The organism is Chrysiogenes arsenatis DSM 11915 (assembly GCF_000469585.1).
Classification (GTDB): domain Bacteria; phylum Chrysiogenota; class Chrysiogenetes; order Chrysiogenales; family Chrysiogenaceae; genus Chrysiogenes; species Chrysiogenes arsenatis.
In genome coordinates, this window is record NZ_KI273144.1 from 277437 (window position 1) to 390938 (window position 113502).

124 protein-coding genes, 1 tRNA gene and 1 pseudogene (2 of these 126 running past the window's edge) are annotated in these 113502 nt (G+C 53.2%); 47 read left to right on the forward strand and 79 right to left on the reverse strand.

Translation table 11 applies throughout. From position 1 onward, the window contains the following. From groL to dut, 5 genes are all read left to right on the forward strand, one after another. On the forward strand, nucleotides 1-319 hold the 3' portion of the coding sequence (groL, locus tag P304_RS0112460) for a chaperonin GroEL (RefSeq protein ID WP_027390807.1). Its footprint begins 1334 nt before the window's first position; the window shows 319 of its 1653 coding nt (coding positions 1335-1653); its start codon lies beyond the left edge, outside the window; the stop codon is at nucleotides 317-319. 186 nt (nucleotides 320-505) lie between these two features. Beyond that, nucleotides 506-715: a twin-arginine translocase TatA/TatE family subunit gene (locus P304_RS15570; protein WP_034765465.1), complete on the forward strand. Its 210-nt coding sequence runs from the start codon at nucleotides 506-508 to the stop codon at nucleotides 713-715. Continuing rightward, nucleotides 715-1041, forward strand: a complete 327-nt coding sequence (gene tatA / locus P304_RS15575) for a twin-arginine translocase TatA/TatE family subunit (RefSeq protein WP_051321672.1) — start codon at nucleotides 715-717, stop codon at nucleotides 1039-1041. Before P304_RS15570 ends, tatA begins: the two co-directional genes overlap by 1 nt. Further along, on the forward strand, nucleotides 1038-1835 hold the full coding sequence (gene tatC, locus P304_RS0112475) for a twin-arginine translocase subunit TatC (protein WP_236613357.1): 798 nt from the start codon (nucleotides 1038-1040) through the stop codon (nucleotides 1833-1835). Before tatA ends, tatC begins: the two co-directional genes overlap by 4 nt. Continuing rightward, the gene (gene dut, locus P304_RS0112480) at nucleotides 1828-2277 is read left to right on the forward strand and encodes a dUTP diphosphatase (RefSeq protein WP_027390809.1); all 450 of its coding nucleotides are present in this window, start codon (nucleotides 1828-1830) and stop codon (nucleotides 2275-2277) included. Before tatC ends, dut begins: the two co-directional genes overlap by 8 nt. Here dut and P304_RS0112485 read toward each other — a convergent pair. From P304_RS0112485 to rpmF, 13 genes are all read right to left on the reverse strand, one after another. Continuing rightward, nucleotides 2247-2999 carry a TlyA family RNA methyltransferase gene (locus tag P304_RS0112485; RefSeq protein ID WP_027390810.1) on the reverse strand — a complete coding sequence of 251 codons (753 nt, stop codon included), beginning with the start codon at nucleotides 2997-2999 and terminating at the stop codon, nucleotides 2247-2249. The genes dut and P304_RS0112485 overlap by 31 nt on opposite strands. After that, nucleotides 2996-3400: an ATP-binding protein gene (locus tag P304_RS0112490; protein WP_034765468.1), complete on the reverse strand. Its 405-nt coding sequence runs from the start codon at nucleotides 3398-3400 to the stop codon at nucleotides 2996-2998. The genes P304_RS0112485 and P304_RS0112490 overlap by 4 nt, the downstream gene beginning before the upstream one ends. 26 nt (nucleotides 3401-3426) lie before the next feature. Beyond that, nucleotides 3427-4743, reverse strand: a complete 1317-nt coding sequence (locus P304_RS0112495) for a phenylacetate--CoA ligase family protein (protein ID WP_084417715.1) — start codon at nucleotides 4741-4743, stop codon at nucleotides 3427-3429. Continuing rightward, the gene (locus tag P304_RS0112500) at nucleotides 4731-5468 is read right to left on the reverse strand and encodes an ABC transporter ATP-binding protein (RefSeq protein ID WP_027390813.1); all 738 of its coding nucleotides are present in this window, start codon (nucleotides 5466-5468) and stop codon (nucleotides 4731-4733) included. The genes P304_RS0112495 and P304_RS0112500 overlap by 13 nt, the downstream gene beginning before the upstream one ends. Before the next feature lie 5 nt (nucleotides 5469-5473). Then, nucleotides 5474-6232: an ABC transporter ATP-binding protein gene (locus P304_RS0112505; RefSeq protein WP_027390814.1), complete on the reverse strand. Its 759-nt coding sequence runs from the start codon at nucleotides 6230-6232 to the stop codon at nucleotides 5474-5476. Further along, on the reverse strand, nucleotides 6233-6940 hold the full coding sequence (rnc, locus tag P304_RS0112510; protein WP_027390815.1) for a ribonuclease III: 708 nt from the start codon (nucleotides 6938-6940) through the stop codon (nucleotides 6233-6235). Nucleotides 6941-6949: 9 nt separating this feature from the next. Beyond that, nucleotides 6950-8203 (reverse strand): beta-ketoacyl-ACP synthase II, encoded by a 1254-nt coding sequence (gene fabF / locus P304_RS0112515; protein ID WP_027390816.1) that lies wholly within the window; start codon nucleotides 8201-8203, stop codon nucleotides 6950-6952. Nucleotides 8204-8320: 117 nt separating this feature from the next. Next, on the reverse strand, nucleotides 8321-8551 hold the full coding sequence (gene acpP / locus P304_RS0112520) for an acyl carrier protein (protein ID WP_027390817.1): 231 nt from the start codon (nucleotides 8549-8551) through the stop codon (nucleotides 8321-8323). Nucleotides 8552-8638: 87 nt separating this feature from the next. After that, nucleotides 8639-9382 (reverse strand): 3-oxoacyl-[acyl-carrier-protein] reductase, encoded by a 744-nt coding sequence (gene fabG / locus P304_RS0112525; protein ID WP_027390818.1) that lies wholly within the window; start codon nucleotides 9380-9382, stop codon nucleotides 8639-8641. Next, nucleotides 9366-10313 carry an ACP S-malonyltransferase gene (fabD, locus tag P304_RS0112530; protein ID WP_027390819.1) on the reverse strand — a complete coding sequence of 316 codons (948 nt, stop codon included), beginning with the start codon at nucleotides 10311-10313 and terminating at the stop codon, nucleotides 9366-9368. Before fabD ends, fabG begins: the two co-directional genes overlap by 17 nt. 16 nt (nucleotides 10314-10329) lie before the next feature. Beyond that, the gene (locus P304_RS0112535) at nucleotides 10330-11310 is read right to left on the reverse strand and encodes a beta-ketoacyl-ACP synthase III (protein ID WP_027390820.1); all 981 of its coding nucleotides are present in this window, start codon (nucleotides 11308-11310) and stop codon (nucleotides 10330-10332) included. Further along, a complete protein-coding gene (gene plsX, locus P304_RS15580) occupies nucleotides 11307-12347 on the reverse strand; it encodes a phosphate acyltransferase PlsX (protein WP_051321673.1) in 1041 nt (346 codons plus the stop codon). The genes P304_RS0112535 and plsX overlap by 4 nt, the downstream gene beginning before the upstream one ends. 20 nt (nucleotides 12348-12367) lie before the next feature. After that, nucleotides 12368-12547 carry a 50S ribosomal protein L32 gene (gene rpmF / locus P304_RS0112545; RefSeq protein WP_027390821.1) on the reverse strand — a complete coding sequence of 60 codons (180 nt, stop codon included), beginning with the start codon at nucleotides 12545-12547 and terminating at the stop codon, nucleotides 12368-12370. Between the two features lie 266 nt (nucleotides 12548-12813). On the opposite strand from rpmF, the gene aroE reads away from it, so the two are divergent. From aroE to P304_RS0112575, 5 genes are all read left to right on the forward strand, one after another. Then, on the forward strand, nucleotides 12814-13707 hold the full coding sequence (gene aroE, locus P304_RS15585; protein ID WP_051321674.1) for a shikimate dehydrogenase: 894 nt from the start codon (nucleotides 12814-12816) through the stop codon (nucleotides 13705-13707). A 59-nt stretch (nucleotides 13708-13766) separates the two neighbouring features. After that, complete coding sequence (gene dprA, locus P304_RS15590; protein ID WP_425479998.1) at nucleotides 13767-14747, forward strand: DNA-processing protein DprA; 981 nt, start codon at nucleotides 13767-13769, stop codon at nucleotides 14745-14747. Further along, nucleotides 14744-15217 (forward strand): DUF494 family protein, encoded by a 474-nt coding sequence (locus P304_RS0112565; protein WP_027390822.1) that lies wholly within the window; start codon nucleotides 14744-14746, stop codon nucleotides 15215-15217. The genes dprA and P304_RS0112565 overlap by 4 nt, the downstream gene beginning before the upstream one ends. Nucleotides 15218-15319: 102 nt before the next feature. Beyond that, nucleotides 15320-17707 (forward strand): type I DNA topoisomerase, encoded by a 2388-nt coding sequence (topA, locus tag P304_RS0112570; protein WP_027390823.1) that lies wholly within the window; start codon nucleotides 15320-15322, stop codon nucleotides 17705-17707. Nucleotide 17708: 1 nt separating this feature from the next. Then, the gene (locus P304_RS0112575) at nucleotides 17709-18428 is read left to right on the forward strand and encodes a glutamine amidotransferase (RefSeq protein ID WP_027390824.1); all 720 of its coding nucleotides are present in this window, start codon (nucleotides 17709-17711) and stop codon (nucleotides 18426-18428) included. A gap of 23 nt (nucleotides 18429-18451) precedes the next feature. On the opposite strand, the gene dcm is transcribed toward P304_RS0112575, so the two are convergent. Next, entirely contained in the window at nucleotides 18452-19714 is a 1263-nt protein-coding gene (gene dcm / locus P304_RS15595; protein WP_034765470.1) for a DNA (cytosine-5-)-methyltransferase, read from the reverse strand. A gap of 78 nt (nucleotides 19715-19792) precedes the next feature. Here dcm and P304_RS0112585 point away from each other — a divergent pair, with 78 nt between their 5' ends. The 3 genes from P304_RS0112585 (at nucleotide 19793) to P304_RS15600 (ending at nucleotide 25120) form a co-directional block, all read left to right on the forward strand. Continuing rightward, the gene (locus P304_RS0112585; RefSeq protein ID WP_027390825.1) at nucleotides 19793-21112 is read left to right on the forward strand and encodes an MvaI/BcnI family restriction endonuclease; all 1320 of its coding nucleotides are present in this window, start codon (nucleotides 19793-19795) and stop codon (nucleotides 21110-21112) included. 11 nt (nucleotides 21113-21123) lie between these two features. Beyond that, a complete protein-coding gene (locus tag P304_RS0112590) occupies nucleotides 21124-22080 on the forward strand; it encodes a D-2-hydroxyacid dehydrogenase (RefSeq protein WP_027390826.1) in 957 nt (318 codons plus the stop codon). 118 nt (nucleotides 22081-22198) lie between these two features. Further along, a complete protein-coding gene (locus P304_RS15600; protein ID WP_034765473.1) occupies nucleotides 22199-25120 on the forward strand; it encodes an insulinase family protein in 2922 nt (973 codons plus the stop codon). 102 nt (nucleotides 25121-25222) lie between these two features. Here P304_RS15600 and P304_RS0112600 read toward each other — a convergent pair whose 3' ends face one another. The 5 genes from P304_RS0112600 to P304_RS16970 all read right to left on the reverse strand — a co-directional run bounded on the left by P304_RS0112600 (nucleotide 25223) and on the right by P304_RS16970 (nucleotide 29963). Then, nucleotides 25223-26068 (reverse strand): 4Fe-4S binding protein, encoded by an 846-nt coding sequence (locus P304_RS0112600; RefSeq protein ID WP_034765484.1) that lies wholly within the window; start codon nucleotides 26066-26068, stop codon nucleotides 25223-25225. Further along, the gene (locus P304_RS0112605; protein WP_027390828.1) at nucleotides 26058-26840 is read right to left on the reverse strand and encodes a 4Fe-4S dicluster domain-containing protein; all 783 of its coding nucleotides are present in this window, start codon (nucleotides 26838-26840) and stop codon (nucleotides 26058-26060) included. The genes P304_RS0112600 and P304_RS0112605 overlap by 11 nt, the downstream gene beginning before the upstream one ends. Before the next feature lie 2 nt (nucleotides 26841-26842). Further along, nucleotides 26843-27085, reverse strand: a complete 243-nt coding sequence (locus P304_RS0112610) for a chaperone NapD (RefSeq protein ID WP_027390829.1) — start codon at nucleotides 27083-27085, stop codon at nucleotides 26843-26845. Between the two features lie 103 nt (nucleotides 27086-27188). After that, nucleotides 27189-29567: a molybdopterin-dependent oxidoreductase gene (locus tag P304_RS0112615; protein ID WP_027390830.1), complete on the reverse strand. Its 2379-nt coding sequence runs from the start codon at nucleotides 29565-29567 to the stop codon at nucleotides 27189-27191. 15 nt (nucleotides 29568-29582) lie between these two features. Beyond that, nucleotides 29583-29963 carry a cytochrome c3 family protein gene (locus P304_RS16970; protein ID WP_027390831.1) on the reverse strand — a complete coding sequence of 127 codons (381 nt, stop codon included), beginning with the start codon at nucleotides 29961-29963 and terminating at the stop codon, nucleotides 29583-29585. A gap of 300 nt (nucleotides 29964-30263) precedes the next feature. Here P304_RS16970 and P304_RS17545 point away from each other — a divergent pair, with 300 nt between their 5' ends. The 3 genes from P304_RS17545 to P304_RS0112635 all read left to right on the forward strand — a co-directional run bounded on the left by P304_RS17545 (nucleotide 30264) and on the right by P304_RS0112635 (nucleotide 35474). Next, on the forward strand, nucleotides 30264-32621 hold the full coding sequence (locus P304_RS17545) for a methyl-accepting chemotaxis protein (protein ID WP_027390832.1): 2358 nt from the start codon (nucleotides 30264-30266) through the stop codon (nucleotides 32619-32621). Nucleotides 32622-32855: 234 nt separating this feature from the next. After that, nucleotides 32856-34424, forward strand: coding sequence for a citramalate synthase (gene cimA / locus P304_RS0112630; RefSeq protein ID WP_027390833.1), 1569 nt, complete (start codon nucleotides 32856-32858; stop codon nucleotides 34422-34424). A 6-nt stretch (nucleotides 34425-34430) separates the two neighbouring features. Then, nucleotides 34431-35474: an AI-2E family transporter gene (locus tag P304_RS0112635; protein ID WP_027390834.1), complete on the forward strand. Its 1044-nt coding sequence runs from the start codon at nucleotides 34431-34433 to the stop codon at nucleotides 35472-35474. Nucleotides 35475-35478: 4 nt separating this feature from the next. Here P304_RS0112635 and gmk read toward each other — a convergent pair whose 3' ends face one another. The 5 genes from gmk to P304_RS0112660 are packed head-to-tail and all read right to left on the reverse strand — an operon-like array spanning nucleotide 35479 to nucleotide 39431. Then, a complete protein-coding gene (gene gmk, locus P304_RS0112640) occupies nucleotides 35479-36102 on the reverse strand; it encodes a guanylate kinase (protein WP_034765487.1) in 624 nt (207 codons plus the stop codon). Continuing rightward, entirely contained in the window at nucleotides 36095-36385 is a 291-nt protein-coding gene (locus tag P304_RS0112645; RefSeq protein ID WP_027390836.1) for a DUF370 domain-containing protein, read from the reverse strand. The genes gmk and P304_RS0112645 overlap by 8 nt, the downstream gene beginning before the upstream one ends. An 11-nt stretch (nucleotides 36386-36396) precedes the next feature. Next, complete coding sequence (locus tag P304_RS0112650) at nucleotides 36397-37287, reverse strand: YicC/YloC family endoribonuclease (RefSeq protein WP_027390837.1); 891 nt, start codon at nucleotides 37285-37287, stop codon at nucleotides 36397-36399. Beyond that, nucleotides 37284-38228 (reverse strand): biotin synthase BioB, encoded by a 945-nt coding sequence (gene bioB, locus P304_RS15605; RefSeq protein WP_051321676.1) that lies wholly within the window; start codon nucleotides 38226-38228, stop codon nucleotides 37284-37286. The genes P304_RS0112650 and bioB overlap by 4 nt, the downstream gene beginning before the upstream one ends. Continuing rightward, nucleotides 38229-39431: an enoyl ACP reductase FabMG family protein gene (locus P304_RS0112660; RefSeq protein ID WP_027390838.1), complete on the reverse strand. Its 1203-nt coding sequence runs from the start codon at nucleotides 39429-39431 to the stop codon at nucleotides 38229-38231. Between the two features lie 261 nt (nucleotides 39432-39692). Between P304_RS0112660 and P304_RS0112665 the strand changes: the two genes are divergently transcribed. Next, nucleotides 39693-41873 carry a RelA/SpoT family protein gene (locus tag P304_RS0112665; protein WP_027390839.1) on the forward strand — a complete coding sequence of 727 codons (2181 nt, stop codon included), beginning with the start codon at nucleotides 39693-39695 and terminating at the stop codon, nucleotides 41871-41873. A gap of 230 nt (nucleotides 41874-42103) precedes the next feature. On the opposite strand, the gene P304_RS0112670 is transcribed toward P304_RS0112665, so the two are convergent. The 5 genes from P304_RS0112670 to P304_RS15610 all read right to left on the reverse strand — a co-directional run bounded on the left by P304_RS0112670 (nucleotide 42104) and on the right by P304_RS15610 (nucleotide 46568). Continuing rightward, nucleotides 42104-42439, reverse strand: coding sequence for a cupin domain-containing protein (locus tag P304_RS0112670; protein WP_027390840.1), 336 nt, complete (start codon nucleotides 42437-42439; stop codon nucleotides 42104-42106). Nucleotides 42440-42504: 65 nt separating this feature from the next. Continuing rightward, complete coding sequence (locus P304_RS0112675; RefSeq protein ID WP_027390841.1) at nucleotides 42505-42699, reverse strand: ferredoxin; 195 nt, start codon at nucleotides 42697-42699, stop codon at nucleotides 42505-42507. Between the two features lie 187 nt (nucleotides 42700-42886). Then, nucleotides 42887-43603 carry a Ni/Fe-hydrogenase, b-type cytochrome subunit gene (gene cybH, locus P304_RS0112680; protein WP_027390842.1) on the reverse strand — a complete coding sequence of 239 codons (717 nt, stop codon included), beginning with the start codon at nucleotides 43601-43603 and terminating at the stop codon, nucleotides 42887-42889. A 10-nt stretch (nucleotides 43604-43613) separates the two neighbouring features. Beyond that, nucleotides 43614-45320 (reverse strand): nickel-dependent hydrogenase large subunit, encoded by a 1707-nt coding sequence (locus P304_RS0112685; RefSeq protein ID WP_027390843.1) that lies wholly within the window; start codon nucleotides 45318-45320, stop codon nucleotides 43614-43616. A 24-nt stretch (nucleotides 45321-45344) separates the two neighbouring features. After that, entirely contained in the window at nucleotides 45345-46568 is a 1224-nt protein-coding gene (locus P304_RS15610; RefSeq protein WP_201766975.1) for a hydrogenase small subunit, read from the reverse strand. 499 nt (nucleotides 46569-47067) lie between these two features. Between P304_RS15610 and P304_RS0112695 the strand changes: the two genes are divergently transcribed. Genes P304_RS0112695 through tsaD form a run of 3 tightly spaced genes read left to right on the forward strand, consistent with a single transcriptional unit; the run spans nucleotide 47068 to nucleotide 50322 of the window. After that, a complete protein-coding gene (locus P304_RS0112695; protein ID WP_236613359.1) occupies nucleotides 47068-48297 on the forward strand; it encodes a TraB/GumN family protein in 1230 nt (409 codons plus the stop codon). 28 nt (nucleotides 48298-48325) lie between these two features. Further along, nucleotides 48326-49333: a class 1 fructose-bisphosphatase gene (fbp, locus tag P304_RS0112700; RefSeq protein ID WP_027390845.1), complete on the forward strand. Its 1008-nt coding sequence runs from the start codon at nucleotides 48326-48328 to the stop codon at nucleotides 49331-49333. After that, entirely contained in the window at nucleotides 49330-50322 is a 993-nt protein-coding gene (gene tsaD, locus P304_RS0112705) for a tRNA (adenosine(37)-N6)-threonylcarbamoyltransferase complex transferase subunit TsaD (RefSeq protein ID WP_027390846.1), read from the forward strand. Before fbp ends, tsaD begins: the two co-directional genes overlap by 4 nt. Nucleotides 50323-50608: 286 nt before the next feature. Here tsaD and P304_RS0112710 read toward each other — a convergent pair whose 3' ends face one another. Next, nucleotides 50609-51445, reverse strand: a complete 837-nt coding sequence (locus tag P304_RS0112710; protein WP_027390847.1) for a KilA-N domain-containing protein — start codon at nucleotides 51443-51445, stop codon at nucleotides 50609-50611. A 215-nt stretch (nucleotides 51446-51660) separates the two neighbouring features. On the opposite strand from P304_RS0112710, the gene phnD reads away from it, so the two are divergent. Genes phnD through P304_RS0112725 form a run of 3 tightly spaced genes read left to right on the forward strand, consistent with a single transcriptional unit; the run spans nucleotide 51661 to nucleotide 53727 of the window. Further along, on the forward strand, nucleotides 51661-52653 hold the full coding sequence (phnD, locus tag P304_RS0112715) for a phosphate/phosphite/phosphonate ABC transporter substrate-binding protein (RefSeq protein ID WP_084417719.1): 993 nt from the start codon (nucleotides 51661-51663) through the stop codon (nucleotides 52651-52653). A gap of 10 nt (nucleotides 52654-52663) precedes the next feature. Next, nucleotides 52664-53515: a phosphonate ABC transporter ATP-binding protein gene (gene phnC / locus P304_RS15615; RefSeq protein WP_084417734.1), complete on the forward strand. Its 852-nt coding sequence runs from the start codon at nucleotides 52664-52666 to the stop codon at nucleotides 53513-53515. Then, nucleotides 53515-53727 (forward strand): hypothetical protein, encoded by a 213-nt coding sequence (locus P304_RS0112725; RefSeq protein ID WP_027390849.1) that lies wholly within the window; start codon nucleotides 53515-53517, stop codon nucleotides 53725-53727. The genes phnC and P304_RS0112725 overlap by 1 nt, the downstream gene beginning before the upstream one ends. 40 nt (nucleotides 53728-53767) lie before the next feature. On the opposite strand, the gene P304_RS0112730 is transcribed toward P304_RS0112725, so the two are convergent. The 15 genes from P304_RS0112730 to P304_RS16415 form a co-directional block, all read right to left on the reverse strand. Beyond that, complete coding sequence (locus P304_RS0112730) at nucleotides 53768-54529, reverse strand: DNA adenine methylase (RefSeq protein WP_027390850.1); 762 nt, start codon at nucleotides 54527-54529, stop codon at nucleotides 53768-53770. Between the two features lie 17 nt (nucleotides 54530-54546). Then, complete coding sequence (locus P304_RS15620; protein ID WP_201766976.1) at nucleotides 54547-55596, reverse strand: reverse transcriptase/maturase family protein; 1050 nt, start codon at nucleotides 55594-55596, stop codon at nucleotides 54547-54549. Between the two features lie 47 nt (nucleotides 55597-55643). After that, the gene (locus P304_RS0112740) at nucleotides 55644-55886 is read right to left on the reverse strand and encodes a hypothetical protein (protein WP_152514552.1); all 243 of its coding nucleotides are present in this window, start codon (nucleotides 55884-55886) and stop codon (nucleotides 55644-55646) included. Nucleotides 55887-55901: 15 nt separating this feature from the next. After that, nucleotides 55902-56282, reverse strand: coding sequence for a diversity-generating retroelement protein Avd (gene avd, locus P304_RS0112745; RefSeq protein ID WP_084417721.1), 381 nt, complete (start codon nucleotides 56280-56282; stop codon nucleotides 55902-55904). Between the two features lie 63 nt (nucleotides 56283-56345). Beyond that, entirely contained in the window at nucleotides 56346-57401 is a 1056-nt protein-coding gene (locus tag P304_RS0112750; RefSeq protein ID WP_027390853.1) for a formylglycine-generating enzyme family protein, read from the reverse strand. A 15-nt stretch (nucleotides 57402-57416) separates the two neighbouring features. Continuing rightward, complete coding sequence (locus P304_RS0112755; RefSeq protein WP_027390854.1) at nucleotides 57417-57767, reverse strand: hypothetical protein; 351 nt, start codon at nucleotides 57765-57767, stop codon at nucleotides 57417-57419. A 1-nt stretch (nucleotide 57768) separates the two neighbouring features. Then, on the reverse strand, nucleotides 57769-58686 hold the full coding sequence (locus tag P304_RS0112760; protein ID WP_027390855.1) for a hypothetical protein: 918 nt from the start codon (nucleotides 58684-58686) through the stop codon (nucleotides 57769-57771). 21 nt (nucleotides 58687-58707) lie between these two features. Then, the gene (locus P304_RS16405; RefSeq protein WP_051321677.1) at nucleotides 58708-59085 is read right to left on the reverse strand and encodes a hypothetical protein; all 378 of its coding nucleotides are present in this window, start codon (nucleotides 59083-59085) and stop codon (nucleotides 58708-58710) included. Further along, entirely contained in the window at nucleotides 59078-60574 is a 1497-nt protein-coding gene (locus P304_RS16410) for a phage tail protein I (protein WP_051321678.1), read from the reverse strand. Before P304_RS16410 ends, P304_RS16405 begins: the two co-directional genes overlap by 8 nt. Continuing rightward, the gene (locus P304_RS0112775) at nucleotides 60564-61457 is read right to left on the reverse strand and encodes a baseplate J/gp47 family protein (RefSeq protein WP_051321679.1); all 894 of its coding nucleotides are present in this window, start codon (nucleotides 61455-61457) and stop codon (nucleotides 60564-60566) included. The genes P304_RS16410 and P304_RS0112775 overlap by 11 nt, the downstream gene beginning before the upstream one ends. Next, a complete protein-coding gene (locus P304_RS0112780) occupies nucleotides 61454-61789 on the reverse strand; it encodes a GPW/gp25 family protein (protein WP_027390857.1) in 336 nt (111 codons plus the stop codon). The genes P304_RS0112775 and P304_RS0112780 overlap by 4 nt, the downstream gene beginning before the upstream one ends. Beyond that, nucleotides 61786-62781, reverse strand: a complete 996-nt coding sequence (locus P304_RS15635; protein ID WP_084417723.1) for a contractile injection system protein, VgrG/Pvc8 family — start codon at nucleotides 62779-62781, stop codon at nucleotides 61786-61788. Before P304_RS15635 ends, P304_RS0112780 begins: the two co-directional genes overlap by 4 nt. After that, nucleotides 62772-62978 carry a tail protein X gene (locus P304_RS0112790; RefSeq protein ID WP_027390858.1) on the reverse strand — a complete coding sequence of 69 codons (207 nt, stop codon included), beginning with the start codon at nucleotides 62976-62978 and terminating at the stop codon, nucleotides 62772-62774. The genes P304_RS15635 and P304_RS0112790 overlap by 10 nt, the downstream gene beginning before the upstream one ends. Further along, a complete protein-coding gene (locus tag P304_RS0112795) occupies nucleotides 62975-63367 on the reverse strand; it encodes a phage tail protein (RefSeq protein WP_027390859.1) in 393 nt (130 codons plus the stop codon). The genes P304_RS0112790 and P304_RS0112795 overlap by 4 nt, the downstream gene beginning before the upstream one ends. Then, a complete protein-coding gene (locus tag P304_RS16415) occupies nucleotides 63360-66287 on the reverse strand; it encodes a phage tail tape measure protein (RefSeq protein ID WP_084417724.1) in 2928 nt (975 codons plus the stop codon). The genes P304_RS0112795 and P304_RS16415 overlap by 8 nt, the downstream gene beginning before the upstream one ends. On the opposite strand from P304_RS16415, the gene P304_RS0112805 reads away from it, so the two are divergent. Continuing rightward, on the forward strand, nucleotides 66245-66457 hold the full coding sequence (locus P304_RS0112805) for a hypothetical protein (RefSeq protein WP_027390860.1): 213 nt from the start codon (nucleotides 66245-66247) through the stop codon (nucleotides 66455-66457). The two genes, P304_RS16415 and P304_RS0112805, sit on opposite strands and share 43 nt — an antisense overlap. Here the strand turns inward: P304_RS0112805 and P304_RS17140 are convergent. The 26 genes from P304_RS17140 to P304_RS15680 all read right to left on the reverse strand — a co-directional run bounded on the left by P304_RS17140 (nucleotide 66454) and on the right by P304_RS15680 (nucleotide 82841). Further along, on the reverse strand, nucleotides 66454-66588 hold the full coding sequence (locus P304_RS17140; protein WP_160165073.1) for a GpE family phage tail protein: 135 nt from the start codon (nucleotides 66586-66588) through the stop codon (nucleotides 66454-66456). The two genes, P304_RS0112805 and P304_RS17140, sit on opposite strands and share 4 nt — an antisense overlap. Beyond that, complete coding sequence (locus P304_RS0112810; RefSeq protein ID WP_027390861.1) at nucleotides 66585-66821, reverse strand: phage tail assembly protein; 237 nt, start codon at nucleotides 66819-66821, stop codon at nucleotides 66585-66587. The genes P304_RS17140 and P304_RS0112810 overlap by 4 nt, the downstream gene beginning before the upstream one ends. Nucleotides 66822-66831: 10 nt before the next feature. After that, complete coding sequence (locus P304_RS0112815) at nucleotides 66832-67335, reverse strand: phage major tail tube protein (protein WP_027390862.1); 504 nt, start codon at nucleotides 67333-67335, stop codon at nucleotides 66832-66834. An 11-nt stretch (nucleotides 67336-67346) separates the two neighbouring features. Further along, entirely contained in the window at nucleotides 67347-68549 is a 1203-nt protein-coding gene (locus P304_RS0112820) for a phage tail sheath subtilisin-like domain-containing protein (RefSeq protein WP_027390863.1), read from the reverse strand. Nucleotides 68550-68552: 3 nt separating this feature from the next. Further along, nucleotides 68553-68753, reverse strand: coding sequence for a hypothetical protein (locus P304_RS0112825; RefSeq protein WP_027390864.1), 201 nt, complete (start codon nucleotides 68751-68753; stop codon nucleotides 68553-68555). A 10-nt stretch (nucleotides 68754-68763) separates the two neighbouring features. Beyond that, on the reverse strand, nucleotides 68764-68979 hold the full coding sequence (locus P304_RS0112830; RefSeq protein WP_027390865.1) for a hypothetical protein: 216 nt from the start codon (nucleotides 68977-68979) through the stop codon (nucleotides 68764-68766). Continuing rightward, on the reverse strand, nucleotides 68979-69539 hold the full coding sequence (locus P304_RS16420; protein WP_051321681.1) for a phage baseplate assembly protein V: 561 nt from the start codon (nucleotides 69537-69539) through the stop codon (nucleotides 68979-68981). Before P304_RS16420 ends, P304_RS0112830 begins: the two co-directional genes overlap by 1 nt. Nucleotides 69540-69550: 11 nt before the next feature. Beyond that, a complete protein-coding gene (locus P304_RS0112840) occupies nucleotides 69551-70108 on the reverse strand; it encodes a hypothetical protein (protein ID WP_034765491.1) in 558 nt (185 codons plus the stop codon). After that, entirely contained in the window at nucleotides 70105-70569 is a 465-nt protein-coding gene (locus P304_RS15650) for a phage virion morphogenesis protein (RefSeq protein WP_051321682.1), read from the reverse strand. The genes P304_RS0112840 and P304_RS15650 overlap by 4 nt, the downstream gene beginning before the upstream one ends. Beyond that, complete coding sequence (locus P304_RS0112850; protein ID WP_027390867.1) at nucleotides 70566-70943, reverse strand: hypothetical protein; 378 nt, start codon at nucleotides 70941-70943, stop codon at nucleotides 70566-70568. The genes P304_RS15650 and P304_RS0112850 overlap by 4 nt, the downstream gene beginning before the upstream one ends. After that, on the reverse strand, nucleotides 70943-71353 hold the full coding sequence (locus tag P304_RS15655) for a gp436 family protein (RefSeq protein ID WP_051321683.1): 411 nt from the start codon (nucleotides 71351-71353) through the stop codon (nucleotides 70943-70945). The genes P304_RS0112850 and P304_RS15655 overlap by 1 nt, the downstream gene beginning before the upstream one ends. A gap of 3 nt (nucleotides 71354-71356) precedes the next feature. Next, nucleotides 71357-72337: a major capsid protein gene (locus P304_RS0112860; RefSeq protein ID WP_027390868.1), complete on the reverse strand. Its 981-nt coding sequence runs from the start codon at nucleotides 72335-72337 to the stop codon at nucleotides 71357-71359. A 25-nt stretch (nucleotides 72338-72362) separates the two neighbouring features. Then, a complete protein-coding gene (locus P304_RS0112865) occupies nucleotides 72363-72983 on the reverse strand; it encodes a hypothetical protein (protein ID WP_160165074.1) in 621 nt (206 codons plus the stop codon). Nucleotides 72984-73002: 19 nt separating this feature from the next. Beyond that, complete coding sequence (locus tag P304_RS15660; protein ID WP_051321684.1) at nucleotides 73003-73857, reverse strand: hypothetical protein; 855 nt, start codon at nucleotides 73855-73857, stop codon at nucleotides 73003-73005. A gap of 212 nt (nucleotides 73858-74069) precedes the next feature. Next, the gene (locus tag P304_RS0112875; protein WP_084417726.1) at nucleotides 74070-75323 is read right to left on the reverse strand and encodes a phage minor head protein; all 1254 of its coding nucleotides are present in this window, start codon (nucleotides 75321-75323) and stop codon (nucleotides 74070-74072) included. Further along, on the reverse strand, nucleotides 75313-76860 hold the full coding sequence (locus P304_RS0112880; protein ID WP_034765493.1) for a DUF935 domain-containing protein: 1548 nt from the start codon (nucleotides 76858-76860) through the stop codon (nucleotides 75313-75315). The genes P304_RS0112875 and P304_RS0112880 overlap by 11 nt, the downstream gene beginning before the upstream one ends. Continuing rightward, complete coding sequence (locus P304_RS17145) at nucleotides 76853-78409, reverse strand: hypothetical protein (protein WP_027390872.1); 1557 nt, start codon at nucleotides 78407-78409, stop codon at nucleotides 76853-76855. The genes P304_RS0112880 and P304_RS17145 overlap by 8 nt, the downstream gene beginning before the upstream one ends. Further along, nucleotides 78390-78887, reverse strand: coding sequence for a DUF1804 family protein (locus P304_RS0112890; RefSeq protein ID WP_027390873.1), 498 nt, complete (start codon nucleotides 78885-78887; stop codon nucleotides 78390-78392). The genes P304_RS17145 and P304_RS0112890 overlap by 20 nt, the downstream gene beginning before the upstream one ends. Further along, a complete protein-coding gene (locus P304_RS0112895) occupies nucleotides 78887-79132 on the reverse strand; it encodes a hypothetical protein (RefSeq protein ID WP_027390874.1) in 246 nt (81 codons plus the stop codon). The genes P304_RS0112890 and P304_RS0112895 overlap by 1 nt, the downstream gene beginning before the upstream one ends. Next, on the reverse strand, nucleotides 79129-79473 hold the full coding sequence (locus tag P304_RS15665; RefSeq protein ID WP_051321685.1) for a hypothetical protein: 345 nt from the start codon (nucleotides 79471-79473) through the stop codon (nucleotides 79129-79131). The genes P304_RS0112895 and P304_RS15665 overlap by 4 nt, the downstream gene beginning before the upstream one ends. 2 nt (nucleotides 79474-79475) lie before the next feature. After that, nucleotides 79476-79709, reverse strand: a complete 234-nt coding sequence (locus P304_RS16980) for a hypothetical protein (protein ID WP_152514554.1) — start codon at nucleotides 79707-79709, stop codon at nucleotides 79476-79478. 93 nt (nucleotides 79710-79802) lie between these two features. Then, nucleotides 79803-80021, reverse strand: coding sequence for a hypothetical protein (locus tag P304_RS15670; RefSeq protein ID WP_051321686.1), 219 nt, complete (start codon nucleotides 80019-80021; stop codon nucleotides 79803-79805). 328 nt (nucleotides 80022-80349) lie between these two features. Then, the gene (locus P304_RS15675) at nucleotides 80350-80856 is read right to left on the reverse strand and encodes a hypothetical protein (RefSeq protein WP_051321687.1); all 507 of its coding nucleotides are present in this window, start codon (nucleotides 80854-80856) and stop codon (nucleotides 80350-80352) included. After that, a complete protein-coding gene (locus P304_RS0112920) occupies nucleotides 80853-81788 on the reverse strand; it encodes a hypothetical protein (RefSeq protein ID WP_027390876.1) in 936 nt (311 codons plus the stop codon). The genes P304_RS15675 and P304_RS0112920 overlap by 4 nt, the downstream gene beginning before the upstream one ends. Nucleotides 81789-81838: 50 nt before the next feature. Continuing rightward, on the reverse strand, nucleotides 81839-82297 hold the full coding sequence (locus P304_RS0112925) for a hypothetical protein (RefSeq protein ID WP_027390877.1): 459 nt from the start codon (nucleotides 82295-82297) through the stop codon (nucleotides 81839-81841). Between the two features lie 40 nt (nucleotides 82298-82337). Further along, nucleotides 82338-82841 (reverse strand): helix-turn-helix transcriptional regulator, encoded by a 504-nt coding sequence (locus P304_RS15680; protein WP_034765497.1) that lies wholly within the window; start codon nucleotides 82839-82841, stop codon nucleotides 82338-82340. 115 nt (nucleotides 82842-82956) lie between these two features. Between P304_RS15680 and P304_RS0112935 the strand changes: the two genes are divergently transcribed. From P304_RS0112935 to phnE (P304_RS0113015), 17 genes and pseudogenes are all read left to right on the forward strand, one after another. Next, nucleotides 82957-83181, forward strand: a complete 225-nt coding sequence (locus tag P304_RS0112935) for a hypothetical protein (RefSeq protein WP_027390878.1) — start codon at nucleotides 82957-82959, stop codon at nucleotides 83179-83181. Nucleotides 83182-83191: 10 nt separating this feature from the next. Next, nucleotides 83192-83833 (forward strand): BRO family protein, encoded by a 642-nt coding sequence (locus tag P304_RS16425; RefSeq protein WP_051321688.1) that lies wholly within the window; start codon nucleotides 83192-83194, stop codon nucleotides 83831-83833. Nucleotides 83834-83847: 14 nt separating this feature from the next. Beyond that, a complete protein-coding gene (locus P304_RS0112945) occupies nucleotides 83848-84144 on the forward strand; it encodes a helix-turn-helix domain-containing protein (RefSeq protein ID WP_027390879.1) in 297 nt (98 codons plus the stop codon). A gap of 1 nt (nucleotide 84145) precedes the next feature. Beyond that, entirely contained in the window at nucleotides 84146-84349 is a 204-nt protein-coding gene (locus P304_RS0112950) for a hypothetical protein (protein ID WP_027390880.1), read from the forward strand. Next, nucleotides 84349-85293, forward strand: coding sequence for a hypothetical protein (locus P304_RS16430; RefSeq protein WP_027390881.1), 945 nt, complete (start codon nucleotides 84349-84351; stop codon nucleotides 85291-85293). The genes P304_RS0112950 and P304_RS16430 overlap by 1 nt, the downstream gene beginning before the upstream one ends. Nucleotides 85294-85297: 4 nt before the next feature. Next, nucleotides 85298-86890 carry a DDE-type integrase/transposase/recombinase gene (locus tag P304_RS0112960; RefSeq protein ID WP_027390882.1) on the forward strand — a complete coding sequence of 531 codons (1593 nt, stop codon included), beginning with the start codon at nucleotides 85298-85300 and terminating at the stop codon, nucleotides 86888-86890. Nucleotides 86891-86971: 81 nt separating this feature from the next. Beyond that, nucleotides 86972-87889 (forward strand): ATP-binding protein, encoded by a 918-nt coding sequence (locus P304_RS0112965; protein WP_027390883.1) that lies wholly within the window; start codon nucleotides 86972-86974, stop codon nucleotides 87887-87889. A gap of 2 nt (nucleotides 87890-87891) precedes the next feature. Beyond that, entirely contained in the window at nucleotides 87892-88506 is a 615-nt protein-coding gene (locus P304_RS0112970; RefSeq protein WP_027390884.1) for a DUF3164 family protein, read from the forward strand. A 2-nt stretch (nucleotides 88507-88508) separates the two neighbouring features. Further along, a complete protein-coding gene (locus P304_RS16740) occupies nucleotides 88509-89189 on the forward strand; it encodes a gp16 family protein (RefSeq protein WP_084417728.1) in 681 nt (226 codons plus the stop codon). After that, nucleotides 89186-89554: a Mor transcription activator family protein gene (locus P304_RS15700; protein ID WP_034765500.1), complete on the forward strand. Its 369-nt coding sequence runs from the start codon at nucleotides 89186-89188 to the stop codon at nucleotides 89552-89554. The genes P304_RS16740 and P304_RS15700 overlap by 4 nt, the downstream gene beginning before the upstream one ends. Nucleotide 89555: 1 nt before the next feature. Next, nucleotides 89556-89861 (forward strand): hypothetical protein, encoded by a 306-nt coding sequence (locus tag P304_RS0112985; protein WP_027390885.1) that lies wholly within the window; start codon nucleotides 89556-89558, stop codon nucleotides 89859-89861. Next, entirely contained in the window at nucleotides 89858-90604 is a 747-nt protein-coding gene (locus tag P304_RS16435) for an ATP-binding protein (RefSeq protein WP_051321689.1), read from the forward strand. Before P304_RS0112985 ends, P304_RS16435 begins: the two co-directional genes overlap by 4 nt. After that, a complete protein-coding gene (locus tag P304_RS16440; RefSeq protein ID WP_051321690.1) occupies nucleotides 90604-91380 on the forward strand; it encodes a hypothetical protein in 777 nt (258 codons plus the stop codon). Before P304_RS16435 ends, P304_RS16440 begins: the two co-directional genes overlap by 1 nt. Before the next feature lie 13 nt (nucleotides 91381-91393). Further along, a complete protein-coding gene (locus P304_RS0113000) occupies nucleotides 91394-91870 on the forward strand; it encodes a TIGR02594 family protein (protein WP_027390886.1) in 477 nt (158 codons plus the stop codon). Further along, entirely contained in the window at nucleotides 91870-92055 is a 186-nt protein-coding gene (locus P304_RS0113005; protein WP_027390887.1) for a hypothetical protein, read from the forward strand. The genes P304_RS0113000 and P304_RS0113005 overlap by 1 nt, the downstream gene beginning before the upstream one ends. A 164-nt stretch (nucleotides 92056-92219) precedes the next feature. Then, nucleotides 92220-92846, forward strand: a pseudogene (phnE, locus tag P304_RS15715) (phosphonate ABC transporter, permease protein PhnE); the annotation flags it as partial. Beyond that, nucleotides 92843-93658 carry a phosphonate ABC transporter, permease protein PhnE gene (phnE, locus tag P304_RS0113015; protein ID WP_034765504.1) on the forward strand — a complete coding sequence of 272 codons (816 nt, stop codon included), beginning with the start codon at nucleotides 92843-92845 and terminating at the stop codon, nucleotides 93656-93658. The pseudogene phnE (P304_RS15715) and the gene phnE (P304_RS0113015), both read left to right, overlap by 4 nt. Nucleotides 93659-93687: 29 nt before the next feature. Here the strand turns inward: phnE (P304_RS0113015) and P304_RS0113020 are convergent, their stop codons facing one another. From P304_RS0113020 to P304_RS0113040, 5 genes are all read right to left on the reverse strand, one after another. Further along, nucleotides 93688-95976 (reverse strand): glycosyltransferase, encoded by a 2289-nt coding sequence (locus P304_RS0113020; protein WP_027390889.1) that lies wholly within the window; start codon nucleotides 95974-95976, stop codon nucleotides 93688-93690. A gap of 8 nt (nucleotides 95977-95984) precedes the next feature. Then, nucleotides 95985-96752, reverse strand: a complete 768-nt coding sequence (locus P304_RS16445) for a lysophospholipid acyltransferase family protein (protein WP_051321691.1) — start codon at nucleotides 96750-96752, stop codon at nucleotides 95985-95987. Then, nucleotides 96749-97621, reverse strand: a complete 873-nt coding sequence (locus P304_RS0113030) for a GNAT family N-acetyltransferase (RefSeq protein WP_027390890.1) — start codon at nucleotides 97619-97621, stop codon at nucleotides 96749-96751. Before P304_RS0113030 ends, P304_RS16445 begins: the two co-directional genes overlap by 4 nt. A 160-nt stretch (nucleotides 97622-97781) precedes the next feature. Beyond that, complete coding sequence (locus P304_RS0113035) at nucleotides 97782-99518, reverse strand: methyl-accepting chemotaxis protein (protein WP_027390891.1); 1737 nt, start codon at nucleotides 99516-99518, stop codon at nucleotides 97782-97784. Between the two features lie 170 nt (nucleotides 99519-99688). Continuing rightward, entirely contained in the window at nucleotides 99689-100054 is a 366-nt protein-coding gene (locus P304_RS0113040) for a DMT family protein (protein WP_027390892.1), read from the reverse strand. Nucleotides 100055-100217: 163 nt separating this feature from the next. On the opposite strand from P304_RS0113040, the gene P304_RS17550 reads away from it, so the two are divergent. From P304_RS17550 to P304_RS0113055, 3 genes are read left to right on the forward strand one after another with little or no spacing between them, the layout of a single operon-like run. Beyond that, the gene (locus tag P304_RS17550; protein ID WP_027390893.1) at nucleotides 100218-102551 is read left to right on the forward strand and encodes a methyl-accepting chemotaxis protein; all 2334 of its coding nucleotides are present in this window, start codon (nucleotides 100218-100220) and stop codon (nucleotides 102549-102551) included. Then, a complete protein-coding gene (locus tag P304_RS0113050) occupies nucleotides 102548-103174 on the forward strand; it encodes a hypothetical protein (protein WP_027390894.1) in 627 nt (208 codons plus the stop codon). Before P304_RS17550 ends, P304_RS0113050 begins: the two co-directional genes overlap by 4 nt. Nucleotides 103175-103209: 35 nt before the next feature. Beyond that, the gene (locus tag P304_RS0113055; protein ID WP_027390895.1) at nucleotides 103210-103728 is read left to right on the forward strand and encodes a nitroreductase family protein; all 519 of its coding nucleotides are present in this window, start codon (nucleotides 103210-103212) and stop codon (nucleotides 103726-103728) included. A 46-nt stretch (nucleotides 103729-103774) separates the two neighbouring features. Here P304_RS0113055 and recJ read toward each other — a convergent pair whose 3' ends face one another. Then, complete coding sequence (gene recJ, locus P304_RS15725; protein WP_051321692.1) at nucleotides 103775-105445, reverse strand: single-stranded-DNA-specific exonuclease RecJ; 1671 nt, start codon at nucleotides 105443-105445, stop codon at nucleotides 103775-103777. Nucleotides 105446-105457: 12 nt separating this feature from the next. Here recJ and P304_RS0113065 point away from each other — a divergent pair, with 12 nt between their 5' ends. After that, the gene (locus P304_RS0113065; RefSeq protein ID WP_027390896.1) at nucleotides 105458-109054 is read left to right on the forward strand and encodes a translocation/assembly module TamB domain-containing protein; all 3597 of its coding nucleotides are present in this window, start codon (nucleotides 105458-105460) and stop codon (nucleotides 109052-109054) included. Continuing rightward, nucleotides 109054-111651, forward strand: a complete 2598-nt coding sequence (locus P304_RS0113070) for a BamA/OMP85 family outer membrane protein (RefSeq protein WP_027390897.1) — start codon at nucleotides 109054-109056, stop codon at nucleotides 111649-111651. The genes P304_RS0113065 and P304_RS0113070 overlap by 1 nt, the downstream gene beginning before the upstream one ends. A gap of 25 nt (nucleotides 111652-111676) precedes the next feature. Here P304_RS0113070 and queF read toward each other — a convergent pair whose 3' ends face one another. Continuing rightward, complete coding sequence (queF, locus tag P304_RS0113075; protein WP_027390898.1) at nucleotides 111677-112066, reverse strand: preQ(1) synthase; 390 nt, start codon at nucleotides 112064-112066, stop codon at nucleotides 111677-111679. Nucleotides 112067-112194: 128 nt separating this feature from the next. On the opposite strand from queF, the gene P304_RS0113080 reads away from it, so the two are divergent. Further along, nucleotides 112195-112270 (forward strand) — tRNA-Ala (locus P304_RS0113080). Nucleotides 112271-112350: 80 nt separating this feature from the next. Here the strand turns inward: P304_RS0113080 and P304_RS16985 are convergent. Next, nucleotides 112351-113502: the end of an RCC1 domain-containing protein gene (locus P304_RS16985; protein WP_027390899.1), read on the reverse strand. The gene runs 17160 nt beyond the window's last position; 1152 of the gene's 18312 nt are visible here — the last part of the coding sequence; its start codon lies off the right edge, out of view — the gene reads right to left on this strand; its stop codon occupies nucleotides 112351-112353.

The following is a 113502-nucleotide window of genomic DNA, read 5'->3' on the forward strand; positions in this document are numbered from 1 at the left end:
AGCTATCGAAGAGCCAATCCGTCAAATCTGTGCTAACGCCGGACTTGAAGGCTCTATCATCATCAATAAAATCCAAGAAAACAGCAACATCAACTTCGGCTTTGATGCTCGCAAAGAGATCTTTGTTGACATGGTTGAAGCTGGTATCATTGATCCAACCAAAGTAACCCGCACCGCTATTCAAAATGCGGCTTCTATTGCAGCGATGATGCTGACCACCGAAGCCTGCATTGCCGACAAACCAGAGCCAAAGTCTGGCAGCGGCATGCCTGATATGGGCGGCATGGGTGGAATGGGTGGCATGGGCGGAATGATGTAATTTCGCTTCCCCGCAAGCACGTATTCGCATCTATCCTCAACACCCGTGGCTTCGCGTCACGGGTGTTTTTTATTTTCTCCGAGCAAACCCATTGCAAAAATAAGGGCGATACAGTAGAAATAACACGTTATTGTGTCGCATTCGCACGCGCCAGTAGCATGAGAAAACCGATTTTCTGGAGGCATCATGTTTGGTTTAGGTGTATGGGAACTGGCAATCATTTTGGTCATTGTACTGGTGATTTTTGGTGCAGGCAAACTTCCCCAAATTGGCGCAGGGCTCGGAAAAGGGATACGCAACTTTAAAGATTCCGTCAAGACAACCGAAGACGAAGCCAAAGGCAATATCGATCAATCTACTCCTACCAATAACAACAAAACTGACGAGAAGCCATAATGTTTAACATCGGCTTTCCGGAGTTAATGGTTATTATGGTCATCGCCCTTTTGGTGATTGGCCCGAAAAAGCTCCCTGACGTGGCGCGTAGCCTTGGCAAAGGATTTGGTGAGTTCAAAAAAGCGATGAGTGACTTGCGCGAAAGTGTTGATATGGGACCAACGCCAAAGTCGCCAACGACAACAACGGTAACCCCCTCAACACCAACTCCCGTTACTTCACAAACAACCACTGCGACAGCAGAAGTAGCTTCTGAATCGGCCGCCAACACAACGGCACCCGCAAGCACTACCGAAAGCGAGAAAAAGCCGGAGCAGACCACTTGAGCCAGCACGACGCCCCTGATGTTCGCACCTACGCCCACCACAATGACGAAGAGGCCATGCCGCTTACCGCTCACCTCGAAGAACTCCGCAAACGACTGCAACACAGTATTATTGCGATTTTGGTATTTTTCGTGCCGGTGTACTCGTTTAGCAAGCTGGTATTAGGGTTCTTGCAACGTCCCGTTCTCGACGCGTTCCCCCCAGGTGCGGTTCCTTTTGCCTTACTCCGCTTGCCGGAAGGGTTTTTCACCGAACTTAAAGCATCGTTTCTTGTGGCAATTTTACTGGCCAGCCCGTTTCTTTTGTTCCAGGTGTGGCGTTTTGTTGCCCCAGGGCTCTATCCGCAAGAAAAGCGCTTCGCCTTACCCATGATGGTCTGCTCAAGCCTGTTCTTTTTCACGGGGGCAGCCTTTGCTTATTACGTCGTCTTTCCCTTCGGCTTTGCCTTTTTCCTCAGCTATGCAGAAGGTGCCACCGCGGCCAGCCTCTCGCTCAGTTGGTATTTAACGTTTTGCGTACAACTCCTCATCGCCTTCGGCCTCGTCTTCCAACTGCCGATTGTTGTCCTTTTCCTCAGCCGCCTTGGGCTGGTGACAGCACAAAAGATGCGTTCCGTTCGCAAGATGGCGATTCTGGTGATCTTTGTCGTTTCCGCAATCCTTACACCGCCTGACGTTATCACCCAGCTGTTTATGGCTGGCCCCATGATTCTGCTCTACGAATTGAGTGTAATTATCGCCCAAATATTTGGCAAGAAACGGGTTGAAACAGAAGAAGAATCCTACGATGTCTGACGTTCCCACGCTGAAAGTTGCCATCACGCGATTAGCGCACTGCCCTGCACTGCCCGAGTATCAAAGTGATGGCGCCAGCGGAGTTGATCTCCGTACGGCAGCGTCGGTCACGATTGCTGCCGGTTCCGTAGCCTTGATTCCAACCGGCCTTGCCGTGGCCATCCCACCGGGCTATGAGGGGCAAGTGCGCATGCGTAGCGGGTTGGCTCTGCGCCATTCCCTTTTTCTGCCGAATAGTCCGGGAACCATCGACAGCGACTATCGCGGCGAAATTCAGGTGCTGATTGGCAATTGGGGCAAAGCCCCTTTTACGGTAGAAGCTGGCGAACGGATCGCGCAATTGGTGTTTGCACCCATCGTTCGCGCGCTATGGGTGGAAGTTGATCAGCTTGACGAAACCACACGTGGCTCTCATGGATTCGGTAGTACCGGACGGCAGTAAATAAGGTATTCCTGATTCCCATCCGTCCCCGTAATCGGCGACGGTGTGATCCCTACCAGAGCAAGGCAATGCTTTTCCAGCTCGTGACACACACGATCAATCGCTTCTTGGCGAAAAACCTCATCGCGTACAATGCCACCTTTGCCTATTTTTACCTTCTCCAATTCAAACTGCGGCTTAATCAGCCCAATAAAAGCAAACGCATCTGGAGTCCCAAGGCGGATCACTTCCGGAAGGATTTTTGTCAGGGAAATAAACGACACATCAGTCACGATCAACGCAAATGTCAATCCATTAGCAGGAACGTAGCGCCGAATATCGGTTTGCTCATGCACGACCACCTGCGGATGTTGCCGCAAACGCCAATCAAGCTGATTAGTGCCAACATCCACGGCATACACTTCGCGCGCCCCATTTTGCAGCAAACAGTCGGTAAAGCCCCCCGTCGACGAACCAATATCAAGACAACGCAGGCCATCAGGATTAACGGAAAAATACTGCAAAGCATGGGCGAGTTTCAAACCGCCACGGCTGACAAAAGGGATATCCGGAGTTTTCAAACGAACAACGGCGTCAAGCGGAACGTCCGTGCCAGGCTTATCGACACGGTGATCATTCACAATCACCTCGCCTGCCATAATAAGCGCTTTTGCCCGTTCGCGCGATTGAGCAAGATCTCTATCAACTAACAACTTATCTAAGCGAATCTTGGGAACTTTCATTGATCGTAGTGGAACCGGAGCATTAACTGATTACCGCGTTCATTATACGCAAATTCATCGGCAAAAGCCGTTACCAGAAAGACCCCTCGCCCACCAATATTTTCCAGATTTTCATCATCTGTTGGCTGTGGAACATTCTGGTAGTCAAACCCCTCACCCTCGTCAGAGACCTTCAGCGTCACGCCCGACTGTTCATCCACCGCTATAGCCACATCAACCTTTTTCGCAGGATTTTCCTGATTGCCATGCTTCACCGCATTCGTCATCGCCTCATCAAGTGAGAGACGAATATGATACAGCTTGCGCGACGAAAAGCGATGTTGCGGCACATGCACCAACACTTGTTGCACCATCTCTTGCATAGCATCAAAATTAGAAGGAAACGAAAAGTGTTCTTGCATATGCACCTCGGCACAACTTCGTGGAATTAACTGCGTAGCCGTCTATCAAGCACGCGACTACTTTTTCCTTCAAACCGTTCCAATGTTTTCTTTTCAACAATCTTTACATCAGGACTGATACCCGTCACATTACGAATTTCCGCCGCAATACGCTGAATCAGCGCGTTTTGCTTTTTCATTTCGTCAAAAAAGATTTGCTGATTCACTTCGACCAGCACTTCAAGCACGTCCAGCGAGCCCTTACGATCGACAATCAATTTATAGTGCGGCTCACACTGCTCAATTTTACACAAAACCTCTTCTATTTGCGATGGGAAAACATTTACACCACGAATAATGAGCATATCGTCCGAACGCCCCGTCGGCTTTTCCATCCGCACATGCGTACGACCGCACGGGCAGGGCTCGGCCAGCAGCCGCGTCATGTCGCGTGTACGGTAGCGAATGACCGGCAAAGCCTCTTTGGTAAGCGTCGTGATCACCAGTTCACCCAACTCGCCATACGGCAAGCGCTGCAGCGTGACAGGATCGATTATCTCGACCAAAAAGTGATCTTCGCTAAAATGCATCCCCTGTTTTTCCAGACATTCATAGGCCACACCCGGCCCCATAACTTCTGACAAACCATAGTTATCCGTCGCCTGAATATGCAGCCGCCGCTCGATTTGCTGGCGCATTTCATGCGTCCACGGTTCAGCACCAAATAGCCCTGTCTTCAAGTAGAGCTCTTCCGGCTTTATCCCCATGTGCTCCATCGCCTCCGCCAGGTACATAGCGTACGAAGGGGTGCAAATCAGTGCCGTTGAACGATAGTCGCGCATAATCATAATCTGCTTTTGGGTGTTTCCGCTCGACATCGGAATCACCGACGCGCCAACTTTTTCCGCACCATAGTGCAAGCCAAAACCACCGGTGAAAAGCCCATAGCCAAAGGCAATCTGAATCACATCATCCGCCGTCACACCACTTGCACTGAGCAAACGCGCGACTAATTCACTCCACGTATCAAGATCGTTACGCGTATATCCAACGACAGTTGGCTTTCCCGTTGTGCCACTTGAAGAGTGAATGCGGACGATATCGCGCATCGGAACCGCAAACATACCGTATGGATAATTATCGCGAAAATCATCTTTCGTCGTAAAGGGAAACTGCGCCAGATCGTCCAGCGAACGGATCATCGAAGGTTTCAAGCCATGCGCATCCAGCGATTCGCGGTAAAAGTCGACGTTACGATAGGCGTGATTCACCGTACTAATCAGCCGCTCAAGCTGGAGTTGATCAAGATCGCTGCGACCCATACATTCTTGTTCTTGATCGCGGAACATGACTATTTTTCCCATTTTTCTTTATAATCCTTTCCCAGATACGCTCGTTTAATTTCATTACTGTGAAGCAGCTTTTCTGACGCCCCTTCCATCACAAACTGGCCATTTTCGAGCACATAGCCACGATCACAGAGTTGCAGCGCTTTTTTTGCGTTCTGCTCAACCATCAATACGCTCAAACCATCTGCCCGGAGCGAAGCGATGTGGGCAAAAATTTCGTCGGTTATCAGGGGAGCGAGTCCCATGCTCGGCTCATCCATCAAAAGCAAGCGCGGCTTTCCCATCAGCGCCCGCCCAATAGCCAGCATCTGCTGCTCGCCGCCCGAAAGCGTGCCAGCATACTGTTTCCGCCTCTCGGCCAATCGCGGAAATTGCTGATACACCATCTCTGTCAAACGGGCCACTTCGCTTTTGCCAAACTTGCGGTGCGTCGTATATCCGCCCAGCAAGAGGTTATCGGCCACACTCAGCGGCGCAAACACGCGTCTACCTTCGGGAACATGACAGATACCAAGGTTGACAATTGACTCCGGTGTCATGCCGACCAACTGATGGCCTTCGTATTCGATAGTTCCCGAGCACTTCGCGATCAGTCCGGAAATCGTCGCCAGCAGCGTTGTCTTCCCAGCACCATTGGCACCAATAATGGTGACATACTCACCCGGTTTGATATGCAGCGCAATATTTTGCAACGCCTGAATCGAACCGTAAAATACGTCAAGGCTACGGATTTTTAACATTCGCCTCAACTCCCAAGATAGGCATCTATAACGGCCTGATTTTGCTGTATTTCACGAGGAGTCCCTTGCGCCAATAAGGCCCCTTGATTGAGCACGATCACATGGTCGCTCACGTTCATCACTAAATCCATTTCGTGCTCAACCAGCAAAATGGATATGCCACGTGCCGCAATTTGACGCAAGAGGTCGCCTAATGCGGCCGTTTCGGTCAACGTCAGCCCTGCTGCCGGTTCATCCATCAAAAGCAGCGCCGGCTCCAGCGTTAAGGCACGCGCAATTTCCACCCAACGTTGCGTGCCGAAACTCAGGGAATGCACTTCCGTATCCGCTAAGTGGGCAATGCCGCAAAATTCGAGCGCCGCTACCGCTCGCTGATGCGCATCGCGCTGCGCGCGAGCACTCCCGGAGCCGATCAAGCTTTTCCAGAACGAGGGGCGCAGCGAGCGCCAACATCCAAGCATAACATTCTGTACCACCGTAAGTTCGCGGAAAAGTTCAAGGTTCTGGAACGTGCGGCCAATGCCGCGCGCAGCAATAGCATGGGTGGGGAGGGTATGAATCGGTTCGCCGCAGAAAAAGACGGTTCCACTATCCAGCTGATAGTTCCCGGTCACAATATTGATGACCGATGTTTTCCCCGCGCCATTCGGGCCAATAAGTGCCGTGATCCCATGACTCTCTGTCAGCTCAAAAGAAACCGTATCAACAGCCAGAATACCGCCAAAACGCTTTACAATGGAATCGAGCGAAAGTAACGCCGCCATTTATTTCGCCAACCGTGCAAGCGCTTGCTTTGCTGCCAGCTGCTCTGCCGCTTTTTTTGACGTCCCTTCGCCACGGCCAAACTCTTCCTGTCCGATCATTAAACGGATGGCAAAGGTTTTTTCGTGATCGGGGCCGTGCTCCGACAACACATGATACGTTGGGATAACGCCGAGTTTCCCCTGCGTCACCTCTTGCAGTTCAGTTTTATAGTCACGCTGTTTTTTTTCAAAAACCACGCCATGAATTTCTGATTCGAGTAAGCCGATAATCACATCTCTAACTTTTTCCAATCCCCCATCAAGATACATAGCGGCGAAAGTCGCTTCCAAAGCATCCGCCAGCAAGCTCGCCTTTTCGCGACCTTGCGTATTCTCTTCCCCTTTGCCAATCAGGAGATAGGCTCCAAGGTTGAGTTTTTTGGATGCAATGCGACTCAGCGTTTTTTCGTTCACCACAAAGGAGCGCGTCTTACTCAACTTCCCTTCTGGCTCATGGGGAAATTGGCGCAACAAATATTCACTCACTACCATCCCTAAAACAGAATCGCCAAGAAACTCCAGACGCTCATTGTTCATGGCGACACTGCTGTGTTTTTCGTTCGCGAAGGAGCGATGCGTGAGGGCTCTTTTAAGAAGGGCAAGATCAGAAAAAGTATACCCTAGCGCCGCTTGAAGCGATGCTAGGGGTGCATGCGAATCATTCAACATTCTACTCCGTTAGCCGTGATACCGCCGGAAAATCAGGGTGGCGTTGGTTCCCCCGAAGCCGAAGGAATTGCTCATTGCATATTCAATATTCGCCTTCTGCGCTACGTGTGGAACATAATTCAAATCACACCCTTCACCTGGCTCATCACAGTTGATAGTCGGTGGAATTATCCCCGTCTCAAGCGCTTTACAGCAGACAACGGCTTCAAAGCCACCTGCCGCTCCAAGCATATGCCCAACCATCGATTTTGTCGAACTGACCAGCAGCGAATCAGCCGCTGCGCCAAACGCACTACGAATCGCTTTACTCTCGTTTAGGTCATTAAAGTGCGTACTGGTGCCGTGTGCATTCACATACGTTGGTGCAATGCCAGGGTCTTTAATTCCAGCATCCTGCAACGCCATCTTCATGCAACGCGCCGCCCCTTCACCATCTGGAGCTGGGCTGGTGATATGGAAAGCGTCGCCTGTCAGACCGTATCCGACCACTTCAGCATAGATTTTCGCGCCGCGCGCCTTGGCGTGTCCCAGCTCTTCGAGCACAACCACACCGGCACCTTCGGCCATAACAAAACCATCGCGATCTTTATCAAAAGGACGCGACGCTTTGGTCGGCTCATCATTACGGGTACTCAGCGCCGTCATCGCCGCAAAGCCACCAACCCCAAGACGGGTAATCGCCGCTTCGGTTCCGCCAGCAAAGGCCACATCGCAGGCACCACGTTCAATCAATTTGAACGCATCGCCAATCGAGTGCGTGCCCGTAGCACACGCGGTTACGGCGCACGAGTTCGGCCCTTTCGCATTGAGGTAAATAGAAACCTGGCCAGAAGCAAGGTTGATAATAACCATCGGGATAAAAAACGGGGTGAGCCGTTTAATCCCTTTCTCCATTACCGTCTTCTGCCAATCCTCAATGGCGGGAAGTCCCCCCATTCCAGAACCGATCATCACGCCAACGCGCGGTGCGAATTCATCGGAAAAAGGGATAGCAAAACCGGCATCTTTTGCCGCTTCGGCCGCGGCACTCATGGAAAACTCAATAAAGCGATCCATTTTTTTGCGATCTTTTTTGGGTACAACTTCAATCGGCAAGTCAAAATTTTTGACTTCGCCCGCTATTTTCGATGGGAGATCGTCAACTTCACACAAAGTCGTCGGGCCGATACCTGAACGCCCGGCAATCAGCGCTTCCCAACTCTCCGCGACACTATTGCCGACCGGGTTTACGGTTCCAAGTCCCGTGACAACAACTCTTCTCATGACACACCTTACCTGATTTTGGCTTTTTCTCAGGCGGTACGGAGCCTGAGTGCTCCACTTGCAGCACATAAAAAGAATGCCCACCTTGCGGTGAGCATCGTGATGCACAGTGGTTTATTACGAATGCTGCTCAATATAATTGATGGCATCTTCCACGGTGGCGATTTTTTCTGCATCGTCATCGGGAATTTCAACGCCGAATTCTTCCTCAAGACCCATCACGAGTTCAACGGTGTCAAGACTGTCAGCACCAAGGTCATCGATAAAGGAGCTTTTCAGGCTAACCTCTGCGATATCTACTCCAAGCTGCTCAGCAACAATTTCTTTAACTTTCTGCTCAATTGACATAAATGCTCCTTTTCGTATGAAAAATATCGTAAGTGCAAAATTACCGTTCAGCTTTAAGGAAATATGGGTCTCCCTGTCAAGGAGAAATTACATATACATTCCACCATTCACAGGTATTACGGCTCCGGTTATGTAGCGAGAAAGATCGCTGGCCAGAAAAACCACGGCTCCGGCAACATCTTCCGGTGTGCCAAAACCAGCGAGTGGGATCTGCCCCAGCATCGTCGCACGCACATCGTCGCTGAGTCCCGCCGTCATATCCGACTCAATAAACCCAGGTGCGACCGCATTCACCAGAACATTTTTTGAAGCAAGCTCGCGAGCCATTGATTTTGTCATCCCGATCAAGCCCGCCTTGGAGGCAACATAGTTAATCTGCCCAGCGTTACCCATCTGTCCGACCACGCTGCTGATATGGATAATGCGTCCCCATTTTTGCTTCATCATCCCACGACAAACAAGCTTGGACAGGAGAAAGGCGCTTTTAAGATTCGTATCAATAACCGCGCTAAAGTCTTCTTCTTTCATCCGCATTAACAAACCATCACGGGTGATTCCTGCATTGTTCACCAAAATATCAATACGACCCAGAAACTCGGTTGCCTCTTTGATAAGCGCCTCGCACGCCTCAGAAGCACCAACATCGCCCCGAATCGCTTTGGCCTTACGCCCCATCGCCACAATTTCGGCAACCACTGCTTCTGCCGCTTCCGCGCTGCTCGCATAGTTGATCACCACGTCGGCTCCCTGCGTTGCCAACTCCAGCGCAATCGCCCGACCAATACCGCGCGACCCACCAGTAACCAGTGCCGTTCTATTTGGTGTGAGCATGACAGAACTCCTCGATTTTTTTGAGATCTTCTGCTGTTTCAAGGCTGAGACACTGAACATTTTTGTCTATCTTGCGCATCATTCCGCTGAGAACCTTACCAGAACCAAGTTCAACAAAGGTATCGAAACCATCACCTACGAGTATTTGCATACTTTCGTACCAGCGCACTGTCGCCGTCACCTGGCGAATCAATGAATCGCGCAGATCGTCTGCGCTATAAATATACGCAGCATCGGCGTTGTTAATTATCGTATAATTCAGATCCATAAACTCAACGCTAGCAATGTTTTCCGCTAATCTATCCTGTGCAGGTTGCATGAGTGAACAATGGAAAGGCGCACTCACCGGAAGCATGACAGCCCGCTTTGCTCCCATTTCCTTGCAGTAGCCACACGCTACCTCGACCGCTTTTGCCGCTCCCGCAATCACGATTTGCGACGGAAGATTATAATTGGCGGGCATCACAACACCCTCCACCGACGCACGCTGGCACGCTTCGGCAATCGCATCGAATTCCAGATTCATGATGGCCGCCATTGCCCCACGACCAACCGGCACCGCATCCTGCATGTATTTCCCACGCAAATGTACCAGTTTAACGGCATCGGCAAACGCCAACCCTCCCGCGCACGTGATGGCTGAATATTCACCAAGAGAGTGCCCAGCCGCTGTTTTCGGCATCATTCCAACTTCACGCCGTAATACTTCATGCGCCATAACACTCGTAACGAGTAATGCCGGTTGCGTGTTATACGTAATCTTCAGCTCTTCTTCTGGCCCTTCAAAACAGAGTTGCTGCAAATTGAAACCCAGCGCATCGTTTGCCTGGTCAAAAAATGTCTGAGTGTACGGAAATTGATCGAGCAGGCTTTTGCCCATACCAACAACTTGAGACCCCTGTCCAGGGTAGAGAAACGCGATATTGCTCACGAAAGAGCCTCCTTTGCTATACCGTAATGAGAGCGCCGCCCCACGTCAAACCGCCACCAAAAGCGGTAAGTACGACTTTTTGGCCAGCGACCAATCGTCCGGTGTCAAATGCATGTTCAAGCGCGATTGGAATCGTCCCTGCCGAGTTGTTACCATATTTTTCAACCGTCACTGCAACCTTCTCAATCGGTAGTCCCAGTCGCTTTGCAACGGCATCAATAATGCGAATATTCGCTTGATGCGGTATGACAAGGTCGACCTGATCTGCCGAAGTCCCACTGAGTTCCAGCAGTTCAACCACGACATCGGCCATTGATTTTACCGCAAGCTTAAAGAGCTCATTCCCGCGCATCTGAATAAAGCCGATAGAACCGGCCTGCTCGCGGGCATGAAGTGGAGACTCAAAGCCATACCTCGGGGTCATCAGCATATCGGCGTACTGTCCATCCGCATGAATAATACATTTTTCGATACCAGGAGTTTCAGACGCTTCAATAATTGCGGCTCCTGCTCCATCACTGAAAAGAATACAGGTGCCGCGATCTGTCCAATCGGTGATGTAGGAAAGTGTTTCCGCCCCAACCAACAAAATGCGGCGATATGAACCAGAACGTATCATCGCATCCGCAATTTTCAGTCCATAAATAAAGCCTGAACATGCCGCAACGATATCAAAGGCAGGTATGCCATTCGCGCCAAGACGCTGCTGCAACTCGCAAGCTGTGCTGGGCATACAAAAATGGTCAGGACTGATGGTAGCCAGAATAATCAGATCTATATCTGTGGCCTTTAAGCCCGCCTTGGAAAGCACCTTTTGTGAAGCTTCGAAAGCAATATCCGAAGTTTTCACCCCTGGCGCCACAATCCTCCGTTCGCGAATTCCGGTGCGAGTACGGATCCACTCATCATTGGTGTCGACTAATTTTTCCAAGTCTACATTCGTAAGTACCGTCTCGGGAAGGGCAGAGGCAACAGCTATCAGTTTACTGTAGATCACTCGTTCACCTGTGGTATGTGCTGCTTGAGTTTGCTGAGTGTCTGAACAATATCATCAGAAATATGTTGGTTGACTTGTTTTTCTACATAAATCGACGCGGCACGAAACGCGTTTTTCATGGCATTCGGGTTGGAGTTCCCATGACAGATAAATACCGGCCCCGTTACGCCAAGTAACGGCGCTCCGCCGTACTCCGTATAATCGACCCGCTTTTTGAGATTTTTCAATCCGCCCATCGCAAGTAACGCTCCGAGGCGATTCAAAAACCCCCGACTCAGCTCTTCTTTGAGCATGGTAGATATCATTCCAGCAAGACTCTCGCTCACCTTGAGGGCGATATTACCAACAAAGCCATCACACACGATAACGTCACAGCCACCTTTGTAGACTTCTTTCCCTTCAACATTGCCGTAGAAGTTGATTAACGGACAATCACTCAGAAGGGTAAATGTCTGACGGGTGGAATCATTTCCTTTGCCATCTTCTTCGCCAATACTGAGGACACCAACTTTTGGTTCTGCAATACCAAGCACATACTTGGCATACGAATTCCCCATGAGGGCAAATTGCAAAATATGCTCCGGGCGACAATCAACATTGGCGCCGACATCAAGCATAATGCTGGTTCCAGCAATAGTAGGTAAAAAAGTGGCAATAGCCGCTTTCGCTACGCCCGGCATTGTTTTGAGATAGAGGAGCGAACCTCCCATAACCGCACCAGTATTACCGGCGCTAATGAACGCATCCGCCTGTTTGTTTTTCACAAGATCAAGACCGACACGAATACTGGACTGTTTTTTACGGCGCAACGCTACACCGGGAGCTTCTTCCATCCCGATTACTTCTTCGGCGTGAACAATTTCTATCCGCTCTTTCGGAGCGTTTGGAAACTTTGCCAACTCGCGATTTACGATCGTTTCCTGTCCGACAAATACCACGTGGAGTTTCGGGTATTCGTGGAGGGCAAGTACTGCCCCTTCAACAGGATAATGGGGGGCATAATCCCCCCCCATGACATCCAGTGCAATTTTCAACATCTGCTCCTTGTGGGAAGAAATCAGATATCGGTGGTGAGCACTTGGTGTTCACCATACGCGCCGCATGACAAGCAAACACGATGTGGAAGTTTCTGCTCCTGACACTTTGGGCAGGTCATTGTTTGTACCGGCTTGAGTGCATGGTGAGCACGTCTGCTCCGTTTTTTCGCATTACTCGTTTTTCTTTTGGGCACTGCCATGACACATTCTCCTTGAAATTATCATTAAAATTAAACGTATGAACGTTATTATTGAGCCAAGGGCAGGATGGTACACATCAGGACGCAAAAAAACAACGACAAAATCAAGCGTTTATCCCCGAACCTACGTAAGTAAAAAATTGCTACCCCGTATAATATTCGGTAAGATGCCTGAAAATGCAGCTGAAATCGCATCATCTTCCTGCGGAAAAAACCCACGGATAATACTGATGCCGAGAGAGGCTGTCAAGTACTGGAGTTTCTGGATGCAAAAATATCGTCACATGAACGCCACAGCACACCACCCTCTCGCCCCTATAACCGGCACCACCCAGCTCTTTGGAATTATCGGACGCGATGTTTCGTATTCACTGAGTCCAGCTATCCACAACGCACTCCTTGCCGACGCCAACATTGCTGGCGCGTATCTCCCTTTCCCAACTCCCGACATTACAGCACTGCAACACCTATTGCACTACGCCCGCCGCAGTGCCATCCGCGGGTTCAATGTCACCATCCCTTATAAAGAGGAAGTAATCCCACTCCTCCATGAACTCGACCCGCTGGCCCGCGCTGCCGGAGCCGTCAACACTATTGTCATACGCGACGAGCGACTCCACGGTTATAACACCGACGGCCTCGGCTTTCTACAAAGTCTCCTGAGCTCCAGTGGTGCCGATTCACTCCAAGGCGCCTCAGTAACGCTGCTTGGAGCAGGCGGCGCGGCGCGAGGCATTGCGCCAGCACTCATCCAACAAGGCGTTTCATCGCTCACCATCGTCAACCGGACACCCGCCCGTGCCGAAGCACTGGTCGAATCGCTCCGCGCCATTGCTCCCAACGCATGCACCATTCGCGTAACCACCGAGCTTGAACCATGCCACAACGAATGGGTCATTAACACCACCAGCGCAGGGATGAAGCAAGAGAGAACAGCTCTCTTTACAGAAAAACTGATCCGTGACGCACGCTACTTTGCCGATATTGTCTACACTCCGGCACACACCGTGAACATGGAGATAGCGCGACGCGCCGGAGTGCCGCACAGCAACGGCCTCGGCATGCTGGTATGGCAAGCTCTCGTCGCATTTGAACTTTTTACCGGCCACAAAGGCTCCCCAGAATGTGCCTTTCAGGCAGTACAAGAGTTTACACCATGAACCCGTTTTGGCACTATGCCCTCGCGCGCCATACCAGAGCCAATACCACCGCTCTCTCAATGGCACTTCTTTCTGGCCACTCTGCCGAACAACTGGCAACCACCACCATCGCTCGCGACACCTTACAAAAACTCGAACACGAGTTTGCCGCCCAACTTCCGTTACTCGAAACCTTAGACATCACCCTACTCTGCTTTGGCGAAGCAAACTATCCCGCATCGCTACGCAATGTCGATTCGCCACCGCTTATCCTCTACTTGCGCGGCACCCTGCCGGATGCACCGCGCCTTGCGATAGTCGGCTCGCGTGGCCCAACCGACTATGGCAAGCAAGTGACGGCACTCTTCGCCGCAGAACTGAGCCGCGCCGGCATGTGCATTGTCAGTGGCCTCGCACTCGGCATCGACGCCATCGCACACCAAAACGCCGTTGGAACGCGCGGCAATACTATCGCCGTCCTTGGCAGTGGAGTCGACCTCATCACGCCACACACCAACCGCCNCGGCGAAGCAATTCTCGCCCAAGGGGGAGCTCTACTCAGCGAATTCCCGCCCGGCACACCAGCACTCCCCGCCAATTTCCCCCGCCGCAACCGCATTATTAGCGGCTTATCGCTTGGCGTCGTACTTATTGAGGCCGCTATTCGCAGTGGCACCATGATAACGGCACGCCTCGCACTGGAGCAGGGCCGTGAAGTATTTGCCATTCCCGGCAATATCTTTTCCCCCAAGCAAGCTGGAAGTCATCGGATGATCCAAGATGGAGCGCGCCTCGTCACCTGCAGTGCAGATATTCTGGAAATTCTCGCACAGCCGGGGCTTTTTGCGGCAGACAGCACACCAATACCACCGGCGTTACCAACAGAACAGCAAACCCTCTTGCAAGCGCTCAAAAAAACAGATGTTGCTTCGATTGATGATTTACAGCATCTCTGCGAACAGGAAAGAACCCTTTTCATGGAATCGCTTGCGGAATTAGAACTCCTGGGGTATATAACCCTCGATTCAGGAAACGTCTCGCTAAACAGGAGTAAAGCATGAATGCAGAAATATCAAAATTACTGAAAGTTATTGCGAATTTTGTCATGCTTGAAGAAATTTCTATAGATCATACCGACGAAATTTTTGACGCTATGGAAATGCTTGGCTACGACGAAGACGACATCAATTCCGCACTCGTTTTAATGGATGCTATTCCGGTTCACTCGGTCGGCACCGTCTATGGCGGCGCTTCCGTCAGCCAATTTTCCTATACCATGCGCGTCGCAGGCATCTTGACGATGGAAGCCAGCAACATTCTGCTCATGATGGATCGTTTTGATATACTTGATTCCTACACGGTCGAAGAAATCATTGATCGCGCCGAAGTCTACTCAAACTCTAAAGGGGGACGGGTTGACCTTGAAGAGATGAAAGGGATCATCAATAACGTAATTCTCGAAAATGTAACCCACGGTGTTGATGATGTTATCCGCATCGCCAGCGAAGGGTGGGGAGCCGTCGACCATTGATACGACAGACAGTAAACCTAAATTAATGATTTACGCACACAGCGGGGGATGGTAACGTCCCCCGCGTTTTATTCATTTATATTTTACGATGGAAGAGATTACATGGCACAAAAAGCGCTCGTTATTGTCGAATCACCCGCAAAAGCAAAAACGATTAACAAGTATCTTGGTAAAGATTTCGTCGTCAAGGCCAGCGTCGGCCACGTCCGTGACCTGCCTAAATCTTCATTTGGCGTGGATCTTGAAAATGGATTTGAGCCCCGCTACGTCACCATGCGCGATAAGAAAAAAGTTATCGACGACCTCAAAAATGCCGCCTCCAAAGCCGATATCATCTACCTGGCATCGGATCCCGATAGAGAAGGGGAAGCGATATCGTGGCACGTCTATAAAATTCTGGAAAAAGAGTGTCGCGTCCCTTTCAAACGGGTTCTATTTAACGAAATCACCAAGAAGGCCGTTCAAGAGGCCATCGCTCAAAGCGGAGAAATAGACCAGCGCAAAGTCGATGCCCAACAAGCACGCCGCATTCTTGACCGCATCGTTGGCTATCAAATCAGCCCACTCCTTTGGGATAAAATATCGCGTAACCTTTCTGCCGGTCGCGTGCAAAGCGTTGCACTCCGCCTCGTCTGCGAACGCGAAGCGGAAATCAATGCCTTCGTGCAAGAAGAATACTGGAGTATTTTCGCTGATTTTACCAAAGAGAACACCCCGTTTCAGGCAAAACTCTCCAAAATCAACGGAAAAAAAGCCGAAATCACGAATGGCGAACAAGCGCAAACCATCGTAGACGCACTCAAAAGTGGCACGTTTCAGGTCAGCGAGCTTGAAACCAAACAGAAAAAGAAACGCCCACTTCCGCCCTTTACCACCAGCAAACTACAGCAGGATGCTTCGCGCAAACTCCGCTTTAGTGCCAAAAAAACCATGATGGTCGCCCAATCACTGTACGAAGGGGTTAACCTTGGGCCGCTCGGCTCCACCGGTTTGATTACCTATATGCGTACCGACTCGACACGGGTTTCTGACGACGCACTCCAGTGGGGGCGCGAATTCATCGCCACCACCTTCGGCTCAGAATATCTCCCAGAAAAACCCCGCGTTTTTGCCAGCAAAAAACAAACACAAGACGCTCACGAAGCCATTCGCCCCACCGCACCGCACCACCCTGACGCCATCCGCGAGTACCTCACGGGCGATCAGTACCGCATGTATAAAATTATCTTTGAAAAATTCATCGCCTCACAAATGGCCGATGCGCTCGTTGACTCAACCGTCGTCGATATTAAAAATGGTTCGCACACCCTGCGCGCCATTGGCAACGTCATCACCTTTGCCGGACATTTGGCACTGTATAACATTGTAGAAGAAGACGAACCCACAGCTGGCAAAGAAGAAGAAAGCGGTCGCCTGCCGCGCCTTGCCGTCGGTGAAGCGCTCAACGCCGATCAGATTGCCCCGCAGCAACACTTCACCCAACCAGCACCCCGTTACTCAGAAGCTACCCTTGTAAAAACCCTTGAAGAAAAAGGGATTGGCCGCCCAAGTACCTATGCTTCGATCCTATCAACCATCGAAGATCGCAAATATGTGGAAAAAGAAGATCGCAAGTTTACCCCGACCGAACTCGGTAAAGTGGTGAACGAACTGCTGGTGACCCACTTCCGCGAACTCTTCGATTATAACTTTACCGCGAACCTTGAAAGCGAGTTAGACTTAATCGAAGAAGGCAAAAAAGAATGGCGCCAAGCGCTCGGCACCTTCTACACGGGATTCAAAGAAGAATTCAGCAAAGCGCAGGAAGCCCTGAAAGGGGTTGAAAAAATCAACATCCGCGCCAATATTCCTTGCCCCAAGTGCACAGCCGAACTACTGATCAAAAATGGGAGGAACGGCGAATTCCTGGCGTGCTCCACCTATCCAGAATGCAGTTTTACGGCAAACTTTTCCAAGGATGAAGAAGGAAACCTCACCATCACACCACGCGCGACCGACGAGCCAACCAACATTGTCTGCGATAAATGCCAACGCAATATGGTGATTAAAATGTCACGGCGCGGCCCGTTTTTGGCGTGCAGCGGCTATCCCGAATGTAAAAACGCCAAAAGCTTTACCAAAGATGAAGAAGGCAATATCACCATCATCGTCAAAAAACCCGCTGAACAAACCACCATTGCCTGCGATAAATGCGGTGCGACGATGGTCGTCCGCAGCTCAAAACGTGGCGAATTTTTAGCCTGCTCCGCCTTCCCAAAATGCCGCAATGCCAAAAGCATGGAGCGCGATGAAGCCGGTCAAGCCGTTGTCGTCGAGAAAAAAGAAAAAGCCGCCGCGAAAAAAGAGGGGAAAGCTACCGTAGGCGCAAGCAAAGCAGCAGCAAAAACCCCCGCCAAACGCAAAACCGCTGCTGCCAAGAAAACTACTGACGAAAAAAAGGTTGCCGCCCCGAAAAAAACAACCAAAAAACCGGCAACCCCCAAAGAATAGTATGCGCGCGCTTTACCTCCTCAAAGTAGGCACCACCTTTGCGCCAACGCTGCAGCAGTTTGGCGACTTTGATCACTGGACATGTGAAGGCTTGCGCGTCAATGGAGTGCCTACCGTGGTGGTCGATGCCGAACACGGCGCCAACCTGCCCGCCCCCGAGCAGTGTGCTGGCGTAGTGATTACCGGTTCACACGCCATGGTGACCGATGCCCTACCGTGGAGCGAGGCCATCGCGCACTGGCTCCCATCGATCGTGCAGGCTCGCATACCTGTTCTGGGCATTTGCTACGGGCACCAACTCTTAGCTCATGCCATGGGTGGCATCGCCGGATACCACCCTGCTGGTCAGGAAATTGGCACCGTCGCCATTTCCCGCTTGCCGGCAGCCACCAGCGATCCACTCTTTTGCCACGCACCGCTCACCTTCCTTGGCCACACGACACACTCTCAAACTGTCCTAAAACTTCCAGCAAATGCCGTCGCCTTGGCCGCGAATGCCCACGATCCACACCATGCCTTTTGCCTTGGTGGAACCGCATGGGGGGTACAGTTCCACCCAGAATACAGTGCGGCTATCATGCGCTCATATATTGAGCAGCAAGAGCCAGCACTGCTGGCACGCGGCGTCAACGTGACACAACTCCTTGCTGAGGTGCGCGAAACACCGGAGGCTACCGATCTCCTGGCACGGTTCGGTGCGTTCGTTAGTGCTGGACAGTAAAGCGAGGAAAATTTTCTCACGACCTACATAACGAGTGAAGCGTATCCCAAGTCAACCTGCCCACCAAAAGAGTTTGATGAAAGTATGCGAGGAACCATAATCCGTGCAACTTCTTTGATGACTGGCACAACAACGCTGTTGCCGAACTGACGATACGCTTGCGTGTCGCTTACTGGGATAACAAAATCATCAGGAAAACCCATTAACCGTGCGCACTCTCGAGGGGTAAGTCTCCGTGGGACTTTCCCGTCACCTTGCGAGAGAAGAATTTCGGAACCATCTTTATAATAACGAGCTGATAACGTCCGAGCCGTATCATTCTCGTTAACAAGCCCAAAACCAAAGCCATTCCCTGCTTGGCGGTGTTTTTCTGCATAATTTTGCAGATATTCCCAGAGTTTACGTGTGAGCGTGTATTTTTGATTTACCGACGCATTTTTCCCTTCGGTGTATGGATCTTCCGCGATCTCTGTGCCATTTTGCGGATGTAAAATTGAGGCAAGCCGGGTCGCTCCTTTTAACGGAAGACGCAAATCTTCCCATGTGAAATCAACGTTACGGTCATACCCCACAATTAAAATCCGCTCCCGATGCTGGGGAACAAAATGCAGCGCATCAATCACCTTATAGTGAACGTGATATCCGAGTTCATTTTGCAGTGTATTTAAAATTACTTTAAATGTATTGCCTTTGTCGTGAGAGATGAGATTTTTTACATTTTCGAGCAAAAACGCTTTGGGTCGTTTTGCAGCAATTATTCTTGCAACATCAAAAAATAACGTCCCTTGAGTAGTGCACGAAAAGCCATGGGGTCTGCCGAGTGAATTTTTTTTCGAAACTCCTGCGATACTAAATGCCTGACACGGAAATCCAGCGAGCAAGATATCATGTGTCGGCACCTCTGCCTCGTCAACCTGTGTAATATCGCCAACAAGCTTGTGATCAAAGGTGTCGGAAAAGTTGGCGAGATAGGTCTTCTGAGCGTATTTATCCCATTCACTGGTAAATAAACATTGGCCGCCATGTGCCTCAAATCCCTTGCGAATCCCGCCTATGCCAGCAAATAAATCAACAAACGTGAAAGTGCTTTTTCTATTCGAAGTATACTCTGAAAATGGCAGAAGCCGTTGGCGGATAACATCAACCAAATAAGGTGGAGGCTCAGTTTCTCGCGACTCCCACCGTCGTATCGTCCGCTCATCTACCCTCAGGAAATCAGCAAGCTGTCGTTGGGTGTATATACAGCGGACGGCTTGAAGGAGTTCGTGGTACGTTGTATACTGCATACTTATTCTCCTAGGCTAATTTCCGGACAGTATGTCCGGTTTTTATCCCGTATGCAAGGACATTCAGAGAGGTAGCGCGTGGATGGATCTTCAGTAAACTTGTCGCAAATTGCCCTCTTGATGCAACGTCATGGCGCAAAAAAAGTGCTATTTAAACCTCTCGCAAATAACGACAACTCTAAGCAACAGATATATTTTGGCGGTGATTTCTGCGTTCTTCAATTCATTCCAACCGGAAAAATCTCCAGTGCTGGACTGAGCAGCAAAGGACCAATTTTCAAAGCACCTATCGATTTACACTGGATTACACCTGACGGCTTCACACAGCAGGCTCCACACGCCCAGTTGATTCTCTATCCAAAGTATCCCGAAGTAAGGCTATCGGGAATGCTGCGGGGATGCAGTATAGCGCCATCACATCTTCTGCAACCTCCAACGGATGAAGAACGAGCAAAGCGAAAAGATTCCCATCGCTACCTAATTCTTGGCATAAGAAACGACAGCATTTTGGCGTATGTAAGTGCTTGGGATGATACACTTTCACATGAGGCGTGGCACCTTATAGACTCTGGCAAAGTAATACCAGCACCTCCAGTATTCTTCGAGTACAGGTCAAAACCTACTGATAGTCGGGCAATGCTTCTACAAAAACTTCATGCTATCTACCAAAGGGGATTTATCCGCTCATGCCGACTTGACGGACAAGGAAATTTTATCGAGTACGCAGCCAAGAATGGTGCTGGCTATACACTGGAGGCTCAGTTTGGAATCACCCCGAACGGCACTCCCGACCCGGACTTTATGGACTGGGAATTAAAGACTCACTCTGGAGGAGCTGTAACGCTTATGACTCCTGAGCCAAACACGGGCACTTATCTTGAGTGCCTTGAATCTTTCCTAAAACACTACGGCACGAATCAACAACCACAGCGGATGGATTTTGCCAGTCGGCATACTATTTCCGAGCAAAATGCAAAATCGGGCTTAACGATTACACTGGAGGGGTATGATTCTCGCAAAAGACAGATTATTGACCCCAATGGCGGCTTGATGCTACGCGACCAAAACAAAAGCCTTGCCGCAGGATGGAGTTTCAGTAAACTTTTGGATCACTGGAAACGCAAACATGCGAATGCCTGTTTTGTTTCATACAAAGCTTCGCAGCGCGACGTTCCCTATTATCTCTATGGTCCAAGAATAACGCTGGCAACGGGGACAGATTTAGAGCGATTCCTTCATGCCATCTATTCCAGTACGATATACTATGATCCCGGTGTTAACATGAAGTGGGAAGGTAATGCTTGGCGAGCAAAAAAACGTAATCAGTTTCGTGTTGCATGGAAAAATATTCCTGAGCTTTACACAGAAGTTAAAACCATCACCCTCACAGAAATTTGAAAGGATACCTTATGAACATTGTCGTACTTGACGGCTACACCATGAACCCCGGCGATCTCGACTGGAGTCTGCTCGAGCGGCTTGGGAACTGCACGATTCATCACCGCACCGAAGCCGACAAGATAGTGGCACATGCCCAAGGTGCCGAAATCGTACTCACCAACAAAACGCCGCTCTCGGCACAAACAATCGCCGCATTGCCAAAATTGCAATACATCGGCGTGCTAGCGACGGGAGTAAATGTAGTTGATCTTGCCGCCGCACGTGAACGCGGCATTGTGGTGACAAATGCTCCCGGTTACAGCACCGCATCAGTCGTACAAATGATGTTTGCGCTGTTGCTTGAAATGACACAGCAGGTGGGGCACCATGCCGAGCGAGTGCGTAATGGCGCATGGTGCCAGTGCGCGGACTTCAGCTTTCATGAGCGCCCGTTGCTCGAGTTGGCAGGAAAAACCTTAGGCATTGTCGGATTCGGGCAGATCGGGCAACAAGTCGCGCGAGTAGCAACAGCGTTCGGCATGCGTGTGTTGGTCAGCACTGCCCATCCGGAAAAATATCAGGCAGAGAGTATATTTACGTTTACCAGCCTTGACGAAGTATTTGCCCACAGCGATGTTGTGAGCCTGAATTGCCCTTTAACCGAGCAAACAAATAATATGGTGAATGGCAAGCGGCTATTGACAATGAAGACTGGCGCGCTATTGGTCAACACTGGACGAGGGCAATTGATCGACGATGTGGCGGTTGCACAAGCCTTGCATGATGGCCATTTAGGCGGATATGCCAGTGATGTCATGTCGCAGGAGCCACCACGCGCAGAAAATCCACTCCTGAGTGCTCCACGCTGCTTTCTCACACCGCACATCGCTTGGGCAACCGCCGAAGCCCGCCAACGCTTACTCGTGATTGTAGTGGAAAATATTCAGGCATTTTTACAGGGAACTCCGTGCCATCGCGTAGCCTGAGAAGGGAGCAACCGCACCACAACACCACCAAAGTGCTTGGTATTCTCCCGCTTGCCCTTCTCATTTTTTCCATTTTCACGTATACCTACCGTCATCACTTTCCCCACAAAGGAGCCTCATGACTATCGCGCACGAATCATTCGAATGGATACGTTCTGAAACCATCGACTCACTCAAACTCACGGTTGTAGAATACCGTCACCGCGTTACCGGCGCGCAACACTTCCACTTTGACGCCCCGGAAAATCCCGAAAATGTTTTTTTGGTAGCCCTCCGCACCGTCCCCACCGACTCGACAGGTGTTGCCCATATTCTTGAACACACCGCCCTGTGCGGTTCCGAAAAATACCCCGTGCGCGACCCTTTTTTCATGATGATTCGCCGCTCGCTGAATACCTTTATGAATGCCTTTACCAGCAGCGATTGGACCGCCTACCCGTTTGCCAGTCAAAACCGCAAAGATTTTGCCAACTTGCTTGACGTCTACCTCGACGCCGTATTCTTTGCCAATCTTGACCCACTCGACTTTGCTCAGGAAGGGCATCGTTTAGAGTTTGCCGAACCGGGCAATCCCGACTCACCGCTCATGTTTAAAGGGGTTGTGTACAACGAAATGAAAGGGGCGATGAGCTCTCCTTCCAGCATCCTCTGGCAATCGCTTACCCGCTACCTATTCCCGACAACCACCTATCATCACAATAGCGGCGGCGATCCTGAATGTATCGTCGACCTGAGCTATACCGATTTGGTCGCGTTCTATCGTACCCACTACCACCCCACCAATGCCGTTTTTATGACGTATGGCAATATCCCTGCGTCAGAACACCAGCAGATCTTTCAGGAGCGCGTACTCCACCGCTTTGAAAAGCTTGACGAAATCATCACCGTTCCTGCCGAAAAGCGGTATCACGCGCCCGTGCGGGTCGAAGAAAGCTACCCGCTGAGTGACGATGCTATGGAAGGGAAAACACATATCGTCCTCGGATGGTTAATTGGTTCCGGCGTTGATCTGGAAACCTCGCTGCGCGCCGAACTGCTGGCAGATGTTTTGCTCGACAACAGTGGTTCGCCGCTGCTGCACGCACTGGAAACATCGGATCTTGGCAGCTCGCCATCGCCCCTCTGCGGTCTCGAAGATTCGCACCGCGAAATGGTATTTGCCTGCGGACTCGAAGGGAGCGACCCTGAACATGCCGCTGCCGTAGAACAACTGATCTACGACGTGCTACGCGATGTGGCCGAAAACGGCGTTGCGCCGGAACTGGTCGAAGCCGTGCTGCATCAAATCGAACTCGGTCAGCGCGAAATCAGTGGCGATAGCTACCCGTACGGCCTGCAACTCATCCTTGGCACGATGGGGCAAGCCGTGCATCGTGGCGATGTCGCCGGCGCGCTCAACATTGATCGCGTCCTGGTTAAACTGCGTCAAGAAGCGCAAAGTCCCGATTTTATCCCATCGCTCGTACGACAATTCCTGCTGGATAATCCCCACATGGTGCGCCTGACGCTCAAGCCCGACACAGGATTTGGCGAGCGGCGTGACGCCGCCGAAACCCACCGCCTTAATGCCATTAAAACGCAACTGACGGCAGAACAAAAAACGGAGCTTATTGAGCTTGCCGCGCAGTTAAGCGCCAGACAAGAGCGAAAACTTGACCCCGAAACACTCCCCAAAGTTGGGCTTGAAGACGTGCCCGCCACACTGCCTGTTTTTCATGGCGAAACACTTGCGGGAACCATCCCCGCCACACGCTATAGCGCCGGAACCAACGGCCTCGTGTATGCCCAGCTCATTGTCGATCTCCCGCAGCTTGACGACGAACTTCTCAACCTGCTCCCTTACTACTCCGTTTTACTCACCGAACTTGGCATCGGTGCGCGCGACTACCGCGAAGCCCAAGTCTGGCAATCGCGCGTGTGTGGCGGCATTCACGCCCATACCAACGTGCGCGGCGCTATCGATGACGTGCAGAGCATCAAAGGACACTTTATCATCGGCACCAAAGCCTTGGCGCGCAATTGCCAACCGATGACCGAACTGATGGTGGAAATGTTCCAACATGTCCGTTTTGATGAACTCGATCATATCCATGAAGTTATTTCGCAACTCAAAGCCAGCCAAATGCAAAGTGTGACGGGTAGCGGGCATACACTGGCTATGCTGGCAGCCAGCAGCGGCATGAGTCCCGTAGCGGCCTTGTCGCATCGCCTGCGCGGGCTGGCAGGCATTCGCCATACGAAAATCATTGAACAAAAACTGGAAAACAACGATGCGCTGGCCGCCTTTGCCGCTGGACTGGCGGAAATTCACCGCCGCATTCAAGCCGCGCCGCGTCAAATCCTTCTCATCGGCGAAGATGAAATACTCCAAAGTGCTACGCCGCAAGTCTGCTCGCTCTGGGAAAACAGCGGACTGCAACAGGCGCCATATCAACCATTTGCCTTGTCCGCCGTCAGACAAACCAGCCGTCAAGGGTGGCTGACAAACACGCAAGTCAATTTCTGTGCCAAAGCGTACCCGACCGTTCCGGTTGACCACCCCGATGCGCCGGTACTTTCCGTGCTGGGCGGGTTCCTGCGTAATGGATATTTGCACCGCGCCATCCGCGAACAGGGTGGAGCCTACGGCGGTGGCGCCAATCAAGATTCCGACGTTGCAGCCTTCCGCTTTTACTCGTATCGCGACCCACGAATGGAAGAAACGCTGGCCGACTTCGACCAATCGGTGCAGTGGTTACTCCAAGAGCAGCATGAATGGCGCCACGTCGAAGAAGCCATCCTCGGCGTGATCGGCAATATGGATAAACCCGGCTCGCCCGCTGGCGAAGCGAAAAAAGCCTTCCATAACCAACTGCTAGGCCGCACACCGGAACAGCGGCAACGCTACCGCGAACGGGTACTCAGCGTCACGCTTGACGATTTGCAACGTGTTGCCAGCACGTATCTTCAACCAGAAGCAGCCAGTATGGCGGTTGTTTCGCGCGTGGAAAATGGGGAGAAACTACGGAAGCTGGGATTGGAAACAACTACGCTCGTGTAAGAAAAGGAAGGGCAGACACGCAGGTCTGCCCCTACAGAGACCAACAAAAACCATTATCCGGTACTTTCGTAGGGGCGATCTCATGTGATCGCCCGTCGTCGTTTATTTTCCCGGCTCCGATCCAAATCCAAAACAGAGCGATTTCCCTCGTTGCGCTGCTGGGCAATGGTCAATGCAATCACCACAGTTATGGCACAGCGCATTGTTCCCTTCGGTGCGTGGGTCAAGTCCCATAGGGCACACTTTGGCGCATTGACCGCACTGCGAGCATTTTGCATCGTCAAGCGTGATGTGCATTCCACGTTCCGTTTTAAAAAATGACAGGCACGTTCCGGTCGGACAAAAGAGGCGGCACCAGAAGCGTGGCGCATAGAAGGCTTCAACCATCAGCAGGGTAAGAATAATGGCAATTTCAAATGTCAGCGTACCAAACTTGACCAACACCAATGCCTGCGACGAAATCAGACCCGGCGGCAGTATCAATGTCAGTAGCGGCACTCCGGCAATGCCGACGACCAGCAGTCCCGCGAGTAAAAATCCATAGCGGAATATGTTGGCACGCGAAGCCGATTGCAACCGAGCATTGGTCGGAACCGCACGTAAGCCGAGGCGTCGGCGCATTCCTGCGATGAGGTCAGAAAAAAGGTAATACGGGCAGAGCCAACTGCACCACACTCGCCCGAGTATGAGCATCAACAGAAGCGGTACCACCAGTGACGCCAACATCGCTGATGAAATAAGCGCCGACGTGAGCATCACCTGAAAAACGGCAACGGGATCGGCGACGGCAATATCGCCAACGTCAAGCGAGTAGAATGTCCCTTTGGCAAAGTAGATTTTATGCACGTTCATCCATGGGATCACAAAAATAGCGGCCAAGACACTGAATTGCACAAGGCGACGCCAGAAAACAATGGTAGTAAGGCGCGTACGTCGATTAGTCTTCATACGTCACCCCCCATCCTTCTACTTCGCCCGACCCTTTAAAGTTAAATTCAAAGGGGTTGTTGACCCCTTCGGGAGAAAGCTCACGTTTGCGCTCCATCAGCTCTTTGTGGCGATATATATCACTGTGTGGCGAAGTTTCAGATTTCTCGGCACTCATGCGGCGTGTGCGGAGGTGATGAATGCCACTGTGGTGCTCATCGACCATCCCTTCGGGGATAATAGTAATTGAGCGCGGTTCGGTTGGACATTTTTCAACACAGGCGCCACAACCAACACATTTTTCGGTGATGGTTGGCAGCAGGCCGCCTTTCAGTTCAATCGCGTGGTCGCGTAGTGGGCAAACATTAAAGCAGACGTTGCAGATTTTGGCGCTTCCGGTGCGGGAAACTCCCTGTAGCTCGTCGCGTTCGTAGAGGTAGTTCAGGCAACGTTCTTCGTCAATACGGGCAATGCCGATTCTGACAGCTTCCGGTTCCAGCACGGTAGGGTCAAGCGCTCCCGTCGGGCAGACTGGCGGACAGAGCATACACAGGTAACAGCCGCGTTCCTGAGCGTAAATGTACGGTGTACCAATTTGGAGCTTGTCGTACACTTTTGCGCGCTGAATTGATTCATATGGACACACTTCTATGCAACGCGCACAGCGAATGCACCGCTCCATAAATTGTGCTTCCGCTACCGCTCCCGGTGGGCGCATTTGATCCATCAATAGATGCGTCTTAAAGGGGTTTTCATTCAGAAGGGTGCGCACCCATTCCAGCAGCGCACTCATCCTTACAGCACTTCTTCTTCAAAATTGACGGCATGGTGGGCGATGTCGATCACACCAGAGATTTTCCGCAACGATTCATCCAGTGCTTCAACGTCTTTGAGTGATTCGCGCTCGATGCAAATGACAACTTGGCGTTGATCGTCGGAAACGGCATGGACTTCAACTCCGTCAAATGCGGCAAGTTCGTGCTGGGCGGTTTCATCAAAACTGTTTTCAAAAATTAAGATCGAAGTTGCGATAATCATAAAAACACCTTTCCAGGATAAAGAGCGCCCGCCCGGGTCTTACGAACCGTGGGCGGGCTGAAAAGCAGGTATAAAAAAGGAGGTATGGGGTAAACTGTTATAATTACATGCGGCTGTTTACGTCACTGATAACATACCCATCCGCCACGTCACGTGGGCCGCCCACACGAGCGATTTTTACGGCGGCAATTTTGTATTCCGGTTCCGCTGATCCGGGGTCAACCGCATCGTTGGTGACAAAATTACACATCCGCTCTTTGGCTTGATCGTGCATGTGGGTAAAGACAACGCCCGTCATAGTGCCATCGGTCAGACGTGCGGGAAGGATGATCTCGCCGCGACGGCTGGTGACTTTGACCATATCGCCATTGGCGATTTTGTATTGCTTGGCGTCTTCAGGGTTGATTTCCAGATAGTCGTTGGGGTGCGAACGGGCGATTTCTGGGATACGCATCGTCATGGTTCCGGTGTGCCACTGTTCTACAACGCGACCCGTAGTGAAGAAAAACGGATACTCGGCATCCGGCACTTCGGCGCCACCCTGATAAGGGCGAACGAAGATATTCGCTTTTCCTTCTTTTTTGGCATCGTCATAGAAGTAAATCGTAGCATCGGCAGGGACCGTTCCCGCTTTTTGCAGGCCCTCAAGGTGCGGATCCATCCCTTTGACGTAGCGCTTGTACGTGCCGGGGTGATCAGCAGTTGGCACTGGCCACTGGAAACCGTCTACACTTTCACGTAGGCGCTGGTAGCTGACGCCGCGCAGGGTGTGGCCGGTATCTTTGGTAATATCGGTGTAATCGTTCCACGCCATTTCGCCCGCTTTCATGGTGTCATCCATATTCCACGGGATGAGTTTTTCAAGTCCCATCCGTTTGGCAATCTGGGTGGCAATCCACAGGTCAGCTTTCGCTTCGCCTGGAGGGGTGACTGCTCTTTCCGTGTGCTGGCTCCGCCGCTCGGAACAACCATACACGCCACCTTTTTCATAAAGGAATGCTGCGGGTAAAATAACATCAGCGAACTGTGTGGTACGCGTCGGGAAGATATCCAGCACGACAAGGAAAGCGTCGTCCATCCCTTTGAGGTACTTATTGAGGTTCGGTAGGCTCTGCGCGGGGTTGGTTGTAGTGACCAGCATCGCTTTAATCGGCTTGGCCGCGTCATTTTCGCCACCAAGGCTATCGAACATTTTCATGGTATGGAAACCCGGCTTCGGATCAATCGTCCCCGGTTCGAGCTTCCACATTTTTTCCACGTGTGCACGCCACGCGTCGTTGGCGACTGGCTTCGTGCCAGGCAGTAAGTGCGACAGAGCTCCAGCTTCGCGCACGCCACCACAGGCATTCGGTTGTCCGGTAAGCGAGAAGGAATCCGCCCCCGGCTTGCCAATATTGCCAGTAATCAGGTGCAAGTTGTGAATCAGGTTGTTGGCAAACACACCACGAGTACGCTGGTTCAAGCCCATACACCACATCGACATAGAAGCACCACTGGTGGCAAACCATTCAGCCGCTTTACGGATGTTTTCTGCCGGGCAGCGGGTAACTTTTTCAGCCGCTTCCGGGGTAAACTGCTCCAAAAACTTCTTATAGTTTTCGAGCGTTACGGGCTCTTTGCCATCGGTAATGCGGGTATGACGCTCCATAAACCCATTATCTTGCCAGTTATTACGAAGAATTTCATAGGCCATGCTATGGAAAACCGCAAGGTCAGTTCCTGGATCAACGGGCAACCACAAATCAGCAATAGCCGAGGTAGAGGTTTTGCGTGGTTCACACACGATGATTTTGACTTCCGGATTATTGCGCTTGTGGCGCATAACACGACGGAAGAGCACCGGATGGCACTCGCTCATGTTGGAGCCCGTGAGGAAGATACACTTTGATTTTTCAATATCGGCATACGACCCCGCTGGCTCGTCGGCACCAAAGGTGGAAATATATCCACCAACCGCACTCGCCATGCAGAGGCGCGGGTTTCCTTCGACCATATTGCTGCGGAAACCACCCTTCCAGAGCTTATTAAAGGTGTAGGTTTCTTCAGTTGTGCACTGCCCTGAGCCATAGTAGGCCACAGAGTCTTTGCCAAATTTTTCGTGGAAATACTTGAACTTGTTCGCGACAAGATCCAGCGCTTCGTTCCACGACGCTTTCTTAAACTTTCCATCAGCCTGACGAATCAGCGGATGCGTCAAACGATCCGGATGGTACATAGACTTGTACGCGGCGAACCCTTTTACGCACAGAAAACCGAAATTGGTTTTGGCTTCCGGGTTCCCTTTAATCGTGACAAGCTTGCCATCTTTGACACCAACGTACACACCACAGCCGGTTCCACAGAAACGGCAAACACCTTTCACCCACTTATCAACACCGTCCTTGTTTGTGGCATTGGCCATGGCTGAAAACGACACTCCAGAAGCAGCTATGGCACTGGTGACCATAGAGGCTTTCAAAAAATTTCTCCGGTTCATTTGCATTACATCCTCCCTTAACTACTGGCGCAACGGTTTGCTGTGAACGCTAAAACGGTGAACTGGGTGACATGCCGTACAACTACGTCCTTCCGGTGTATGTTGCACTTCAGCCGCATGACAGCCGATACAAACCTGCTGTTGCGATGGTTTTGACTGGAAATTTTTCTCGTCACCGTGGCACACGCCACACTTGATTCCCGTCATAGCATGAGCGCTTTCCTGCCACTCAGCCGCTACTGTCGGAGAAACATTCACATGACACGCATAGCAATCCTGTTTCCCCATCGGAGTCACATGTTTCCGGCTACCTTCGGCAGAAACAGTTGTCACCATGCTCAATCCAATCAGCATCCAGACGCAGGCTCCAGCAAGGAGAGAGAGCCATAGAGTCTTTTTCAAGAGGCACCTCCAGAGAGTTTTTTTTCGTGATGAAATGCACATGCTATATGCGCTCATCACTCAATGCATTGTGAATATATGAGCAAGAATCATGCCACTCGAAGTGAACCGCTAGGCCGTAATAAAAAAGCTTTTTATTTAAAGAATTACAATGCAAATCAGAATTAAGCACGTTACTAAACAACAGATAATAAAACGACCAGCGGCAATTTAATAACCGTTGTTCACCCACAAGCGTTGTGTTACTTTTATGACACTTCGCACTGAGGGTGCGGAAATTCTTTTCATTAAGGGGTTCGCATGCGTTGGTTGTCCCGCCTGAGCATTAAAATCAAACTCGGCATAATCGTCCTGATTCCGCTCTGTGCACTGATTACCGTAAGCGGATTGTTAGTCCATAGCTCATGGAAACAAACCACTATGATCAATGACCTGCACGCGAAAGCAACCATTTCGGTATACATTGGTCGGTTTATCCATGAAATGCAACTGGAACGCGGTGTTAGCGCGGGATTTCTCTCCTCGCAAGGGAGTCAGTTTCGCAATGAAGTGAACCATGAACGGCAACAGACTGACCGCGCTCTGAGCGCGCTCCAATCGGCTTTAACACAAGAGCGCGATGCCGCTCTCAACGAAGCACTCACCCTTTTAGGGACGCTCACTGCCACCCGAAGCCGTATTGATGCCCTTTCTATCCCAACCACTGAAGCCATTTCCGCCTATTCGGCAATCATTCAAAAGTTCCTTGCTAGCGTTGCACGCATTACACACCAATCGGAAGACGGGCAAATCTCCCGCAACTTGATAGCTTACGCCAGTATCATGCAAGCAAAAGAAGCTATGGGCCAAGAAAGAGCCACACTGAACGGCGTTTTTGCGCGGAATGAATTTACTCCAGAGGCATATCAGCTCTTCATTTCACTTCTCGCACAGCAGCAAACCGCGCTGGATCTCTTTACTTCGCAAGCCAATCCTTCAACACTGAACCGTTTAGAAACTTTGCAAAACAGTTCAGAATTGCGCACCGTGCTCCAAATGCGCGAAACAGCCTTTGCCAAAGCAACAACAGGAAATTTTGGCATTCAGCCCCAGCAGTGGTTTCGTGCGAGTACCGCTTTTATCGACCAAATGAAAATCCTTGAAGACAGCGTAGCCAGCGAGCTCGAAGCGTTGCTCCAACAACAATTAACCAGCGCTGAAGCACAACTTACGCTCACACTGATACTTTCCATTGCCGCCGTCGTAATAGCGGCCGCACTCGCCTTAATTATCGCCGATGCCATTGGGCGCAGCATATCGCGCATTAACTCCCGCGCCCGCGAGTTTGCCTCTGGCAGTGGCGATCTGACGCAACGTCTTGATGACAGCGGCAGCGATGAGCTTGCCCGCCTCAGCGCGTCCTTCAACAGCTTCATCACGAATATTGATTGCAATATCGGTCAAACGATGAATCTGATCGCAAAAACATCCGGCGCAACCGCCGGAGTGCTGGAAGTGATGGGACGCGTGCGCTACACCAGTCTACGCAACCTCGATACCACCAACGAGCTATCGGCAGCGGCACACGAAATGAGCGCTACGATTAACGAAATTTCACGCAGCGTTACCACCTCCGCCGATTCAGCAGAGACCACGGTCAAATTGGCGCGTGAAGGCGCGACAAAGCTGGAAGCCAGCACGCGCAGTGCGATGCAGCTCCAACACGAAATCGAAACTCTCGCGGGGGAAATCAACGAACTACAAACCAGTGCGCGCAACATCGGCAGCGTCGTCACCGTTATCAACGACATTTCCGATCAAACCAATCTCTTGGCACTGAACGCTGCCATTGAAGCCGCCCGCGCTGGCGAAGCTGGTCGCGGTTTTGCCGTCGTTGCCGACGAAGTGCGCAAACTCGCCGAAAACACACAACAGTCTACGAAGCAGATCGAAAAATCAATTCAGACCATTCTCGAAGAAATTGAACGCGCCACAGTCAGTGCGCGTCAAGCCAGCGGCATGATTGCCGAGCAAGCCAAAACATCGCAGATCGCCCAAAGCAGTTTCCAAGAAATCATGGCCGCCATTGAGGAAATGGGCGAAATGATCCTGAGCATTAGCGCTGCTCTGGAAGAACAATCCGCTACAACCAATCAAGTAGCGGGCAACATCGAGCAGCTTGCCGGACGCTCAGAACGACTCAACGAACAGGTGCGCATCTTGGGCGACGACACCGACGTGTTTGTCGCTACCGTCGAAGAACTGCGCAATCTCTACCAACCATTCAATACAAACAACCGTGCGACACCCTTCATTATCGCCAAAGTGACGCACGTTTTGTTTCTGCATAAAGTGTTGGGCGCCGTGCTGAGCGAGCAGCGCAATCTGAGTTTACCCGATCACCAAAACTGCGCCTTCGGCAAATATTGTGCAACATCAGCAATGGATGCCTTCCGCAACGATCCGCTCTACCAGTCGCTCACCGAGCCGCACAAGCGAGTGCACGCCTTAGGTCGCGCTCTCGTCGAATCTATCGGTCACGCCGACGATAAAACGCTCGAAGAACGCCGCCTGCAGTTCCTAGAAGCAATCCATGCCTTCCTTACAATAGTCGATCAATTGATAGAGAAATATTCCACAATGAGTGCCTGTCAGAAGGGATTGGCAGTTATCAAGTAATGCTCGGTGACTAGCCACCAAAACTCTCGCATAGCACCGCACGACAGAGTCACAGCGCCTGCGGTTAAAATACAATTGAATGGTTCGGACACAAAAATCCTGACACACTGAGCCTGTCCGCAATAAGCACGTGCGAATCATGATCGCGCAAGAAAACCCTGTTATATTCCGATTGACCCTTACGGTCGGCCTGTGATAACTGTTTGCATTTCATAAACTCACGGAGGCAACCGAATGAGCGTAAAAATTTACGATACCACACTGCGCGATGGCACCCAATCGGAAGACATTTCCTTTACAGTTGAAGATAAAGTTCACGTCGCCCAGCTCCTTGATGATTTTGGTGTGCACTACATCGAAGGGGGGTGGCCTGGCTCTAACCCCAAGGATATCGACTTTTTCCGCGCTATTGCCCAGATTCCTCTGAAAAACGCCCGTATTTCGGCCTTTGGCTCAACGCGGCGCGCCAAACTGACGTGCGAGGAAGATCCAAACATTCAGGCTCTCCTGGACTCAAAAGCGCCGGTGGCCTGTATTTTCGGAAAAACTTGGGATTTTCACGTTACCGATGCGCTGCGCATTACGTTGGAGCAGAATCTTGAAATTATCGAAGATTCGCTAAGCTACCTCTGCCGCCACATGGAAGAGGTTTTCTATGATGCGGAACACTTTTTTGATGGCTATAAGGCAAATCCTGATTACGCGATCGAAACGCTCAAAGCAGCCGCACGCGGCGGCGCCCAACAGATTATTCTGTGCGACACCAACGGCGGATCGTTGCCGTGGGAAATCGGTCAAATCGTCGAAGCAGTTAAAAAACATATTTCCGTGCCGCTTGGCATCCACGCCCATAACGATGGCGAAATGGCGGTCGCAAATTCACTCATGGCGGTTCAGCACGGCATCACTCAGGTGCAGGGAACCATCAACGGCTTTGGCGAGCGGTGCGGCAATGCCAACCTCATCAGCATCATCCCCGGCCTGAAGCTCAAGATGGGGATTGACTGTGTCAGCGACGAAAGCCTGCGCAAGCTCACCCGCCTGAGCCGCTCTATCCGCGAACTAGCAAACCTTGGCGACTGGAAAAATCAGCCTTACACGGGCAAGAGCGCCTTTGCTCACAAAGGTGGCATCCACGTTTCGGCCATCCTGAAAGATCCCGATACCTACGAACACACCAAACCAGAAAATGTTGGCAACCGCCGCCGCGTGCTGGTAAGCGACCTCAGTGGCAAGTCGAATATTCAGTATAAAGTGGAAGAACTTGGGCTGGATATCGACATCAACGATCCAGCGCTGCAAGGGGTTGTTGACGAGATTAAAGAATTAGAAAATCAAGGATATGCCTACGAAGGGGCAGAAGCGAGCCTAGAACTGATCATCCAAAAGGCCAAAGGCAATCTGCCGAACTACTTCAAACTGCGCGGCTACCGCGTGATTGACGAACGGCGCGAGGGCGATGCTAACCCGATCAGCGAAGCGACAGTGCGGATCGAAGATCCTTCGGGAGCGATTCAGCACACAGCCGCGCTCGGCGAAGGGCCGGTTGACGCGCTTAACAACGCACTCAATAAAGCACTGGAGCGCTTTTATCCAATCCTCAAAGAAGTGCAATTGGTCGACTACAAGGTACGGATTTTGAATACAACGGTTGGCACGCGCGCCAAAACCCGTGTTATGATCGAATCAAGCGATGGAAAAGAGAACTGGTCGACGGTGGGCGTCCATCACGATATCATCCGCGCGTCATACTTGGCACTGGTCGACTCGGTCATTTATAAACTGTACAAAGAGAGAATCTAACGCACAATGGACACACTCATTACCCTACAACTCCGTCTGCGCCACATCATTATCGCACTCGGGGTTGTGGGGGTTTTCCTGCTGGCCTGGCAAGTGCAGGACATCCTGACCACGTTCGGCATCGCCTTTGTGATCGCCTACTTGTTAAATCCATTAGTAGACAAGCTGGAAAGGCGCGGTGCGGGGCGCACACTGGTTATTACCCTCTTGTTTTGCAGTGGATTTTTGATCAGTGGAGCTATTTTATACTGGCTCGTACCGATTCTGACCGCCGAAGCAGCTTCACTGGCGCGCAACCTGCCACGATACGCTGAAATTGCTTTCAACCTGCTGCAACACCATCTTACAACACTGGGAGTCGACCTTTCACTCGAAGACGTGCGCCGTATGGCCATCGAAAAAGCGGCATCGCTTTCCAGCTATAGCGCCACGTTCATTGGTTCCGTGGCCACATCGGTCGGAGCCATCGGCGTCTGGACGCTCAATCTGCTTTTAATTCCCATTCTGGTGTTCTATTTTCTGCGTGACTTCAACTCAATCATGGAAAAATCGCTCCGCTTCGTACAGAATAAATACCAGTGGGATGGCGGAAAATACTTTGAGTCGTTTAACACCATTCTGAGTCGTTACTTTCGCGGTCAAATTATTGTTTCGATGATTCTCATGGCGGCCTATTCCGTTGTCTTGCTGATTGTTGGAGTGAAACCAGCGTTCTTGTTGGGAATTATTGCCGGAGCACTGAGCGTGGTTCCCTATCTTGGCCTAGCCGTAGGATTAGGCGTTTCGCTGCTGCTCGCCTTTTTGCAGTTTGAGGGGTTGTTTCATCTCCTCGCGGTGCTGATTGGCTTTTCGGTGGTGCAAGTCATCGAAACGAATGTGATCACGCCACGTATTATTGGCGAATCGCTGGGATTACACCCCGCCATGGTAATCTTTGCCTTAATGGCTGGTGGCGCACTCATGGGCATTGGTGGGATGATTCTTGCGCTGCCCGTAGCAGCATTTTTGCGCGTATTATGGATGGAGTGGGCAAGCTCTGTGCCTGAATAGCATTTTAAATGTGCATCAACTCAGCAAGCGGCACTTTGACTTGCTCCTGAAGCTTACGCGCAATCAGAATGCTTTCGAGCTCGCGGTAGGCCACATCGAAATTTTCATTCACGATCACGTAGTCAAAGCGGTGATATTGCGCAATTTCTCCGAGTGCATTTTCCAAGCGAATTTTGATTGTATCTTCATCGTCTTTACCACGCTTCATAATCCGTTCCCGCAATTCTTTTATGCTGGGCGGAAGGATAAAGATCAAAATACTTTCAGGAAATTTCTCTTTAATCTGAAACGCGCCCTGACAGTCGATGTCGAGCAGAATGGTTTTCCCTTCCGCCACGGCTTCGCGCAGGTGACGCGCTGAAGTGCCATAGTAATTGCCGTGCACGGTTGCGTACTCAACAAACTCTCCCGCCTGCATCAAGTGGATAAACCGCTCAAGATCAACGAAAAAGTAGTCCTTCCCATTCACTTCACCAGGACGAGGCGGACGGGTGGTATGTGAGGTGCTAAAGTGCACGTGCGTTACACTGCGTTCCAATTTGCGTGCGAGGGTAGTTTTTCCAGCGCCACTCGGCGCAGAGAGGACGACGATCTGTCCAACTTCTTTTTTGATGGGCGTATTACTCATCGTCGTCAGCTCCTTCGTCCTGCAAAATGGGTTCGGGCGTAAATTCGCCCCGGTGGAAACGGTGCGCCAACGTTTCAGCCTGAATGGCACTCAAGAGAACGTGATCGGATGTCGTTGTAATAATTGACCGCGTTTTGCGCCCTTGCGTTGCGTCAATCAGCTTGCCTGCCTCACGCGCTTCATCCTTCAACCGTTTCATGGGAGCTGAGGATGGGGTAAGAATCGCAACAATTTTATCTTTCAGGACATAGTTTCCAAAACCAATACTGACCATTGAGCTCATAGCGGGGCACCTTATTCGATATTTTGGACTTGCTCTTTGATCTTCTCCAGTTCAGCTTTGACGTCCACTACCAAACGGCTGATGCGCCCATCGCTGGTTTTTGAAGCCATCGTGTTCACTTCGCGGTGCATCTCCTGCAGTAAAAACTCCAGCGCTCGCCCGACAGGTTCTTTGCGTGCGGTGGTGTCGCGGAATTGCCGCACGTGTGAACCAAAACGGATAACTTCTTCGGTAATATCCGCTTTATCCGCCAACAACGCCACTTCTTGCGCGATACGTTCCGGATCGACTTGCAATTCATCACTCAAACGACTTGCGAGTTTGGCAATCCGTTGCTGCAATTTTTCGTACAGCAGCAGAGGCACTTCCGCAGCGATTTTTTCTATTTCCAGTACCTTCATTTCGCACACATCAAGCCGCGCCAGAATGTCCGCCTCTAAACGCTCGCCTTCTTCCTGGCGCATGCGCAAGAGCTTCGTGACAGCGTTTTTCATGGCAAACTCAACCGCTTCCTGAAAGAGTTTTTGATTCGGCAGTGTTTCTTCGACATCAACCAACTTTCCGGTTTGCAAAAAGTGGTCGAGTGTCACCACCCGCTCAAGGTTGTAGCGGTCAACAATTTCGGTAAAAACTTTATAGTATTCATCGGCCAGCGGGCGATTGAGTTGCACAGCATGATCGGCAGCATCTAAAAAGTTAATGCGCAACGTAACGTCCACTTTGCCGCGCGCAATGTAGCGATTCAAGTAGTTTTTTATCATGACTTCGACTTCACCAAGCTGCGAGCGCGACCGGAGATTAAAGTCGAAATAGCGCGAATTTACGGCGCGGATTTCCATGGTCACATCAAGTGACTCGTTCGCACAGCTCCCACTTCCAAACCCTGTCATGCTGCGGATCATCGACAAACCTCCCCGTAGTGTACCGGGCGCAGGCCGGCTTTTTCTATCAAACGGAAATCGGCATCATGCGGACTCCCTTGTGTTGTCAACAACCCACCACTCATGATGGCATTGGCACCGTAGCGGAAAATATCCCCTTCACGCTCTCCAAGTACTTCTTTACGCCCACCACAAATGCGGATAACCGCTTGAGGGTTGAGAAAACGGAAAACCGCCACACAACGGAGCGCTCGTTCAGGATCCATCATAGCGCGATCACCCTGCGGCGTTCCGGCAATGGGAATCAGGAAGTTTAATGGGATTGATTCTACACCGAGTTCGGCCACTGTATTGGCCATGGAAATAACATCATCTGCGCTTTCGCCCATACCAAATATTCCGCCGACGCAGAGCTTCATACCGGCAGCACGTGCCCGTTTCAGGGTGGCCACCCGCTCATCCCAGGTATGCGATGCGCAGACATTCGGGTAGTGTTCACGCGATGTTTCCAGATTATGGTGATAGTATTCCACGCCCAAAGACACAAGTTTCCGCGCAGCATACTCATCAAGAAAACCAAGCGAGGCACACAACTGGCGACCATGTTCCTTGGCTTGGCGCGCGAACGCTTCGTGAAGCGTAAAATCGCTCCGCTCGTTTAAGCCGCGCCCTGAAGAGACCATGCTGAGGTTGCGAATGCCGTGTTCTTCGGTGATCTGCGCTTTTTTTTCGATGTCACTATCCGTCATGATCACGCTTTTCAGAGCACGCCCAGCCGAATAGTGACTGCTTTGCGCACAGAAGGTGCAATCTTCAGAGCAGGGCGCGGTTTTGATGCTCAGGATGGTGCAGAGTTGCACCTCATCGCCCCAAGCTGCCCGTGTAAGCGCTTCCGCTTGCGCGGTGAGTTCGTGGTGTTGGTCGAGTTCTTCAAGATAGCGACGCAGGCGAAGGGTATTCATCTACTGCTCCATCAACTGCTTCACATCGAGCAAGAGTGTACTTGATGTATTCTCGTCAAACTGATCCCAAAAATGCTCCGCCATCAGCGTTTTCACGAAACGGCTGATTTCATAGGCTACCAGTTTTTTGCGGTCGATATGGAAATCCTGAAATTGCTCTGAAACTTGCAACGTCACTTCGGCAGTGGCAAGCGAAGTCAACAGTGGGAACGAACCATCCTGAATCCCTTGGATAGCTGGCGCGTAGAGATACTGATCTGCATTCGCAACGACCTGCTCCATCGTAATTCCTGGCTTGAGCAAGGCTTCGCATTGCTGCTTCAGCGCAGAGATCTCATGCCCCGCCTGATCCATCTGACGAAATGAATTCACAACAAAATTTTCAATCCCTGCAAAGGCATTCGTAGAAGCCGTTTCCGCACCCATCAGATTCACGACAGTAGCCTTGTAGCTTTTGGCGCGATAACGATCGGCAATTTCCAGCAAATGCTTTTTGGCATATCCCACAAGATACCCCGGATATGACGCGAAAGAGTACTGATGGTTCGTGTCCATAATGTGTTCGCCATTGTAGCCAAGAGCGATAATATTACAACGCGGATTGGCTGCCAGAACAGCATTACCATGAGTAAATATGTGCTCATAGCTGGTGGCAGTGACCAGATTGATATTGCGCGCAACAATTTTTTGAAAAACATCCGATTCCACAAAGCGCTGCATCGGAATAAACTTCGCTGGATCGGCCGTGCCAAGCATCCCCTTGGTCAGCATCATCATCCCACGAGTACGAGGGATCCCGCCCGCCATAATGTGAATAATGCCATCAACTTTGCCTTTAGTTTTGATGCCAAGTTCGATAAATATTTTCCGCACTTCGTTAGCCGCAGCTTTTTCATTTTCGGCAAAAACCGTATCGATGAAATCATCGTCAACGGCATAGTGTAAAATATCTTCTGGTTTTTTGAGCGATTTAAACGCTTCTGGGTATTCATCATCTTTCAGACCATACCAAAGCGGTGTTTTTATAACGTGAATTTTTCTGAGCGCCAACTCTGCTTCGCGCTCTTCAGTAAGTTCTGGTGCCGCTAAACAGTATACAGTCGCCCCACGCCGTAGCAAATTGGCTGCAATATAATCAGCAAAACCGTCCTCACGAATTAACCCGAAGAAAAATATATTCTGGCCTCGAAGATTTCCCGCCATAGTGCATACCTCTAAATCACTGAAATTTTCGACGATTTGCGAACGAAATCACCGCGTACTGTTATACTTCTCGCAGTTTTAGCATACTTTTTCCCAAAACGGCAGGGGCTTCTTTTCTTATACGCAGAGATACCAAAAACCATCGCCCACCTGCAGTAGGGAGGAACCACTCGCAGTAATTGACCCTTGCACAATAAACATAAAAGGAGATAAAACACCACCGGATCACTGGTTGAGAAAGCGACAAGGAACGTACCATCTATGACCCTTTTTACTCGCAGCATCCGCATTAACGACGTCATTCGGGAGCTTCAAACACGGCATAAAAATGCCGATTTAACCCCCGTCCATAAAGCCTATATCTTCGCAGCCCAAGCGCACCGCGGCGTGGTACGCAAGTCTGGCGAGCCCTATATTAGCCATCCGCTTGCCGTAGCCTATACGCTGGCACAGATGAGCCTTGACCCATATACCGTCGCGGCAGGGCTATTACACGATACCGTAGAAGATACCGATCATACGACGGAGCAACTGCAAAAAGAATTCGGTTCCGACATTGCATTTTTGGTCGATGGCGTAACGAAAATTGAAACCGCCGTAGGCAAGAGTAACAAATCCGACCTCAAAGCCGAAACACTCCGCAAAATGCTGATTGCAATGGCGCGCGATATCCGCGTGTTACTCATCAAACTTGCCGACCGACTGCACAACATTCGCACCTTGGAGCACATGGCTCCGGAAAAACAACAACTGATTGCCGAAGAAACACTGGAAATTTACGCCCCACTCGCCCATCGACTCGGGATCAACTGGATCAAAACAGAACTCGAAGACTTTTCACTCCGTTACCTAGATCCCGAAGGGTACGCCACCATTGACGAAGCCGTATCGCTCGGCAATATCGATCGTCGTGACTACATCGAAACCCTCGTCAACACGATTCGGACGCACCTTGCCAGCGTTGGAATCGCCTGCACGGTCGATGGTCGCCCCAAGCACTACTACAGCATTTACAAAAAAATCAAAAAACAAGGCGTGGCACCGAAAGAGCTATTTGACCTGCTCGCGCTGCGCGTTATCACCAAAGATTCAACGCAGTGCTACATGGTACTCGGCGAAATTCACCGCCTCTGGAAAGCCGTACCCAATCGACTGAAAGATTACATTACCAACCCCAAATCGAACCTCTATCAATCGCTGCATACGACCGTCATTGGACCTGGCGGTCACAAAGTCGAATTCCAGATCCGTACCGAAGAAATGCACAAAATCTGCGAAGAAGGGATTGCGGCACACTGGGCGTACAAAGAAGGAGTAAGCGCGAACACCAACGATACGCAGAAATTCGGTTGGCTGAAAAGCTTGCTCGAAGGGGGGATGGAAGTTGAAGACTCAACTGAATTCCTCAATGCTCTGCGACGCGACCTCTACATCAAAGAAGTGTTTGTCTTTACCCCGCGCGGCGATACCATCGAGCTTCCCGAAGACGCCACCGTACTGGATTTCGCCTACAGCATTCACTCCGAAGTTGGCGATCACTGCAACGGAGGGCTTGTCAACGGCAAAATGGTGGGGATCAAGCAAAAGTTGAACAACGGCGATACCGTCGAAATCATCACCTCAGAAAAACAACACCCGCGCAAAGATTGGTTGAAAATCGTCCAAACCAACAAAGCTCGGCTGCGCATCAACGCCTACCTGAATAAAGTAGAGCGGGATCGCGCAATTGAAGTGGGTCACGATTTGCTCGATAAAGCCTTACGCACCATCAAGAAAAGCCTTGACCACCTCAGCGAGAAAGAAAAACGAGAACTGCTCGACCACGCCCGTCGCCCCAACATGGACGAACTGCTACGCGACGCAGGGCTGTATCGCATCGACATTCCCGCACTCCTGAATAAAACTTTTACCGATGCCGAAGAGCTTCGCAAGCAACAACTTGAGCACGACCGTCATAAAGACGAAGCCGTGGCCGAAGGGGCGCGTGAGCGTTCCCAACACAGCAGCTCAGGCATTATCGTGGAAGGGGTTTCTGATGTCCTTATCCGCATTGCGCAGTGCTGTCATCCCGTTCCCGGCGATGAAATCATTGGATTTGTCACACATGGACGCGGAATCAGCGTGCATCGCCAAGACTGTAAACATATCGAAGAATCATTCCCTGATCGACTGCTCCGCGCAGACTGGAGCCAACAAGCCTTTTCGAAAAGCTTTCAAAGCCGTCTCTCTGTACTCTGCCAAGATAAACCAGGCGTCCTCGCCAGCATCAGCAGTATTCTTGGTGACCACGAAGCCAATATCACGAATCTGCAAATGGTCAAGAAAGACCCAAAAACCGAGCAAGTCATTCTCGACTTTACCATTGAAATTAAATCCAAAGAACAATTGACAAAAATCCGCAGTCGCTTGCGCTCACTGGCATTTGTGATTGAGTTGCAGTAAAACCACCCCGCCCCTACGGGGCACCCCTCCAAAGGAGGGGAATTTGAGGCGAAAAAGAGAGATCCCTTTTGCACTCCCCTCCGACGCTAGGGCATTTCCCCGCATTCGCCTCTACTGGGAGGGAACTTCCCCTCCGACGTTGGAGGAACCTATCCACCATTCCCCTCCGACGGAGGGGTGGCAGGCAACGCCTGCCGGGGTGGTTCTTTGCTATCACAAAAACGCCTGCGCTATTTCACCACAACAAGCAGCATCTTAAACCGTTCAACAGCATTCAACGCATGAGGAATATTGGCTGGCATAACAACCGCTTCGCCGGTTTGCGCGATAACGACTTTATCGCCAATCGTAATTTCGGTCTTGCCATCCAGAATGTAGACAAACGCATCGCCAGGCGCAGAGTGGGCGCTGATATGCTCACCCTTGTCAAAGGCAAACAGCGTAAAATTGACCGCTGGCTGCTGAGCGAAGGTACGACTCACCACGCGACCTTCTTGATATTCGACAAGATCGGCGAGGTTAAGGTTTTCGCTAAACGGGATATTTTTAATAAAAGGCTGATTCATACGATACTCTCCAAAATTCTGTTCTTATTATTCTGCCGCAAAAAAGCGGCGTGTTTCAAAAAGTATTACGTTTCTTCCCAATAGATGCAGGAAACCGGGCAATCATCAATGGCACTCTGAATCGTTGCTTCATCCGCTCCATTAGGATCACTGACATACGCTTGCCCACCTTCGTCACTCGAAAAAACAGTTGGCACGCTGCCATAACACAGACCACAGGCAATACATTCTTCAGTGCGTAATGCGACTTTTTTTGACATGGTAGTTTTCCTCCCACGTGGTTCTTTGTTTTGATGCAAAGCGAAAACTCTTTCAACTATCCAAGGTATAGCGCGGGGAACTTATATCAACCTTGATTCGGGTCAATTTTTGAATTATTCAAAAAAAAGGGAAAAACGCATTCTGTGCGCTTTTCCCATGCTTAAGAATAAAAAATGGCGTGAAAAATTACTGCATCGTTTTTTTGTCGTCAACTTTCTTGAACACGTAGCCGTTAAAAATGGCATCAACTGATCCACTCGGATGACGGTTCGAATACCAAAAGACCATGTAGATGTGAATCGGGATGAATATCAAAATCCCCCACATTAGGAGATAGTGAATGTTACGCACACCGGCCAGTCCACCCATCCAGACGGTTAGAGGTGCCAGAAATTCACCGAGCAATCCCCCCAGCCCTTGTCCATACCCCGCCGAGTGCAGGATAAATCCGGTCAGGATTTCGCCAATTAGCATCAGCATCAACATGATATACGACACGTGCTGTAATGGGCCATAAATCCCTTCTTTGGCGATTGTTGAATCACTGAGCAGTGCGTAGTACTTCAGCTGTTGCCACCATGTTTTGGGCTTAAATGTGGTGTAAAACGATGTCCATTCAGCTCTGCGCGAACGCAGGTCGAAAAAGAACACATAAATCCGGAAAATCGTAATTCCCGCAAGGGCAAAGCCGCAGACGATGTGGACAAAGCGCCACATGGCGTATTGGAACTTCACGGGTTCAAGTACGGGTTCTGGCGTTAAGTAGGGGCGTGCCAGATAAAAGCCAGTCACGACCAGCGCGAGAATGGCGATGGCGCGAATCCAATGTGCCCAGCGCATTTCTGCCGAAAGGCGGTATTGCCGGACAAATTGTTCGGTGATCCAGTTTTGATTACGTTTCATGGGGCTCACCTCAGCAGCTTAGTGGGTCGACTTTGTACTCAGCGAGCGAATTCCCCTGCGTGTCAATCACGTGTACGGCACAGGCGAGGCACGGGTCGAACGAATGGATCGTCCGGACGATTTCCAGCGGCTGTGTTGGGTCGGCCATTTTGGTGCCGATCAGCGCCGCTTCGTATGGGCCATGTTGACCAGCGGCATCTTTCGGGCTGGCATTCCACGTGGTGGGAACGACACACTGGTAGTTTTCGATCACACCACCCTTGATGTTGACCCAATGGCTGAGCATCCCGCGTGGTACGTCGCCAATGTAGCGGCCACGGTAGGTTTTGTTTGTATCGATCACGTATGGAGCGCAGGTTTCCTGATCGACTTTCAGGTTTTCCACCAGCGACATCAGGGTGGTTTTGCCGTGGTCGGCAATCAGTTTAGTTTGCAGCATCCGCGCGGCGGTGCGGCCAAGAGTGCTGAAAAGTGCCGGAACGGGGACGCCGGTTTCGCCAAGAAAATCGTTAACGACCTTCTGCACGCGTTCATTGCCACTGGCATAGCTGACAAGGATCTGCGCCAATGGCCCGACTTCCATGGGTTTGCCATCGTAGCGTGGCGCTTTGACCCAGGTATATTTCCCTTTTTCGTCGATGATTTTGGCTTTGCCGTTGGCCGTGTCACCATCGCGATAGCCGGTAAAGTTCGGGCTGGTCTGCCCTTCGTACGGATGAAAGGGTTGATTGTCGCTGTACCACGCATGCGTTGCTTCTTCGGTAATCTTGGATTCGTTGATTTCGTGTACTTTTCCCAGATCGCCATCGAGAATAATGCCACTGTCAAAAAGGGTTTCGGAACGGTTGATCTGGAATTCTTTCGCCGCCATGAAGTTTTTCACCCCACAGCCGGCCAGTACGCTCCCTTCGCCGATAAAGGCTTCAGCCGCCATTTTGACGTCGGCGTAGTAGGCGCGGTTGATGAAGTCGGATACTTCTTCGAATTTCGTCAGGTATTCGCCCAGACGCGCTGGATTCTGCAAATCCATGATGCAGGTGACGCCGCCGACCGTCAGCGATTGCGGATGTGGCTGCTTGGCGCCAAAAAGTGCCAGCATTTGCGCGGCGTTGCGCTGTACTTCGAGCGCCTTGAGGTAGTGCGAGGCAACAATCAGGTTCTGCTCTGGGGTAAAGTGATACGTTTTATGTCCCCAATACGCGTTGGCGAATGGGCCAAGATGGCCTTTATCGACGAAGGTTTTTAGGCGGCGCTGTACGGCGGTCAGTTCGTCGGCACCCGTTGCAATTGGGAGATCGGCATAGCGGAAGGCCAGATCGGACGCTTTGCGCGGGTCGGCGGAAAGTGCCTGCGTAATGTCGCACCAGTCAAGGCCGTGCAGGTGGTAGAAATGCACGGGATGGTCGTGCATAAAGAGTGCTTGCGCCATCAGGGTGCGGGTGAGGGTGGCATTGTAGGGAATTTCGATTCCAAGTGCGTTTTCAACGGCTTCAATGCCGGCTTTGTAGTGCGAGTAGGTGCAAACACCGCAGATGCGCTGGGTCATAAACCCGGCATCGCGCGGATCGCGCCCTTTCAAAATCAGCTCGATACCGCGCCAGAGGGTACTGGTGGCAAAAGCGTCTTGAATAACATTATCCTGATCAACGATAACTTCGACACGCAAGTGGCCTTCAATGCGGGTTATCGGATCAACAACAACACGTTGTGTACTCATAGGTGTTCTCCTTTCGTCGTACCGTTACTTGTCGGACGGCGACGAGTTGTCTTGTTCGTCTTTGGGGTTGCGGAAACTTCCTTCAATGGTGGTGAGCACGGCGTGCGTGGCAATAGCGACACCGGTTACGCTCAGCAGGAAGATACCGACTTTATCTGCCGTGGCATCGGCTCCACTCCCAAACGGCGGGCCAAAAAGATTATCCGCACGCGGCTCTTCAAACGGTGCCATTACATCCCAAAAATCGGGCTCAGAGCAGCCAATGCAACCATGCCCTGCCTGAATCGGCCAACTGGTGTGCTGATTGAACTTTTCGCGCGAGCAGTTGTTGTAGGTGTACGGCCCTTTACAGCCGACTTTGTAGAGGCAGTACCCTTTTTTGGCACCATCGTCGCCGAAGCGTTCGACGAACTCGCCAGCATCAAAGCGGCCACGCCGTTCGCACAGGTCGTGGATGCGGAATTCATACGCCCATTTGGGACGGCCAAGGCGATCGACGGCCGGTAGCGTGCCGAACAACACATAGTGGAGTACGGTGCCGACAATGTTCTTTTCGCTTGGTGGACAACCGGGAACATTGATGACGGGCTTGTTGATAACTTTGGAAAGCGATTGGGCATTCGTCGGGTTTGGCTTGGCAGCTTGCACGCCGCCGAATGATGAACAACTGCCAATAGCAAAAATAGCGGCAGCTCCAGCAGCGGCTTTTTTCGTGATTGCTTCGCCAGTATGCGCTTGCGGGCCAATCGTCAGGTAAAAGGCGCTTTGGCCGGCGGGGATTCCACCTTCAACGAACAACACGTACTTGCCTTTGTAGGTTTCCATGGCGTGCTCAAGGTTGGCTTCGGCCTGCCACCCGGCGGCAGCCATCAGTGTTTCGTGGTACTCGAGCGAAATATAGTCAAACAACAGTGTGTCAATCGTCGGCGCATCGGTACGTAGCAGGCTTTCTGAACAACCGGTGCATTCTGCCATGTGCAACCAGATAACCGGAATACGGTCAAGTACTTGCGCCGCTTGCGCCACATACGGAGCAAAAATTGGGGGCAGCGACATGGCGGCCGTCATAGCGGTAGCCCACTTCATAAAATCACGACGTGTTAATCCACTGCGGCTCGCTTCATCAGCAATAACTTTGTCGCTCCGTGCAGGAGCTTGATCTTGCAGGCCTGCAAGACGACTTTCCACCCGACGTAGAAGCGCACTCATCGCGCCATCACGGGCTAACTCTTGACGACCAGATAACATATGAAACTCCTTTCGCTTGAGAAAACTTCAATGGTCACGTGCCAGCAGAGCGCTTCGTGTGGCGGGTGCTGCGCGCAACAGCGCGGAGAGAGAAAGTAATCGTTCGATATATAGAAAGGGAAATTCAGAAAAGCAAGCGCAGAGTTGCGAAAGAAATACACCGGAATATTTTTAAGGTCTTACCAATAGCATTACATGAGCATTTTTCACAATTGCACAGATGGTGTTCACCATGGCGCATTGAGAAAAAATCACTTGCAAAATAACGCGTTACACCATCGGTAATACCAGTAGCATTGCGGAATTTTGCCTACGCAAACAACCCTGAACTATTTAGGGAACATGCATGAACGGAATCCTACAGAACAATAAAGAAAATATGGTATCCTATTGAACGGCATAAAATAGCCGATGAAGCAAAAACCTGTTGGCATTGAATGCTGGTTGTTGAATAATGACCGCCATACATTTCAGGTTTTTTGCCAACCAAGGAGTTACCGTGTCGCCTGCTGCGAGTACAACTGCGCCTCTTACTGCTGATGAAGAGCAGCTTCTCGAAGAGTATCCTGATATCCGCTATATCCCGTGGAAGGGACGTAAGGTCTTTTTGATAGGCACTGCTCACGTGTCACAGCGGAGTGTTGACGTTGTTGAACACGCTATTACCACCCTAAAGCCGGATGTTGTGGCAGTCGAACTCTGTGCCGCGCGACACCGTTCACTCACGCAGGAACAACAATGGCAGGAAACTGATATTGTCAAAGTTATTCGCGAAAAGAAAAGCATGGTTTTACTGGCCAATCTACTGTTGGCTTCATTCCAAAAAAGACTCGGTGCCGGTTTGGGGGTTCGCCCCGGACAAGAAATGCTGGCCGCCGTGGAAGCCGCCGAAAAGAGTGGCGCGCGGATTGTACTGGCAGATCGCGAAATCCAGCTCACGCTGAAGCGGGCATGGTCGCAAGCCACCTTTTGGGATAAGTGTCGCTTGATTCCATCGCTACTCAGTGGATTATTTAGTCAGGAACAAATGAGCGAGGACGAATTAGAACGACTCCGCAATAAAGATATTCTCTCCGAAGTGATGGACGAATTTGCACGCCATTATCCACGGATTAAAGCGGCATTGATCGACGAACGGGATCAATACCTTGCAAAAAAAATTGATACTGGCGGCGGTGAAATTATAGTCGCGGTCGTGGGCGCAGGCCATTGCTCTGGTATGGAAAAACTTTTCTACAGTGGTGAGGTCGAGAGAGTTGATCTGCACACGTTGGAAAAACTCCCTCCCCCTTCACCCGTCGTGAAGATGGTTGCCTACGGCATCCCACTTTTTGTCATCTGCCTCATTGCCTACGGTTTTTTTTCGGCTTCGGCAGAAGTCAGTTTTGAAATGATTAAAATCTGGGTGTTGGCAAACGGTATCCTTGCTGCGCTGTTTACCGCACTCACCTTGGCGCATCCGCTCACAATCTTGACCGCTTTTTTTGCGGCACCCATTACCAGCTTAAACCCCATGATTGCCGCTGGTTGGGTAGCTGGACTTGTGGAAGCATGGGTGCGCAAACCAAAAGTTTCGGACTTCCTCAGCCTCTCCGACGACATTACCACCGTGCGTGGTTTTTGGCGCAACGACATTACGCGACTCCTGCTGGTCGTTGTTTTCGCCAATATCGGCAGCTCGCTGGGAACCTTTATCGGCATTCCCCTGATGGCACGCTTACTCGGATAATAAAACCTACTCTTTCGAAAGGAACATCATGGCAAAAATCAACCTTAGTCGCTTTAATTTTGAAATGCAGCGGAAGTTCCCAGATGCAACGGGCGATTTCTCGGAAATTATCAATCAAATTGCACTGGCAGCAAAAATTGTTTCGCAGGAAGTCAACCGCGCTGGTATCGCCGACATATTGGGCTATGCTGGCGACACGAACAGCTCAGGCGATTCGCAAAAAAAACTGGACGTTATTGCCAATGAAATATTTATTAACGCACTCGACCATATCGGTAAATTCTGCGTGATGGGATCCGAAGAAAATGACGAAATGGTGCTCCTTGGCCAAAAACACCCGAAAGGGCGCTACTCTATTTTGTTCGATCCGCTCGACGGCTCCAGCAACATCGAAGTCAACGTCAGCATCGGGACAATTTTTTCCGTCATGCGCCGCGTAACCCCGCTAGAACAGGGCGACGGAACGATCGATGATCTCCTGCAGTGTGGCCGCAAGCAAGTTGCCGCCGGTTACGTACTGTACGGATCAAGTACAATGCTTGTCTTTACCACCGGCCATGGCGTCAATATGTTCACCCTTGATCCGCAAATCGGTGAATTCATTTTAACCAACGAAAACGTCCAAATCCCAAACACCACCAAATACTACAGCATTAATGAAGGGAACGCACTGAACTGGAGCGAGCCTCTGCGGCGCTATGTTGACGGCCTGAAAACCAAAAACAACATCCACGGCAAAGTCCTTTCTGGGCGTTACATCGGCTCCATGGTAGCCGACGTCCACCGCACCCTCCACTACGGCGGCTTCTTTTCCTACCCGCAAGATTCCGTTAATACCGAAGGGAAACTGCGCCTTTTGTATGAAGCGAACCCCATGGCAATGGTGGTCGAACAAGCAGGTGGCCGCGCTATCTGGGGCGGCGGGGATATTCTCGATATTGTACCCAAAAGCTTGCATCAGCGTGTTCCAGTATTCCTTGGTGCCAAAAAAGATATCGACGCCATCGAAGCGCAGGTGTTCGGAGCAGGCGGTTGAGTTTACTTCTCGCCATTGAAACCTCGTGCGACGATACCTCCGTAGCGGTGGTCGATCAGAACTTCGTCGTGCGCAGCAACATTGTCCGCTCGCAAACGGCAACCCATACACTGTACGGAGGCGTGGTGCCGGAAATCGCCTCACGCCTCCATTTCGGCATAATCGACAGCGTCGTTGCCGAAGCGTTGGCTCAGGCAGACACAACGCTGGAGGCTGTCGGTGCCATTGCCGTCACGCAGCGCCCGGGACTGATCGGCAGCTTGCTGGTCGGCCTCAGCTTTGCCAAAGGGCTGGCATGGCGACAAGCCATTCCACTTATTCCAGTGCACCACATCGAAGGGCATATCTTTGCCCCGACCATCGAACACACTATTCCCTATCCCTTCCTCTGCGGCGTATTCAGTGGCGGACACAGCAACATTTACCGTGTTGATGATTTTGGTCACTATACCATTTTGGCGCGGACACTGGATGATGCCATGGGAGAAGCCTACGACAAAGTATCGAAAATGCTGGGACTTGGCTATCCTGGCGGCCCAATTATTGACCGCCTTGCACAACACGGCGAACCGCTGTTTCCCCTCCCACGCCCACGCATAAAAACCAGTCCGGGCGATTTCTCTTTCAGCGGCCTGAAAACCGCCGTCCTGAACACTATCCGCCAAAACCCCACCGCGCGGCACGAAGACATCGCCGCATCGTTTCAGGCAACCGCCGTCGGCATGGTCGTTGACCGCATCGTGGAGCTGTGCCGTGAGCAGCGCGTTCAGCACGTTGCGTTTTCTGGTGGTGTCAGTTGCAACTCACGCCTACGTCACGATGCTGCCGAAGCCTGCCGTGCTTGGGGCATCCAGTGCTATTTCCCCCGCCCCATCTACTGCACCGACAATGCCGCGATGATCGGCGTAGCTGGTATGCACCGCTGGCAACGCGGCGATGTCGCCCCCACGTTAGATTTGAACGCAATCGCCAGCGAAGCGTTGGGGTAAGAAACTCACACTTACGTGTGATAAGGAATCGTTACTCCAAAACTTTGCATTTCTTACACATCCGAATAACAAGTTCGCAACATGTCCAAGTTTACCCTTGAAGTGCTTTGAAATTTTTCACGGGGGTAAATTATGAATAAGCTTTTAGCCGCCTTGCTGTGTACAATAGCGACTATATCGGTAAGTACCGCCAATGTTATCAACGTTTACACGGCATTGGAGGATGACCAGTATCCCGTCTACTTAGAATCCTTCAAAAAACAGCATCCCACCATTCAAGTCAATATCATTCATCCAAAACATTCCCTTCCAACTGCTTCACCTTTTTGTCCGTAAGCAGAATTTGCATCTGGTGAATGGCGGTCTGATTCAGAACTTTCAGGCGCTCGGCCTGAGGGAGCCCCTGATGAATGAAGTAGGCGTTCAGTGTTTCAAGGTTAGCCAAGCAGACAAGCTGGGAAACATTGGCTTCATCGCGAATATTGCCTTTATGGTCTGGATTTTCGTCTCGCCACTGCTTTGCGGTTCTGCCGAATAAGGCCATGTTGAGCAGATCCGCTTCGCTGGCATAGACGAAATTGATCTGTTGAGGCGACAGCTCAGACGGGATCAGGTTTGCTCTGATAGCGTCGGTGTGGATGCGGTAATTGATTTTGGTCAGATTGCGGCGGATGTCCCAGCCGAGTTGCTGGAGTTCTTGCTCTTTGAGTCGCTGGAACTCCTTGATCAGGTAGAGTTTAAACTCGACGGATACCCAAGATGCAAACTCAAAAGCAATATCTTTGTGGGCATAGGTGCCTCCATAGCGCCCTGATTTGGAGACAATGCCAATGGCTCCGGTGAGGCTACTCCACTTCGTTGGTGTCATAACAAAGGCGTTGCTACCTGCCTCATTTTTAACCGCCTCGAATTCGACACGGTTAAAATATGGGTTGTTCAGTTGCTCCCATATTCCCAAAAACTCCACGGTAAAGCGGGTGCGTATCCAATTTTGGATAATAAATCGGGGATCGTCAGCGTTTCTATATTTGGCAATATCGGTCAGCGAGATATAATCATCCTGTTGTATTTGCCGAACTCGTACCGTCTCGGTAAGCACGGTGATTTCCTTACTCCTTGTCATTCTCCCCCCTTGCCTGCCATCAACATGCACGCTACCAGTAAAGATTTTGCCACTATAGTGAGTTAGATTGTTACTGAAAAGCAAAATCTCCTCTACCGCCGCAGGCGAAATAATGGCATAGGTTTTTTTACGAAAAACTTACGGCAACCTCATTATTCTCTGCAAGCACAAGACTTACACTTGCGCCGCTTCTATACTCTTTTGTGAGGTTCCTTATGCGCACGAATCGTTCAAAGCTCTTGTTCAACCATTTGCTCCTTGCGTTGCTTTTTCTCCTGACTTTTCTGATCAGTCAGAGCGCTCAGGCGCAATCCTGCCCGCGCGGTCAGCTCAGCGAGCGCTTCTGCGATCATGATGGCGATTTGGTAGCCGATGCTCCCACCGACCCCAAAGAGTGGGTTGATCCTGCGACGTTGATTTTTGCCTACACGCCAGTCGAAGATCCTTCGGTGTACGCCAAGGTGTGGGATGGCTTTATCAAACACATGGAAAAAGTGACCGGCAAAAAGGTGCAATTCTTTCCCGTACAGTCGAACGCGGCCCAGCTCGAAGCGATGCGCGCCGGTCGTCTGCACGTTGCAGGGTTCAATACGGGTTCTAACCCGATTGCCGTTAACTGCGTTGGTTTTGTCCCTTTCACCATTATGGCTTCCAAAGACGGCTCATTCGGCTACGAAATGGAAATCATCACCTATCCCGGTAGCGGTATCACTACACCAGCTGACCTGCGTGGCCGTACATTGGCGTTCACCTCGCCAACATCAAACTCTGGATTTAAAGCTCCATCAGCGCTGTTGGAAGCTGAATTTGGCATGAAAGCCGATGTGGACTTCAAAACGGCCTTTTCCGGCAAGCACGACAACTCGGTACTGGGAGTCGCCAACAAGGATTACGATGCCGCGGCGGTTGCGAACTCGGTTATGCAGCGGATGATTTCGCGCGATGTGGTGAAAGCTGAGCAAATCGTTTCTATTTACAAATCGCAAACTTTCCCGACCACTGGTTACGGTCATGTCTACAACCTCCATCCTGAGTTGGCCAAAAAAGTGAAAGAGGCTTTCTTCTCCTTCCCATGGGCGGGCTCTACGTTAGAAGCGGAATTTTCCAAGTCGGGCGAAGCGCAATTTATCCCCATAACTTACAAAGAGCACTGGGCGGTAGTACGCACGATCGACCAAGCGATGAAAACCAAGTATGAGTGCCAGTAACACGGACTGTCTGCTGCGCCTCACAGAGCTTACCAAACGCTATCCTACGGGTGATCGTGCCTTGCGCGGGGTGAGCCTTTCGCTCCCACGCGGCCAAGTGATGGCGCTGATTGGCCCATCGGGTGCGGGGAAAAGTACGCTGATCCGGTGCGTCAATCGTTTGGTTGAACCCACCGGCGGGCAGATTTTTCTGGGAGATACCGAGCTGACGCGCCTGAGCCTGTCGGCGCTCCGTCAGCAGCGCCGCCGCATGGGGATGATTTTTCAGGAATACGCGTTGGTGGAACGACTCAGTGTTATGGAAAACGTCTTGTCGGGACGGCTCGGCTATGTTGGATTCTGGCGCAGTTTTCTGCGCCGCTACCCGCAAAGCGATATCGATGCAGCCTTTCGTTTGCTGGAGCGGGTCGGTCTTGATCAATTCGCCAATAAGCGTGCCGATGCTCTTTCTGGTGGTCAGCGGCAGCGGGTCGGCATCGCGCGAGCACTGATTCAGGATCCCGACATTCTGCTGGTAGATGAACCGACCGCCAGCCTTGATCCAAAAACATCGCGCCAGATTATGCGCTTGATCTGCGAACTATGCGCCGAAAAAGGGTTAGCGGCGGTCATCAATATTCACGATGTGGCGCTGGCGCAAATGTTTGCAGCGCGCATTGTCGGGCTGCGTCAGGGGGAAATTGTCTTTGACGGCTTGCCAGAAGAGCTGACACCCGACGCGCTGACCCGCATTTACGGCGAAGAGGACTGGAGCGCCGCGGTAGCCACCAGTGACGATGACGACGAATGTTCCACCCCGCAGTCCAATTTTCGGTTTACCGGAACCATGCCGCGCTTTGCGATGCAAGGGGCAACGACCTGATGACAACGCTGCGCACCTGGAAAGCACCACCGCTCATCCCAAATCCGTGGCTCCGCTATGCGTTCTCTCTCGGCGTGGTCGCTTACCTCTGGCTGGCCACCGCCAGCATCGAAGTCAATTGGCTGCGCGTGTATGAAGGGCTTGATCGCGGCGCGGCGTTCCTCGCCTCAGAAGCCGCGCGCGAATTGGCGCCTGTAGAAATTGCGAAATAACCCCACAGGCGCTGTCTTGATAGCGTCAAAGCGAATTTGACTACCACGAATAAATCAACAACTCCCGACTCTCCTTCCTTCCCTCCTTGCTACCCCCTACCGTATATTTTATGCTCATCTCCTCGCATCGCATACCACTAAAAAGCTCACGAATATCCGGGTGGTCGTTAATCGATATTATCATCTTACCTGCAATCGCCTTGGCCATTGCCGCCATTTTTATATAATGCTCAAATCCAAACTCGCACTCATACCCTGCTGTGTGCCAATACGGCGGATCGCAGTAGAAAAAGGTGTGTGGACGATCATACTTCGCAATACACGCATCCCACGACAGATGCTCGACATATACACGCTGTAACCGCAGGTGCGCTGCCGACAAATCCTCCTCAATGCGCGTAAGATTTAACTTCGGCGGGGCAGTAGTTGCCGTGCCGAACGTGGAATTTAGCTTTCCACCAAAGCCAAGTTTTTGAAGATAAAAAAACCGCGCAGCCCGCTGAATATCAGTCAGCGTATGCACGGGAGTATCCTTGAGCCACTCAAACATCTCCCTGCTACACAAGGAAGTACGAAACTGGAAAGTAAACTCGTTTAAATGATGCCTAACAACCCGATATAAATTGACCAGGTCGCTGTTAATATCATTGATTACCTCAACAGCTGATGGTGGCTTTAAGAAGAAAATCGCTGCTCCGCCTGCAAATGGCTCCACATAACACTCATGCTCTGGAAAGTTCGGGATAATCTTTTTCGCTAATCTCTTCTTGCCGCCCATCCACGGAATAATCGGTCGAGTCATAGCACCACCCTCCTCAGCTATTTTAGTGAGTGAACAAAAGGAAACCTCTCCAGAATATACCTTTGAAGCCCGCGCGCATCTGCATGGCTGGAGTGTGCCAACCACGACTGCACCGACTGGCGCACTCGTTCAATGCAAACCTCGCCAGCCTCATACTGAATCTTGAGCTTGCGCAACGTCCGCTTAATACGAGCAATCGAATCGTTACGCAACCGACGATGCGTCGTAAAAATCTTATAGCCCAGAAAGTCAAGCGCCCGCCCACGATGGGCTCCAACCGGAAAAACCTGCGTTTTCGCATTCGTGCGCAAACGGAGCACATCCCACAAAAACCCCTCAATAACCCGGCGCAGCTCGTGTAAATGGCTCTTATCCCAATGGACAATACAAAAATCATCCATATAGCGGACATAATAGCGTTCGCGCAGCGTGTGCTTTACATATAAATCCAGCTCGTGCAGGTAAATATTCGCAAACAACTGGCTAGTGAGATTACCAATCGGAATACCGCACAGCACAACCACACCCTCTCCCTCTACCGGTGCATCAATAATCCCGTCGAGCAACTCCAGTGTCTTTTCGCAACTTACCCGCTTGCGCAGTAAACACTTCAAGACTCCATGATCCACCGACGGAAAATAGCGAGCAATGTCCGCCTTCAGCACATAGACCGCGCCATGGTTGCGCTGCACAATGCGCAAAAAACGCTGTGCCCTATCCGCTCCTCGATGCGTCCCTTTTTCCGGTCGACACGCATAGCTATCAAAAATAAACCGCCGCTGCCAAAACGGCTCAATCGCAGCCACCAGCGCGTGCTGCACCACACGATCACGGAACGGCAGAGCGCTTATCATGCGCTGTTTTGGCTCATAGACAATAAAATTACGGTATCTCCCCACACGATACATATCCCACATCAGCTCATTTTGTAGCGCAATTAAATTCCCCTCCAAATCGCGCTCAAATTCCATTACCTCACAACGATCTCGCTTCCCCCTGCGTGCCCGCAAATACGCACTATGTAGCGACTCAAAATCAACAATAGTAGTAAACAACGTACTCAACACAGTAACATCCCTCCTAAAAAAATAACGGCCTGAACCAGCCCAAAAAACTACGAACAGACCGCCATTACACTGTTTCGGCACTTGGCCGTGGATACAAGTCCTTTTGAGAGGCGCACGGTTGCCAGGCCATAAACACAGCCAGGCACTTCAGGCATATCCTCAGAAGCGGGACGGGAACCGATATTCGAGTTGACATTCGAACGAGCGTTGTTCACGTTCAGCGCAAACACACCAGCAAGCGCACCATTGTTCCAGTTGCCACCACGGATCGGCATCCGTAAATAACTCATACCCAAAAAAACACACTACCCCTGAACCGACCGCACCCAGCCGCCAATCATGCGACCAATCTCATCATTCATGCGCGACCACAATTCATAGCGGCGCATATCCAAGTAACCCAAACCGTGTGCTAACCGAACCCGCGAGCGCAACACTTCCAGCTCCACATCCAAATCCTGCAACGTGGTTTTCTTGTGATAGCGCTTATTGCACGTGACAATCAACCGCAACAATTGACAGAGCGACTCTCTAATTTCCGCACCCAGCACATGCCGCTCATATTTTGGAAACTGCCGCAAAAATCCATATGCCGCATATATCATTGCTTCGCACTTCTGGCGAATCATAAGCTCACTTGCCACGGGTGGCTCTGCTGGCAACTCCCTTTCACCTCGACGAGACATGCACCCTCCTTATTTTCGAGGGGTGGACTCTCGTCCACCCCAACAGATAACACGCACCAGAACTCAGATTACAAAAGCGGGACGGGAACCGATAGCCGAGTAGACATGCGACCGGGGAAAGTACACGTGAAGCGCAAACACGCCAGCAAGCGCACCATAGTACCAGGCGCCACCACGGATCGGCAACCGCTCACCCGTTGCATCGACCCAAAACCCATCACCACCCAGACCACTGCTGGCAATCGGGAATAATCCCAGGCGGCGCAACTGCTGCAAGGCAGCCTCGGCCACTGGTGTGGTGCCCGGATTCGTCATCCCCTCAAACGATTGCCCGCTGGTGCGCACTAGCGTGTAATTCGCCGTGCCTGACGTAGCGTACTTCACCGTATTGGCTGAACCCGGAGTCACAAACGCGCCCGTTGCCCCATTGATCGCGCGCCACGCGGCGGATCCAGCAGACACATCCGCACCCGAAGCGGCGGCATCATTATCCGGCAACACTTGAATTTCACCGTCCACAATCCGCATCCCTGTGCACCATTCCCAGACATTGCCACACAAATCCGCAATACCATACGGCGATCCATTATGCCGCCAACTTAGCGGCCCAGAACCCGTAAACGTTTTCCCGTCACCACTCGCCGTACCCGGCAGCGCGCGGTCGCCACGGCGGCCAACCTCGAACGGCGTGTCAGAACTCTGCCCCCAATTCGTATTTCCACGCGGCATTGTGCCGTTTTTCCAACACCACAGCGCCAGCGCCGAAAACTCAGCATTTGTCACCATATGCCAACCCGGGCCATTGTTTGCCGCTTGCGCGCGGTAATAGTCGAAATTCTGGCTCACCGTCGGAATCACCCCCGGCAGCGATAGAAAATTGCCGTCGCGCACCACCCCTGGGTATAGACCGAGGAATAACTCTGACTTTTCGACGCCATTCACAATAAACGCCGGACAGACACCCGTCCCTAAGGAGGGGTCGATATCTTCCATGCGGAACTTCGGCACCACCGCCATATAACTCGGATGCCCCGCAGCCGTGTATAATACCGTGATCGCACCACCCGACGCCGCTTCTACTTGAGCCCGTAAATCATCTTTTACAAAAATCGTTGGCATATCATCCCTCCAAAATTATTTCGGCCACAACGTGACCACAACCGTATCCACATCCAGTGGCAACGGCTCACGCACCACCGTGCCAGACCCCATCAGCTCACCATCGCCATCAGCGTCGCCTTCGCCAAACTCATCCATCGCCGCCTCTTCATGGTAACGACGCGGCGGAATCGCTACATTCACAGCAAACGCTCCCGGGCCATCGAGCATAAACCCACCAGTGGGCGATACGAACACATCCACCGTCACCGACTCATCACGCTGCAGCGCCGCCGCATCAATCGTCACCTCACCCACCGTTACCAGCGCACCCGCAACCATTACATCATGGTGCGGCCCATTTCCCATTAAACGCAACATCGCCATATTACACCTCCAAATTCATAACTGACCAACGCACCACCACATCATCAGCGTGCGACGCCAGAGTAAACCGAAACCCATTATTCGCCCGTGCATCCACCAGCACCGCGTCTGGCGAAATCACCCCACCAACAGCACTCACCACATCACAGCGCAGCACATACCCCGCATTTGGTAACGCCGCTCCCAGCGCTACCGTCACCTGTGGCGGATTCACTTGCACCTGCGGCCAATCGGCTTCCACCCGCCGCACATCCGTCAGCGTCACGCTAGCCAAATACTGATCATTCACCTCAGTACTCCCCGCCGGAACACTTAGACGGTAGAGCGCTACCCCATCATCAGGAGCCTCCTGCCCTAAGAGCGAACAGTGAAACGACACCGCATTGCCCGACAGCCGCACATACGCTACACACGTCATCGTCTGACCAGACGCATTCGCCTGCACGCTCGCCGCATTCTCCAGTGCATTCACACTGTACATCCGGCCATTCAAAAAGAACTGACCCGCCGCCAAATGCAGATTGCGCGTCGCCGTCACACTCTTTGAGACCGTCAAACCATAATTGACACCGCGATTGCGCAGCACCACTTCACCCTGCTGCTGCCGCATCCGGCGCGACTTCGCAATCTCCACATGTGCCAGTGCTACCAGTTCCATTTGATGGCGCACCTCAAAATGGAGCGCCTCTTGGTACTCCGGCTCACTCGTCCCTACACGACTATCAATGTCAGACAGCCTGGCATTCAAATTCGCAAACGGAGCCCGTGCCGCATTTAATTCACTCTCGCGTGCCACCAAGCGGCTATCGAGCGCATTAAAATTCTGATCAATCTCCACATAGCGCGTATTCCATAACGACGGCACCGCATCCGGCTCATCATTCGGAATCGGCGTGATCGGATACTTCGGTAACGCCATTACACACCTCCTATCAGTCGCTTAAAACCGCACAACAATACTGATCTCATAACGCTCATCCCCTTCTTTCACCTTTGGTGCAAAAAACTTCAGCCCCACCACATTCCCCTGCGCATCCAGCAGCGCCGCCTCGGAAATACGCACGCCAATCAGCTCCGCCTTTTCTACGACCCCCTTTCCTTCCACCTCATACCCATTCAGAGAAATCAGCGCCAGCGGCTTACGCAGCACCTCATGATTCAGCGCCGTCGCCGCCGCACTAGGAGCCTTGGGCGTTAAATCCGCATTGTGTCCCCCATCACCAAACGCCATAAATGCCACCGGCGGCAGTGCCGGGCCACCTGCCACGCATGCCGCTAAACGCGACCGAAATCCATTCACCGTAATCGCTTCAGCCATATATAACCTCCTTCGTAATCACCATTTTAAAGAGCGGCATCCCAGCGCCACCAACCCGCCACTGACCATCAAGGCGCGGATACCCCGCAAAACCCGGACGCGGCGAGATTGCCGCCATCTGTGCCCCTTCACGTGCCAGCGCAAACGAACCCAACACCGGAGCAACCAGAAAACTCATAGAGCGCAAACGCTGCCCCGCAAGCGCAAACCGCCCCAACTTCCAGCGCGCACCCAAAAACCACGACCCATCCAACTTACGGCGTGCCGCCGCCAGCTTTGTAGCCATCGCAATCCCAAGCCGCTGCCGTGCTGGAGCCAGTGCCACCACACTCGAACTCATATCCGCCGACGAAGCCGCCGGGAGCGGGTGATCGCGGTGCAGACCAAATGATCCCAGCCGCCGTGGCCACATCGACCCACCCACCTGCCAGGCACCATCCAACCGACGCTGACCGCCCAACACTACCGGACGCGACAGCCGCTCCGGCGTTGCCGGATAGCGCAGTAAAAACCGCTGAAAAAACGAAACCGACGGCGACACAGCCACAGGCAACTGGCACCACTTCTGCCACCATGCCGCAGACGTCGCATCAAACTCTCGCTTGCCCAGCCTCCAGCCACCATTTAAGAGTCGACCTGCTTGCAGGCGGCGCACCGGAAACGGCCACACCGTGACGCTGGAACTCATCTGCGCAGCACTTGCAATCCGCCACGAACGCAAGCGCCAACTACTCAGCGCCCCGCGCACCTCACCTAGCCGAAACGACCCCAGCGGCAACCCAAGCTGTACCACAGCACCATCTCGACCCAGCGCAAACCCGCCAGAACCCTCAGCAACCACGCGACCCGGCCAGTCAAAACGGGCACCAGAAACCTTTTGCAAAAATCCCGACGACGACACTTGCCACAACACCACAAAACGGAGCGCCAACCAATAGACCCATAGCGGCCATGAGCGCACCGGTGCCCAGCGTGCCACCACCTGACGCAGCAGCGCGAAGAACCCCGGCTGCCGCACCGCCGCCAAATCAATCCGCACAATAAACTCCGCCCAATGCTGCACCTGCGGCAGCAGCACATACCACTCCAAGGGCCGCACCAGCCATGAACCATCCAGCTTCACCCCAGCCGATAAACGGGTAGGGCCTAGCTCACCAAACAACTGCCGCTGCCTGGCCATCTCCAAAATCTCCACCCCGCCATCCGCACCGATTAGCTCTACTGCGCGTTTGACTGACCACACCGACCCCTTGTGTTGGTGCAAGCGGACACTCTCAGCAATCACTTCACGCTTGCGGTCGTCTGACCATTCGTGATCCCAATCGTCCACCGAAAATGCCCACGCCAACCACGGCAACACCGACGCTGGCGCCGACCACGGTTCCCACAACGTCCCCACCGGCAACGGCACATCAGATAACCGTGCCATAACCTGAGCCAGTGCCCGTTCTGCTGGCGAGGCACTCGGAGGTAATAAATCAGGCGCCATAACGCCCATCCACTACGACCGAAAGCGCTGCGCACCACGGCACCTCACCCAGTTGCCCAGCGACATCAGCCAGCGGCGCGCGCAGCACCACACGCTGCACACCCGGACGGTGCAATGCCGCATACAACCCCGACAACGTCACCGCACCACCAAACACATGCTGTTCATATATATAGAGCTGCACAGCACTCAGCGCTTCGGCGCGCACCACCCCTTCATCCGGCCCCGGCCAGACAACCAGCCCCGCATCGAGCACAAACGGCACCAGTATGGCCGAGACCACTTCCACTGTGTCGCAAAGCGGACGCACCGTATCCGCCGATAGCACTGCATCAACCATTTCCAGCAACGTGGCATCAGCCGTGCCATCGCCCACCGACGAAAGCAGCGCGACCCGCACCACCCCCGGCGCGGGACTCCACACCGCCACATCCTTAACGAGCGGCGACGCTGAGAGCGCATGAAAACGGTATGCCCCCGCACTGCCCGCTGTCGACCACCCCTCCGGAGCCATCTGCACCCGACGACGCAACCGCTCATCATCCTCTAGCACCGGCAAGCGGGGCGGGATCGCCGCTGGATCTCCCGGATCGAGCACTAAACGCTGCACCCCGAAAATAGCCGCCAGCTGATCCAAATCATTCCCACCCGCATAGGCGAGCATTACCGCTCTGGCTGCATCATTGATCCGCTGCCGCAGGAGCAGCTCGCGAAACGCCGCCACCTCTAAAATTTTCATCGCCGGATCAGACTCCGTTAGCGCCGTAAACTCCGGCATCCGCGAACGCAGATCATCCAGCATCTGCCCCAGAATCACCTCGAAATCGAGCGACTCCACCACCTGTGGCTGCCCGAGACGCGAAAGGTCAATCTCCATGTTCATAGCACTATCCCTTCCAGCTTCACCGCTTCACCCGTCGGGCGATAGCGTCCCGTCAACATCAACTCTACCCTTCCTGACGCCACCCGCTCAGCCCGCACACTCTCTACTTTCAAGCGCGACTCCCAGTGCATGAGCGCTTCTGCCGTAGCCGTGTACATATCCACTAAAAGCGCGGGACTCAGCGGACGATCCACCAACTCAAACAGCCGCGACCCATACTCACGTCGCATCACCCGACTCCCCAGCGGCGTCGTCAAAATATCGCGCACACTCTGGTATAAATGCTCTCGACCACTCAGCAGTGAACCATCACCGGCACTCATCCCCTTCATACCGCCTCCTCTTTTGGAGATTCAGCCTCCACCTCGCACGTATACCCGCCACTATCCAGCCGATGCACCACCCGCGACACACTCCACGCACCATCAACACCAGCACGAATACCAGAGAGCATCAACCGAGATTCCGCCAATAAATCCGGCCTACCCACCATCCGCAGCCGCAACGTCGCCAGACCACGCATAAACGTAGAAAGCTGCGCACTGGCCGCACTCTGCGCAGCCCCCTGATCAGGATAGCGGCGCCTGATCATGTGCACCGGCTCCCCTGTGCCCACATGGACAACCTGTTCAGTAGCAGAAACCACATCAAACCACCGTGCCGACACTGCCGGATATTTCCCGCGCTCCGCCAGTGTCACCTCCCAACTTGTCACCATCTGCCGCGTGGCTGCTACTACCGGCAAATCACGACCGCTGGCGCTTTTAGCTTCGCCTGGCGGCACAAACAACAGCAACCCCTCAGCACCCTTACAGATCGCCCCCCGATCCCTCGCTAACCGTGTCAGAAAATTCAAATCCGACTCATCCACCTGATCAATATGCGGAATCACTTCCGACGCCAGCGCATCAGCTACTTTGGGTGTATATCCATGCTCACCCGCAATCTGTGCCACCATATCGCCAATACTCTTCCCCTCCCACGGACGCGTCCGTGGCCGCTTTAGTCCCTGCCGCAAATCAGCCGCCCGAGCGCGGATCGTCAGTGTCTGCGGTGGGCTAGACAGGGCAACCTCATCGACCACAAACCGCCCCATCGACATCACACCCTCATCCACATAACCCATTGCCACCGACAATGTAGCTCCAGTACGAGGCAGCTCGATCATCCCATCACGATCATCCAGCGCAATCTCCACCGTATCGCTTTCCATGCCCGCCGCATCCGTCACCACCAGCGATAACAGCCGATCACGAATCTGCGCCGTCACATCAGCTGCATCAGCCATGATGCGAAAATCAGGACGCACTCGCACTAATCCCATAAGCGCACCACCGTATTTTCCTGCGGAGGCAATACCGGCAACACCAGTAGTACCCCAGCACTCAGTACCGGGCCACGTGCCGACAACCCCGGATTCGCGACCAAGACCGCTTCCACCGCACCAGCCGTCCGCCCGTAGTGCTGATAGCAAATCCAATCAAGCATATCGCCATCACTCGTGCGGTACAGTTGACTCATACATCCTCCCCGTAGTGCCCCAACGACAACACAAACTCCACTTTTTGCGGATCGCCATTCGCCAAGAACTCGCTGCGGGTCTCCTCGATCTGTTCAATGCACCACAACCCCCACACCATGCCGCGACCATCAACCAACAGCAGCGGCTTACCTGCTCCCGCCAAATCACGCATCCGCTCCAGTTGCCGCACCCCGCCTGCAAAATGCGGATAAATTATGCCGGACAGCTTTACCGACTCCTCCCCTTGCCCAAGAAACTGCCGTGCCGGACGTCGACCGAGGCGCTCCTGAGAGCCCCAACGATACTGCGCACTCCGCACCAACTGCTGATATGCCGCCGTATCGAGCGCAAATCGAAACACCCCCAATGCCATCATTGTGTCAATCATATAGCCGCCCTCTGGAGCGCGCCCCAGCCGCCGCATCACGCTCGCGGAGCACCCGCTCCACCTCGCGCGCAATCGCCTGCGCATCGGCGCCGGACGCAACTTCGATTTTAATTTCATAGCGTTGATTATTATTGATTGTGGTCGCACTCGACGTCACAGGAGCAGCCGCAGCAGGAGCGGGAGCGGGAGCGGGAGCGGGAGAAAGAGAAGACAACACTGGAGCAGGCAGACCAGCAAGCTCCGGTGAATACACCGCCCTGCCGGATACATCGCTGACCGCAGGAAGGCCGGAAAGCTCCGGTGAATACACCGCCCTGCCGGACACATCGCTGACCGCAGGAAGGCCGGAAAGCTCCGGTGAATACACCGCCCTGCCAGACACATCGCTGACCGCAGGCAGACCGGAAAGCTCCGGCGAATACACCGCCCTGCCGGATACATCGCTGACCGCAGGAAGGCCGGAAAGCTCCGGTGAATACACCGCCCTGCCGGACACATCGCTGACCGCAGGCAGACCGGAAAGCTCCGGTGAATACACCGCCCTGCCGGACACATCGCTGACCGCAGGAAGGCCGGAAAGCTCCGGTGAATACACCGCCCTGCCGGATACATCGCTGACCGCAGGAAGGCCGGAAAGCTCCGGTGAATACACCGCCCTGCCGGACACATCGCTGACCGCAGGAAGGCCGGAAAGCTCCGGTGAATACACCGCCCTGCCAGACACATCGCTGACCGCAGGCAGACCGGAAAGCTCCGGTGAATACACCGCCCTGCCGGACATCTTCGGCATAGCTGTCGGTGCCGCCTCTTGCGTGACTGGCATAAGCGGTGGCAGTGCTACTTCAGTAGCCGCCACCGGACTTGCGACCAGCGTGGCTCCCACTGCTACAGCCTGTGCCGTGCGCACCAGCCCGCCGCGTTGCGGCTTCGTGGCAGCTTCCTCCTCTTGTGGCGACCCTTCACTGGATTTTCTGCCAAACAGACCGCCCACAAAACCCGCTAACTTTTCGCCAGCCGTAAACAACATCCCCAGCGGACTCTTTTCCCAGACCGACATTAAAAACGACACCCCATCAGCAAAGAGCGACTTTACCGAACCCCACAGCCCGGCAAAAAACCCTTTAATTGGCTCCCAGTAGGCAATCACCAACCCCGCCGCCACCGCAATACCCGCAATCGCCAATCCCAGCGGATTGCTCATAATTGCAACACTCATAGCCCGAAACCCGAGCGATACCGCGCGCGTGGCCGAAACGACCATCACCGAACCGAGCGCCCATACCTTCTGTGCACCCGCCAATGCCCACGTGGAAATCGTCGAAAGATGGAGCGCCCTGCTCACACTTGTGAGCGCCAGAGCCACCTTCGGCGATGCCGCCAGCGTGGCAAAATATGCCGCCTGCAAACCTAGCCAGCCACCTTTTAAAAACAGCACCCCGACCGTCAGCGCTTTGGCCGCTGCCAGCACGCCAATAAATCCGACCGTCAAACCTACCGTCGTCCCTGTGACCACCGGAAAGCGCTCGCCCAGCCATTGCAGACCAGTCGCCACCTTCCCAACCACACCCGCCAATAACTCCGCCGTCGGGTACAGCGTCGTGCCCACCGCTGCCGATAAATTGCCAATCTGCTGCCCTAAAAGCTCGAAGCCGCGACCACGTTGCATCGCCTTAGCCATCGCTTCCGTCTTATCTAAACCACCAGAGAGCGCCGTATTGATCTCTTGTGCTCCACTCCGCAGCGCCTCGCGCTGAGAAACCAGCAAATCTACCAGCGCTAACGCTTCTTGGTCGCCAAAGGCCGCGCGCAGCTCGTCTTTTGCCGACTGATCAATCACCCCGCCATACGACGCATGGATCTGATCCAGAATCTCCGGCACACTGCGCAACATCCCCGTGGCGCCATCAACAAAGTCCAGCCCCAGCGTATTGCCCGCCTTCGAGGCATTCGCCAGGAACGAACGGTACTTTGTGGCCGCTTCCGACCCGCCCATCGTCCGTTGCAGTGCCCCTAACACCGACAATTGATCTGCAAAACTCGCCCCAGCCGTGGTGGCTGTCGCTCCCAGCGCCCCCAGCGCTTGGCTCATCTGCGCCCCATCCGTCCGGAAGGACTGCACACTGGCTGAGATCCCCGCTGAAAAATACTTACCAAATTCAATATCGCGCTCTTCATCAGAGAGCGAGTTCCATCCCGCGACTACCTGCTGCCCAAACCCATCAAACTGATTGCGGTAAATACCGTATCCCTTGGCGAACAGCGTAGTCATTTCCGACGTCGTGCTCTTTGTCGCCGCCGCCGTCAGTGCCGCAATACGGGTAAATTCACCCACAGCCACATCGCCCAGCGTGACAATACCACTCTTCACATCGTAACTAGCACGGACAAAATCAGCCGTATTCGTCCCTGCCCATGTGCTGGAAAACGCCGTCCCAACACTGGTGATACTGGCAATCCCTGCTTCATCGATCCCCAGCGACGCAATTTCCCCTTGCGCCTTCATGATTTCGCCCCGCGCCGACACCAGCTTGCCGATGGAATAGAGCGACGCTGCCACCCCCATCAACCCTGACTTCGCCTCATCGAGCGCCTGCTTGTTCGCGTCAATCTCAATACGGATACGCGACTGCTTTTTCAGATTCATCAGCGTGGAGTTCAGCCGCTGGCTCTCGCGATCCAGATTACTCACATCCACACCCGCCCGCTTCAGCGACTGCCCCAACACCATCAGACGGCCACTATTCGCTTCGGCATCCTTGGACAGTTGACGGAACTCCTTGATTTCAAGACGTGTTTGACTTAACTTTTCCGTTGTCTCGCCAATCGTTGCCAGTGAACGGTTCGCGCCGTTCATCGCCGCCGAAAAGGAGGAACCTAATGTCGCGCCAATCACAACACCCAGCGTTAAACTCTTACTCATCGCGCATTGCCCTCCTTTTCACCGCCGCTCTACTCTATTGGCTCTTTCATGAACTCAACGTCCCCAGTGCCACCTGGCTGCACTACACCTTTGCCGGACTCATTGCCGCCCTATTTCTCTACCCCGCCGTGCGTGCCATCGTGCGCACCCTTGCTGGGTGGTGGCGTTAGCGGCGCGCCTGCCGCACCGCTTCCAACCATTCGAACAACTCCCCCAGCTCCATCTCCATTAAATCGCTATAACTCCAACGGGTATAACTACTGAGCGACAACACCGCCTGCCGCAGCGCCGCCGGACTCACACTAAAAAATCGCGATACCCCTCTTGCAACTGCTTAAAGTCGACGATATGCAGCTCCTCAATCGTTTCCGGAGTCACCTCGCACAAGTTCGCCAAGAGCCGCACATCGCGCTCTTCTTGCATCTTTGACGACTTCGCCGCCGCCAGCTCGTCACGCACACGGGGAGCGCGCATCGTCAACACCTTCACCTCAGCCCCATCCACCGTAATCGGATGCTTTAAGTTGATTTGCATAACCCCTCCCCTACAGTCCGATATTAGCGCGCGTCGCCGCCATCTGATCTACCCCGCCAATAATCCGGCGCATCGCCAGAATATCGATATCGTGAATGACTTCGCCGCTGTGGGTGTATTTATAGGCACGTACCGACACCATCACTTTGAGCGTCGCCTTCTCGCCCGCCTTCCAGTTCCCTTGATCGATCTCGCGGACTTTCCCCACCAGATTGATCACTACCGGCTGCTTATCGCCATCCTCGCTCTCCACCGACCCACGCATCGTGAGTGGCGTCGTTGTCCCCGGCGCCAACCCAAACTGCTTAAGCACGTCCTTATCGTATTTTGACAACGTGAATTCGCACTCCAGCTTCTCCATCCCAAACTCAATATCCACCGGAGCATCCATTCCACCGCCGCGAAACTCCTCCGTCTTCATCGTCAACTTTGGCGGAGTCAGCTCATCGACATTGCCCGCATACCCGCGCCCATCAATAAACAGACTAAAGTTGCGTAAAATATGATCCAACATAGAGAAACCTCCTAGAGCACCTGCTCAAAGTAATCATCCACCATCCGGCTACGGAACGTCACATGCTCAGCGGGGGCAGGAGGAGTGAAGTCAAAATCAAAAAACACCTTGCCCGCTGCCAAATTCGACGGCGTATTCAGCTCGCTATCCACCCAGCACTTCCCGCCAAGAATCGCGCCGATCACCGTTAAGTGACTCAAATAGTTATTGACCCCCTCAACAACATCTTCCAGATAGGTCTTCGTGATATTGCGGTCGACGGCCCACATATGTGCCCGCAGCAGCGATTCATTGATCATATCCGCCGTGCGGACGACCGAAAGGAACGCCCACTTTGGATCCATGGAAAGAGTACGGTTCCCCCATAGACGGTAGCCCCCTTGCCGGATGATCGTCGCCACATCCTTTTCGTTGAGCAAATTGGCACGGGCATTAGCGTCGCCGAGCGTAAAGTCCACTGGCCGCGTGGTGCCGATAATGCCGTACATCTCGCGGTTCGATGGCGACCACCAGAACCCGCGCTCCGCGTCACTCTTAGCAATCATCCCCGCAACACGCGCCGAGCAAGGCTCAATCACCACCTCGCCATCCGCAAACACCTTTACCCCCGGATCCACCAGATACACACGGCGCGACCCAAAATCACCTGCATAGGCAATCGCATCAGCATCGTTCGTATCCGGGCCATCAGCAATAATCACCGCACGCAGACGGTCGGCAATGCCAAGCAGCTCGGCCACTACTGGGTTTACCAGATAACTCCCCGGCGTCAGCGGATCCTCAGGGCGGAAACCAGTAAAGCCCGGTGCGCACAAAATACGCGGCGCAAACCCCAACACACTCTCTGCTGCGAGAAGAGCCTGCACTCCCGTGTAGGCACCCGTCCCCACATCCACACCGCCGATCACATTCGTCATCGTGGCGGCTAGTGTCAGTCCCTCTTCCACGCGGATCACGACCACTACCGCACCCGCCTGATCAAGAATGCCATCCATCGCATCAGGCAACGTCCCCGCACGATCCCCAACCGTATCAAGAGCAGCCGCCTCTATGCGACTCCCCGCAATCAACACCGGCGTGTTTAAAGGGAACTTCACCGGATCAGCATCCGGCGCCGTCCCTACCAGACCGATCACACTGGAGCGCACCGTCTGGATCGGACGAGGCCCCGAATCAATTTCAACAATCTCAACCCCGTGCAAAAAACTCGACATGGCCTACTCCTTTGCGCTTGCAGCGGGCTTTTCTTTGCCCCCCTGCGGTTTGGCGGCCTGACCCGCCGGACGAACTTTCCCTGCTAACAGCCAATACTTCGCCTGTCTGGGACTCAAACTCACCACCTGACCCTCCGCCACAATACTGCCGTCCGGCAGCGCCAGTGGTCTGGTCGCAATACACTGCATTGGTGCACTCGGCATACAAAACCTCCTAATAGACTTTTCCCGTATGTTCACTATCCGGCGCTCCCGACGTGGTTTCCACCACCGCATTCGCCGTAATCTCATCAATGATCCCCTGGCAAAACGCCTCCAACACCTGCCTGCGGTAATTCATCACCGCGCCGCCGTCAGAACTCTGGTGCGCTGAAACCGCAGCCAGCCGTAATTCGACAAAATTCGCCATACTCTCTTTGGTCAATGGCATCAGAAACTCTCCCGCACGGTCGGTGAGATGTGGGGGTGCGGTTTCCCCGTAAAGGCGCACAGGCATTCACCCTGCACCGCCCCTTTAAGAGCACCCGAACCACCATCGATATCGACCGTCCCCTTGGCAATCAGCGTCGCTTTCCCTTGCACCGTAATGTCGGCCTGGCCAGCAACGTCAAACTTCAGGTCGCCCGTGGTGTTGACATGCCACCTGCCAGCAGCGCGGTCGTATTCCATAAAACCACCATCGCCATAGTCAATACGGTGTACCGTCGGACGGTTCTGGCTGCCCGGGTGTGCCGCCTGATAGATAGCCGGAAGTGCGACCGCCTGTGCCGGATCACCACACGGCGAGAGTAAAATCACCTGCTCGCCGACTTCCGGCGCCCACCACTCGTTATCCAGCGATGCGCGGCGGGTGAGCCACGGAATCCACCCCGTCAGTAGTTCACCGCTTTGCACCCGCACGCGGTGTAACGCATAGTCAGCCTGCGCAATCGTGCCGTAGCGGATCAGGTTATCCAGTCGCCGCTCCAGCTCTGCTACCCGAAAATCCATCGGTATCTCCATTACTCCACCCCGATCTGCCAGTAGTCATCCTCGTGCGGAATGCCAATCTCTGGCGTAAAGCCAACATAGAGCGACGTCGGCAATACCCCGTCCGGGCCATCGTCCCAGCGAGTCCCGAGCCGCACCTTCTGCCGCCAGCTCACCGCCCAGAATGCCACCGCCGCGCGATCCACATCGCCCGAGTAAAAGTTTTCTGCCTGCACCGCCGTGGCCGGAAATGCCCACGGCAACCCCCAGCGCTGAAACGGCAGGTGCAACGCCAGCGCTTCGACAATGTTCAGTGCCGCCACATCCTTTAAAAGCTGCCGCTGATCACTTGTCACCACAAAGGCTGCCATCGCGAGTTCCAGTCCGCGCTCGCCCGTCGATAGCTCTTCCGCCGCGACCATTCCCAGCGTTGCCACCAACACTGACGGAGTCGTCGCCGACAGGCGCCGCAACTCCGCCAGGTCAAAGCGTCCCGGATGGGGACGACATTCGCGCAAATGGGGCAAGCGGGTGGCCACATCGGCCACTATCGTGCGTCGCAGCAGATCAATTGACGGTATCTCACTCATGCTAAAACCCTTTCCATCCAGTCTCTGACCGTCCCTTCTAGGTCATCAAACTCTGCCACGCTCACTGGCAGAAACGGACGCGCCGGAATCTTCACCTTGCGCCCGCGACCAGCACGGCCACCCAGTTGGTGGATCGCGCCATAGGCCACATTGGTGCCGCCGTATACCCCAATCGTCGCCTGCTGTGCATTCGCATCCCAGTCAATGGAATTCATCAGCACATTTGACAACCGCAGCGTGTCGCCCATCTCAGCCTCAGCACGCTGTGAAACCTTCCAGGGCTGGCCACCCGGAGCCCGCTGATCGTGAAAAGCCAGCCGTGCCGTAGCAACTCCCGACTCGCCAATCTCTTCAAACAGCCCGCGCAGTTCGCCACTGGTAGCGAGTAGCGAGAGCCGATTGAGCGTCCGCTGCAACTGCTCCAGCCCTTCCAGATCAACATGCAGCGCGACCCCACTCATGAATACTCCTCCACGTTGGGAAAGATCAGCGTCGTGCGACCGGCCAGCAGTGCCCGTTCCGCGTAATGCCAAACAAACTCACGCAGCCGTGCTGCTTTTTCGTAAGGGTTTTGCCGGTAGCCAACGCGCACCAGCTGGTAGCTATAGCGAGTCATCATGATCAAGCGCCCTTCGCGTGCCATCTGCTCCATATGGGCAATCTCGTGGCGCAGCACCATCGTCCGCTCTTCACCCGTCAGTGACTCCATCAGATAGATCGTCCCCCAGCACGACGCAAAGCCCGTGAATCCGCGCAGTTCCATAAACCAGCGCATCACACCGCGCGGCGCGGCAACGCGGCATGTCATGATGTGAGGGCGAAACAATGCCAACATCAGAACCCCCGCAAGTCAAAGCGCTTTGGAGGCGTGGCCACCTGAAACTCTGCACGCTGCGCAGGCTCATCCGCCGCCGCAATCCCGAGCGACATCCGCCCCGCCGCAATCGCTTCCAGAATCCGTACCGCCGCCTTGTAACGGTCGTCACGCTCGTCAGTCTTACGGTCTCCACTCAGTAGCTGCACCGCAATATCGACATTGAGCCGCCGCAGCAGTGGGGGATAGGGTTGCTTGATCGGGAGCAGATTGCGCGCCGTCAAGTAGCCGTCTATCTCCGCCGCTGCTGCTTCCAGATTGCGCACAATGCGCGGCTCATCCAGCAACTGCGGGTCTTCAGGATCACGTGCTAAGCTGTAGAGCAGATCCTCGCCATACTGCGCACTGATATCAGCTACCGTGGCGTACATGACTTAGCTCGCTACCACAGTCGCGCGGCAGATGCCCCGCACGTTCGGGATCGGGAACGGCTTCGCTTCGGCAATCAGCTTGTACCCACTCGGGTCGTCGGTCTTTATCGGCTTCACCAGCATCGGCATTGGTTGCAGATTGCCATCCAGATCATCCAGTGCACAGTACGGTGCAAAGTGCCCCGCATCGGTGGCAATCATCTTCAATTCCGTGGCACCCACCACCGCCGTCGTGGCCTTGGTCTGGGGATTGCGGTACAGCTCGCTGCGCCGCTTGATTAGATAGCCGCCGATATTGATCCCTTGGTCGGTAATCTCAACGCGTACCTTGGCCGTTGATTTATGCTCCTCAGCCAGCGCAAAGAGCGCCCCGTACGCCGATTTACCCGCCCAGATTTCAACCGTGCCACCGTAGCCATGCTCCTGAATCTTCTCTTCCATCGCTGTTAGCGTGTCGAACACATCCTTGATTTTGGCCCCTTCGGCATCCCATAACTTGGCCGGAGTCACACTCAGCACCGCGCCAAAGTCCACCTCGTACACTTCAAAACCACCCCCCTCAAGCGCAACCGGCCACTGAATCTTGCCGCTCAAGCTCTGGGCGCAGAGCGCTTCCGTTGTTGCCCGCACCACACGGCGCAGCATATCGGTACGCTGTGTTGCCCACTGCTCACGACCCGACTGTCCCAGCAGCTTGAGGTTGTTGAGATCAACACCACTCACCTGCGTATTGGGACGCACAGGAAACGGCTCATAAAACGCAGTGACACCCGATTCGCTGGTCGCCGGAATCGACGGCGCACCACGGCGCACCATTGGCAGGGCATGCACCACAGGCACCAGCATATCCGCGCCGATCATGGCGAGTGGGTGCTGCGGACGGTGGGAAAAAATCGTATCCATTACCGGCGTCTTTAGTACCGGTAGACTTTTGAGATAGCTTGCAATCGACGAAACAATAAACAGTCCACGAATATCCAACATAGTTCTCTCTCCTTACCTTTCGTTCTTAACCGACGGCGTAAATGCCGCGTTTCTGGAGGCGCATCAGCAGCGCCGCGGATGGTGCGACCGGGGAGGCAACTCCCACCTTCAACACCTCGCGGCGTACCGTACCGTGGACAATGTAGTTGGCCGCACTGACCATGGCGGTGTCGGCCAGATCGTCGAGCACCCCGTCAATCGCCGTGGTGTAGTCTGCCAGCACCTCCGTGGCGCTCACGACATTCGCGGCAAACTCCATCGCCAGCGTGGCCGTACCGTAGTCAATCACCCCACTGCCGCCAGCATCGCCAATCAATCGACCATGTCCATCATCATGAAAACTCTCCACCCCATCACTGATACTGACCGTCCCCGGTTCGATAGGTGCCGTCCCTAGCGTCGTGCTGTAGGCCTTCGTGGAGCCATTCCCCGTGGCAATCACCGCATCGACTACCACTGCCAGCGGTGCCAGCACCCCATCAGCCAAGCGACTGAGCAGCAGCCCTACTGGAAAGAGACCACTATCAGTCTGCAGCGCTCCACTGAGCAGCACTGGCCCATGACCGTGAGCCCCAGCCCGTTCATCATTGCGCCCGAAAACGCCCACTTTTCCATTGATCATCGTTTCAACTCCTTTGGCCGCCATGGCCGGTTATTGGTTGTTCCTACACATGACTCGTCAGCGATGGATCAAAACTGGTTTGACCACCCGTAGCATTGTTCTGCTGCGCCTGAGTGAACTCGCGAAACAGCGGGTGTGCCGTGAACTCAGACAAGAACCCCTTAAACCACTGCGCGGGGCTTTGCTTGCTCCCTTCGCTGAACTGGTACTCGCCGCCCTGATTTTCTAAGGCCACCATAAAGTCCACCAGCCCCTTCTCTTTCCACGCTGGCAACAGCTTGCCATCGCGCACACCGCTCTCCACACAATCCACAATCGCCTGTCGCTGTGCCTGCTTTTTTGCTTCAGCAAAATCGTTGGTAGCGCGCTCAGCCTTGGCCAGAGCGTCCGACGCTGTTTTTTCCGCCTTCGCCCGTGCCGCCTGCTCGTCGGCTAGCTGCTTTTGTAACTGCTCAACTGTCATCTGATCCCCCTTGGTATGGTTTTCAACAAACTCGAAACTCAACGCCTGATCATCATCGCCAAAGGCGATATCACGCAGCCCCTTTACCGCTGGAGGCTGTGCCCCTAAAAAACCCACATGCCGCAGAGTGCCGTCGGGATAGAGCGAAATAGAGCGCTTCTTAAACCGCCCCGCCTGCACCATCTCCACAAACTCCGGTGCCACCTGGTGAAACTTTGCCAGCAGCACCTCGCCCGCACGCTGCAATGATTCCACCCAGCCATAGGCCGGAGCGTTGTCCTTGGGGTGGCCAACCACCACCGGCGCTTCGTGCTGCGTAGGGTCGTAGCTGCTCACTATTCGATCCAGATCAGCGGTGGTAAACTCCCGCCCGCGACCAGCAGAATCGATGTGCACGCCCGTCCGAAAAATCTCCTCCCATCCTTTCACCGACATACCTCCTATTTTTTGCGGCCTATTTGCCGTTTCTTGCCCCGATTTTCCCTTTTCAGGTATCTCAGGGCGTTTTTATTAAAACGCGCGATTTAGGGGCAATTTTGACGCCCTTGACATTCGCCGACAGGCTGCCTACATTTCCGACCAGAGTTCCGGTCGGGGGGGTCACCCTGCCAGACAGGCCGGAGCCGACCGAGGGGTGACCACCTCGGTCATTTCTTTTTGGGGTACACCAGCACCCCCTTGCGTTGCCGCTCGACATATTCCAGATCCGGCTCACCCTCCCGCATCGGGGTAAAGGCGGACACTCCAACCAGCTCCCCACCCATCACCTCCATCACTACCAGACCAGCGATACGCTGCTTTTCAGGAGTCTTCCAGAGGCTCACATAGCGCTTACTAAGGCGCACACGGCCATTGTCGTCGTTAATCTGCGGGGTAAGCCATATCTCGTAGGGCTGCGTGAGCATCTGCTCCAGCACCGGGATCACCACGCCATGACCGGACTTGGTAAACTTGTAATTGCCAGCCACATCGCCCTTGGATTTGTTGATCAGAAAAGCGCGCAGCCCAATCCGTACCGGATCGCCCAGTGCATCGCGCACCACCGTGCCTGACTCGCCATAGCGTTTAAGAAACTCCGCCCGATACTGCGCGTCGCTCTGCCCGGACGGGAGGAAGCCCTGCGGCGCCAGTGCCATCTCCTGAGGCCGCACATTACCCAGTGCCCGCCTGCCAAAATCGGCTGGCCCCTTGAGGTTTTTCTGTGTAGTGAACTGCTGAGGTTGCGTATCTATCCCGCCTGCCACCTTGCCTGAATGGTACGCAAAGCCTGAATCTGGCAGCAGCAGCCGTGCAGGGTGACGCACCCCCGTGCGTGGGTCGATAGGTTCAAACATCTTGCCCGTGGGGTCGGCAGTTTCGACTTTCAGCCCCCGCGCTTTTACCTGTTGCTCGGACAGCGAGATCACCGAACAGCGGCAGCGATGGCCGTTTTTGGGATACCACGTATCCCAGAACGGATGATCATGCGGGAACACCTTGCCGTGCATCGCGCGGTGGTGCAGGCGAGTACGGCCATCGTTGACGGCGCTGTACATCCAGTACGGGCGGGCAGTGGTGACACGGCTCATTTGCCGGTAGCGCCCAACGTTGTAGGCATCCTGCACATTGTTGCGAAAGATCGTCTCCATGCGCCACGGCGCTTTGATATCCCAGCCGCGCCGCTGGAATATCTCGCGGCACTGCGTTTGAAAATCACGGAAGGCGATTCCTTCGGTGAGCGCCTTATTGATGGCGCTATACACCGTTTCTAACTCCGCCCCTTTAGCAATACCGCTCACAGCAAAGGCTTTAAGTTTCGCCTCATCAGAGAGCTTGCGGTACTCGCCCGGACCAAGCAGCACCTTCTCCTTCCAGAAAGCTATGGCCTCTTTAGGGGGGACAGGGGTGACCTTAATTGCCATCACTCGCCTCCGCCTGCGCACTCCAGCGCCCTAACAAATCAGCAGCCAAAAGCACCTGCTCCATCTGCTCGGCAATAGCCGTACCATCAAGCGTCGGCCAGAGTGCCAGAACCTTTTCCATGGCCTGCTCGTACGAATCCGACTCCAACACAATGCGTACCAGTTGCTCCTCGGTGACCTGCACAGCGACAGCAGCCTCACGCGTGGCCACGTCAATCAACGTTTCCAGCGCCTCTTGCTCCGGCGTAAAACGGGTACTCGGTTCGGCAAATTCACGCGCTGCTGGGTCGTTTGACACCGGATCAACCAGTTCAAAATCCCCCTCCTGCAACCCATACCGGCGCATATAGTACGGCTTGGTAAAGCGCAGCCGCCCGCTTTCAGATAAACTTTTATCGCGCTCAGCGAACGCCTGCTGCGGGTCTTCGTCCTCCCACCACACAAAGCTGGGGGTCGGCACGTCGGGGGCATTGATCTGCCCGTAGAGCCACGCAATCTCTTCCATGGCCGTCTTTACCATCTGCTCGTCCCCCTCGCGGTACACTTCCAGCACCGCCTCGTGGGTCTTACTTTGGCTATACGCACCACCCCGCTGCGACGTCTCCGCCGTCAGCGTCTGCCCCATAAGAGCCTTGGAGATCTCGGCATCCATCGTTGCCAGCAGTTTGGCGTACGTTTCACCACCACCACCACTGCTGCCGCTGCTGCCGCCGCCGCCCTGAATCTCTACGCGGGAGCCTTCTGGCCCCACCGCTACGGCGTCCTGCACCATACTGGCGAGGCGCCGCAACAGTGCCTGCTGCTCGACAGGGCTGGTTCCTTTGGGGTAGGTGCCGAACAAAAAGGGCATGCCGTACTTTTCTACAAACGTGACCCAGAAGCTCATGCCACCGCGCTTAAACGTCACCGGCCAGAAACAGCGGGAAAGCAGTCGCAGACCGTAGGGGTTGTCATACGTGGGAAAGTGGCGCGCAAACACGAACTTGCCAAACGGCAACAACTCACCTGTTGGGTCGTTTGCGCTGATAAAGCGCGGCGCGCCAGTATCGTCAAAGCCAAACCAGCGGCGTGGTTTTGCCACCAGATTATCAATGCGCATCCGCCCCCCTGCGGCACGCCACAGAATTTCAATCGGGGTGTAGCCGTAGTACGGGGCGTCAAGGATCTCGCTGACAAGGTGGTACAGGTCGATCCGCTCAAGGTCTTCCACCAGATCGCGGCGCAGTTTTTCGGCAGCGGGGGAGGGCTCTTCGTTATGCAGACTCCCCGCACGCCAGCGAAAGTCGCGGCGCAGTGTCCCCAGCTTTCTGGTCTGCACCACGCTGGTGACGTGGGCATCGGCCATCAACCCTTCCAGCACGCGAGGACTATCGCCCCGCGCCAGCAGTACCGGGTCAGGGTCGGGTAGTAGGCCAATAAAGGCACTAAAGTCCCACGCCGTGCTGCGGCTGGCTATCTCCTGCCCCAGCGCTTGGCGCTCAGAGCTTTCGCGAAATTCTATAAATTCGTGCGGTGTGATCCAGAGACCCTTACTCATAAAACCCCCGTAGCATGGTGCGTGCCTGCCGTGGCACGGCAGAATGGATGCCATCCGAACCGTTCCCCTGATGGGTCTGTAATCCTGCGATGGCCATTTGCGAAGCATCAGGGCCGTCGTCATTCACCGACGGCGTGAGCAGGTAAATAAACTGCTCGCGCAGTTTGTCTTGGTCGCTATGCCCACGCTCAAAGCGCAGCTTGCCGTACTCCCACAGGTACGAACACGTCCCTACAATCCGCCCCTCTTTGTTGGTGTTATGGTGCACCGCCTGCCAAGGCAAGTAGCGCCCGACGCTTTTGGCGAAGGTCTGCATCGCTTCGTGCAGGAAATCCTTGAGCATGTTTTCTTCGATATACGCCACAGCGCTGCCGTAGGTTTCCTGCTGCGCGTAGGCGGCAGCGAACATTTCGCTGATGCTTTTTTTCTTGAGCCATGCATGGAGGCAGTAGAACGCCATCTGTTCTGGGTCGAGCCCCCACGTCACTACCGCGCGGTAGTCGTTGTTTTCCCCTGCTCGTGCCGACGGGTCGACCGCCGTTGCCACAATGAGCGGCGAGCGGATGATGCGGGCACGCTCGTAATACTGTGCCTGTTCTTCGGGGAACGGACTGTCGGCCACCGCCACGCGGTTGCGCATTTCGCGGTTAAAGTCGAAGGTGCCCATGTCGCGCTTCTTCTTCATGAGCCGTTCCATCGGCCAGTTAGCAGGCCAAAGTGGCCGCTCCTGCGGGGTGCCTTCGTCTTGAATGGCGTCGTACACTTTAGAGAAGTACAGCGGCTCGTTCGTCTCTTCGTCTGTCAGGGCAATCATTTGTGAAATAGCACTGCGAGGGTGAAAGAGGTTCCCTACTAGTAATGCGCGATACCCCTTGCCCAGCGATCCCAGCACTGAGCCGCGAATCCAGCTAATCAGCTTTTTTACGAGGCGCGGGTTTTCTACGTTGTCATCGTTTTCCATGTCGTCGAAACGGACGTAGTCGGGGCGGTGTGGGCCGTTCTTGAGACCGCGCACCTTGTCGCGCCGTCCCCGTGCCAGCACCCAGATCCCATTGGATGTTTTAAAGTCGTCGTCGCTCCAGTGCTTCGTAGTAAGGTCGCCAAAGTCGTGGCGCAGGCGGACGTTTTCTTCTAGCTCCAACTTGAGCGCGACGGTGAACCCTTGCGCCTGTTCGTGCGTGTCGCTGATGAGCATGGCAAAGCGGCACAGCCCATAACAGATGGCGTGGAGCGGATCGCCAAAGGTAAAGAACGTCGACTTGGCGTGTTCGCGGGGAGCCCCAACGACGGCAAACTGGTCGCGCAATTCGGCTATTTCTGCCCACTCGTGATGGAAGTCGCCAAACTCTGTGGTGAAGTAGTGCGGCAGATAGGTCTGCATGAAAAACAACTTGTCGTGACGCGCGCTGGCAATGCGCTCCCGCTTCTTAGCGGGGGTGTCGCACTCAAAGGGGCTGACGCTCTCTTTGATGAACCCGCGCAGTTCGGCAACCTGTTTGTCATACTGCCCCTCGCTCATGCGGGGGCGTTTACGCATTACTGCTGCCATGTCCTTGCTCCTTAAATGCCGTTGTCAGTGGATCAAAACTCTCCGCCAGTACTGCCAGTCCCGCGGGATCGTGCTCGCGCAACCAGCCGATAATAAATTGCAGGTTTTCCAGAAAGACCCGGGGACGGTCGTAGGCAGGAGCGGCTCCCGCCTGCTCCCAACGCTGCACCAGTGTGCCGAGCTTGGTAATGGCATCGAGGCTCCCCGCACTCAGGCTGCCCGCTTGGCTGGTTTCCAGTGCTGTGAGTTCGCGTTCAAACAGGTCGCGCAGCCGCTGCACATTAGTGCGCTTTTGCTGCCGCGCCCGATCCCAGTCGTCGTGCTCTTCGCTGCCGCGTCTGGTTTCCGCCTTCCACGCCGCCACGCTCTGGCGCGAAACCCCCAGCGCATCGGCAATCTCTGTTAGGCTTTTGCCGTCGGCGGTGTACATACGGAAAGCGACGTCGTAGAGCTTCCCCTTTGCCCCTTTTTCCGCCATCAGAACAGCTCCTTTTCCAGTCTGGCAATCTCGCCGCGCACGGCCTGTAACTCGCCCCAGTGCTGCACCAGATCGTCCATGAATGTGGCGAGTCTGGGGATCTCCAGATCTGCCACCGGAGTCAGCGCGGTATTGAGCCCACTGCGGATAGCGCCGCAATGCCCTTCTATTCGCAACATTAAGCGCTGCTGACGATCCTTGGCTTCTGCCAATCTGCCGCGCATAGCGGCACGTTCTATACTCATCGTTTCCCCACTCCTTCCCGGGCAGCCGGGCACCACTGATTGTGTTCTATCTTCTGCACCATGGCTTCCAGTGTCCGTGTAGAGAGGGTGATCACCCCCGATAGATCTTCTGCCAGTCGCTCGTACCCCTTGACGAGCGAGACGTTGTCTTCGTAGTAGCGTGTCACCCGATCCATATCTGCGCGGTAGACCTTGAGGACGTTATCAAGCTGCGCCTTGTGCTCAGCTAGCATCCGCTCCGTGCGGCGCTGATCGACATACCAGAACACCACCGCCATGCCGGGCAAGCCCAGCGTACTGACCGTCAGCGACACGAACGCCAGCGGAATTCCCTCCAACATGCCTATTTCCCCCTTTTGCAATCGGCCAGCTCGTCAGTGAGCCAGCGTTCGTAGTCGTAGCGCTCCAGTAGCCATGCCGGAGTCACTTCATAATTGCCGCTCGCCAGCGGCGTGATCATCCGGTCGGCGGGGATTACCACCACCGGGGATGGGCGGGCGGCGCAACTGCTCAAAATGAGCAGAAAGGCCATGGCCGTCGCGGCGAGCAAGATCTTCTGCAAAGGTGTGGCGATCATAGGTCGCCTCCGGCGGAGCATTGCGGTGTGCCAGATACTGGCGCACCAGCATGCCCACCACCGCCAGCAGTGCCGCCAGCGCTTCCCACATGGCTACTGCGCCTTGTCATGGGACACGTCCCAATTGATGGGCTCTTTCGTCATCAGGCGCAGCGCTACGTTGAGTGCAGCCAGGATGGACGTTTGTGCTTCCAGGCTAATGACAAAGCCGGTGTAGCTCTGCACCACCAGCGCAATGATAGCCAGCAGGTTGATCCAGAACGTCTTACTCAGCCAAAAACGTTTCCCTGCGGTCGCTTGGTTCTGTGGCATGTGTACTCCTTGGTCGGTTACGGGTTAGCAAATGTGAAAAGTAACAACGTGAAAGACGCTAGACGGGCCTTCGTGCACAGGGCGATGGATGTGAAATGTTCCATGATTGCCTCCATGTTGCTGCTCACGTGTGACCCGCGAGCGCGTTACTACGAGAGCAACTGGTGGCGATCATAAGGGGAGATGGCTAAATAGTCTTTTGAACACCAACAAAAAAACGGCTCTGGGAGCCGTTGTAGGTAATATACTCGTAACAAGAGGGGGAAATAAAAAACCCCCGCGTCCGTGAGGGGCGGGGGTGTGCTTGGTTTGCTATTGCAGCATATTGCTATTTGACATCAGCATCTGGGCTAATACCCTCCGCCTGTCTGCGATGTTCAATAACGGCATCTATGCGCTCGCGCTGGATTCGCATGAGCGAACCTGGAAGCCGCAAGGATAAGATAAAAGCGAAGACGGCAAAAAATAAAAACACGCGCTCTACCCAAATCCGTATAGCGTAATGCGTTGCAGGAATAAGTAGTGCAATAAATATACAAGCAAGGGTTATAAGGTACAGAACGAACATCCACTTATGCCGAGCAAGGCGGTTAGAAAGTGTTTTACGGTGAGCCTCCGCTATTCTCCATGTGCCAGGCGGCAAGAGGGCGGGGTCGCCAAGTAAGGCAATGATTGCCACCAAGAAACCAGCAAGGACGGAAAAAACGGTCACAATAACATTCATGGCGTTGCTATTCTCATGAATCAGCGGTTGCCCGTAGTACGAAGCTGCGATGGCCAATGCAAAAGAAACCGCCGTGAAAGTGATTTTTTTCCAGTCTAATTGCTGTTTCATTGTGATAGCGTCCCATCCCTTTGCAGTGTTGTCATGTACGCCAGTACTGCGTTCATGACGTCATTATATACCACCGTGTTCCCCTCTAACCGCAACTGAACCTTTTCACTAACGCGCATCTGGCGAGCACTCAGGTGATTGCCCTTTCCTGTGACAATTTTAAAGCCATCATCTTCGGGTTCGTCCGCTACGATCTTTTTTGCAATGTCTGCCACCCGACTCGCTGCCGTCAACTTGCTCTCTTTTTTCCGTGAGTCAAAAGAGATAGTAACACGTACATTCAGGTTTTCAATCCCATTTGGCGTAACATCAGACGCAAACATTCCCCGAATCTCTTGCGCAAGGGAACCGAATAACTTCCTTTGGACAGTTGTCCTTTCTATATGCTCAACACTGGCGGAATACAGTGCTCCGCTGAGTTCGATCTCTTTTACCCCTTCGCGATTCAATATCCTAAGATTATCTGTATTTACAATAGGATCAACCGTGTAACTCTCGGCAAGCTCGTGCTGATCTACACTCAGCAGAACAGAAGACAGGTACGATGTTGCAATAGATTCGTGCACTCCGCTCGGACACAGTATGACGTGGTTATTTTTAATCAACACAAAAATATCCCCGCTCAGGTAGTCGTGTCCGTCGGGCGGAGGACATACACTCAGGTCAGTTGCTGGGCTTTGCGGTGACGGCTGCGGAATAATAGACGTTGGCTGGTTAGGCCTGTAGAGGCCGATATGCAAAAAGATGCCGCCATTCTCTGCTAAAAAATACTTCAGCCCTTGGATCTTTCCGAGCCGATGCGGAAATGTTCTGTTTTCAGTGTTTGATAGCTTTTGATGTGCGTCCGTGATGATTCGTTCGAGATCATTGGACTGCGATCTACTCCAAACAGCCCGACGATAGAACAGTGTGCGTGTGCATGTTAGTGACATACTTCCCCCCTTGTTATTTTGGTCATCTAATCCCCTTTACCCTGCCCCCTTCATCCCCGTAGAAAGTCAGTTCGCAATTTAATGTCAGGAATTTCAGAGATCGTCTCGTGCAGATATTTTACGTCGCCTAACAAGACAAAACCGATGCCACCTTTAGTATTTTCACTACGATACATCAGCATTTCACTTAAGGGCTTTAATGTCCAAATCGTATCAGGTGACAGCAGCTGCGCGTCATGGACAATAAACACAACGCTTTCACCTTTTTCGCCAACAGCTGCAATTAGCTGGCGCAACTGACGTACATTCTCCTCAGCTGCGCGCTTTGGCTTTCCACCTAATGCTGTAACTAATGCGCTCACAAAGCGATTCTTTGTCACACCTTTCTGCACGGCAACATCCACCAGTCGGTAGCCCGGTATCGGGTGCTCCGACTCTGGTAACTGTTTTGCGACCACAAATCGTTGGCCCGTCACGGTGTGGAGAATCATCTCAAGCATTGCTGACATAGCTCGCTCCTTGTTTCTTTAATTATGCCGAACAGTTCGGCTATTGTGTAATGCGTTCTTCCAAGGCTTTGACTCGTTGTTCCAACGCTTTGGTGTGCTTTTTAGTGCGCACCATAAACTCTATCAATTCAACAGCAAGGAGCTGGTCGTCGCTGTCGAGTTCATCTAGCAATGTCAGTAATAGGCGCGATTGGCCAATACCAGTTTTTGGGGTGTGATCGGAGGCCGATTCGTATTCCCTCTCGGTCATTGTTCTACCAATAACAATACCGGACATTGTTTTCCCTAATCCGCTCTTGCCCATTATAGAGCCTAATCCACTCCACCGCTCCATCGGCCCCGCGCCGGTAAGGAGCCAGTCGAGTGAAATGTCATGACTATCTGCTATCTGTACACAAAGTGGGTAAGGTACGTGATCCCGCGATTTCCAATTGCTAAGCGTCTGTCGATTAACGCCAGTCTCATTGCATAGCTCTGTGTCAGTGTTTACGCGCAGCGCATGCTTAATTCGGTCGATAATAGTTTCAGCAGCATTTTTATTCATATTGTGTAATTTACCTCTTGACTTACCCGTACTGTGTAAATAATATACACGACATGAATACACGGTAGCGGTTTCGCTTTGTGTGTCAATAGGAAAAATAGGAGGTGCGCTGGTGATGACGCAAAGACAAGTGCGGGCACGGCTGATGGAGCAGGGGACGAACCTGCATCAATTTTCAAAGAAATACGGGTACTCGTACAACACGGTGCAGCAGATTGTCCGCCGCTGGGCAGGGCGGAGCGAACTGCCATGGGGTCGAAAATCGACCAAGATCATGCGCGATTTGAGTACGGAGATTGGTGTCGAGCTGATCCCTGGCATTTACAGCGATTCATTTTAAGGAGGACGACATGGAAGAGCAGGTAGTGACGAGCATGGCGACGACGGAGCTTTTTTGGTTTGGCAATCATTCGGTACGGGTAGAGATGGACGGCGCAATGCCGTGGTTTAACGCCAATGATTTATGTGGGGTGTTGGAGTATGTGAACCCGCGCGAAGCGCTGGCGAAGCACGTTGACGGGGATTGCGTCACGAAACGCGACGCAATCGACGGCATGGGTCGCGTCCGCCAATCAAACTACGTCAGTGAGTTTGGTATGTATGCGTTGATTTTGGCGAGTCGCACGGACGCGGCGAAGCGTTTTCGTAAGTGGGTGACGAGCGAGGTGTTGCCGGAGATTCGCCGCACGGGGTGTTATGCGGGTGAGGCGATGGCACGGTTGGAGGCGTCGGATTTTATTGAAGAGGGCTACTTGCGGGGCAAGGCCGAGGGTATAGCAGAGGCGGCGCAGTTGGCGGTGGGGTTATTGCCGGAGCACCTGAAGCGGATTACGCGCTACCACACTATGGGGCTAACGACGCGTGAGGTTTGTAAGTTGTTAGGCCGTGATCGTTCAACGATCAAGCGGCATAAGCAGCGGTTGCGGGCGGCGGGGTTTATTGACAATGAGCATGGGGTGCTGATTGACGAGTTGCCTCGGTTGTTTGTGTAAGGCGGGAGGAAAGGATGGCACAAAAAACCTACACGCCGGTGATGAGCAGCTACAAGCTGATCGACATCATGGAGTTTTTACACCAGCAAAGTACGGCGGTGAGTGCGGCAGAGATTGCCCGTGGTTTAGAGCTGCCGCACGGGACGGTGATGAGTCACCTGAGTGTGCTTTTGGAGCGCAAGTGGGTGCGGATGAGTGGGGCGCTGTACGAGCCGGGCAACCGGATTAGCGCGCTGTATGCGGCGTATGTACAGGCACTGAAGCACAAGCGGCACACGCTTGATGGCGAGATTGCGACACTGGGAGGGTGATATGCAGGTGAATGAAGAGCAGGTAGCGGTGCTGGTTTCAGCCGATGGGACGTTGGGCGAGTTTTTGGCTCAGGTATATACAGCCAACGCCGCCACGCTGGCGGCGGCGTTGCGGCAACTGCGCGCGCTGCGCTATCGGGGGTTTGAGTGTGCGGTGATTATCAATCGGCTACGGCAAATAAAACAGCAAGAAAGGGTGGCGTAATGGCACAGCGTAGAAAGCCGGAAGCGGCAATAGATTCGGTAGAGGTGGAGCGGGAGCAGGTGGTGGAGTCGGCGAATTTCCACGAGCGTCAGGTGGCGATGCATACGGCGGAGCTGGAGGCGGAGCACGATGCACGGCTGCGGCAGCGTGAGGAGCAGGTGGAGCGGGAGCAGAAGATTGCGGAGTGCCACGAGATGATTGGCCGCATTCAAGGGGTCAAGATGATCGCCGATTTCGCCAACGTTGGCGGTTTGATGTGGCTCAAGCAAGTCAAAGAAACCAAGCTTTACCGCGATCTCCCAAGCATAGGAACGTGGGATAAGTTTTGTAATCACATAGGATTGTCACGCCAAAAGGTGGACGAAGATCTGCTTAACCTCGCAACATTCGGCGAACAATTTCTCGCCAACGTTGGCGGTTTTCAAGTCGGCTACCGCGATCTCAAAAAGCTCCGCCAACTCTCGGCAGCGGGCGAGGTGCAGGTGCAGGACGAGGTGGTGATGATTGGCGACGAGCAGATTCCGCTGGATTCAGATCATGCGGATGATTTACGGGCGGGGATTGAGCGTATTTTGGAGCAGAACCGTAATCAGGCGGAGCAGTTAGCGCGTTTGCAAAAGAGTGTGGATGCGGCGGTGAAGGAGGAGACGAAGGGGCTACAAGGGGAGGTGAAGGCGCTGATTAACGAGGTGAAGCGCCTGAAGCCGTATGACCCGGACGAGCAGGCGAAGGATTATTCGTTTGCGGTGGAGATGTTTCGGTCGTTGCAGGAGTGTTGTGCTTCGCTGGCGGCGAAGGCGGGGAAGCTGATGGTGGACGAGCGGGTGCTGGATGATCCGGTGTTGATGGGGCGGATCGAGGGGCATATTGCGACGGCGGAGCTGGTGGTGCGTGATGTGCGGCGGATGTGGGAAGAGCGGGTCAATTTATTTGATGAGGTGTGAGGCGATGGCACGTGCGATTGATCCGGCTATGTTAGCGATGATGCAAGCGGACTGGCGCGCGGCTGGTGCGGGGATGCGTACGCGGGTGGTACAGCAGTGGGCTGAGCGTCTGGGGGTTTCGGTGGCGGCGTTATACCGCGCTCTGCCACGGCAGCGCACGCATGAAAGTTCGCGCAAGATTGAGGGGATTGAGGATGCTGCGCGGGTGGTGGCGGCGATTAAGTGTCGTCCGCCGGAGCATCGGGGGCGGCTGACAACGGAGCAGGCGCTGCGCTTAGCGGTGGAAAATGGGTCGTTGGAGCCGCGGTTTGGCGAGGTGCATCCGTCAACGTTTGATCGGGTGATTCGGGAGACGGGGGATCTGCGGCAGCGGCGGCGGGTGTGCCGGTTCCAAGCGGAGCGGCCAAACGAGTTGCACCATGTGGATGCGTCGACGTCGAGTTGTTTCTATATCGCGAAGCGTTTGCCGGATGGGGAATACGTGTTGAAGTTGCACCGTGGCACAAAGGATTACAAGAATAAGCCGATTCCGGTGGATGGGCTGCGGCCTTGGGTCTACGGGTTGACGGATGATCATAGCGGGGTGCATGTGGCACGGTATGTGGCGGCGTGTGGCGAGAGCGCGGGGGACAATCTGGATTTTCTGGCGTGGGCATGGAGCCGTAATGAATGCAAGGAGTTTTTTGGGCTGCCAGAAAAGATCAAGGGGGATAAGGGGCCGATGATGTCGAGCGAGGGGGCGGTGGATTTTTTTGGCCGCCTGGGGGTGGAGATTGACCCGTCGGTGCCGCTGTCTAAGGAGGCTCACGGCAAAATTGAGCGCCCGTGGCGGACGCAGTGGCAGCGGTTTGAGTTGCCGTTTTTTGTGGAGAGTAATTGGAAGTCGTTTGAAATCACCCTTTCGGAATTGAATCGGCAGTTTTTTATTTATCAGCAGGAGCTAAATGGGCGTGAGCATCGCTTCGAGCGGGGGGCGAGTCGCATGGATGCGTGGCGCGAGATCAGCCGCTACGGCGGCGCGGTGGAGTTGCCGGAGGATGCGATCCGCACGGTGGTGCGGCGTTGGAAGCGTAAGGTGGATCAGGCGGGGGTGCTTTCGCTGGAAGGGGTGCTGTACGAGGTGAAGGGGCTGCATGATGCCTGGGTATTTGTGTACCAAGGGGTGTTTGAGCAGGCGATGGTGGTGGTGGATTGTGTTACTGGCCAGAAGTACGAGGTGGAGGATTTCCGTCCGAACAAGATTGGCGAGTTTACGGCGGCGCCGCATTCGCCGTACCAGAAGGCGGCGAAGGAAGCGGTGCAACTTGATGGGATGCACAATTCTTTATATACGCAGGCGGTGGCGGTTGACGCGAAGTTAAAGCGGCTGCCGACGCGGACGAAGGAGGTTCGTGCTTTGGAAAATCCGCTGAATGTGGATGTGTATCCGGATGTGGCGGCGGCGTTACGGGATTTGCAGGCGATGTCGGGTTTGATTTTAACGGGTGCGTCGCGGGCTGAGGTGGCGCGATTGATTGAAGAGGCGGGTTGTTCACGCCGGTTTGTGGCGGAGTTGGCGGCGGATATTGAACACGAACGGGTGCGCGAGGCGCTATAAAAAGTGCCTCTGGGGAGGGATTCCCAGAGGCAGGGTGCTGTGTTACCAAAACAAGAACTAGAGGGTATCTATATGCAGAGTATGACGCGTTTAGAGTTGTTTGTCAATCTTGGGTATAAGCGCGATCCGTTCAAGGATGCGGTGTTTGCGACGGCTGATGGTTTGCGGGTGATGCGGATTTTGACGATGGCGGTGGAGTCTCAGGCGATGGTGTGTATTTGCGGTGAGCGTGGGATTGGGAAGTCCAAGGCGATCACGGCGGCGCTTTCAAAGCTGGGGGTGCATCAGGTGCATGTGACGCGTGGTCAGAAGGAGCGGATTACGATTGGCGATATTGAGTGTGCTTTGGTGCTTGATTTAGCGCCGGATGGTGAGTCGCCAAAGCGTGGTGGCGAAGCGCGTAGTCGGCAGGTACGGAGGATTGTGGGGGAGGTAAGCCGTAAGCGCAAGATTGTGCTGGTGATTGAAGAAGCGCACCGGATGCATAGTTCGACGTTGCGCAGTCTTAAAACGTTACGGGAGATTCAGTGGATGGGCAATAGCGAGTTGTTTTCGGTGGTGCTGGTGGGGCAAAGCGATCCGATGAGTCGTGCTGGTGTTTCCGAGGTGCGGTTGCGCACGGATGTGGTGCGGATGAATGGGCTGTCGCAGGAGGAGGCGGCGGGGTATTTGTGCGCGGTGTTGCCGAATCATTTTACGGATGAAGTGGCAATGCGGGTGGCGGCGTTGTCGGCGGCACGGAACTTTTTAGAGTTGCAGGAGCGGGCGGTGGCGCTCTTAAATCTGGCGCTGGCGGATGGGCGCGAGGGGGTGAGTTTGGAGGATGTGGCGGTGTTAGCGGGGCGTGAGCAGGAGGTTTTGCCGCGTTCTGGTAGAGCGGCGGAACGGAAGCGGCCTGCGGCGAAGTCGGGTGATGTTGCGCTGCGTTCGGTTTTGGGGCGGCGTGCGGCTGCTGATGGTGTTGATGGTGACGAAAACGATATTACTCAGGCGGTGTGATAATGGAAGATATGCGTGCTATTGATTATATGAAGGATGGTAAAGGGCGGTTGGTGCCGATGTCGATGGTGAAGCCGATTGACCAGGCGCGCGATGTGCTGGTGCATGATCTGGTGAGAAAAGCACGGGCGATGCGTGACGATCTCAAGCGGTTCCGCGCGGATGTGTTTGCGGAGGTTGGCGCGTTTGTTGATTTGTCGGCGGGGGAATTTGGCGTAAGTCTCGGCGGGAAAAAGGGGAATATTACGCTCTATTCTTTTGATGGGTCACTGAAGGTGCAATTGGCGGTGGCGGATCATCTGGTGTTTGACGAGCGGCTGCAGGCTGCACAGGCGCTGATCGGTGAGTGCGTGGAGGAATGGTCGCAGGGGAGTCGCGACGAGATCAAAGCGCTGATTTCGGCAGCGTTCCAGACGGACAAAGAAGGTAAAATCAATACTGGTCGAGTGTTGTCGCTCCGTCGGATTGATATCAAAGACGAGCGCTGGCAGCGGGCGATGGTGGCGATTGGTGAGTCACTCACGGTAGTTGGGTCAAAATCATATATCCGGTTTTATGAGCGGGTGGGGGATTCGGATCAATACGTTGCGATTCCGCTCGATGTTGCGGCGGTGTAGTCATGGCGTTGGATTTGGCGACGCAGCGCAAGAAGTTGATTCGGGTGATTCATGTGGCGAAGCGCGATATGGGGCTGTCTGACGATGTGTATCGCGGGATACTGTTGGAAGCTGGCGGGGCTGAGTCGGCGGCTGATTTGAATTTATTTGCGCTCGAACGGGTGCTCAAGCATTTGCGAGCGCATGGGTTCAAGATTCGTCATGCTCGTAAGGCGGATGGGTCGCCTGTCAAAAAGCAGAAGCGCTCGCGTCCGCTGGATGTGCGCGATGAGTCTCGCAAAATCAGAGCGCTCTGGTTGTTCCTGCACGAGATTGGGGTGGTGAAGGATGCATCGGAAGCGGCGTTAGCGGCGTATGTGAAGCGGATTTGCCGCGTGGATGCGTTGCAATGGACGAACGGTTGGATGCGGGATCGGTTGATTGAGTCGCTCAAGAAGTGGGCGATGCGGTTTTTGCCTGCGATCACAGATGAATTACTGGATGAGGTATCCCGCTCGAATGCGCGGCAAGAATTGGTACTGATGGCGCGGGCACGGCAGGCGGATGCGCGGGAGCGTAATACGTTTGTGCCATATCTGGAACTGTGGGCGCTGTGTATGTTCGCGCTAGGGCGTAAGTCTGTTTTTAATCAGGATTTGATTGATAGTGCGGCTATTTTATCGGCGTGCGAGGTGCGGTTATGAATGATGTGGAGAAGGATTTTTACCCTGAGTTGTTTCGTGATTTGGCGGATAAGGCGGCACAGTTGCTGGTGAGCGAGGGGTTGGCGCCGGAGTTGGCGGATGATTTGGGGTACAAGTTTGCGGAGTTGTTGCGGATGGATTGGTCGGGTGAGCAGTTTTATTTACCGAAGGGTGTCCGTTTTGAGTTGCATAAGCGCGATCTGGAGATGTTCAAGCGGTTTAATGGGCGGAATTATTCGGAGTTGTCGCGGTTGTACGGGATTTCAACGCGGCAGGTGCGCAAGCGGATTAACGATGTGCGGGTGGCGCTACTAGCAAAGCAGCCGTCGCTATTTGATGCGCCGAGCGCGTCGGAGGTGGGGTGATGTGGTTTCTGGCTGGTTTTACGCTGGGGGCGTTGGTGGTTTGGGTGGTGTGCGAGGTGGTGTTTTATTGTCGCTGGCGGCGGTTTTATGGTCAAAGGAGGGTGCGGTTATGACTGGGTATCGTTACACGGAAAAGGGGTCTGATCGTTCGTGCGTGGTGTGTAAATGGTCGTTTAATCAGAAATCTTTTCGCGGCAAGGTGAATTTGCGTTGTGATCAGCACTCGGGGTATCGGGTGGCACGCGATAGTATTTGCGATATGTTTATCGCGCGCGTGGTGGAGGATGAGCGCAAGGGGAGTGCATGAGGGCGGTGTCGGGGCTGCTGGCGGGGATTTTGGATATTGATAAGCGGCCTGTTGCTCCGGTGCCGTGTCCGGCGTGTGGTGTGGATATGGGGTGGAGGCCGTTTCAGGGTGGGTGGTTGCCGAATGAGTATTGTCGGTGCGTGGAGCCGCCTCCGCCGGGGGTCGAGGAGTTGCTGGGGATGTGTGGGGTGCCGCTTTATTATGTCAAAAAGCGGCTGGCGGATTTGATTGATCATAATGGGCCACTGCGTAAGGTGGTGGTGTATTGCGAGGGGTCGTTGTTGTTATATGGTCTGCCGGGCACGGGGAAGACGCATATTGTGGCGGGGTTGTTGCGGCGTGAGTTGGAGAATAATCGGGTTGATGAGCGGCGTGCGATGTTTGTGGTGGTGCCGGATATGTTGGCGGAGATTCGCGAGGGGATTCGCGATAGTACGATGGAGCGGCGAATTCAGCGGATTACGTCTATTCCTTTGTTGATTCTGGATGATTTGGGGGCGGAAAAGCCGTCTGATTTTGCGCGCGAGACGCTCTATCGGATTATCAATCATCGGTATAATAATCATTTGCGGACGTGGATCACGAGTAATATGGCGTTAGATAAGGGTTTGGAGGCTCATTTGGGGTTGCGTTTATGTAGTCGCCTGAGCGAGATGTGTACGGTGATTTTTACTGGGTCGAAGGATTGGCGGAAGTGTATGCGTTCTGGTGGGTCTGCAAGTGTCGATGTGGAGGTGTCGTGATGGATGTGGTTGATCGTGTGCCGGGGGTGTGTGAGTTTTGTGGGCAGTGGGATTCGGGGCCGCTCCATGATGGGTTCGGGAGTTGTTGTCGTCACTATATATATAATGAAGGGAATGCGTCGGCGCCGGTGTTTTTGACGGTGTCTGGTTTGCGGATTGATTTGGCTAATCCGCGTGTCGAGTTGATTCATTGGTACGATATTGTGTGGGGTCTGTGTGTGCAGCCGCGTTATTTGGGGCATTCCCCTAAAGGCACGTATTCGATTGCTCAGCATTCGTTGTGGGTGATGGAGTTTGTGCGGCGTTCGCTGGAAAATGCTCGGCCTGTCGATCTGCTGTTTGCGCTCTTGCACGATGCGCACGAGGCGTACATGGGCGATATTATTCGTCCGCTGAAGTATCTGCCTGAGATCTATGATTCATTGCAAGCGGTGTTAAATGGGGTGCAGTGTGTGATCGAGCGGGCGTTCGGGCTGGGGGAGATGTCGAATCGGCTGGCTGAGGTGATCGCTCTTGCTGATCAGCAGGCGGCGGCTATTGAGATGCACAATCTATGGCCTGCTGGTGTTGTTGATGATGGATTGATCCCGCTCCCAGGTGAGTTGGCGTGTGATGTTGGCTGGAGGCCTTCATTGCCGCCCAATCGAGTCAAGGACGAGTTTAGTCGGTTGCTGCTTAATCTGGTCGATCAGGTCGGCGTTCAATTGCCTGTGATTTGGGCGTATGGAGATAAGTCACAGCGGGTTGCTGTGTGGGATAAAAATGATTGGTCGTAAATGGGGGTGCGTTATGTTGCCATGGATTCAGAACGCTCAGGCGTTGATCGGTTTGCGGGAAATTAAGGGCGCGCAGCATGCGCCGGAGATCCTGCAGATGTGGCGTGATATTAAAAGGGGTGGAATTAAAGACGATGAGACGCCGTGGTGTGCGGCGTTTGTGGGAGCTATGCTGGAGCGCGCGGGTATTGTGTCGAGTCGATTTGAGTCCGCGCGGTCGTATGAAAAATGGGGAGTGGCGATACCTTGGCCTATATACGGATGTGTCGTTGTTTTCACTCGCTCTGGTGGCGGGCACGTTGGATTTTGTGTCGGTAATACCCCATCCGGGAATCTATTGATCCTCGGCGGGAATCAATCTGATGAGGTTAATGTTCGCGTGTTCACGCTGGATCGGGTGACGGCGTATCGCTGGCCAGCATCATGGCCTATGCCTGATGATCTCGCACTACCAATGGGCAACGCAGAGTTGTCTGTAAGGGAGGCGTGATGATTATTGGCATTGTTCGGATCACGGCGCGGGATATTTTAATGGTTGTAGCAGCAGCGGCAGCCACTATCGTTACTGTTGCGGTGCTCGTGTATGGAGCAAGCACGTTTACCTATCATTTTTGGTACAAGCATTTGGTGAAGCAAACTGTTCGGGAAATGGTAGTAGACGAATCATTAAAATAGCCACCCGCCAAAAACCAAGCGCTCACGCAAAACGCCCAGTGTCAAAATTCATTTGATGCTGGGCGTTTTTTTTGGAATCGTACTGCTCATGTGAAGCATTCGTAAAGCATCGTTGATCTCACCTTTCGCACTTATAAGCACTTACTATTCATACCCCCGTTCTCTCTTTTGGTCAACCCAACTTTACCAGCCGTTCGGACGACATTGTTGCCGGAATTGTCGAAAGTCTGACCATGACCTTCACCTCAACCGTGATCGGTGTCGCGCTTTCTATTCCTATCGCACTCGGAGCCGCCCGCAACATCGCCCCGCTGCCAATCTACCTTTTCTGCCGTGGCATCATTACTGTTTCGCGTACTTTTCAGGAAATCATTATCGCCATTCTATTTGTCGCTATGTTCGGTTTTGGACCACTGGCGGGAATGATTACCCTGGCCTTTGCCACCATCGGCTTTATGGCGAAACTGATGGCCGAAGATATTGAAGACGTCGACCATGCGCAGGTCGAAGCGATCCGCGCCACTGGTGCGAGCTGGCCGCAAATGATTATCTCCAGCATTGCACCGCAAGTCATGCCGCGCCTGATCGGCCTGTCGGTGTACCGTTTGGATATCAATTTCCGCGAGTCGGCCATTATCGGCATTGTGGGTGCTGGCGGGATCGGCGCGACGCTCACTACCGCATTCGACCGTTACGAGTACGACACCGCAGCGGCGATTCTGATTATTATCATTGGCATTGTACTCATGACGGAATACTTCTCCGGTTACGTGCGCCAGAGGTTGCAATGAAAGGAATCAGTGTCGTCCCCACGCAAAAAGTCTGGCAGTATCGCAACCGACGGCAACAATTGACCAACTGGCTCTGCTGGTTATTGGGTGTGCTGCTTTTTGGCTGGAGCTGGCAGTTTATTTCCGACAACACGATCTGGGAGTTTGCCCTCGATGCACACACGCAGGGAGCCGACTTACTTTCGCGCATGGTACCGCCGCGTTGGTCGTATATGGAAAAGCTCTGGCAACCGCTCTGGGATACCATCAACATCGCAACACTTGGCACAGTACTGGGAACCATTGTCGCCGTGCCGACTGCTTTTCTGGCGGCGCGCAATACCACGCCCCACACGGCTATTCGCACGCTGGCACTTGGCGTGATTGTGTCGTCGCGCTCCATCAACTCGCTCATCTGGGCGTTGCTTCTCGTCACGATCCTCGGCCCCGGAGTGCTGGCCGGAATCATCGCTATTGCCCTGCGCTCCATTGGGTTTATCGGCAAACTTCTGTACGAAGCTATCGAAGAAATTGATACCGCCCAAGTCGAAGCCATCAGCGCCACCGGCGCGAACCAATTGCAGATAATGGCCTATGCAATTGTGCCGCAAGTTCTCCCAGCGTTTGCCGGAATATCAGTCTACCGTTGGGATATCAACATCCGCGAATCGACGGTGCTCGGATTGGTAGGTGCTGGCGGAATTGGGTTACAGCTGATGGCATCGGTCAATGTGCTGGCGTGGTCACAAGTTGCTATGGTTTTCATCGCCATCTTTGCCACCGTACTTGTTAGCGAGTGGGTCTCGGCGAAGGTGCGCCACACGATTATGTGAGGACGTATCGGCGTTTGGGAGCGACATACCTACTCTTGCGTCGCTATCCTGCCGAGCGAGAACAGCGTAATCATTTCCTTTAAAAGCTTTTCTTCGTTGCGCGAGCAGGCGAAACTCCGCCCCTGAAGTGCCATTGAGCGCGCGACATCCGGCTGGTTCAGAATGTTTTGGAGCGCGTTGCGATAAGAGAATGGATTTTGGTCGCGGATCACCGTACCGGTCACGCCATGCATCATGTTCTCCTGACAGGCGCCTTCGGCGGCAACGACGACCGGCAAACCAGAAGCTTGCGCTTCTAAGATCACATTGCCAAAGGTTTCCGTAGTGCTGGGAAAGAAAAATACCTGTGCCGAAGCATACGCCGCCGCGAGCATTTCCCCCCGCAAATAGCCGGGCGTGATAACGGCGGGATAGCGTTGCTTGATTTCCTTCAGCAGCGGCCCATCACCAATGATAACGAACTTCGCCGTGCGCTGCGTTTGCTGCCACAGCTCATGGGTTTGCAACCATACTTCGAGATTTTTTTCCCGCGCCACCCTGCCGACATAGAGAATGACGGGCTCGCCCTGATAGGTAGCGTCAAACTGCTGCCAGAAATCTTTCTGCCGTTTGTCTGGGTGAAAAAGTTCGGTATTCACCCCACGTCGAAAAACATGAATTCGTTTCCGTTTTACCCCATTGGAACGGAGCACTTTGGCATAGGTGTCCGAAGGGGCGAGCACGCGATCGGCTTGATTGCAAAGCACGGCATACGCGCTCCAAAGCAGCCGTTCGCACAGGTGGTCACCTGTATAGCGGCCAATATAGGCGGGAAAATCCGTGTGAAAGGTGGTGACATACGGGATTTTCAGAATCGACGCGATGGCAAAGGCGTAGAGGCCAAGAATGCCCGGAGTTGCCGCATAAATCACGTCAAAATTTTCCTGGTCAACATATTCAAGGAGATCAAGAAAGTGGGGGATGTTGAGAGTCAGTTCGGGATATTCTGGGAGCGGAAACGAAAAAAGCGCCGCAAATTGATAACGGTGCGGGGTTTCTGGCAGCAAAGTGGTGCCGCAGGTCAAGAAAGTCATATTGTACTTATGGCGTTGACATAGCGCGAGCAGCTTGCGGCTGGTAAGGGCAACGCCGTTAATATCATCAATAGTATCGGTGAAATACGCAACCTTGCCTTCGCGGTGCTTCGCCCCACCCGTCAGCGCCTGAAATATTTGACGCGAACGCCGCTTTTCAATCGCCCGCTGCCAGTAGGTAGAGAGGTAAAAAGCGGTTGGGACGGCACTGAGGACAATTTTCCCAAGGATCATTGCGAGTTGTTCCATATCGCCATTTTTTTGGTGGCGCAGTTCGCCGATTAAATACGGGAAAAATTGCGTGGTAAATGAGTGAATCAGTTGATGGCGTTCATTCGCTAAATCGTAATCGCGCCCACATACCTGTTGAATAAATTTTCCAAGGCGTGCGCCTCCAAAAATCCGCTGCGGCCATGAAAGGCGTTGCTCCTGTCCAAACAAAGCATCCAGCAAAGGATAGGCGGCACCCCGCTCTTGCATCCACTGGTAGGTAATCCCCATCACCATGTGACTAAGGCGCTCCGCCGATCCAGGCTGACCAGCGGGTTCGGTTGTTGCTAAACGGAGCGATTGCAACAAATCATCGCAACTTTCCCCAGCAAAACGGGTAAATGTTTGCCCAACATCGATGCCACCATGATCATCCGAACCGCCCGTCATCGCAATCGTTGCCCGCTGCCGTTTATTAAACCCGTACTGATTGGCGTATCGCTCCAAGTCGGTGGCGGTAGTACGCTGCACAATCTGAAGCGTTAAATTGCGGGAAAGGCGCGAGCGGGTTCCGTTCAGAATTTCCCAGTTGTCAAACAGTAGCAGACAGCGTTCGATATGCGTACGATCAAGCGTTCCATTCATATCATACAGCGGGTGCGCCAGAATATGCTCGATCTGCTGATATTGCAGATAATCAACCAATTCGTAGATATTTTTCCGAAGTGGTTGAATTTCACGGTGATGCGCTTCGGTGATGTTGAGGGCAATGACATGCAACTGGCAATTATCTTCGGGGAAAGCGACGGTAATCTCTTCGCTCACAAAGACATCTGGCAAGTGTCCAATTTCCAGACATCCGGCAATCGCATTGTGATCGGTCAGCGTCACCAAACTCATGCCACGCGCTTTGAGGCGGTGGTAGAGTGTCAGCGGCGCTTGATAACTCTCTTGCATACCCAGTTTGCCAGAAAAAAATCCCGCCGAACTCTGGGAGGCCGACGAATGGAGGTGCAGGTCGATGGTTCCTTGCATACGGTTCCTTACTCCGCGGTTGTCAGGGTGTGGTATTGACCGCGAATAGTTTGATAGAGCATCGCCGCAAATTCTTTGCGCGTCCCGCACGGTGGCGCATGCTCCAGAATATGTTGGGTGCACTCCACCGATTGGAGGCGTAAAAATCGTTGCAAATGTGCGCCAAACGTCATATCGCCGTAATAGCACACGCTATCGAGCGTTTCACGGTCAGCGCTTGCCTCATTGATGACGGTATACGCCAAGACGACTGGCAACACGGCAATACCAGCCTGAAGCGCCACTTGAATCAACGCCCCTTTAAAAGGGAGCACGGTTGAGCCGTCCGAACTGGTCGCCTCGGGAAACAGACAGATGTTGTAGCCCTGTGACAAAAGTGCCGCGAGCTGTGATTGTTCTTCGTGGAGTTTGGTGTTGCGGCGACGATCGACAAACACTGATCCACCACATTTGGCCATCCAGCCGATAAATGGTGAACGCTCAACCTCGCGCGATGTAACAAAGAGCGTTGGAACCTGCGACGCAATAACGATGATGTCAATATACGAAAGGTGGTTCGCCACAATCAGCTCGCCCCGCAGGGTACGCGCCAGCCGTCCGCCACGAATGCGGATATGCAGCAGCCACACCCCAAAGCGGCAGATGTGATGGGTCAGGTGTGCCTGCATCCACTGCCGTTTGTGATGTGCCAAAGGGAGTATGCCAACCAGCGTGGCGGCGATGCCATAGCCTACAATCGCCAGCGCCACGACACCTTGTTTCCACACATGCTTCATTTGGAAAATTTCTGGCTTACCTTTTCGTCGATCGCTTGCATATCGAGCAAGGTTAAAAAGTCGACACAGCCAAAATCAAGATCGAGCGCGGGTCCGCCGCACACGACCGCGCCGGCTTTCAGGTAAAACTTCAGGAGTGGTGGCAGGATTTTTTCGGCACTACGGGGAAAATCTGGCTGCAACACTTCGACAAAATCGGCGTACCCTTCGAGTCCACTGATGCGGTAGGCACGGCGTGTTTTGGTGCGCAACGACTTCTCTGAACCGTATTTGGCCAGAAGATGCAGATACAAAGCCGCCGCGTCATCAACGGCGGTTGTTTGCACACTAGAGCAGCCAAACAAATAACGCGATTCGGTCAGTTTCAGGTATTCGTTAATCCCTTTCCACAACAACGCTATCGTAGAAGAGTTGCGATGCTGCAGGCTGACACAGGCGCGACCGAGTTCTAACTTCTTACCAGGAAGCGCTAATATCGGACGAATATCGAACTCTGAACTTGAATAAAATGTGGAATTAAAGAGCGAAGCATTCATCCGATACGTTCCCGCCAACTCGTGCGTGCGCTTGTCAATAATCATCAAATGATCGCATTGTGTATCAAAACGATCCATATCGAGCGGGAGTGCTTTTTGTCTTTTTTGCACTTCGGTGTAAAACACATCATAACGCAGGCGGAGCACCCGTTCTAACTCTTCACCACTATCCGCTGTTTTGACTGAATATTTGCTGGTTTCAAAAGAGAAAGGGACGTGCGCCATAAACCGCCGGATTTTCGCGTGGAGGAGCGTTCCCAAAAATTTGTCGGTGCGCGTAACACGGCAAAGCGGAGCAAGACGGGGGGAATCTAATACCTTTTGAGCCAGCATAGCGTCTCCTTTGAGGATTTGTCTGCTGGAGCATAGGTACGTCTGGTGAAAAAAATGTTAAGTTGACGTCAGAAGAGTGTAGTTTTTGTGATTGAAGACAAAAATGGGGCGGTTACCCGCCCCGCTCAGAACATCTCAATCAGTAAAAATGCCTTTCCATTCAGCGCGAACGCCCTTGCGGCAAGCGCAAGGATGATGGCTCCGTGCGAAACTCATCGACCAAGGCCATAGTCTCTTGCGCTTGTTGTTCAACCGCGTTGGTATGAACGACAAGGTCATGGATAATTTCCGCACTCTCTTCGACACCACTGGTAATGGTCGCAATCGTTTCCGCAACGGTCGAAATCGCACTCGCCTGATTTTCAATCAGCTTTTGGGCTTGCAAATTTGCGGTAGCCATTGACTCAATTTGTTGCAAAATCTCACCAAAGAGGTGATCAACCTGACGAATCCGCTCGACACCATCATGTACATTGGTACGCGCCGCATCCATGTTCCGGCTCGCAATGCCAGTTTCCTGTTGCAGCGTACCGAGGATAGATTCAATTTGTGAAATGGCCCCTTGGGTACGCTCCGCGAGCTTACGCACCTCATCAGCTACCACGGCGAATCCTCTGCCGGACTCCCCAGCGCGCGCCGCTTCGATAGCCGCGTTGAGCGCCAGCAGATTGGTTTGATCGGCAATATCATTGATCGAACCAAGGATCGCCGTAATCTCTGACGATGAACGGGAAAGGTTGCTCACCGTCCCGTGCAGTTCCGTGGCTTCCGACTCAATCTGCACCATGGAACGCACAGCACCACTGAGTGTTTCTTTGCCCGCACGAGTCATATGGCAACTTTTTTCGGTTCCTTCCGAAATGGTACGGATAGCCGCCAGCACCTCGCTTGAGGCGTTGCCAATCATCTGCGTCTGGTCGGCACTGTGGCGCAACTGTTCGCTCTGAGCATCAAAGCTGGTCGAAAAATCTGCCGCCATATTCGCAATTTCACGGTTGCGGTTGGCAACAGTGGTAAAGTGTTCTTTAATATTGGCGAGCAGCGTGCGTAAGTTGTGAATGAACAAGTTGATAGCGCTGGCAATCGTCTGGATTTCACGGTTGCTTGCGGAAGGAAGCTCGATGGTTAAATCATTTTCCGATTTCCCTAACAGGCGGGCATACGTAGCAATCGGCTGAATAAGGCCACGCTCAAAGAAGAGGTGCAGCAGGAGTACGAGAAAAATCAAAAACAGAACAACCACAATAACCGCAGTGAGCATAAGTGAGGAATGCAGACCCGCAACCGATTTCTGCGCAATATCGAGTGGCACGGCAACCGAAATAATCCCGCGGTAGTCGCCTTCTTTAAAGTTAAAGGCAACTTCGCCATAGTCCGCCACCAGACGGTTGTAGAGTGGCGTTGGGACTTCGCGATGCGGTTCGCCATGACATGTCAGACACGCTTTGGCAACTTTGAGTGGCAAAGCGTAGAGAATCGCTTCTTTCCCTTCATGAATCCCATGCTCCCAATGTTCGGTAAGTTTTTTATCTTCGATAAGCTGCATAATGCGCAGCTCATTTTCGTTTGGGACATTCAGCGGATTGCGGTAGCGCAAAGCGGTTTGTTTGATGTACATCTCGCCGCTTTCGCTGAGTTTTTTGGCCACCTGAGCGCCTGAATAGGCTGGAGTTGCCGCCCATTGATTCACAGAAGTGTCACTAAAGGTAACTTTTGGGGCAATTTGCGCCATATAATTACGCATCGTCAGAAGCTGGTGCGCCATTTTACGAGCTTTATCGATATTTTCTTCCACCGAATAATCATCAATTTGCTTCTGGCCAACTATTCCCAGGGTTCCAATAGCCACCATCAACATCAGTGCGACCAGCGCCGCAAGTTTTACTTTCATTCCCATGCTTTTTAATCCTTTACGAAAAAATTGGACACAGGAATTTTGCAATCAGAGTGCCATTGTTCTTGGCCGCCCTCAGTGCGAAAATAACATTTCAGGTGATTGTTTTATTGCCGGAAAAATTGGTGGAAATTGTGCCACCCGATGATCTCTTGCGAACACCATCCTCTCACTTATCCCGTGCGAAACATAAAATAGACCGCCGCAACAAGGCATAATCCCGCCCAGAGATAATCAAGCTTTAATGGTTGGTGCATATAAAAAACGGCAAACGGCACAAACACCGCAAGGGTGATCACTTCCTGTAAAATCTTCAAATTGGCAATCGAATATTCGGTCGCCCCAATTCGGTTTGCCGGAACTTGCAGCAGATATTCAAAGAGCGCAATTCCCCAACTGATGAGCGCTGCCCAATACCATTTGTGTCCCGCCAGATTTTTCAGGTGGGCATACCACGCAAAGGTCATAAAAATATTGGAGAGCATCAACAGAAAAGTCGTCTGCACAATAACCGGTAATCCAAGCAATTTAGCGAACATATAGTACTCCATAGGGTGAGTAAAACTTGCTCCATCTAGTCGCGAACGGTGTTGGTTGTCAATGGGAATTATAGTAACAAGCGAGTTATGATTGCGGGTCACTTGCGCATCTGCTAAATTCGCCACGGAAATTTTAAGAATGATTCTATTTTGAGGAGGGTATATGCGTTTTCTCCGTTCATTTCTCATCTCCACACGACTGTATTTAGGATTTGGTGGGATCTTAGCCATAACGCTACTGGTTATGGCGTTAAGTGTTACGACTGCTTTTGACAACATGATTCAAACCAACAACACCCGCAATGCTGAGATGACCTACAAAATTGTCCTCGCCCAAATTGCGGAACAAGGTAGACTCTCCGTTATGCTAAGCGACGCTATTGCGAACATTCCTGACTTCAGCCGGATGGCTGAAGAAAATGACCGTCAGGGACTTCAGGCTGCTCTTGGCCCAGTGTTTGAAAAATTCAAAACAACCTATGGGCTACGCCAGTTTCAATTTCACACGATTGATGCCAAAGCCATGCTCCGCTTGCATATGCCGCAAAAGCATGGCGATGATCTTTCCTCTTTTCGCCATACCGTCGTCGCCGCTAACAAGAATCGCGCAGCGGCGGCAGGGCTGGAAGCCGGCGTAGCCGATCTTGGACTGCGTGGCGTTGTTCCGGTTTTCCACGAAGGGAAACATGTTGGCTCGCTAGAGTTCGGTTTTGATTTCGGGGAAAAATTTGTTCAAGATCTTAAACGTTCTTTTGGCGTCGATGTGGCACTGTATACGCAACGGGAAGGGAAATTTGTCGCACACGCCTCAACTTTTCGCGACCAAGGGGCTTTTTTGAGCGATCAAGAAATGCGGCACGTCGTGAGTGGCGGCCAAGCAACATTGACCGGGATGCTCAAAAACGAGCCGGTTGATATCAGCGCCTATCCGCTACAAGATTTTTCTGGTAGCACCGTTGGCGTGCTGGAGATCGTCACCAGCCGCGCTGAAGTAGCCGCACAAATTGCCAGCTTGCGTACCGCTCTTATCGTCATAGGCGTTCTGCTTCTGCTCTTTGCTGTTCTCGCGTCTTATCTGATTGCGACATCCATTATCACGTCGCTGCGCCGCGTGCATACGGTGACCAAAGATCTTGCACAGGGCGAAGGCGATCTGACTGTCCGTCTCCCTGATGATGCCGGACGCGATGAACTCCACCGGTTAAGCCACTACTTCAACCGCTTTATTGATAAAACCGAGCAGATGATCAGTGGAACATATCGGATGATCGGCAATAGTGCTGGCGCCATTGCCGGTGTACTGGAAGTCATGGGGCGCGTCCGTTCCGACGCGACACGCAGCGCAGATAACGCCAGCGAACTGTCCGCCTCTGCTCACGAAATGAGCGCAACTATCAACGAAATATCGCGCAATATCGCCGATGCCACTGACGCAGCGGAAAGAACTGTTACCATGGCGGGTTCAGGCGCAAAACAACTGGAAGCCAGCACGAATAGCATCCGTCAGCTTGGTCAGGAAATTGACGCACTGGCTGACGAAATCCGCGAACTGCAGCAAAGCGCGAAACAGATTGGCGCCGTGGTTGGCGTGATCAATGACATTTCCGAACAAACGAACCTGCTCGCACTCAACGCCGCTATCGAAGCTGCCCGCGCTGGCGAAGCTGGACGTGGTTTTGCTGTCGTCGCCGACGAAGTGCGCAAGCTGGCTGAAAACACGCAGCGCTCAACGAAAGAAATTGAATCCGCTATCCGCATGATCGTTACGAAAGTCGAAGCAGCCAGCGTTAAAGCCCATCAAGCCAGCGAACTCACCGCCGCACAAGCCGATGTTTCGCGCGAAGCCCAGCAAAGCTTCCATGAAATTTCTTCAGCTATCGACTCCATGGGCGAAATGTTCCTGAGCGTAAATGCAGCCATGGAAGAGCAATCAGTGACCACTGAACAAATAGCCGACAATATCGACAACATGGCAGAACGCTTCAAGAGCCTCAGCAATCAAGTTGTGCTCCTTTCCGACAACGCCGACGTGATCGTCGGAAACCTGCGCGAAATGGGCGACGCCTTTGGGTCATTAAAAACCAATAATCGCTCGACCCCATTTATCAAAGGGAAAATCGCCCATGTGCTGCTGTTGCATAACATTCTCGCACGTGTGAACCAAGGCAATCGCGACACGCAGATTCCCGACCACAACAACTGCGGCTTCGGGAAAATTTGCGCCAGCCATCTGATGGACGAATTCCGCAACGATCCCGACTACATGGCCTTGGCGCAACCGCACAAGCAAGTCCATGAACAGGCACTGAGCCTCCTTCACGCTATTGGTGGCACCGAAAAGGAATTAGACAGTAAACGTGAAGCGTTTGAACGGGTTGTTCATCAGTTTATTGAACGACTTGACCATCTGATTGTCAAGTATTCCAGCGGAAATAACGGAGTCAAAGCAGCCCTCCCGCCAGCAGCACGCGTCCAAGGATTGCAACTACGTAAATGAACGTATTCTTCAACAAAGTCTGGCAGCGAGTAAAAGCATCGTTCCGTGATGATCAATATCTCGACTACCTGCGCACCGAAATTGAAGGCGAGGGCGAAGCAACACACGTTGTGCTGCGCCCTCGTAACAGCGAACATACGACGATATGCACCGGGTACCTTTCGAGCCGCACGCATCAGCACGCCCCCGACGTTACCGAAACCATGACCTGCTTTCGCACGCCGAACGATCAGGTGCTGTTGCTCAAATTCACGGTTGAGGTTACCGGAACCCATGCCAGCTTCGGCAACAGCGCCGAAGCCATTGCCAAAACGGCGTATGGCATCCAACCCACCATAATGCCGCAAAAAAATGGAACCCTCACACTCATACACGGTGCCGTCGCGCTTACCCTTTACGAAACGGCACCCGTGCACGCCCTTGCCGTGCTGGCATCGCAAAAACGTTTCGAACTCTACCTTGCGGGAACAGGGGAAATTTGGCAGACATTACAAACCGTGAGCGGCTTTGATACGCCCGTGGCCGCTCCATTCGCACCTGTGCCAGAAATGCTGGTGCACCCAGCCGCATGGGACGATGAATCGTTGCGCCTTGCGCTCCTATTGCGGCATAATAACGGCTGACACGTATCCGACCCGACACGATAAGGAGAGAGCTTATGTTCTTTGATTGCATCCGCGCCAGACGCAGTATCCGCAAATTCACCGCACAACCCGTGGAAACCGAAAAAATCCAATTGATTACCGAAGCTGCCCTGCGTGCGCCCTCGTCACGTGGCCGCCAGCCGTGGGAATTTTATGTCGTCACGAGCCCTACAACCCTCACAAAACTTGCCCGCTCCAAAATGCACGGTTCGGCCTTTCTTGGTGGTACCACACTCGCCATTGTCGTCTGTGCCGACCCAAACGTAAGCGATGTGTGGATAGAAGATACCGCCATCGCCGCAACCTATATCCAGCTCGCCGCTCAAGAACTTGGACTTGCCAGCACGTGGGTACAAATCCGCCTGCGTCAGCACGACCAGCAGACCAGTTCAGAGGCGTTTTTACGGGAACAGCTCAACCTTCCGGCCACATTGCAGGTCGCATCGATTATCGGTATCGGCTACCCCGCGGAAACACTTCCCGGCTGGAAGGTGAGTGACCTACCGAGCGGAAAAATCCATTTTACAGAGTGATACGCGGCACAATACTCCCAACGCGCGACATGTGCCGCACTGGCTCCTATCCAGCCGCATAATCCACCACCACCAGTTGCGGCCACGACCGCCCATTCCAGGTGTTGATATCAAGGCGGAAGGCCAGCAACACGTTTTTATTCACCATCGGTTGCAGGTTTTGCGAAAAAGCGATCCCTTGGTGTCGCCCGCCACTCGGATCAACCAGTGTCAAGCGGCTGTGTTTGCCGTCGTGTCCAAGGCGCTGTACGTCAATCAGCCGAAAGTTGGCAACCAGTACGGGTTCTTCGTTTCCGCGCCCAAATGGTTCCAGCACACGAAGTTGTTCTCGGCTTTGCAACGTTAGCAGTGGTGGTGCAACGGTTCCAGCAACGTCGAGTTTTGGCTGAAACACTTCTGGCGCAATTTTTTCCATCTGACGGTGCAGCCGTTGTCGCAGGGTGTCGATATTCTCCACCGCAATGCGAAATCCAGCCGCCATGGGATGGCCTCCAAAGCCTTCCAGAATATCGGCACACACTTCAAGGTGCTGCCGAATATCGATCCCGTCAACGGAACGACAGCTCCCTTTTGCGATTCCGTCTTCGCCAATCGCACAGACGAGCGCGGGTTTGTAAAAGTGACTTTTCAGGCGTGACGCCACAATGCCAATCACCCCTTCGTTCCAATCGGTGCGCGCGACAACAAGCGGTAAGAAGCGCTCAAGCTGGCGTTCTTCAATGAGGACATATGCTTCCTGCACAGTTTGTTGTTCGATTTCGCGCCGTGCTAGGTTCAAGGCGTTGAGCTGCGTCGCCAATACCGCCGCGTCTTCGTCATTGTCACACAAGAGGAGCTCCAGTGCTTGTGAGGCGTGTTCTAGCCGCCCAGCAGCATTCAATCGTGGGGCGAGGGCAAATCCAAGATCGCCACTGCGGATGGTTGCCAAATCAACATTGGCAACGTGACACAACGCCCGCAATCCGGCAAACGGGGTTTCCCGAAACAGGCGCAAACCGTGTTGCACTATCGTCCGGTTTTCGCCAATCAGCGGCATGACATCGGCCACGGTTGCCAGTGCAACCAGTGGCAACAAAGGCGCTAGCGAAATATCTTTGCGCCCAAGGTGTTTGCGTAAAGCGATGGCAAACTTCAGCGCCACCGCCGTACCGCTTAATTCCTTGAAACGCGAACGACAGCCGGGTTGGTGCGGATTGACGATAGCGTGCGCGTGCGGGAGTTCGGCAGGAACTTGATGGTGATCGGTGATAATAAGCGGAATCTGGTGCTGGCGCAGTATTTCAGCTTCGGCAACGCCACTTATGCCACAGTCTACGGTAATAATCAGTGCCGCACTCTGCGCTAAATGGAGCATGGAGTCACGATGTAAGCCATACCCTTCGCTAAAGCGGTCGGGAATATGCCAAGTAACCTGCGCGCCGCACTGACGCAAGAAACGCACCAGCACTGCCGTTGCCACGGTGCCATCAACGTCGTAGTCGCCATAGATAACGATGTTGCCTTTTTGCTGGAGTATCTCTGCGGTACACGCCACCGCCTCTGCCATCCCCAACATTTCCATGGGGTCAGACAGGTCGGCTAATGTGGGGTTCAAGAGAAACTCCCCCTCTTCTTGCCGTTTTTCGAGTATAAACTTGAGAAGATTATCGAAATTTTCTATCATCGCTGGTTGCTGATACTTCCAGACAAATGCATTACCCTGAATCGTTTTTAACAAGGAATCCCCCAAGTGAATGCAAAGTGGATTTATGGAGTGCTTGCTATCACGGTATTCGTTACCGTTGCACTGAGCTTTGCGGGATGGTATGCCATGCGGCAATTGCCATCGCTCGTAGCAAACCTCGCTGACCAAGCGGGGATAACCATACAATACGAAGCGCCGAAAGTGAATCTTTCCGGCATAACAGCCAAGAATGTGCACGTCAGCGGCACGGGGTTTGACATTGCCTTTGAGCGCGTTTCGGTCGGCATCTACTGGCGCTCACTCTGGCGTTTACAGGGAATCGGCGTGAAGCTACGCCATGGTTCGCTCACGCTGATTCCGACCACCTCATCCGATGCGACAGTGACATTATCGGCTCCACCTGAGCCGCTTGCCTTGCCGGACATTCCCGCTCTCTTAGAAACGTACCGCAGTTATTTCACCTATTTTGGTGGCATCGAAGTGATTGATCTTGCGGTGCACGTTGATGCACTCACCATCAGTGGGATAAGTGGTACCGTGGAGCAAGGCGGCAACGGGCGGATACGGGTAGCGCAGATTGACCATCCGCAAACCGGCATGATTCGCGACCTTCAGTTAGATTTCAGCGCTGACGGCCACGCCTATCAACTGCTGTGGAATCTCCGCCTTGCACCGCAAACCATTCAGGGAGTGGAGCTAAGCGATACTCTGCGCCTGAAGGGAGCCATCGATCTGCGTCAGCAAATCGTGCTCCTCCGCGAAGGGCGGGTAGCATTACCAATGGTTATTCTTCACCCTACCGCAACCATTGGGCTAGAGACGTTTGAAGCGCGACTGACTGGCGAGGCGCACACTGCGAGTCGCTGGCACGATATGAAACTCCCTTTTGAAGCGACCGCCGCTGGTTCGTATCGCGACCTGCGCTATCAAGCCACCATAAACGGCACGGAATGGCACGCGCTCATGGCACACCTCCCATCCATGAAAATCACGGTGGAAGGTAACCTAGACGCCGTTCGCGCTACCTTGCAAACCGACACCAGCGAGGCAATCCGTGTTGCAGCACAGTACCGTTTTGGCGATCCTACCATTGCGCTTGAAGCGACACTCAACAACGCTCGCCTGCAGGACTATATCTACCCCACGATAAAGTATATCGACCTCCGCGAAATCACCGGCCAAGCAAAAGGGGCGCTCCACCTGAAAACCCTGACAACGACGCTCGATGCTGAAGTTGCGCTGATGTACAACAGTTTTGCCACACCACTCCGTGCCACCGCAAAAACGTCCATGATCATTGATCGCAACCACATTGCTTTTCAAAACGGCTCCGCGCACTCGCCACACATGAATGCCACGGCCAGCGGCGCGCTCTATTTTCACGATCTCAACAACTTTTTCGATTTGCACGCCGAAGGAACAGTTCATCGCATTGCCCCGCTGGTCAAGCCATTCTGGATAGACTTTATCGATGGCAGCGGTACGTTTGCTTTGCATATTACGGGCGAAGCGGAAAATCCGCGTGTCAACGTAAGCGCAAGTGGGACAGACCTCCGCGTCTTCGATGGCATCATTGATCGTGGGAGCGGTCAGGTTGAGGTATATGGGAACGAGGTAAAAATTCTTGCCGTCACGGCAGAAATTGCTGAAGGTATCGTCAGCATGCCACGTGGTTATGTGCGTGTGGCAGATGCCGATTCGGTCGAAATTCATTTCCCTTTTTCTGGTACCGCACTCCCTTCGGAACGGTTACAAGGGTTTGGAAACCTGACGTTACCCCCTTTTGATTTCCCCGTAATCGATTCGATTGAAGGGCGCATCAGCGGGAATGGCCGCGCCCCGAATGTCGCCGTTGCGTTTCGCTCCGCGCCAACACAAGGGTCGCAGTGGAATATCCCAGAACTGCACGGCAACCTGACGTTTTCGCCGGAGTTAGTTTTGCGTGGCACTCTCGTCGAACAGTGGCAGCCGCACAATGAACTCAAAGGTTCGATCGACTTTACCCGCGAACGCCTTGACCTCACTTTCTCCGGCAGCCAAATTGAGCCACAAACATATTATCCAAAATTACTTCCAGCGTTTAGCATGAGCATTCAGCAGGTGAATGCAGTCGCCAAAGGAACCTTTACCAAACCACGCGTTTCCTTTGAGCTTGCCCAAGGTGTCTTGCGCGAAAATGCCGAACGATTAACAATTGTCTTCGATGCCAAAGGCGATGCGACAGAAGAACGCGCCACAGTCACTTTCCCCGAGCTGGACGTGATCTGGCCAGTGCGTGCCAGTGCGCCGGGTGCAACCGTCACACTTGACCTCAAGCGTGGCGAGCAACGCGTTCACGGGCGAGTAACATCACAATACGGCGATCTGAATGTCAATGCGCTTATGAAAGGCGTGTCGCCCATCTCCCTGCAACTGGCGGGCACCAGTGATTTGGAAATCTTTGACGGCCTGACCGGTGGACTCATACAGGGCAAAGGGGGGGTGGCACTTGAACTGGCTGGCGAAGAAGTGATCGAAGGATACGTCCGCTTTGCGCCAGAGGCCTATATTATCCCCAAAGGGGAGCCACAACTGAAACTTGCCGACGTCAGTACGTCGCTGGAGTTTGATCGCCAAGAGGATCGCCTTTCGTTCCGTACACTCCGTGCGTCGCTGGGGCGTAATGGGTTGATCCTCGGCAATGGTGATGTGTGGCGCGATGAAGAGGGGGAGCTCTCATGGAAAACCGATCTGAGCCTCACTGGCTTTTCCTACCAAACAGGGGAAAATCTGATTATGGCCGACGCGCACGGTTCAGCGCGAAGCCGCAGTGGCGAACTGCCCTACCTCTCTGGCGAAGTCGATATCCGGCGCGGGCAGCTTTCTTCTCGCACCACCCGTGGCGGCAGTAGCGTCGCCCCAGGCACCGGTGGTGCGCCATCACAGATTGGCGCGATGATTAACGACTTGCCATTTGAAGGCATTATTTCCCTCCGCTCTTCGGCACCCGTCACAGTACTGCTTAATGAAGGCAAAGTTGTTATTCAGCCAACGCTGGAAGGGGTGAAGCGCGATGGATATTTTGCACTGCGCGGTACGATTGACGTGCTGAGTGGCGACTTACTGTACAATAGCAACACATTCTTGCTGAAACGGGGGCAGATGACGTTTGACCAGAGCTTTCAGCCCCACCTCGCACTCAATGCCACAACATCGCGCCAAGGGTATACAATTTTTGTCTCCATCGCGGGGACGCCAACCAATCCCATTGTCAATTTTCGCAGTATTCCTTCCCTCCCGCGCGAAAAAATTGTACAGATGTTGGTACTCGGCGACGTTGGCGACGATCTTGCTCCGACATCAGCCGCGTCCTACCTCCTCGCCGGGCGCTTAGTAGAAAGCTTGAACACGATGACCGGCATGTTTTCTGGAGCTTCTCTGTTCTCTGTTTCTACCAGTGGACTCATGACCGATCATGCGGATATTTCGATCGGTAAAGAGCTTTCAAGCCGTTTAGAGATAAAAGTGACACAAGATATTGGGGCAGAGCGGGAACAGCAAATAGAAGTGATTTATAAAATTTTTGACTTCCTCCACATCAAAGGGCGCGAACGACTGGGCGGGTCGTACGGGGTCGAGATAGAATACCGGATAGGACATTAATGATGCTTGCTGAAGTGGTTATCGCCACCATCCTCACCACTTTTGACGAAGATCGGGCGCTGCTCCAGTCGCTTGTAGAGCGTCCTGTACCGCACGAAGAGATCGATTCCGTGGTGCGACAATTAGATGATCTGGCTTTTTTCCGCGTCGTCAACACCGCGCGAGAGGGCGACCAGTTGCAGATTCACGTCGAACGGGAATATCCCATCGATCAGGTAGTTTTCCGTGGCAACTATACCGTTCTTGACAGTGTTATTTTGCGCCACCTAACGGTTATTCCGCGTCATATTGGCGATGTACTTGGCTGGGAACAGCTCCAACAGCAAGTGCGCGATCTGTATTGGGAAAATGGCTACCTTGATGTGCAGGTCGATATTGAAATGGAAATCGCGGAATACACGGCGAATCTTATTGTCCGCGTTACAGAAGGGCGACCGTACGTAGTGCGGAGTGTTATTTATCCAACCGATCAGCCGAACCTTCCGTGGATTATTCCGAGTGCGTTTCTTGATTTTACCTCCCTGCGTGAACGGATGGGAGCATGGCGGCAAGACATGGTCAGGCAAGGGTTTATTCAGGCCGACTACCATGTAAGTTATCAGCGCACACATACGACGGTGCCCGGATTTTCCATCTCCTCCCCATTCAAAACACTCCTGAACCTAGGCGCACGTGATCAGGGAGTTGACCTCTACATAAATCTCAAGCCAGGCAAACAGTACCGCCTGACCTACGATATTCCTGAGGGGGTCACTCAAGAAGAGCTGCTGGCACAGCTGCGCATGGAACGTCGCTTAGTGATTGATGAATTTGAATTGCAACTGATGGAAGAAGAGCTGCGTCGTTATCTAGAATCAAACAGGGGATACCATGTCGACGTTGTCATGTTGCAGCTCGAAGGCGATCACCTTCGCCTGAACATCATCGGCACTCCGGCTACGGCCACCCCCGTTGTGGTGCAAAGTAATCTCTGGGAACCTAGGATCAAGCGTCCCGCAGAACGACGCAACGAACAGGGCGGCATGACACCCGTTCAGCGCAACCGCTTGGAAGGACGTTTGGTAGGAGAAATGGCAAACCGCGCCATTGATGCGCGCATAACAAAAGGTGAAAACGACGCGGGTAGCATAACATGGTCAGTATTGAGCACCCTATCGCCTTTACCATACGCCATACAGCTTCAGGAAACCCATCCCTCTGGAATTGCCGCCGACACAATTATGCGAGCTATTTTCGCCCGCTATCAGGAAAACGAATGGCTTGCTTCCGATCCCGACCTTCTCGCTCAAGTGGTAAAGCGCGAATATGGCGCGTCTGGCTATCTTGATGCCGCCGCACAGGTGAATCGTACTCATGTTGGGAATCAAGTTGCCCTGATGATTACCGTCGATCCCGGAAAACAATACCGACTGGATAACTTTTTGATTCTGGGGGCTCATCGCACCTCGCCGCGCTATATTGCGCGTCTGGTCGACACAACTCCGGGAACCATCGCCCAGCTCGAAGCGCTGGAACGAGCGCGCTTTAACGTAGAAGGCGAGCGGGTATTTTCGTTTAGTAAGATGAGTACTGTTGCCTATGGCGATCAGGTGACACCCGTTGTTGAGGCGGAAGATAAACGAAATGCGTATGGTGCATTTTCGCTTGGTTTCGACTCAAGCACCGGACTTAGCTCACAAGTAAAATTGGGGTACACAAACGTTTTGGGTCGCGGTGGAGAAGTGTTGGCCACGCATCGCGAATCGAACAAGCAAGTCGTCTCTGCTGCCACATATAACGAACGCTACTCATTCGGCTTGCCGGTTGACACCGAATACGGCATCTTTCGCGAAGAGCTTTCAAAAAACTACTTCGACTTCGAAAAATATGGTGCCAGAATCGCCCTGCGCCACCAACTTACCACCGCTATCTCAGTAGCACTCGGTTATGACTATGAAGTCACCACGTATGATGCCGTTGATCCGCGCCTGCGTTTCGGGCGTGACTACGACGCCGAAAGCCACTACCACATTCTCAGTGCCACAGCAAGGCTAACGAAGACCGACAACCCGCTGCTGCCCACTCGCGGCCTTGAGGCTTCGGTATTGCTTGACTATGGCCTTTCGACCGCGAACCGATATGCTAACTACAGCGGCATGACATTGCGTGGCAGCCTGTATATTCCACCGTGGGACAATGGTGTTGTCGCCCTGCATGGGGAATACGGGATTTTGCGTCCAAACAACTCCGACTCTCCACTGCCACTGGAACGGCGCTTTTATCTGGGAGGAGCGAACTCCGTGCGCGGCTATGCACTTGATTCTGTCGGAGTAGACAACGGGAACGGCGCTACCATTGGCGGACTCAGTTATACACTTGTCAGTACTGAATACCGCCACTCTTTTGGCAACATTGAAGTCGTCGCCTTCTACGACATTGGAACGGTACACGAAGGCGAACTGATAGATGGGGATAAAACCCCTTACATGAGCGTCGGCAGTGGCATCCGTTACAAAACACTGGTCGGCCCTGTACGCTTTGACGTGGCCACACCGCTGACGCACAAAGAAAGTGCTAACCGCGTCGAATGGTATTTAACACTGGGGTACAGTTTCTGATGTTTGCTGATCAAATGAGGGTAGGCTACCGTTGACCCTCTTCGATTGTGCAGGTCGTGTCAATCCCGCCACGTGTATTGTAGATGGTGGTGACTTTGAGGTAGTGCGGAGTCAGCAGCGCCCAGATATCGTCGAACAAGCGATTCGTCACGTGTTCCTGATAAATACCGACATTGCGGTAACTAACCAGATAATATTTGAGACTTTTGAGTTCCACTATTTTTTCATTTGGAATGTATTCCAGCACTAATGTGCCAACATCCGGCAAACCACTGAACGGACATACGGCACTAAATTCTGTTGTTGTATATTCCACCAACTGCCGTCGCCCAGCGTAGGGAAATGTTTCAAGAACTTGAACATCAATATGCGATTCATCCACAAAATTGAGTACTTTGCCTTCTGCCTGCGCCATACAACCCCCGACTGTAATAAAAGTGCGTCAAGCTAACGCAAAATATGCATTGGTGCAATCGCGATTCGCGCGAAATTGATTAAATGATTGACAGCAAACACCCTGCTACGCTATAAGAATCCCCCGTTGGGGTTGTGGCGCAGTTGGGAGCGCGCTTGAATGGCATTCAAGAGGTCAGGGGTTCGATCCCCCTCAGCTCCACCAAGTTAAATCATTACAAAAGCCGCTGGTATCTCCAGCGGCTTTTTGCATTTTCTCGAAGTCAATCTGTGGAATTTCAACTTTTAATTCACCTGAGACATCGTATCGATAATCAGCTGTTGTCCGTTATCATCACTTATAAATGCTGGATCTCCAGCCTCACCGCTATGGAGCAGCAAGCCAAAGTCAGGGTCAAAAATCCAAAGTGTATTTCCTGTGGCGGTATACGGCGCTGTTCCTCCGGTAAACTGATACCATCTCGGTATCGCTGGGAGTATTTCGATGTTTAGTATGCTTGCTCCATAGATTGGTGGAGCACTTTGCTGCCATGTAGCACCCTGGATGGCACCGTGGTTCGCGGCTGCCGAGCGATCCTTTGCTACCACTCCTGATCCTTCATTCAGTGGCCAATAGCCAAGGAGTTCATTCGTGTCAATGTTTGGAAGGTTAAATGGCGCACCGTGCATGAGATCTGTGATCTCACTGGAACCTAGCGATCTATTCCAAATAGAGGCTTCTGCGATTGCGCCATTAAAGTAGCCATTATTTCCGCCACCTTGCAGCAAAGTGCTCCCAAGCAACAAGGGATTTGCATTTGCGCTTAAAAGCGTCTTTGGAGGCGCCTGTACACTATCCAGCAGTCCATCAATATACAGCTCAACCTGTTGCTCATTACTCTCATACACCACCGCAACATGATGCCACTGGCCAATACTCACACTCTGCGTCGATTCAATACCACTGCCCCACGAAACCCCGTCGTGCATATTAAAGTGCAGCTTACGGCTGCCATTCGGTCCACCGGGACTGCTAACGGCAATCGCGTAAGCGTGCTCCTGCTTAAATAAATCATAATAATCCGATACCGGTTCGACATCCAATCTCACCCACGCGACAAACGAAGCTTGATCAAGGATAATGTTATGGGTAACGTTCCCCAGCGTCACATAATCATCGGCGCCATCGAGCTTTAGCGTACTACCAAGGAAGTTCAGTCGCGTAACATCTCCAACAATAACTCCATCATTTCCATTGGCTGTCAGGTCTTTAGTAATGTCGCCAACTCTCTCATCAAAGTTATAGTAAGCCACAAGACCAGATTCAGTACCGGTGAGCTGACGGCTCATGTTCTCCAAAATCTCAGATTCTGTACGAGCAATATTCCATACCCGCACCTCGTCTAGCATTCCCGAAAACCATTCGTTTGTTCCTCCCGTGTAATGCCCTAACGTCAG

Bases quoted from the DNA above. Each gene is read 5' to 3' on its own strand.
- P304_RS0112565 (WP_027390822.1), top strand. From the start codon at position 14,744: ATGAATGCAGAAATATCAAAATTACTGAAAGTTATTGCGAATTTTGTC.
- P304_RS0112590 (WP_027390826.1), top strand. From the start codon at position 21,124: ATGAACATTGTCGTACTTGACGGCTACACCATGAACCCCGGCGATCTC.
- P304_RS15600 (WP_034765473.1), top strand. From the start codon at position 22,199: ATGACTATCGCGCACGAATCATTCGAATGGATACGTTCTGAAACCATC.
- P304_RS0112860 (WP_027390868.1), bottom strand. From the start codon at position 72,337: ATGTTGGATATTCGTGGACTGTTTATTGTTTCGTCGATTGCAAGCTAT.
- P304_RS16420 (WP_051321681.1), bottom strand. From the start codon at position 69,539: ATGGATTTTCGGGTAGCAGAGCTGGAGCGGCGACTGGATAACCTGATC.
- P304_RS16430 (WP_027390881.1), top strand. From the start codon at position 84,349: ATGGCACAGCGTAGAAAGCCGGAAGCGGCAATAGATTCGGTAGAGGTG.
- P304_RS15700 (WP_034765500.1), top strand. From the start codon at position 89,186: ATGAATGATGTGGAGAAGGATTTTTACCCTGAGTTGTTTCGTGATTTG.
- P304_RS16425 (WP_051321688.1), top strand. From the start codon at position 83,192: ATGGAAGAGCAGGTAGTGACGAGCATGGCGACGACGGAGCTTTTTTGG.
- P304_RS17545 (WP_027390832.1), top strand. From the start codon at position 30,264: ATGCGTTGGTTGTCCCGCCTGAGCATTAAAATCAAACTCGGCATAATC.
- phnD (WP_084417719.1), top strand. From the start codon at position 51,661: ATGCGCACGAATCGTTCAAAGCTCTTGTTCAACCATTTGCTCCTTGCG.
- bioB (WP_051321676.1), bottom strand. From the start codon at position 38,228: ATGAATACCCTTCGCCTGCGTCGCTATCTTGAAGAACTCGACCAACAC.
- queF (WP_027390898.1), bottom strand. From the start codon at position 112,066: ATGGCGCAGGCAGAAGGCAAAGTACTCAATTTTGTGGATGAATCGCAT.
- P304_RS0112960 (WP_027390882.1), top strand. From the start codon at position 85,298: ATGGCACGTGCGATTGATCCGGCTATGTTAGCGATGATGCAAGCGGAC.
- P304_RS0113005 (WP_027390887.1), top strand. From the start codon at position 91,870: ATGATTATTGGCATTGTTCGGATCACGGCGCGGGATATTTTAATGGTT.
- P304_RS16405 (WP_051321677.1), bottom strand. From the start codon at position 59,085: ATGGCTGAAGCGATTACGGTGAATGGATTTCGGTCGCGTTTAGCGGCA.
- P304_RS15655 (WP_051321683.1), bottom strand. From the start codon at position 71,353: ATGTACGCCACGGTAGCTGATATCAGTGCGCAGTATGGCGAGGATCTG.
- gmk (WP_034765487.1), bottom strand. From the start codon at position 36,102: ATGAGTAATACGCCCATCAAAAAAGAAGTTGGACAGATCGTCGTCCTC.
- P304_RS17145 (WP_027390872.1), bottom strand. From the start codon at position 78,409: ATGGCAGCAGTAATGCGTAAACGCCCCCGCATGAGCGAGGGGCAGTAT.
- P304_RS0112600 (WP_034765484.1), bottom strand. From the start codon at position 26,068: ATGAAGACTAATCGACGTACGCGCCTTACTACCATTGTTTTCTGGCGT.
- P304_RS15680 (WP_034765497.1), bottom strand. From the start codon at position 82,841: ATGAATAAAAATGCTGCTGAAACTATTATCGACCGAATTAAGCATGCG.
- rnc (WP_027390815.1), bottom strand. From the start codon at position 6,940: ATGTTGAATGATTCGCATGCACCCCTAGCATCGCTTCAAGCGGCGCTA.
- P304_RS16415 (WP_084417724.1), bottom strand. From the start codon at position 66,287: ATGAGTAAGAGTTTAACGCTGGGTGTTGTGATTGGCGCGACATTAGGT.
- P304_RS16410 (WP_051321678.1), bottom strand. From the start codon at position 60,574: ATGGCGCCTGATTTATTACCTCCGAGTGCCTCGCCAGCAGAACGGGCA.
- P304_RS0113040 (WP_027390892.1), bottom strand. From the start codon at position 100,054: ATGTTCGCTAAATTGCTTGGATTACCGGTTATTGTGCAGACGACTTTT.
- P304_RS0112730 (WP_027390850.1), bottom strand. From the start codon at position 54,529: ATGACTCGACCGATTATTCCGTGGATGGGCGGCAAGAAGAGATTAGCG.
- P304_RS0112490 (WP_034765468.1), bottom strand. From the start codon at position 3,400: ATGCAAGAACACTTTTCGTTTCCTTCTAATTTTGATGCTATGCAAGAG.
- dcm (WP_034765470.1), bottom strand. From the start codon at position 19,714: ATGCAGTATACAACGTACCACGAACTCCTTCAAGCCGTCCGCTGTATA.
- P304_RS0112710 (WP_027390847.1), bottom strand. From the start codon at position 51,445: ATGACAAGGAGTAAGGAAATCACCGTGCTTACCGAGACGGTACGAGTT.
- P304_RS0112505 (WP_027390814.1), bottom strand. From the start codon at position 6,232: ATGGCGGCGTTACTTTCGCTCGATTCCATTGTAAAGCGTTTTGGCGGT.
- P304_RS16440 (WP_051321690.1), top strand. From the start codon at position 90,604: ATGGATGTGGTTGATCGTGTGCCGGGGGTGTGTGAGTTTTGTGGGCAG.
- P304_RS0112890 (WP_027390873.1), bottom strand. From the start codon at position 78,887: ATGGCGGAAAAAGGGGCAAAGGGGAAGCTCTACGACGTCGCTTTCCGT.
- P304_RS0113000 (WP_027390886.1), top strand. From the start codon at position 91,394: ATGTTGCCATGGATTCAGAACGCTCAGGCGTTGATCGGTTTGCGGGAA.
- P304_RS0112880 (WP_034765493.1), bottom strand. From the start codon at position 76,860: ATGAGTAAGGGTCTCTGGATCACACCGCACGAATTTATAGAATTTCGC.
- P304_RS0113050 (WP_027390894.1), top strand. From the start codon at position 102,548: ATGAACGTATTCTTCAACAAAGTCTGGCAGCGAGTAAAAGCATCGTTC.
- P304_RS0112840 (WP_034765491.1), bottom strand. From the start codon at position 70,108: ATGAGTGAGATACCGTCAATTGATCTGCTGCGACGCACGATAGTGGCC.
- P304_RS0112635 (WP_027390834.1), top strand. From the start codon at position 34,431: ATGGACACACTCATTACCCTACAACTCCGTCTGCGCCACATCATTATC.
- fabF (WP_027390816.1), bottom strand. From the start codon at position 8,203: ATGAGAAGAGTTGTTGTCACGGGACTTGGAACCGTAAACCCGGTCGGC.
- P304_RS0112605 (WP_027390828.1), bottom strand. From the start codon at position 26,840: ATGAGTGCGCTGCTGGAATGGGTGCGCACCCTTCTGAATGAAAACCCC.
- P304_RS16435 (WP_051321689.1), top strand. From the start codon at position 89,858: ATGAGGGCGGTGTCGGGGCTGCTGGCGGGGATTTTGGATATTGATAAG.
- P304_RS0113030 (WP_027390890.1), bottom strand. From the start codon at position 97,621: ATGCTGGCTCAAAAGGTATTAGATTCCCCCCGTCTTGCTCCGCTTTGC.
- tatA (WP_051321672.1), top strand. From the start codon at position 715: ATGTTTAACATCGGCTTTCCGGAGTTAATGGTTATTATGGTCATCGCC.
- P304_RS0112950 (WP_027390880.1), top strand. From the start codon at position 84,146: ATGCAGGTGAATGAAGAGCAGGTAGCGGTGCTGGTTTCAGCCGATGGG.
- P304_RS0112665 (WP_027390839.1), top strand. From the start codon at position 39,693: ATGACCCTTTTTACTCGCAGCATCCGCATTAACGACGTCATTCGGGAG.
- P304_RS0112895 (WP_027390874.1), bottom strand. From the start codon at position 79,132: ATGAGTATAGAACGTGCCGCTATGCGCGGCAGATTGGCAGAAGCCAAG.
- P304_RS15670 (WP_051321686.1), bottom strand. From the start codon at position 80,021: ATGCCACAGAACCAAGCGACCGCAGGGAAACGTTTTTGGCTGAGTAAG.
- P304_RS0112495 (WP_084417715.1), bottom strand. From the start codon at position 4,743: ATGGGAAAAATAGTCATGTTCCGCGATCAAGAACAAGAATGTATGGGT.
- fbp (WP_027390845.1), top strand. From the start codon at position 48,326: ATGGCAAAAATCAACCTTAGTCGCTTTAATTTTGAAATGCAGCGGAAG.
- P304_RS16980 (WP_152514554.1), bottom strand. From the start codon at position 79,709: ATGATCGCCACACCTTTGCAGAAGATCTTGCTCGCCGCGACGGCCATG.
- P304_RS16445 (WP_051321691.1), bottom strand. From the start codon at position 96,752: ATGAAGCATGTGTGGAAACAAGGTGTCGTGGCGCTGGCGATTGTAGGC.
- P304_RS0112805 (WP_027390860.1), top strand. From the start codon at position 66,245: ATGTCGCGCCAATCACAACACCCAGCGTTAAACTCTTACTCATCGCGC.
- P304_RS0112645 (WP_027390836.1), bottom strand. From the start codon at position 36,385: ATGAGCTCAATGGTCAGTATTGGTTTTGGAAACTATGTCCTGAAAGAT.
- P304_RS0112500 (WP_027390813.1), bottom strand. From the start codon at position 5,468: ATGTTAAAAATCCGTAGCCTTGACGTATTTTACGGTTCGATTCAGGCG.
- P304_RS0112820 (WP_027390863.1), bottom strand. From the start codon at position 68,549: ATGTCGAGTTTTTTGCACGGGGTTGAGATTGTTGAAATTGATTCGGGG.
- P304_RS0112740 (WP_152514552.1), bottom strand. From the start codon at position 55,886: ATGAGTTATTTACGGATGCCGATCCGTGGTGGCAACTGGAACAATGGT.
- P304_RS0113020 (WP_027390889.1), bottom strand. From the start codon at position 95,976: ATGCAAGGAACCATCGACCTGCACCTCCATTCGTCGGCCTCCCAGAGT.
- P304_RS0112935 (WP_027390878.1), top strand. From the start codon at position 82,957: ATGACGCAAAGACAAGTGCGGGCACGGCTGATGGAGCAGGGGACGAAC.
- P304_RS0112925 (WP_027390877.1), bottom strand. From the start codon at position 82,297: ATGTCAGCAATGCTTGAGATGATTCTCCACACCGTGACGGGCCAACGA.
- aroE (WP_051321674.1), top strand. From the start codon at position 12,814: ATGCAAAAATATCGTCACATGAACGCCACAGCACACCACCCTCTCGCC.
- P304_RS0112965 (WP_027390883.1), top strand. From the start codon at position 86,972: ATGACGCGTTTAGAGTTGTTTGTCAATCTTGGGTATAAGCGCGATCCG.
- P304_RS0112485 (WP_027390810.1), bottom strand. From the start codon at position 2,999: ATGAAAGTTCCCAAGATTCGCTTAGATAAGTTGTTAGTTGATAGAGAT.
- P304_RS0112875 (WP_084417726.1), bottom strand. From the start codon at position 75,323: ATGGCAATTAAGGTCACCCCTGTCCCCCCTAAAGAGGCCATAGCTTTC.
- P304_RS0112760 (WP_027390855.1), bottom strand. From the start codon at position 58,686: ATGGCGTTACCGAAGTATCCGATCACGCCGATTCCGAATGATGAGCCG.
- P304_RS0112815 (WP_027390862.1), bottom strand. From the start codon at position 67,335: ATGTTGGATCATATTTTACGCAACTTTAGTCTGTTTATTGATGGGCGC.
- P304_RS0112685 (WP_027390843.1), bottom strand. From the start codon at position 45,320: ATGAGTACACAACGTGTTGTTGTTGATCCGATAACCCGCATTGAAGGC.
- fabG (WP_027390818.1), bottom strand. From the start codon at position 9,382: ATGCTCACACCAAATAGAACGGCACTGGTTACTGGTGGGTCGCGCGGT.
- P304_RS15675 (WP_051321687.1), bottom strand. From the start codon at position 80,856: ATGAAACAGCAATTAGACTGGAAAAAAATCACTTTCACGGCGGTTTCT.
- P304_RS0113055 (WP_027390895.1), top strand. From the start codon at position 103,210: ATGTTCTTTGATTGCATCCGCGCCAGACGCAGTATCCGCAAATTCACC.
- P304_RS0113035 (WP_027390891.1), bottom strand. From the start codon at position 99,518: ATGGGAATGAAAGTAAAACTTGCGGCGCTGGTCGCACTGATGTTGATG.
- P304_RS0112945 (WP_027390879.1), top strand. From the start codon at position 83,848: ATGGCACAAAAAACCTACACGCCGGTGATGAGCAGCTACAAGCTGATC.
- P304_RS0113070 (WP_027390897.1), top strand. From the start codon at position 109,054: ATGATGCTTGCTGAAGTGGTTATCGCCACCATCCTCACCACTTTTGAC.
- P304_RS0112970 (WP_027390884.1), top strand. From the start codon at position 87,892: ATGGAAGATATGCGTGCTATTGATTATATGAAGGATGGTAAAGGGCGG.
- P304_RS15665 (WP_051321685.1), bottom strand. From the start codon at position 79,473: ATGTTGGAGGGAATTCCGCTGGCGTTCGTGTCGCTGACGGTCAGTACG.
- rpmF (WP_027390821.1), bottom strand. From the start codon at position 12,547: ATGGCAGTGCCCAAAAGAAAAACGAGTAATGCGAAAAAACGGAGCAGA.
- P304_RS0112660 (WP_027390838.1), bottom strand. From the start codon at position 39,431: ATGGCGGGAAATCTTCGAGGCCAGAATATATTTTTCTTCGGGTTAATT.
- P304_RS0112755 (WP_027390854.1), bottom strand. From the start codon at position 57,767: ATGGCGATGTTGCGTTTAATGGGAAATGGGCCGCACCATGATGTAATG.
- P304_RS0112795 (WP_027390859.1), bottom strand. From the start codon at position 63,367: ATGATTGACACAATGATGGCATTGGGGGTGTTTCGATTTGCGCTCGAT.
- P304_RS15570 (WP_034765465.1), top strand. From the start codon at position 506: ATGTTTGGTTTAGGTGTATGGGAACTGGCAATCATTTTGGTCATTGTA.
- plsX (WP_051321673.1), bottom strand. From the start codon at position 12,347: ATGTTGAAAATTGCACTGGATGTCATGGGGGGGGATTATGCCCCCCAT.
- avd (WP_084417721.1), bottom strand. From the start codon at position 56,282: ATGTCTCGTCGAGGTGAAAGGGAGTTGCCAGCAGAGCCACCCGTGGCA.
- phnE (WP_034765504.1), top strand. From the start codon at position 92,843: ATGAAAGGAATCAGTGTCGTCCCCACGCAAAAAGTCTGGCAGTATCGC.
- P304_RS15635 (WP_084417723.1), bottom strand. From the start codon at position 62,781: ATGGGATTAGTGCGAGTGCGTCCTGATTTTCGCATCATGGCTGATGCA.
- acpP (WP_027390817.1), bottom strand. From the start codon at position 8,551: ATGTCAATTGAGCAGAAAGTTAAAGAAATTGTTGCTGAGCAGCTTGGA.
- P304_RS0112650 (WP_027390837.1), bottom strand. From the start codon at position 37,287: ATGATCCGCAGCATGACAGGGTTTGGAAGTGGGAGCTGTGCGAACGAG.
- P304_RS0112850 (WP_027390867.1), bottom strand. From the start codon at position 70,943: ATGTTGGCATTGTTTCGCCCTCACATCATGACATGCCGCGTTGCCGCG.
- cimA (WP_027390833.1), top strand. From the start codon at position 32,856: ATGAGCGTAAAAATTTACGATACCACACTGCGCGATGGCACCCAATCG.
- P304_RS0112865 (WP_160165074.1), bottom strand. From the start codon at position 72,983: ATGGCGGCCAAAGGAGTTGAAACGATGATCAATGGAAAAGTGGGCGTT.
- cybH (WP_027390842.1), bottom strand. From the start codon at position 43,603: ATGAAACGTAATCAAAACTGGATCACCGAACAATTTGTCCGGCAATAC.
- P304_RS0112780 (WP_027390857.1), bottom strand. From the start codon at position 61,789: ATGAAGGGGATGAGTGCCGGTGATGGTTCACTGCTGAGTGGTCGAGAG.
- P304_RS0112615 (WP_027390830.1), bottom strand. From the start codon at position 29,567: ATGCAAATGAACCGGAGAAATTTTTTGAAAGCCTCTATGGTCACCAGT.
- P304_RS16740 (WP_084417728.1), top strand. From the start codon at position 88,509: ATGGCGTTGGATTTGGCGACGCAGCGCAAGAAGTTGATTCGGGTGATT.
- P304_RS0112920 (WP_027390876.1), bottom strand. From the start codon at position 81,788: ATGTCACTAACATGCACACGCACACTGTTCTATCGTCGGGCTGTTTGG.
- P304_RS0112830 (WP_027390865.1), bottom strand. From the start codon at position 68,979: ATGCCATTGACCAAAGAGAGTATGGCGAATTTTGTCGAATTACGGCTG.
- P304_RS0112775 (WP_051321679.1), bottom strand. From the start codon at position 61,457: ATGAACATGGAGATTGACCTTTCGCGTCTCGGGCAGCCACAGGTGGTG.
- P304_RS15610 (WP_201766975.1), bottom strand. From the start codon at position 46,568: ATGTTATCTGGTCGTCAAGAGTTAGCCCGTGATGGCGCGATGAGTGCG.
- P304_RS0112725 (WP_027390849.1), top strand. From the start codon at position 53,515: ATGACAACGCTGCGCACCTGGAAAGCACCACCGCTCATCCCAAATCCG.
- P304_RS0112810 (WP_027390861.1), bottom strand. From the start codon at position 66,821: ATGCAAATCAACTTAAAGCATCCGATTACGGTGGATGGGGCTGAGGTG.
- P304_RS0112750 (WP_027390853.1), bottom strand. From the start codon at position 57,401: ATGCCAACGATTTTTGTAAAAGATGATTTACGGGCTCAAGTAGAAGCG.
- P304_RS17550 (WP_027390893.1), top strand. From the start codon at position 100,218: ATGCGTTTTCTCCGTTCATTTCTCATCTCCACACGACTGTATTTAGGA.
- P304_RS0112575 (WP_027390824.1), top strand. From the start codon at position 17,709: ATGCGCGCGCTTTACCTCCTCAAAGTAGGCACCACCTTTGCGCCAACG.
- P304_RS0112610 (WP_027390829.1), bottom strand. From the start codon at position 27,085: ATGATTATCGCAACTTCGATCTTAATTTTTGAAAACAGTTTTGATGAA.
- P304_RS0112790 (WP_027390858.1), bottom strand. From the start codon at position 62,978: ATGAGTCAACTGTACCGCACGAGTGATGGCGATATGCTTGATTGGATT.
- P304_RS0112675 (WP_027390841.1), bottom strand. From the start codon at position 42,699: ATGTCAAAAAAAGTCGCATTACGCACTGAAGAATGTATTGCCTGTGGT.
- dut (WP_027390809.1), top strand. From the start codon at position 1,828: ATGTCTGACGTTCCCACGCTGAAAGTTGCCATCACGCGATTAGCGCAC.
- P304_RS0112670 (WP_027390840.1), bottom strand. From the start codon at position 42,439: ATGAATCAGCCTTTTATTAAAAATATCCCGTTTAGCGAAAACCTTAAC.
- P304_RS0112825 (WP_027390864.1), bottom strand. From the start codon at position 68,753: ATGCCGAGTGCACCAATGCAGTGTATTGCGACCAGACCACTGGCGCTG.
- P304_RS15650 (WP_051321682.1), bottom strand. From the start codon at position 70,569: ATGAGTGGGGTCGCGCTGCATGTTGATCTGGAAGGGCTGGAGCAGTTG.
- topA (WP_027390823.1), top strand. From the start codon at position 15,320: ATGGCACAAAAAGCGCTCGTTATTGTCGAATCACCCGCAAAAGCAAAA.
- P304_RS15660 (WP_051321684.1), bottom strand. From the start codon at position 73,857: ATGTCGGTGAAAGGATGGGAGGAGATTTTTCGGACGGGCGTGCACATC.